Below are 99,373 nucleotides of genomic sequence, written 5' to 3'. Positions count from 1 at the left end.
AAATCTTCTGGTTTCATAAATGTGTTAAAGTTAATAAATAAAAAAATCTCGAGGGTGAATTAAACCCCGAGATTTTTAAACTTACACAGTTTATGAGATACTGCCAATATATATCATAGGAATAAATATAAATGCTTGAGCAAACACATACAGGCCAAATGCTAAATATTGCTTATTTTTATCTGGTGTTTTAAGAGTCATCTTTTCTGCGTAGTTTGTTATAAACATAAAACCACCTAACATAATCAACCACTTAAATCCTTGTGTCATTGACAATGCAAACTCTACAATAGCGTCACTTTGCAATAATAAATATTCAAAAACGATAAACACTAAAACCCCTATAGCAACATGAGCATAGGTTTTCTTGTAAAAAGCAACTCTATCTTCTTGCGATAAAGCAGAAATAAGTAATTTTGTTTGTAATGGTTCCTGAGCAGGCTGATGTTCCATAATTATTTTCTTAAATTAGCGGACAATTTAAGAAAAAAGCTTCCTAACTACTAATAAATATTTAATTATTAAGTATTTAATATTATTAAACCTTTAATCTTCTCTCCCAAAAACTTGTAATGCCCAATACAATAGTGATGCTAGAGCGCCAATTGCAGCTACTAAATATGTTCTTGCAGCCCATTTAAGAGCCTCTTTAGATCCGCTATACTCTTCTGGTGTTACCATGTTCTTATTCTTTAACCATGCTAAAGCTCTATGACTCGCATCGTATTCCACTGGCAATGTTACAAAGCTAAATACTGTTGCGAACCCCATCATTATTAAACCTGCTAATGCCACCCAATACCCCATACCGCCAATCATATTGGAAGCCATTAAAACAATACCTCCAATAACAACCCATTGGGAGATATTTGATGTAACACTTACTATTGGCACCAACTTAGAACGCATTGTTAACCACTGGTATGCCTGCGCATGTTGTACTGCATGCCCGCATTCATGAGCCGCCACTGCTGCTGCTGCGGCATTACGTTGATTATATACCGCCTCACTTAAATTCACCGTTTTATTTACAGGATTGTAGTGATCGGTTAATCTCCCAGGTGTAGAAATCACCTCAACATCTCTAATTCCATGGTCAGCTAACATTTTTCTTGCTATTTCTGCACCGCTAAGTCCATTTCGTAATTGTACTTTAGAGTATTTTTCAAATTTTCTTTTTAATTGATTACTTACCAAACCACTTACTAAAGCAATTACTCCAATAAGTATGTAATATCCCATCATTCCTCCCATAATACTATGTTTTATATTTTATAAATTTAATATTATTACAGCAAAAAATACGCCAATGTATTGTTAAGAAATTTTGTCAGTTTATATTACTCAAAAAGATTCTTATTACGACTTAAATTAAAAAGAGAGCTTCCTAGCCCCTCTTCAACAAAACCTTTAATACCTTATTGATATTAATAGATTCCAATAGGATTAACACAGTCTTTTAAAAGGATTGTTTATAACAGGTTAAATACTTTATATAAAAAATCACTTAAATAAACACACTAATGCCAGAATGCTTACTTAAGTGATTTACAACACAAATATATGCTGTACTATTTTAATTTCGATTAAATGATTAACCTACAATATTTACTATTTTACCTGGCACGACTATAATCTTTTTAGGAGTTCGCCCTTGCAATTGTGCTTTGGTTTTCTCGTGTGCCATAACTGCCGTTTCTATTTCTTCTTTCCCCATATCTAAAGGCAATTCTAATGTAAAACGCATTTTACCATTAAATGAAATGGGGTAATTTTTGCTACTTTCTACTAAATGACTTGCATCAAAAACAGGAAACGCAACTGTAGAAATAGACTCATTATTACCAAGTCTTCCATATAATTCTTCAGCGATATGCGGCGCATAAGGCGATATTAAAACTAACAAAGGTTCTAATACTGATTGACTTGTGCATTTTTGTGTTGTTAATTCATTTACTGCAATCATAAAAGTAGAGACAGATGTATTAAACGAGAAGTTTTCTATATCTTCTGCAACTTTCTTTATGGTCTTATGTAGCGTTTTTAAATTGGCTTTTGTTGGCACTACATTATTAATTTTTACACCATCATCACCAACATACAACTTCCACAATTTTTTAAGGAAATTATGAACTCCAGTAATTCCAGCAGTATTCCATGGTTTAGCTTGCTCTAAAGGCCCTAAAAACATCTCATAAAGGCGTAAACTATCGGCGCCATATTGTTCACAAATACTATCTGGATTGACAACATTAAACCATCGTTTAGACATTTTTTCTACTTCACGTCCTACGATATATTTTCCCTCTTCTAAAACAAATTCAGCATCTTTATATTGTGGCTGCCAAGCCTTTAATTTCGCAATATCAATTTCATCTGAAGCATTAACCATATTTACATCGACTCTAATTTCTTCGACATTATAACCTTGCAGCAAGCCTTTAGAGACATATGTATTAGTTCCAGATACTCTATAAATAATAGCGCTTGTCCCTAAAATCATGCCTTGATTTATCAACTTCTTAAATGGCTCTTCAACATTAACAAATCCACGGTCTTTAAGAAATTTAACCCAAAAACGAGAATACAACAAATGCCCTGTAGCATGTTCACTTCCTCCAATATACAAATCGACATTCTCCCAATAATTAAGTGCGTCTTTACTTGCAAAAGCTTCGTCTCGCATAGCATCCTCCATATAACGGAAGAAATACCATGAACTTCCAGCCCAACCAGGCATAGTATTCAGTTCTAATGGGTGAATGGTTGTATTATTAATACGATCATTACTAACTACTGTGTTAGTTTCTGTATCCCAAGCCCAAACACCTGCTCTACCTAATGGCGGCTCTCCTGTTTCGGTTGGCAAATACTTTTCGACTTCTGGTAACTGGATCGGTAAATGTTTTGCAGCAATCATTTGCGGCATGCCGTTTACATAATATACAGGAAAAGGCTCTCCCCAATAGCGTTGTCTAGAAAAAACAGCATCGCGCAATCTATAATTCGTTTTACCTTTTCCTTGTTCTATTTGTTCTAACTCATAAATAGCGCGTTTGGTAGCCTTTTTATAGCTCATTCCATTTAGAAAATCACTATTAGTTATAATAGCACTTCCTTTGTCTGCAAAAGCTTCTTCATTGATATCTATTCCTTCAAAAACATTAGGAATCGCTATATTAAAATGCTTTGCAAAGTCATAATCACGTTGATCACCACAAGGTACAGCCATAACGGCACCCGTTCCATAACTAGCCAAAACATAATCCCCTATCCATATAGGGATAAGCGCTTTTGTAAAAGGATGCTCTGCATAGGCTCCTGTAAAGACCCCAGAAATGGTTTTCACATCTGCCATACGTTCACGCTCACTACGTTTAGCTGTTTTTTCAATATAATCATTTACAGCTTCTGCTTGCTCTGGAGTTGTTATTTTAGAGACTAATGCATGTTCTGGAGCCAAAGTCATAAAACTAACACCAAAAATAGTATCAGGTCTAGTTGTAAAAACTTCTATTTTCTCATCGTAGTTTTCAACATTAAAGACCACGCTGGCACCAACAGATTTTCCAATCCAATTGCGTTGACTTTCTTTTAAAGCATCCGTCCAATCAACAGTCTCTAAGCCTTGCAACAAACGCTCTGCATAAGCAGATATACGCATGCTCCATTGCGTCATTTTTTTACGAACAACAGGATGACCTCCACGTTCGGAAACCCCATTAACAATCTCATCATTAGCCAAAACCGTACCTAACTCAGGGCACCAATTCACTTCGGTTTCCGCTAAGTAGGTCAGTCTATATTTTAATAAAACTTCTTCTTTTTTAACAGCGTCATAAGCCTTCCATTCATCAGCAGAAAAAACAACAACATCATCATCACATACCGCATTAATATTAACATTTCCTGATTGCTCAAAATAGTGTGTTAACTCTTTAATATCGAATGCTTTTTGAGTATTCTTACAATACCAAGACTCAAACAACTGAATAAAAATCCATTGTGTCCATTTATAATATTCTGGATTAGAAGTCCGTACTTCGCGGCTCCAATCAAAAGAAAAGCCTATTTTATCTAATTGTTTTCGATACGTTGCTATATTACTTTCTGTCGTAATTACAGGATGTTGCCCTGTTTGGATAGCATATTGCTCTGCTGGCAATCCGAAACTATCATACCCTTGAGGGTGTAATACATTAAACCCCTTATGTCGTTTATAACGCGCATAGATATCACTTGCAATATAACCTAATGGATGTCCTACATGCAAACCCGCACCACTAGGATAAGGAAACATATCTAGCACATAATATTTTGGTTTCTCACTTGTATTAGAGGCTTTGAATGTTTGGTTTTTCGCCCAATACTGTTGCCACTTATTTTCTATCTCGTTAAAATCGTATTTCATCAAAATTGCTTGCTAACTAGTTTAAAGCGGCAAATTTAAGAGTATTGAATGACAATAAAAAGCTTAATTGGTTCTAAAAAAACAAGGATAAAAAGGCTTAAAACTATTAGATAACACTAATTTAAGAATCAGCCATGTTAAAAAGCATAAAATTATACTATTCACATCTGCTTTGATCTTAAATCATTTTTTTACCCCTCATTTTTTAATTAAAATGTATTTATAGGGCTTGTAAAACACAGGAAACTAATTTCTTTAGTATTTTTACAGCGTAAATTACCTTTTTTATGAGTACATCTTTTGATAAATACCAAAAACGTCGATTAATTTCTTCATACTTTTCTGTGGTTTTAAGTATTGCCTTAGTACTTTTTTTATTAGGTTTTTTAGGCATTTTAGTCTTAAATGCAAAAAAAGTTGCCGATCATTTTAAAGAGCAAGTTACCGTAACTATTTACTTAAAAGATACCGCTAAAGATATTGAAATAAAACAGCTTGAAAAAAGCTTGGTAATGTCTGATTATGTGAAATCCACACATTTTGTCTCTAAAGAACAAGCCGCAGAAGTTATGAAGACCGAAAGCGGAGAGGACTTTATGGATTTCCTTGGTTTCAATCCATTAAAAAACTCAATTGACGTGCATCTAAAAGCTGATTTTGTAACTTCAGATAAACTAGAAGACATCTCGAAAGAAGCTTTAGCCAAGAATTTTGTAGATGAAGTCAACTACGATAATGATTTAGTAACTTTAATGAATGACAATGTCAAAAAAATAAGTTTTTGGGGCTTATTTATTAGCGCATTATTTACAATTATTGCTGTATTACTGATTAACAGTTCTATACGCTTAGCGGTTTACTCTAAGCGATTTATTATCAAAACAATGCAAATGGTAGGCGCTACAAAACGCTTTATTCGTCGTCCTTTTGTTTGGAAAAGTGTTCGTTTGGGTATTATTGGAGCTCTTTTAGCACTTATAGGGATGGCTGTAATTTTACATTTTATAAACAAGACATTTCCTGAATTAGAAATATTTGAAACTCCTTCACTCACTATTGGGCTCTTCATATTTATATTCTTATTAGGAATTTTTATTACTTGGATTTCCACTTTTTTCGCAACGCAAAGATTCTTAAATCTAAACACGGACAAGCTTCATTATTAACACTTTAACTTTTCACTTAACAATAGCAAACTGAATCACAGCTACTTTATAGTATCATTTTAATTTAATTATACCAAATATCTTAAATTATTTGCTATTTTTAGAGCTCAAAACAACTAATCCTCTATTAATAAAAGTGTTTTTTAATGAAATTCACATTCAAAAAAGTGCAACATTAAAAACACCAAATGAACAGACCATATGAAACGAATAACTTTTGTATTAACAGGTATTGTAGTGATTACACTTTTAGCATTAACGTCTCAAAAATACACGAAAAAAAATCCTAAAAAATATGCTAAAATGAAGACCACTAAATATTACTCAAAAAAAGCAACAACTAAAAACCACACTAAACTATTTTAGATTTACGTCTTATAAGTAATTAGACTAAACCATTTACTTAATAGTGCTCTTTTACAAAACTCTAAAAAATTATTTTTCTCCTAAAAATTAAAGCTAATTTTAAATTTAGAAACTCTTAACGTAACATTTTTAAATAAAAATGTTACTTTGCACTTACCTTGATTTTAATTTAAGCACCTAAATATGCTAGCGTTATTTATTAGCAAACGGTGGATTATTTTACATATTTTGATTAGAGAAACACACAATGGGACAAAAAAAGATTAAAGAAGATAAGAACAATGAATTTATTTTTGGAAGAAGGAATTATAAATTTATGTTTATAGGACTCGCCTGTATAGCAATAGGCTTTATTTTAATGTCTGGAGGCGGCAGTGACGACCCTAATGTTTTCAATGAAGATATTTTTAGTTTTAGGCGTATTCGACTAGCACCAACCTTAGTATTAATTGGTTTTGGGGTTCAGATTTATGCAATTTTAACACGTAAAGAAGATCCAGTTTCCAAAAAATAAACTTTAAATTCTTTTTTGACACTCCTAATTTGATATTTTTGTCGGATGGATTTAATAGACGCTATAATTTTAGCTATCATTGAGGGTATTACAGAATATCTACCAGTATCTTCTACTGGGCACATGATCATTGCATCATCATTTATGAAAATTGCTAGTGATGACTTTACCAAGTTATTTACTATAGTAATTCAGCTTGGAGCCATTTTAGCTGTTGTGATTTTGTATTGGAAACGTTTTTTCCAAAGTATGGATTTTTATTTCAAGCTCCTTGTTGCTTTTATACCTGCTGTTGTGCTAGGACTCCTTTTAAATGATGTTATTGATGATTTATTAGAAAGCCCTGTAACTGTAGCTATTTCTTTAATTATTGGTGGTATTATTTTACTCAAAGTAGACGACTGGTTTAAATCAAATGAAAGCATAGATGAATCTGCTCCCACAGCACATACAAACATAAGTTATGCTACAGCACTAAAAATCGGTTTTTTTCAAACTTTAGCCATGATCCCGGGAACTTCTAGAAGTGGCGCGACTATTGTTGGAGGGATGACTCAAAAATTAAACCGCAAAACGGCTGCTGAGTTTTCTTTTTTCTTAGCTGTTCCAACCATGTTTGGTGCGACTTCAAAAAAACTATACGACTATTATCAAGATGGCTTTTCATTAAATAGCGCTCAAATAAACTATTTAATATTAGGTAATATTATTGCTTTTATAGTGGCTTTAATTGCCATTCGCTCGTTTATAGATTATTTAAGTAAAAAAGGATTTAAATTATTTGGTTATTATCGTATTATTCTAGGTATAGCATTATTAATTATTCATTATTTTATTTATAGTTTAACAACCATCTAATGAGCAGCGCTGAAGATTATCAATCGGGACAAGTTCTATTAATAGACAAACCACTTAACTGGACTTCTTTTCAGGTCGTTAACAAATTACGTTGGGAAATTCGTCAAGCTTTCAACATCAAAAAAATTAAAGTTGGTCATGCTGGCACTTTAGATCCTTTAGCAACGGGACTATTAGTGCTTTGCACGGGTAAAATGACCAAGCAAATTGACACTTTTCAGGGACAAATAAAAGAATATACAGGAACCATTGTACTAGGAAGTACAACGCCTTCTTACGACTTGGAGTCGGCAATAAATGAAACCTTCCCGACCAATCATATTACTGAAGAATTAATACACACTACCACACAACAATTTATTGGTGAAATTGATCAATTCCCTCCTGTATTTTCGGCATTAAAAAAAGACGGCAAGCGTCTTTATGAGTATGCAAGAGCAGGGGAAAATGTAGAAATAAAATCTCGAAAAATTAACATAGAGGTTTTTGAGATTACAAAAATAGAGAACAATACTGTTAATTTTAGAGTTGTTTGCAGCAAAGGCACGTATATTCGCTCACTAGCAAATGATTTTGGAAAAGCCTTGCAATCTGGTGGACACCTATCTGCTTTACGTCGCACTAAAATTGGATCATTCGATGTTTCCGAGTCAATTTCTATTGATGATTTTATAAAAAAACTAAACTCTTAAAAGGAAGTGCATCCATTTAATCTCTTTCTTAACACTACTTATTTGGGCCATAACCTAACATACTAATTTTATAAATTTTTAAGAGTAAAGCCTCAACCAAACAGTATTATTTACACAAAAATAGCTAAAAATCAACACTCTTTTTAAACACACAAAGCGCTGAACACCAACAAAATACAATATTAAATAGTAATATTAAAATGTTTTTATTACAGTTTGCTGTTTTCTTAAAAACATATTTTCCATTAACGTAAAAAGAAACTGCTTAGTATTGCTATTTTTCTTTTAATTGCAGTTTATCTAATCTTTTTTTCCTATTTTCGGCGTATATATAGAGATTAACCTTATAGCCCTTTATCACCTACAGCTCCAATTGGAATTTAAAAACTCACATAAGGCACTTGCTATTACGCTCCTACTTACAGGAACGCTAATTCTAACGATCATTAATTTAAGTCTTTACAAGTTAAGACCTAAAAATGAAGAAATGATGATTAATATTGAAATCATTAAAGAACTAGAGCAAATCGAAGAAGAAATTGTTGAATCTGAAACAATAGATGGCGGCAAACAAACTAATAAAGGTTTTAACGAAACGAAAAAATATAAACATTTTGCAGAAGCATACAAACCTATTGCTCCTCCAGAAGATTACGATTATTCTAAATTCAACTCTAGAAACGACAACACTTCAAAAGCTGAAAAAAAACAAGAAAGTTCAACTGATTCTAATCTGAAAAACGATGAATTATCTTCTTTTGAGAGCATTAATAACGTCTTAAAAAAAAGCACAAATACTCAAGCTCCGAAAAGTAATGGCGCTTCTGCTAATTTAAATAGCACCATCACGTATTCTCTAGAAGGTAGAACAGACGAGTATTTACCAATTCCAATATATCTTTGTGAAGCCTACGGCAGAATAGTAATAAACATTACTGTAAACGGAAGCGGAAACGTTATCCACACTAATATAAACAAGACAAAATCAACAACTAAAAATGCCTGCTTACGTGATCATGCGGAAGAGTATGCTAAAAGAGCACGCTTTGATAAATCAGACAAAGATTCTCAAAAAGGCTCTATCACTTTTAATTTTAAAGGAAAGAAAATCTAATTTCGCTACTCGAATCATCTTAGCGCTTAACCTAATAAACGCAATCAAAAAAGAATATTTTTCAATTGCGTTCTAGTAGTATTGAATCCTTAAAATAAATCTATTATTCTAAAAGAGAAATTAAATCTTCAATGGCATTTTGTCCCTTATCTTTATTATACCAATGTTGAAGATCTTCTTTAAATTCTGGCGTTAACTTCCCGTGTTCTGCTTTATAATCGTTCACAAGCTTTGTTGCTGCACTTGGTCTTGGGCCAAAGGTATTCACGACTTCACCCGTTGCATTATCCAACATAATTAATTTAGGAATAGCCATTCCGCCATTGGTTAAAAATTCATTCATTAAAGCTGTATTCTCATCGCGAAGAACAACCTTAAAATCTATCTTATTATTTAATTCTGCAATCTTATTCATAACAGGCATTAAATGCGCTGCATCGCCGCACCAACTTTCTGTAAGAACCACCCATGTAATATCTTTTTTTAAATGAGATATTTTTTCTTGAGCGGCTTCAGAAACTTTCACTGTTTTATCCCAACGTTTCATTCGGCGATCATTAAGCATTGTATAATTGACTAACGCCTCCGTTTTAAGCTCCCCAGTTGTTCCTTCTTTTGCAACTAATTGCGTTACTAAATCTCTATACTCTTGATAACTTGTACTTTTTTCCAAGCTCTCTTTTATTATCTTACCTAAGTCTGTTTGTTGTAATATTTCCATAATATAAATTTACTCCATCTTTTCTTATTTCAAGACACAGTCCTTACATTAGTAGTAAATTTTAATAATCCTTACAATTCGATATGAGTACAAAAAATAGAACGACAACTAAACATAAGTGCGGATGGTGTATTGGAGATGATTTATACGAAGCGTATCACGATCAAGAATGGGGAACCCCTGTTTATGACGACGCTACGCTTTTCGAATTTTTAATTTTAGAAACCTTTCAAGCGGGATTGAGCTGGATTACTATTCTACGAAAACGCGAAAACTTTAAAGCCGCCTTAGACAACTTTGATTATACTAAAATAGCGCTTTATAATCAAGACAAAATAGACGCCCTATTACAGAATGCGGGAATTATTCGAAATAAACTAAAAATAAAAGCAACTATAACTAACGCACAGGCATTCATTAAAATACAAGAAGAGTTTGGTTCTTTCAGCAAATATATTTGGGGGTTTGTTGATGGTAAACCTATAAAAAACAAGGTAAAAAACTATAAAGACGCTCCAGCCAATACACCTTTAAGTGATCGTTTAAGTAAAGATTTAAAAAAACGTGGATTCAAATTTGTTGGTAGTACCGTTGTTTACGCACATATGCAAGCCACAGGAATGGTAAATGATCATGAAATAGATTGTTTTAGATATAATGAAGTTTAGCCTCTAAAAAGGAACACAGTAAACTGCTAATTTAGAAATTCCAAAAATGCTTTTCTTGAAATATCTTTTGCGCCTAAACTATTAAGGTGATTAGTATATACTTGACAATCTATTAGTTTGTAATCACTATTTTGAATAAAAGTAATAAACCCTGTTTTACTAGCATTACTTTCTTTAGAAAACATACTTTCTCCACAAAACACCTTATTTCCTAAATCTACGCCATAAAAGCCCCCAACAAGCAGCCCATCATTCCAGACCTCAATTGACTTAGCAAAGCCTTGTTTATGCAGCTTCATGTAAGCCTGAATCATTTCTTTCGTAATCCAAGTTCCAGTTTGCCCATCACGTTTTATTGATGCACATGTAGTTATTACAGATTTAAAATCTCTGTTTATCGTTACTTCATAGTTACAATTTCGCATAAATTGCCGCATACTTTTAGACACTTTCAGCTCTGAAGGATACAATACAAAACGAGGGTCTGGTGACCACCACAAAATAGCTTCTTCAGCTTCAAACCATGGAAAGACACCTTTTTTATAAGCTGTTAACAAGCGCTCGGCAGACAAATCACCTCCATAGGCTAGCAACCCATCTTCTCGAGCCAAAGACACCTCTGGGAACGCACTATTTTTTTCTAAAAAATACATACTACAAAAATAAGAGTCCTAATGCTTATATCACAATATCGACTTGTAAAAATAGTCCTTAACAAACCTATAATTATTAAAATCAAAAAGCGATAATGATAGAAATCATTACCGCTTTTTGGCTATACAAATAGATTGATTAACAAACCTATAAACTATAAACGCAATCGTTCTTTTTATAAGAATTAAAAAGGCAAATCGTCATGATCTTCTTCTTTCAAGTTTGTTGCTGGTTCAAAAGATTGAGCTGGTGGCATTTCTGGCATTCCTGCTGGAGCAGATGACTGAGCACCTTCAATTCTCCATCCTTGAATAGAGTTAAAATATTTTGTTTCTCCTTGTGGATTAACCCACTCTCTACCTCTTAAGTTAATACTTACTTTTACGTCTTGACCTACTTGAAAGTTATTTAACAAATCACATTTATCTTGAACAAATTCTACTAAAATATGCTGTGGATATTGCTCATCTGTTGTTACTACCAATTCTCTTTTTCTAAACCCATTACTTCCGAAAGTTTGTTCTTGCCCTACTAACTTTACTTTTCCTTGTACTTCCATTACTCTATATAATTATTTAAATATTCTTCTTTATTTTAATTGCAACTTTAGGACAGCAACACGTGCCATGCTGTTTCTACATCTCCTATATCAAGAAGATGCTTTGCTTTTTTATGTTTTTCTTCAGCTGATAACACTTGTAATTCATCTTGAGAAACAGCTGCCTCTTTTTTTAATGGTATCGTTTCAACATTTCCTAACATTCCTAAATCATTACCCGTTAAAACAGTACTCTTTTTTATATGATCTGGTAAAGCATCTACTCCAATTCCTAATGTGGATAATGGTTTAGGTATTTCAAAAAAACCTTCCTTCGCTCTACTATAATAACTTCCTCCTGCACGAGACACCAAATCTAACCGCTGTTGATCTATACTTCCTTTTTCATCTAAAACAGCATTATCTATATGTAATTTAAGCACTTCACATATAATTAAATTCCCCGCACCTCCTTCAGCTCCTAATGCAATAATTTCATTAACCTTACATTCAAATTGCACAGGTGATTCTGCAACTCTAAACGGCGCTACCATATCACTTTTTAGCATAGTCAATCCTGATTTTTCAAATTCATTGACTCCTTTAGCATATTCCGTACTACTTAAAGACATTTGTTGCACGATGTTATAATTAACAACATTTATAACCACCTCTTTTATTTCTTTTGCGTTTTCTAAAGTATGTTTTGTGGTATTATCCCTTACTCTCCTTGCTGGAGAAAAAATCAATATGGGAGGGTTAGCACTAAAAACATTAAAGAAACTAAATGGTGATAAATTAGCGTTTCCTTTTGAATCAATTGTGCTTGCAAAAGCGATTGGCCTAGGTGCAATTGCACTAAGCAAATAAGCATGTAACTTTGCCGTTGTGAGATCTTTAGGTTCGAATGTCGTCATTAATTAAATCTAATTATTGGCAAATGTACCCTTTTTAGAAGTGAACTAAAAATGATTTGACTATATGCTCACACAATATTATTAACAGATTTACATTATATTAACATCTTAAAATTAAAACTAGATGTTTTTTACTAAGCATAGGCAAGCCATTCGCTGGATTATTATTATAGCTTCATTTGCTATTATCTCACTGATTTTATGGAATACTTATATTTTCTTCCAGAAATTCAAAGAGCAGCAAAGCATTAAAATGGATATCTGGGCAGAAGCAATGTCTGAATTTCAGAAAGTATCTTTAACAGATAATGTTAATTTACTCGTAGATAAAATTATTTCTTCAGATAGCTTAACACCTAAAATATTAGTCAACGTAGATAAGCAAATAGGCACAATTAATATTGATAAAGAAAAAGTAAAAGACACTATTTACTTAAGAAAACTTATTAAGCAATTTGAAAGTCAGAACAAACCAATAGAACTCTCATACATTGACCCGCAAACAAATACCAAGAATTATCTTGGAAAATTATATTACGGGGATTCTGTTGTATTAAATAAACTAAAATATTATCCACTAGCATTACTCCTTATTATAGTCCTGTTTGGAGCTGTAGTCTATTTTTTCTACAGAAGCAACAAAAACGCTGTTCAAAATAAATTATGGACAGGTATGGCTAAGGAAACAGCTCATCAAATAGGTACGCCCTTATCGTCCCTAATAGGCTGGACAGAAATCTTAAAAACTGAAAATCTAGATCCAGAATATATTATAGAAATTGAAAAGGATATAGATCGATTGCAGACTATTACTGAACGGTTTAGCAAAATTGGTTCTCTTCCAGTACTTAAAAAAACAGATATTGTAGCAGAAACTAAAATCGCATATGAATATTTAAAGACACGTTCTTCAAAATTGGTAATTTTTAACATAAAACTCCCTCAAGAAGCCATTTATGTTAATCTTAATACCCAGTTATACAGTTGGACTATAGAAAACCTTGTAAAAAATGCTATTGACGCAATGAAAGGGAAAGGGCATTTAACTATAGAAATAACTGCTTCTGAAAAAAGCATTAGCATAAAAGTTAGTGATTCAGGAAAAGGCATCCCTAAAAGTCAATTTAACAGCATTTTTGAGCCTGGTTATACTAGTAAAAAAAGAGGTTGGGGATTAGGACTCTCACTTGCCAAACGTATTGTAGAAGAGTTTCATAATGGAAAAATAAAAGTACTACAATCTGAATTAGGAAAAGGAACAACATTACAAATTCTATTGAAAAAACTATAAGCATTGCTAATTATGTCTAAAAATCTCATTACCATAAAAGAGGTAGCATTAAACAACAACTGCCCCAAATGTTTTAACAAGAAAGGTTTGCAATTAACATTTAAACAAAAATTTATAGAGACTTCATTATACAAATCTATTACACAAGACATCATTACAAAAATGCATTGCAACGTTTGCGACACAGCCATTTATCCAGAACAATGGACTGAAGACATAGAACGCATTTATAATTACCAACTAAAGGCTTTTAAGCCAAGAAAAACTAGTAAAAAATTTAAGAAAAAATTTTGGATGATAGTCGTAATTATTATGCTGTTATTATTAATTACGGGGATTTTAACAATTGTATATTAATTATTAAAATTCTTTTTTATACTTTCTGCTATGCTAACAAATTCGTCATTAGTTAATGAAGCCTTATTTATAAAACGTGCATCTTCCATTGTATTCAAAGGAATTAAATGCACATGTACATGCGGCACTTCTAAACCTATTACCGAAAGCCCTACACGTTTACATGGCATGGTTCGTTCTATAGCTATAGCTACTTTTCGTGAAAACTGCATTAGCCCATTGTAAACAGTCGCATCCAAATCAAATATTTTATCAACCTCTTTTTTAGGAATACATAATGTATGTCCCTTCGTGTTTGGATTGACATCTAAAAAAGCTAAGAAATCTTCAGTTTCCGCAACCTTATAACAAGGTATTTCGCCATTAACTATTCTAGTAAAAATTGATGCCATTTTTTTTATAATTAGATTTTAAAGATAAAAAAGATTCCTGTATTCATCATTAAAATCATAATCTTTTATTCCTAGTTTCCAATAACAGAATGTTAACGTGAAATTTCTACCACATCAAATTTCATAATACCGCTTGGCACTTGTATTTCTGCTACATCTCCAACAGATTTACCTAATAACCCTTGTCCAATAGGTGAATTTACAGAAATCTTACCTGCAGCAAGGTCTGCTTCTCCATCTGCAACTAGAGTATAGGTCATTTCCATTCCATTGGTTTGGTTTTTTATTTTAACAATAGACAGCACTAGCACCTTTGAAGTATCCATTTGAGACTCATCTATAACACGAGCTCCTGCTAATTGATCTTCTAATTTAGAAATACGCATTTCTAACATCCCTTGCGCTTCTTTAGCAGCATCGTATTCTGCATTCTCGCTTAAATCCCCTTTATCTCTAGCTTCTGCGATTGCCTTAGATGCCTTAACGCGCTCTATATCCTTAAGTTGCCTTAATTCATCTCTAAGTTTTTTTAACCCTTCAGCTGTATAGTATGATACTTTACTCATAATTTTTTCGTTTTTACTTAAACTTGTGCGTTACTAAAAAGTATATAAACACAAAAAATCCCGTTCTCACGAGATTGCATTACAAATATACAAAATATTTATTTCAGTATGCATTTTGTTGTAAATTGCAACTCTTTTTAAAGCGTACATAAGTGTCTTATAATTAAATTTTATATTTCGCTTTAATAAGCCATAAACAAACTCAAACAAATGAAAAAGGTAGCCCTATTATTACTCTTATTATCAATCTTTATGACCGCATGTCAGAAAAATGATGATGATGCCAGTAGAAATCAAAATATACCAAATGCAACTTTCGATACAGGCATGCTTATTAACACGAACTTACCACAATTCAATAATTTACTTTTCCCAGGTAATTCTATAGTATTAAATAGTAATTATGGTGTAAATGGAATCGTTATCTACTATTTAGGAGGAGATAATTACCTTGCTTATGAATTAAGTGACCCTAATCACCAATTGAATGCTTGTTCCAAATTAACGGTAGAAGGGACAATAGCTACCTGTTCTTGCAATGACGGTAATTCCTATAGTATTTCTAGCGGTTTTCCCGAAAACGGGACCACAGGTCAATATTCCTTATTACAATATGCTGTTGAAGTGAATGGGAATACTATTAGAGTTTTTAACAACTAATACAAACAACACTATAACTTTAGTTATATAATAAAATCTCTTTTCATTAAATACGATTCTTATTACATTTTTTAAATTAGATAAAACGCTTTAATGAATACACTTAAATAAAAGGTTACAATATAAAAAAGAAGCTACTTAATAAGTAGCTTCTTTTTTATATAATTTATTTAAAGCTATTTTAGTGCTTTATAATTTTTTCGTTGACATTAATCTCTGCTCCTTTTACATTAAGAATATACATTCCTGATTGTAATGTTCCAATATTTAAATCTACCTGATCTAACAGATTAGCTTTAGTCGACATTACTTGTCTACCATTAATATCTGTTAAAGTTAAAATCACTTCTCCAAAGTTTTTCTTTACCTTAATAGAAACAACATTATGTGCTGGATTAGGAAATATAGAATATAACCTTTCTAAAGCAAACTCATCTACACTCAATGATGTACAATTCGCCAAAGAAGGATCTGTATCTGGAGGCATAGTAAAATCTGAAACTTGATCATTAATAGAGTTTGAACTCCCTTGCATCGCATTTAAGCCTAAACCTCTAGCTGCAAACACTTCCCATATTATACATTGGTCCTCTCCTCCTGTTAAATTATTATCTGCTGCTAAAATAGCGTCTCTACCTTGCACAAATCCAGTACCGCATGGTTGTAGTTTTAAACCATCTATAACCAGTTGCATCACCTTATTATTTCCTCCTGTTCCGTTATAAATATCTGGATCAAACCCATACTTATCAATGTATTTCCAAGTTAAATCCCAAAGCATTGTAGCCCATAAAAACCCTATACGATGTACAGATTCATTCCAACGCACAGGATTACCGTTACTATCATTTCCTATAACAGTATTATCATTAGTTGCTTCATAAGTAAAGTTATTGATTCCGAAATCTGTACTATATCTTGCAGGTCTAATCCCGTTACCAGAATTAGGTTGCCCTAAAACATAAGTTCCTATACCTCTTCCTGTTTCTGGCAAATCGGTTGCCTTCATTGTTAACATTAGGGAAAACCAATCTGACCAACCTTCTCCCATTTGTTCTGCATTATTCAAGCAGCCAGAATTTGCTGGACCACCTGTTAAACGTGAAGAAATCCCATGACCATACTCATGTGCTATAATTCCATTATCCAAACTACCATCTTTCTGATACGGTCCACCTTCAACAATAGTTCCATTGATTATTGTCCCATTCTCTAAAGCACTAATTAACTGCTCTCCATCTGCATTATTTACAAAAATAGACGGTATAGTAAAAGCAGGATTTGTAACACCATACATTGGTACATATTCTTGGTAACTCGGGTCGTTATCAGGATTGTTATGATTAACCATAATAACCCCTACTGCACCAGCATTTTGAGCATTTTGTATTTTAACTGTAAATGAACAATTCCCTCTTTTTATAACTGCTATTTTCCCATTAAGTTCTGCACCATTTACCAATACATTACAACCTTCTGTAGAAGTAGCAGTACCGTCATCTACCAACACTAAATTTGCTGTCACTGGCACATCTGAAGGCCCTGTAATATTCCCTACTCCATTATTCCCATCTGCTGTAGAAGGTATAACTGCATTTACAGGTCCTAACAACGAACCGCCAGAATTGATTACTAAGGGTTGCCCTACTCCTGAAGCTGACCATAAAAACATAGTCATTACAGGGTTTATACCATCTGGAGGCGTCCCAAAAGTCGCATTATTTAAGGCTGCACCATCCTGGCCATCAGCGAAAACAAAATCACTAGCAGCACCTCCGTTCCCATAATTATTTTGCTGAAAATTCCCACTAGCCTCGTCAAAACCATAATGGTACCAAACATCATGCATTATATTATTCATATAAAACAAATTCGTTAAAGAGGTATTTAAATACCCTGCTGGTTCTTGACTTGGATTAAAAGAAAAGTCAAAATCTAAAGCAGCCCCACCGTCTGGAGATGCGCCAACACCATCATTCCCATTTATATCGTCTTGAACCCAAACATTATTTCCTCTAGTAATCGTATACTCTGCTCCTGCAACACTATTAATATCATGCCAGCCATAAGGTGATGCGGCTAAATCTGCTGGTTCTGAAACTAATTCAATCGCCCCAAAACTTGGGCCTTCTGTTGGAATAGGGAAAACCTTATACTGAGAACCATCTGCCATTACTAATGGCTGTTTCGGTTTAAATAAACTAAAAGCAGACACTTCTGTATTATTAGAATGATTATGATTAGAATGTGTTGTATGTCCATCATCAAAATTACAAGAAACAATCCAGTCGTTAGTTTCTAATAATTCACCTGAAACAGCATCTAACCTCAAACTATACCAGTTTTTCCCGCTTAATGCCTCTATACTTAAATCCCATGCCAGTTTTAAATTACCATCTTCTGTTTGCTGATATACCATTTGCACAGGAATACTCTTTTTAGAAACCCCGCCATTAGTATACACATAACTATTATTCCCTTTAGAACGAATCATTTGTAAATTACTAACAGTCCCTAAATCTAATAACGAAACTGCATTATTAATGGCTTCCAAAGCATTTAAAGCTGGTGCAGTTGTATTTATTTTAGTCTCTATATTTGAAATAAACCCATTCGCATAATGTAATAATGATTTATCTTTTATGGTAATACTTGAAATAGCATTATGGATTTTTACACCTTGATATGCTTGATTAACGTAGATATGACTAATCTTTGTTTTTTTTGAATAATACGCATCACTTACTTGTAAATCTTTAATATCATTTGTTGTAAGATTAAAATTAGACTTCTTAGCATTTAACCAATTCGTAACAAGCGCGCCATGCTCATTATCTGTTAAGTTGTTTTGCGTAAATCCAAATTGAGTCGCAAGGAGCAACATCAATATTAGAAAAATGCTTGAGTATTTTTTTTTCATAACTAATAGTTTACTATATTAAATAAAAGTTTTATTAATGGTCGTCAAATATAGGGTTGAACTTACAATAATTACTAGTTTTAATTAATTTTATTGTAAGATTAAGAATATAATACAGCCTATTTTAATAATTTTGCTTTCTATTTCGTTAAAATGCCTAGATCTATATTAAACAAATTAAATTCAATAAAATCTCTTAGATTACTTCCAAAAGACAAACTTCCTGAACTTGCAAAAGAACTCCGTACATTTATTATAGATGCGGTTGCTTCAAAAGCAGGACATCTAGGGGCTAGCCTTGGGGTTGTAGACCTAACTATTGCCCTGCATTATGTTTTCGATACGCCTAACGACACCCTCATATGGGATGTGGGACATCAAGCTTATGGTCATAAGATTTTAACAGGAAGAAGAGATGATTTTGAAACGAATAGACAGCTAAATGGATTAAGTGGTTTCCCTAAACGAAGTGAAAGCAAATTTGATAGTTTTGGCGTTGGACATTCTTCAACTTCTATCTCTGCCGCATTGGGAATGGCATTGGCCTCTCAATTAAAAGGGAAGATAGAAAAACAGCACATTGCAGTTATTGGAGACGCGTCTATTGCCAGCGGAATGGCCTTTGAAGGCCTCAACCACGCAGGAGTTACCAATTGCAATTTATTAGTTATTTTAAATGACAATGCTATTGGAATAGATCCTAGCGTAGGGGCCTTGAAACAATACCTAACTAATGTAAAAAAAGGCACCCAAAAACAAGATAATATCTTTGAAGCTTTAAATTTTAATTATTCTGGTCCTATTGATGGGCATGATTTACCTAAATTAATTTCAGAATTAGAACGTTTAAAAACAATAAAAGGGCCAAAATTTTTACATATCATTACCACCAAAGGTAAAGGCTTACGCCAAGCAGAAGAAAATCAAGTGATTTATCATGCTCCTGGAAGGTTTGATGCTAAAACAGGCAACCTATATAACAAACCTAACATTTCACAACCTCCTAAATATCAAGATGTTTTTGGGCATACTATTGTGGAGCTAGCTAAGGAAAATAAAAAAATTGTAGGGATTACTCCCGCAATGCCCACAGGAAGTTCTCTCAAACTTATGATGGACACCATCCCTGATCGCGCGTTTGATGTGGGCATCGCCGAACAGCATGCTGTAACCCTAGCGGCTGGCATGTCTACCGAAGGCTTAGTTCCATTTTGTAATATTTATTCTACATTTTTACAACGTGCTTACGACCAAATCATTCATGATGTAGCTCTTCAAAATCTTCCTGTTATTTTTTGCTTGGATCGTGCTGGGTTAGTCGGTGAAGATGGCGCTACACATCATGGTGTTTTTGATTTAAGCTATTTACGAGTCATTCCTAATTTGATCATATTTGCACCTAGAAATGAAATAGAATTGCGTAATATAATGTATACAGCACAATTAGGGCTAAAACAGCCTATAGCCATTAGGTACCCACGCGGTCGTGGTATTACAACAAATTGGAAACAGCCCTTTTCTAAAATTGAAATAGGTACAGCTGTACAACTCAAAACTGGTAAATCTATAGCTGTTTTAAGTATTGGAGCTATTTCTAAAAACGTCACAGAAGCTCTCAATTTAATTGAAAACAATCAAGAGGTATCGCATTATGATATGCGTTTTGTAAAACCTTTAGATGAAAAAACACTACATAATATCTTTAAATCACACCATAGTATTATCACCATTGAAAATGCCGCTATTAATGGCGGATTTGGAAGCGCCATTTTAGAATTTTCGGCAAAAAACAAATACAAAAACGCGATCTACCTTAAAGGTATTCCAGATACTTTTATTGAGCATGGAACTGTTTTAGAACTCGAACAATCTATTAATCTAGACGCTTTAAGCTTGTCCCAATTTATTACAAAGTTGTTATAAAATTAAAGGCTAAATCCTTTAATTTTTTTATAATTCAAAATAGCCTGACTATCTGACAAAAGCGACACATAATGACACACACTTAGCAAACGATCATATAAATATTCCTGGTTTATCTTTAAAGTATCCGGCAATCCTTTCAAAATTAATTTATCATAATTAGATGCTGTATTGTGATAACAATTATTCACGGCATTAGTATACACCTTTAGCAAAGTATTTAATATACCATAACCCGCAATTTCTTTATCGACAACTTCAGAAGACTTATAAATTTTATTGATACTCAATTTAATAATATCATTAATTTGAGCTTCATATTTACTTTTATCGAGTAGTGCTGTATCGAATGTTCCGTTAAGGATCGCGTCTTCATTCTCCATAAAGATATTAACCACCTCATTAATAAGTGTATTAATTGCCAATGCTCTCAAATAACTTACCCGATCTTGCGTATTTGTTAGCTGTCCATATTTACCCGTATTTATAGAGTCTCTAACTAAATTAATAAGATATTCTAATGCATATTCTTCTTGTATTAACCCTAAATTTATACCATCTTCAAAATCGATAATGGTGTAACAGATATCATCTGCAGCCTCGACTAAAAAAGCTAAAGGATGACGTGAAAAACTTAAATGATCTTGATTACGCCTTAGCATACCCAATTCTTCTGCTACTGCTACAAAAGCCTCTTTTTCACTCTGAAAAAAACCATACTTCTTATCTGCAATATGTTGTGTTGGTCTTTTAGGTAAGGATTCTTTTGGATATTTAGTAAAGGCGCCTAATGTTGCATAACTCAATCGTAAACCTCCTGCTCTACCTTCTCTACTTTGAGTTACAATTTTAAATCCATTTGCATTCCCTTCAAAGTCACACAAATCTTGATATTCTTTTGCGCTTAACAGGTCTTTATAACGTTTCCCTTCTCCCGAAATAAAAAACTCACCAATAGCTTTCTCTCCTGAATGCCCGAATGGTGGGTTACCAATATCATGTGCCAAAGCAGCAGCGGCTACAATGGCTCCAAAATCATTAGCTTGATAACCGTGAGCTCTTTGTAGTTGCGGATGTTTTTTTAAGACTTTTTGACCGATGCGACGCCCTAAGGAACGCCCCACAACACTAACTTCTAAACTGTGAGTTAAACGTGTATGTACAAAATCTGTTTGTGATAATGGTATTACTTGTGTTTTATCTTGTAAGCTTCTAAATTCTGAAGAAAAAATAACCCGATCATAATCTACCTCGAATCCTAATCGGGTTTCATCTTCTTCTTTTCTAAGCCTTTTATTAGTATCTCCTAAACGTTTTAGCGAAAGTAATTGTTCCCAGTTCATAATCTTATTTTACCAGTGCAAGATACTTATTCTAGACCTTAAATTTAGTCTTGTATGTCTTCAAGTTTTTATTTAAAATTATTTGTCTCCGTTTTTATTTTCTTTAATCCAATTAATACAAGATTTAAAATCCTTAAAAATATGTTTTTCTGGAATTAAATCTGGAATAATATCAATACGTTCCATCATATAACGAGGTTGCCTTAACAGATCAACAAAAAGCACTTGAATCTCCTTTCCTTTTAGATCTTGTAACATATCTTCCATTACATACAACCCAGATTGGTCCATATACGGCATTTGTTCTAAACGTATAATAACTAACGATGTTGTTTCTGGTATTTGCGCTGCCAATTGTTGAAAATCACTTGTAGACCCAAAAAACAAAGGGCCTTTAATATGCTTAATAAACGCTCTTTCCTTTAAATATTCTGAGAAATCCAATTCATCTGGCCAAGCTTCTTCCTTTAAAGGCTTAACATCCGAACGCTCTGCTGTTAAGTCCCCTATTTTTTTCATAAACATTAATGAAGCGATAACCAAACCTATACCAACAGCAAAAACCAAACTCCAAAACGTTGACAACAGGAGAACAAGCAACATAACCAAGACTTCTGAACTTAATTTAATAGGTCCTAAGTTACTATCTCTTGGCAAACTAGGAATCGCTTTTAAACCTTTATAATCCATCACACCTATACCAACAGTTATTAGAATTCCTGCTAAAACTGCTGCTGGGATTTTAGAAGCTATTGGGCCTAATACCAAAAGAATAATTAATAACATAACACCAGCAATCATTCCTGATAATTTTGTTTTACCTCCAGAATTAATATTAACCACTGTTCTTATAGTAGCGCCTGCTCCTGGAATTCCACCAAATATAGCTGCTATTGAATTTCCAATCCCTTGTCCTACTAACTCTCTATTAGGCTTGTGTTTAGTCTTGGTCATATTATCGGCCACAACACTAGTTAATAGAGAATCTATAGCACCAAGTAAGGCCAATGTTAATGCCGTAAAGACATAAGGTGTTATACTATTCAATTTAAAATCTGAAAACATTTCCCATTTTGGAATTGGAATCCCTCCAGGAATCTCTTGAATTGGCCTATAATCTAAACCCAACCCAACAGCTATTCCGGATATAACAACTAAAGCAACAAGTGTACTCGGTATTACTTTTGTGATACGTTTAAAACCATAGATAATAATAATTGTTCCTAATGTTAGTAGTAACTCCAGCCAATTAATATGACTTAAAGCTCTAGGAATTATCGTGATAACACCTAATGCCTCTGAAGCTTCCTTGGCGGCAAGTGTTTGAGATTCGGCTAAAATATCTTCTGGTGTAATATTACCTGCTCTAGAGATTGTTTCTTTAAAATTCTCAAGAACTAAAATCCCCTCCCCAGCCTCTTCTTTTAAAATATTTTCAAGAATAACCTCTTCAGCCTGCGCTTTAAATTGAGACACAAATTCAACATCTTCTTTTGGATAATACCCTACTGCTGGCAAAACTTGTGTTATTAATATAATAACGCCAATTGCTGTCATAAAACCAGAGACCACAGGATAGGGGATATATCTTATATATTTCCCTAAACCCAAAAGCCCTAATCCAACCTGCATTAAACCTGCTAATAAAAAAATAATTAATATTGCCGGTAATGCTTTATTAACATCGCCATCATTGATAGCAATAATCCCTGCAATTACAACCATACTTACAGCTGTCATTGGAGCTGTTGGCCCAGAAATTTGAGTGTCTGTTCCTCCAAATAAAGCTGCAAAAAAACTAATAAAAATAGCACCATACAATCCAGCTTCTGGCCCTAAACCAGATGAAACTCCAAAGGCCAAAGCCAAAGGCAGAGCCACAATCCCTGCTGTAATACCACCAAAAGCATCTCCTTTTATGTTGGAAAATAATTTTTTCATTTTTTATCGTATTGAATTAATTTTATTTCAATTTAAAATATTTTAATAATGCCACCGAAAAAGCCTTAGCTCCTCTTTATATTAATACCTAATAAAAGGTAACACTTCCTGTCGCTATATTGTACATGGCGCCAATAATTTCTATCTCCCCTGCTTTTTCCATTTCTGCCAAGACCACACTTTCATTTAAAATACGCTCTATACTTAATGTTACATTTTTCTTTGCCACCGCATTTACAAAATCAATATTCTTAGAATTTCTTAAACTGGAATCTTCTGGTGATTTCACTGCATTCACAGCAGGTTTTATTCGGCTTAACATAGCTGTTAAGTTTCCTAATTTAGCATCATCACAAGCTCCTTTAACAGCACCGCAACTAGTATGCCCGAGAACAACAATAAGCTTAGTTCCTGCTAGCTTACAAGCAAACTCCATACTTCCTAAAATATCTTCGTTAACAAAATTCCCAGCAATTCTAGCACTAAAAATGTCACCAATTCCTTGATCAAAAATCAACTCTGATGAAACTCTAGAGTCTATACAACTTAAAACTGTTGCAAAAGGAAACTGACCTGTACTAGTCTGTTTTACCTGTGCTAATAGCACTCTATTTAACTTTAGATTATTCTGAAATCTTTGGTTCCCTTCTTTTAAAGCCTGTAATGCGCTTTTAGGATTCATTTCTGCTTGTGTTATTTTTGTTTGCGTTTTCATTATATTAATCTGTTTTTAATTACGCTTAAGCCAATTTAAGCGCACACTAATGTTAAACATCTGTTTTTCAAAAGAGTAGATCTTGCCTTAACTTGTAAGAAATAACTTAATATTAAAAGTAATATTTTTACCGACAACAACTACTATTGTTAGTAGGGAAAATTAGAAAACCAAGGGCAATGGTTTAGGTGGCGGAGCTATTAAATTAAGATTTGGTCTCGTATATTTTTTTAAATAATAATAATCTGAACATTTTATTGATTTAGCTTTTATAAAAGATAGTATTTCGTTTAGCACACTTGAAAAAAGATTGAAAAATTGTGTTTTCTCGCCTTCTAACACATCACAGAAAACGACAAGATCTTCTGGGACATCTATTACCGGTTTTATTAACGACAGACATATCGTAGTCATAAAGAAAACAATAAATAATACTGGTATAAAACGTTTAATCACTCTCATTTTACATTAGAATTATAAATAAAACACTTAACACCCCTAAAAGTTAGTGTTTTTTTTTAACACATTCACACTTGTATGTTAAATTAAGGTTTCCTTCCTCCCTTTTCTAATAACATTTAAGTAACCTTTTCATTACTAAGTTTTAACCCTCTATTAACCTCTGATTTACACTTCAATGGTTTCTTTGTCTCGAGAAAATCAAACAAAAAAAATGAAACAATTATTATTAACAACTACCCTACTATTTTCATTACTCTCCTTTTCCCAGAATACAGGAACTATATCTGGAAAAATATTAGATAAAGAATATAATAATGAACCCCTACCACAATGTAATATCGTAATTAAAGACACTTCTAAAGGCACAATCTCAGACTTTGACGGATTATACACTTTAAATAACATACCCCCTGGAGACTACATTATTGAATTTAGCTTTATTGGCTACGAAACACAAAATATATCGGTAACTGTTGTTCCAAACGAAGTCCAAACTATAAATATTAGTTTATCAGCAAGCACAGCAGCTTTAGACGAGATTGTTCTAAAAACATCTGTAAAACGCGAAACTGAAGCCGCTCTATTATTGGATCAAAAAAAAGCTATAGAAATTAAACAAAGTATTGGCGCAGAAGAGCTATCACGTAAAGGTGTTAGTAATGCTGCTGCTGCTGTTACCAAAATTTCTGGCGTATCTAAACAAGAAGGCTCAAGTAATGTTTATGTTCGTGGCTTAGGAGATCGCTACCTAAATACAACAATGAATGGTCTAGCCTTGCCATCTAATGATGTAAATAATAAAAATATAGACCTAAATCTTTTTGCTTCAGATGTTATTGAGAGTGTTTCTATTAGTAAAACATTTTCATCAAAATTCTATGGCGATTTTGCTGCTGGAAATGTAGATATTTCCTCAAAAAACTATAAAGGCAATGGTTATTTTGATTTCCAGACCAGTACAGGTATCAACTCTAGAGCCATAGACCAAAATTTTGTTAGAAGTGAAGGCACAGGTTATTTTGGATATTATGGAAGGTATGCTCATGACCCATTTGCAATTATATTATCACATGAAGTTGATCCTGTAAGTGTTAACTCCCCTATAAATGTTGGCTATGGTGCTTCAGCAGGAAAGTCTTTTGACTTCAAAAACGAATCGCGCTTAAGCTTATTTGCCACAGCCTCTTTTGAAAATGATTATGAATATAGAAAAGGTAACGTAACCGACTTTACAACTGTTTTCAAAAAAATATTCCCAGAAGCTGAAGAATTTGAATATTCCACAACAACAACAGCAATGCTAAATATTAATTACAGAATCAACTACAACAATAAATTACAATTTAACTCCTTATTTATTAATAGTTCCTCAGACGAAGTTGGATTTTACGGGATTGGAGGTAATGGTTTTAATAGGGATTCACAATCTACTGTCGATTCTGAAAAAGGATTCTTTCAAAAGAACATACAATTTAACCAAGATCTTATCTATGTAAATCAAATACTAGGTAATCATAAATATGATAAAATCGAAATAGACTGGGGCATTGGATACAATAAAGTCAATGCTCATGAACCAGATAGAAAACGTTTCAGCATAGAAAATTACCAATTTGCTTTAGATAATGATCCGTTAACCAATCCTGTGTTTTATAACAATGTTGTCTTTGATAATCAACGTTACTTCCAAAAAATAAAAGACGAAGAATTTAATGGACGTATTAATTTAGGTTACGACTTCTCTGAACAAATTAAACTAAACCTCGGTTTTAACGGCAGAACTAAAACACGTGATTTTGAAAATATTCGTTATGGTTATGACATTGTAGATAACTCTACTCCTATTACAGATGTTAATAACTTAAACAGCATATTCAATCTTAATAACTTAAACCTTAATAACGATGGTTTGTATGACATTAAAGTAATTAATGGTATTCCAGAATTAGGCAATACAAATGCCCCTGGAACACCAGAAAATGTATATACTGGTCAATTAGATATATATGCAACTTATACAAATACAGAATTAAAATTTGGAGACAAATGGCTTGTTGTTCCCGGAGTAAGAGCAGAGTATTTTAAACAACGTATTGATTACGACGTTATTAATTTACCTGCGAATGAGCCCGGATTTAGACAAACCGATAATGTGTTCTTTTTACCTAGTATAAGTATTAAATACGCTTTAAAAGAAAATCAAAACCTACGTTTTTCAGCAAGTAAAACAATTTCTGTCCCAGAATTTAAAGAGATGGCTCCATTTGTTTATGAAGATGTAGCGCAACGTATTGGAGGAAATCCAGATTTATTAAATGCCCCTTCATTCTCTTCCATTTATAATGTAGATTTAAAATACGAATGGTTTATAAATCGCACAGAAATACTATCGTTTGCCATCTTTGGCAAGCAAATTAACGACCCCATTAATTTGGTTATTGCAAACGATGCCACAGGAACACAACGCTATTTTAGAACTGGAGATAAAGCAACTATTCTAGGCTTTGAAATTGAAGCTAGGAAAGCTTTAATACAAAAGGAAGACGAAAACGCATTATTATCTGCTGGATTCAATGCGACCTATATGCATACAGAGCAAGACCTAAAAAGCTCTACAGGGCTCTATTCTTCAACGTTAGACAGAACAGATGAACTGCAAGGCGCTTCTCCTTTAATTCTTAATGCTGATTTAAGTTACACGCCTACATTTAACAATAACTACAAACCTACAGCGAATTTAGTGTTTTCATATTTCTCTGACAGAATTTCTGCTTTAGGTTCAGGAGCATTAGGAAACATCATTGAAAAAGGAGTTCCAACTGTAGATTTTATTTTCAAAAATAAAATTGGGAGTCAATTTGAAATCAATTTAAGCGCAAAAAACGTATTAGATCCTAAAATAAAACGTATTAGAGAAAATACCTCTTTTGGAGATGTCACGCTTTCTGAATATCAAAGAGGTATTAATATTGGATTACAATTAAAATATAAATTATAAAACACAATAAACAACATTTAACTAAAAACTAAAAAACAATGAAACGTAATTTATTATTAAGCCTAGCCACAATAGCAATGCTTATCACTAGCTGCTCAACAGACGACACCTCAGATGTTGTTCTTAATGTAAACAATGACACAAATGAAAATGGAAACCCAGTTGGGTCTACCATTTCTGGAACTTACACAAACGATTTAACCTTAGAAACAGGGAAAGAATACACATTAAACGGCTCTTTAATTATGGCCTCAGGAACAACTTTAACTATTCCTGCAGGAACCACTATAAAAGCTCTGGCTCAAGGCTCAGATGTTTATATTGCAATTTCTCAAGGCGCAACTATTAACGCTATGGGAACAGCAACAGCTCCAATTGTATTAACATCTAATGCTTCCACTCCACAAGCTGGGGATTGGGGCGGATTAATTATTTTAGGAAAAGCCCCCATAAATTCAGTCGCTGGTAGCGCGACTTCTACTTCAGAAATTGCCAGTTTACCTTATGGAGGAACGGATGCAGGAGATGATTCTGGTAGCATTCGTTATATGAGAATCGAGTATTCTGGAGGTTCAGCAGATGGACAATCTGAAAACAATGGATTCTCTTTCTACGGTGTTGGAAATGGGACTTTAATAGAATACATTCAAGCTTATGAAGGAAAAGATGATGGTATTGAGTTTTTTGGAGGTACCGTAAATGCTAATTACATTTCTGTAGTAAACGCACAAGACGATTCTATAGATTGGACAGAAGGTTACACAGGAACAATTACCAATGCTTACGTAAAACACGGTACAGATCACGACAAAGGTATTGAAGCAGATGGATATAATACAGATATAGGAAACAACTCTAATCCTGTTTTCTGGTCTAAACCAACAGTAAATAATTTAACCATTATAGGGAATGAATCTTCTACTGGAAATGAAGCTATCCGATTAAGAGCTGGAACTCAAGGTATTTTCAACAACCTATCTATATCGGGATTTGCAGAAGGTTTTGATCTAGATGGTGATCAGGGAGATTCTCCAACTGGAGCTAATGTTTTAAGCCAAGACTTAAAAGTTACAGATATTATTTTTACAGATGTTATCTTAAAAGTGAAGAATGATACAGGGAATACTTTTGCTCCAACAGATTTTATTTCTGGAGATGGTAATGGAACAGGAACAGATTACGCATCTTGGGGAACTGGCTGGACTGCTCAATAAAAAAAGACAGGTATAATAAACAAAAAAGGCAGCCAATGGCTGCCTTTTTATATTGTAATTCTTAAAATTTTAAAGTTGCTCCTAATAAAAAGTTAGTAGTCGCTTGAGGGTAATACCCTACACCTTCTATGGTTGTTGTTTCTCCAGAAACAGACCATGTATCATCGTAAGTATAATAGTATCCATTAGACACATATTTTTCATTAAAAATATTATTCACTAAACCAGATAATACAATAGTTTTAAATATTTTATTGGTTTTAATCTCGTAAGTCACATTTATATCATTTACAAAGTAATCATCTAATTTTGACAACTTAGCATCTGTATTCCCCATAAATTGCTCTCCTACATATTTACTTAAAAAAGAAAACTGCATATTACTCATTGGCTGAAATATTAAAGCATTAGCAGCCACTATTTCTGGAGAAAAAGAAATATTTGTCTTACCTAAATTAACTAATACTCCATCTATTGAGGCAAAAGTTTCCTTGTTTTTATTAGAACTTAGAGTTAGGGTTGGTTGCACAGAAAATGTACTTGTTAATTGCACAGCGCCTTCCAGCTCCAATCCTAACCTATAACTTTGCCCTGCATTATCTCTAATAGGTGCTCCAACATCATCTATAGCTCCTGTTAAAACTAATTGCTCGTCGTATAACATATAATATACATTTGCATTAAATCTAAATTTTGAATTTGTATGTCTCCATCCCAACTCAAAATCATTTAACTGTTCTGGTTTAATATTGGGGTTACTTTCAAAATCACTCCTACTAGCCTCTCTGTTTGCTCTAGCATAAGAAAAATAAGCATTATTCTTTGCGTTTATATTGTAAGACAGCCCTGCTTTAGGGTTAAAAAAAGTATATTCTTCATCTATTTCAAAACGCTCACGATCTGAATTCATACCACTAGTGTCATAATAAACACTACGTATTTGTAAATCCCCATACAAACTTAATTTCTCGCTTAATTTATAGGTTGCTTTTGCAAAAGCGCTAAAGTCATACTTATCGCCGTCTCCTTCATAATACCGATCTCTAATTTCACTATCGCTAGCATATTGCGCCCAAATAACTTCTCCAAAATGGGCTCCATTATAAGAACTATACGATAGCCCTGTTGTTAAATTAATTCTTTCATCTTTATAATTCACATTGGCATTTAATACATAAAAATCGTTATCTAGCCAACGTCTACGAATCAAATCGGTTGTATTTATTGTTTCTGATCCTATATTAATTTCAGCTAAATCATAATCCGAAAAAGCTTCATCTTCTTTATATTGTTCAAAATAACCACGCCCATAGGTATAGTTCAAGCCTATGTTTGTAGACCAATTGTTATCAAATCGTTCATTCCAATGTAACTGATAATGATCTTGTTTATAATTATCGACTTCATTATCATAGAATAGAGTATCTCCACTCTTATTTGTATAAATCCCTGAAGGGTTAAATGTTCTATCTTTTGCCAATGTTTCTGCATCAATTCCATTCCAGGCTTGATAAGTAACTTCGTGCCCTCCAAAAACCAAAGCTTTAATAAGTGTATTATGATCCACATAAGTCCCTTGTAAAAAATAAGATTTTAAATCAGATTCTGCTCTATCAATATAACCCTCGGAATTAATCTGAGACAATCGTCCAGCTATTTCAAAATGATCATTTAACAAACCTGTACTATATTTAACATTATGTTTTCTAGTGTTATAACTTCCAAAAGCATTAGAGATCTCTCCATTTGCTTGATCTGAAACAGCATCTGTTAAAATGTTTAAACTCGCTCCAAAAGCTCCTGAACCATTTGTAGATGTCCCAACACCTCTTTGCAATTGTAAATTTTCTACAGATGAGGAAAAATCTGGTAAATTAACCCAAAAAGTCCCTAAGCTTTCTGTATCGTTGTATGGAATCCCATTAATAGTAATATTTGTAGATTGTGGACTTATACCACGGACTCTAATTCCAGTGTAACCAACTCCTGCTCCGGCATCACTGGTCGTTACTACAGAAGGTAAGAAATTTAATAAAATAGGCAAATCTTGCCCCAAGTTTCTTTTTTCCAATTCTGCTTTAGTAACATTGGAGTGCGTTATTGGAGAATCTGCTGTTACGCGTACTGACTTTATTAAAACCTCATCTAAAGCTTTTGTTTTAATGGTATCTTGTTCAACTTTTTGTGCACTAGCACTTACTGTAAACACTAATAGTGTAAGAAAGACAAATATGTTTTTCATTCGAAATAATATACTATCGAATAAAAAGAGGCCATTATTCTTTGTTTTTATTTATGTTTTGAAGATTTTCTATTTAAGCAAACAACCTTATTACTCTTTAAGTTGTAAACCTAAATTTAAAATCTCTTTTATTATTCCTAAACAGCATTACCTGTTCTAGGTTCAATGGGTATGATCTCAGCCGATATGGGCACCCCTTTTTTGAGAACGCTGCAAATATATGTTAGATTTTTGGTTTACAATTTATGATTCTTCTTTTTTATTAAATAATAAGGGTAACAAATACACTTTATCTCCTCTATTTGGTATAACCAAAAATTTATTTATCATGAAATTCACAAAAACTATTTTAACTTTTTTATTGATTCTTTTCATTTCCAGTTGTTCCAACGATAGCCAGAGTGAATTAAACGAACAACAAGAAGTCCATGAGTTAGAAACACTTGAAATGAAAAAAATTATCCCCATTAAAGGCTTACCGTGTGAGACTGCGCTTTATGCTCAAAACATGCCTTTGGGAGGCGTTGCCACAATTTTACACAATGGTACTGTTATAGCTTCTTTTAGTAATACTGCATACCTAACATTATCAACTAGTAAAACCTATCAAATCGTAATGCCTTTAGGTGCAAATGTCACCTATTGTTCTTGTGGTGAAAATTATGGAACATTGAGTGGCGCCTGTGCAACATTAACAACGTCTTCTAGTTCGGCACAATATTCAACTTGTGCTTTTTAAGCTAAGTTTTATGTAATCAAACAACTTTTTATAAAAGGCCTATTTTAGAAAGAACATTTTTCTAAAACAGGCCTTTTTACATAATTCTATGGTTTGTTTAGAAGCGCATCTTATTTATTAAGGCAGCTATTCTTATTTTAGATTAAAATTATTTCGTCAATGCCATCGTAATAGTTAAGATATTTGATGTGGTGCTTTCAATAGATCTGTTACTGTTTTAACAGGATTAAAAGTGACTAAGGGCACTTCTATAAAAATAGTATTCCAATTAGCCATACTCCCATTCCATAGCCCTGGTAATTCCATCGCTTTTATTTCCTTTCCTGAAATCGTTTTCTTAGTAATAAATGCTGTTTGCATATCTACAAACTTACTCAAGTCAAACACTTTACCTTTATAATTCTTAATACCACAAACTAAATCTACAGGGTTAAAATGTGTTGCATTACTTAAAATAGCCTTTTGGTATTTATTGTCTGTATCAATTTGTGCAGATTCAACAATCTGAAGTGAAATTGTTCCACTTTCATCTTTTACCCAAAATGGGCCTCCACCAGGTTCTCCCTCATTTTTCACCATCCCGCATACGCGAATGGGTCTATTTAATTTTCCTTTTAGATATTCTATTTGGTATTTAAGTGAATACTTTTCAAACTCTAATGATATAACAACATTTAATTGTGTTCTTAAAAATTGCGCTATTTCTACTAAATCATCCTCAGAAAGTGTTTTTTCATCTAAATCTTTTAAAAACTTAAAGGCCTTATTTTGTGTTTTTAATAACACTCCTGCCAGTAATTTTTTATATTCTGAAACACCTTCCTCATATTCAAAAACAACAACATTATCTATATTTTTAATAAATATAACATCTGCATTCAAGCTATTTAGATTAGACAATAATGACCCATGGCCTGATGGTCTAAAACACAAACCGCCTTCTGAATTTAAAACTGGTTCATTTTTAAGATTTACCGCAATACTATCTGTACGCTCTTTTTGGCTGGAAAACGAAATATCAAATATCATATTCGTCTTACGCTCTATGTTTTTTTGAATGCGCTTAAACTCCGCATCAAAAATAGAGCGATGTTTTTCTGAAATTGTAAAATGAAGTTTAGCGATATTCCCTGAAGAAGCATATAAAGCACTTTCAAACAAATGTTCTTCAAACGCTGTTGCGATATGGTCTTTGTATTTATGAAAAGGCAACAACCCTTTAGGGTAAAAACTATAGTTTAGCTGTTCAGACTGTAGCAACGCTTTAACAAAAGCTAATACTTTTTCATCGTTAGATAGCGCATAATAATTAATTTCGCTTTGTTCTATCCTAGCTAAAACGATATCATAAAAGGGGAGCTTTTCTAACCCCACTAAAAACAAAGACAGCTCGGAAGCTTTATATCTATTTATGTAGGAGTTAACACTTTCTAATTTAGAGTCATACTGCTCTATAAACTGAAATAAAAACCGAAACATACGTGTTGCTGCTCCAGAGGCTGGAACAAATTTCATAACCTCTAGATCTTTTTTATTACGATTATAATACGCAATATAGTCTTGCTTTTCTTTATTTGAACAATTGTAAATCCCATCGCCTAAACTTGCAGCAGATTTTAAGTTTACATAAGGCAATCCTGTTTTAAAAAGCATCAATTGATGATTTACTTTTTCTACAGTTATACCTTTTGCTTTTATTTGTTTTATTTGTTTTAAAGTGAAATTCACTTCCTTTCCTCTATTAGTTTATCAATATGTTTTACAGCCTCCTTCAAACGTTCTTTTTTATTTCCTTTTAACAATACATAAGGCCTATTGTATTTTATCAATGTATTTTCAAAAGCTTTAAACATTTCTTCCCTTTCTTCCGGTTTATCTCTAAGGTCGTCTGCTTCCCAAGGCGTATCAATATAAGTCAAAAAATACAAATCATACGTGTTTTCTAAGGCATATTTTTCTAAAGTAGGATCACATAGCCCTTGGTAATATGTTTCAGAATACACTTTAGTTTCCAAAAGGTCTGTATCACAGATTAAAACGGTATCTGTTTTTTTTGAATAGTCGTTTTCTAATTGCATTTGGCCTTCAGCTATAGGTAGCAAATCTTTAAGCTCACAAATTTTACGTTCGTTATTCCATTTTTCTTGCAAATAGACACGTGCATACTCTCTTACCCAAACCGAATTGTAATAACGTGCTAACTGTCTAGAAAGTGTCGTTTTACCCGTAGATTCTGGCCCAAACAGCACTACTTTTATGCAACTTGCAGGTTCTTGTCTATACTTTTTTTCCATTGTCTATATCCTTGAATAGCTAAAATTGTAAAAATTAAATATTGAAGAGATAATATCCCCAATCCTCTATAAGCATATAAAGGCACAGTAATTATATCCGCAATAATCCAAAGTGTCCAGTTTTCTATTTTTTTTGTTGCCATATACCACATCCCTGTAAAGAAAATCCCAGAAGTTACAATATCTATATAGTTTGGTATTTGTAATTCATATTCATAGAGAGTATAAACTAAATAAGTTACAAACATAGTAATAACAAATAATGCTACACCAATAACTTTCTCTCGTAAAGTTGTTCTGGATATAGGAACAATATATCTGTTCTCCTTTTTACGAGACCAGTTCCACCAGCCATAAAGACTCATAATGGAGTAATAAAAATTCATCATCATATCGCCAAAATATTCTGCTTTATATAACAAATAAACAGTGATCACTGTTGCTATTAATCCTGTTGGGTACACCAAAATATTCTCCTTTTTAGCATAAATAACACTCAATATTCCAAACACAAAAACAATGGTTTCTAAAACTATAGATAATGTTGAAGCATTTTTATAAGCGTCTAAAAAAAAATCAAAAATGGGGCTCATAATCGCTACGATCTGTTTTTACAAGTTTTATTGTAAGCACACAAGCCTCTTGATTCTCAAAGGACTGCTTTATTTGCGCATTCAAAAATGGCATCAAATCATCATACGCTCCAAAAATCTGAGTGCTTAAAGGGGTTTCTATAACCGTAAATTCGGATGCTCTTAACGCTTTAATAAATGTTATAATATGGGCTTCATAATCTCCTTGTAATGGGGATAATGTTAAATCTACAGATATTTTCATATTTATTTCTCGCAAATGCGGGGTTTTATTTTAATTCTTATTAAGTTTTATACTCTATTTTAATACTTTAACCGCTTCTGTTGTTTTAAGCTATTCCTTTTTTAATACTTCAAAAAAAGTTTCATCTTCTTCAAAGGCTGTACCAATCACTACTAAATCTGCTCCAGCCTTATAAGCATCATTTAACTGGTGTTTGTTTCTAATACCTCCGCCAACTATCAATGGAATATTTAATTCTTTTTTCACAAAACTAATCATTTCAAGAGGAACAGGCTGCTTAGCCCCACTTCCAGCTTCCAAATAAATGGCTTGCATCCCAAGGAATTCCCCTGCTTTTGCCGTATCTATAACCTGTTGGTTATTTTTTCTAGACATTGGTTTTGTTCCTGTTACCTTCTGTACTGCTGTTTCTTTTCCGTTTTCTATTAGAATATAACCTGTAGGAATAACTTCCAAATTAGTAGCTCTCAATTTTGGAACCGCCTCAATATGTTTCCCAATTAAGTAATCTGGATTCTTACCAGACAACAGGGATAGAAACAAAATAGCATCTGCATCTTTTGAAATTTGCGTTACATCTCCTGGAAAAAGTACGATAGGCAACCTTGTTAAAGACTTCAAGTGAGACAGCAATTTTGCCGTCACTGTATCTTTTACAATACTCCCACCAACAAAAACATGAGTAATTATAGAGCATTCTACTTTATTTATGAATTTAGGCAAAGCCTTTATATCCATTTTATCTGGATCTATTAACACTGCTAGCATATGCTGCTTTCCTGATAATTCTCGTATATTTTGAAGCACTCTTCTCATTTAACTCAAAACATAAGAACAGGTAAAACCTTCGAATTCTAAAAATGCTGCATCAAACCTTTCCTTCAAACCATTATAATCAATCCAAGCGGTTGTTTTTTTATCAAGAAGTGTAAATGGGATCACTAAAAAATGGTCTTTAAACAACATGCCGCGAGTAGCGAATAATTTATAAAGCGATTCTTTAATCCCCCATATTACAGTAAGTTTACGTATATATTCTTCATCCATATTAGACAAATATTCAAATTCGTATTTAATAAATTTCCGTGCTATTATTCCAATTTTATCACGTTGTTTCTCTATATCGATACCAACTTTAGTAGCACTAACAATTATAGCCGAAAATGTAAATGAATGTGTTATAGAAATGTGTTTTCCATTTTTCAAATACGGTTTTCCATTTTCATCGTAAACTAAATCACGGTCTTCATATCCAAACTCTGCCAATAAATGTCGTACACTCAAAAACCCGCGTTGATGTAATTCACTTTTCATTCCCAAAACTCGATTTTTACTTTCTGCTTTTAAGTCCAAAGGTTTTATTAACTCATTAAAAGACTCCGTAATCTTCCAGATTTTAACAGTAGTTTGTGAGTTGGGCTGAAGGGTTTTATAAATCGGCATTTAATATTCTAATAGTTATTGGTTATCTTTGTGTTCTTAATATGAGAAGAACAAATATACAATTATGAATACAAAAACAATTGCCTACGTACCTAACAAGGTAAAAGATATGTCGCTTGCGGCTTGGGGAAGAAAAGAAATAGATTTAGCAGAAGCTGAAATGCCAGGTTTAATGAGTTTAAGACAAGAGTATAAAGACACTCAACCTTTAAAAGGAGCACGTATAGCAGGATGTTTACATATGACTATTCAAACCGCAGTTTTAATCGAAACCTTACAAGCCCTAGGAGCAGAAGTCACTTGGAGTTCTTGCAATATCTTCTCAACCCAAGATCAAGCTGCAGCTGCAATTGCCGATGCTGGAACAGCTGTATACGCATGGAAAGACATGACGGAAGAGGAGTTTGATTGGTGTATTGAACAAACATTATTTTTTGGAGAAGATCGCAAACCACTAAATATGATTTTAGATGATGGTGGAGATTTAACAAATATGGTTTTAGATAAATACCCAGAATTGGCAGCTGGAATAAATGGACTATCAGAAGAAACAACAACCGGTGTTCATAGACTTTATGAGCGTGTAAAAAATGGTACTTTACCTATGCCAGCTATTAATGTAAATGATAGCGTTACTAAATCTAAATTTGACAACAAATACGGTTGTAAAGAAAGTGCCGTAGATGCTATTCGTCGTGCTACCGACATTATGTTAGCAGGTAAACGTGTAACCGTTTGTGGTTATGGCGACGTAGGTAAAGGTACAGCAGCCTCTTTTAAAGGTGCTGGAAGTATTGTTACTGTTACAGAAATCGACCCTATTTGCGCTTTACAAGCTGCTATGGATGGTTTTGAAGTAAAACGTTTAGAAACCGTTGTTGGAAACTCTGATATTATCATTACAACCACTGGTAACAAAGACATTGTTCAAGGGCGTCATTTTGAAGCTATGAAAGACAAGACTATTGTTTGTAATATTGGTCACTTTGATAATGAAATAGATATGGCTTGGTTAAATGGTAATTTTGGAGACACCAAAGACACTATAAAACCTCAAGTTGATAAATATAATGTAAACGGAAATGACATTATTATACTTGCCGAAGGCCGCCTAGTAAATTTAGGATGTGCAACTGGGCACCCAAGTTTTGTAATGAGTAATTCTTTTACAAACCAAACGCTTGCACAAATCGAACTTTGGAATAATATCGAAAACTACAAAAACGATGTTTATATGCTCCCTAAACATTTAGATGAAAAAGTAGCAAAATTACATTTAGAAAAAATAGGAGTCGAGCTAACAAATTTACGCGAAGAACAGGCTGAATATATTGGTGTTACTGTTGAAGGACCATTCAAACCAGAACACTACAGATACTAATGTTTAACCGCAACTCTTAACATAGAGCGTTTTAAACACTTAAACATATCACTCTAAGCCCTTACAGAAATGTAAGGGCTTATTCTATTATAACAATCCTAATACCACATCACATACTAGTGAAATAACAAAAGAGACTTCGTTCCAAACGAATAGCTAGTATTCCTCTCTTTTGTAAGCATTCCTTTTTTTCACAGACTAATCGATTTAATTAACTATAAACCCCATTAAAATGACTTTTTTTACTAAATCGACGTCTAGAGCTGTAGTAGCTACATCATTATTTGCGACATCACTATTTTTGGCATCATGTTCACAAAATGAAAGCTTTGAAAACATTGAAAACAACAATAGCCATAAACAACAAATAGAAGCACGAGTAACTCCCCAAAATACTTTGTTTGGATTCCCTATTCAAAACAATCAATTTTTATTTGACACAGATGGTAATGAAATTAACGACAACTTAGTCGCTTCAGAACACCTTCAAAATTTACGAATTGGCATCCAAGAAAACATGCCTCAAGAATGGACATTTGCTATATTTAAATCTATTATTAGCTGGAATGAAATAAACCCTGAACTTGTACACTTAAACTTTGTTAACGCCACAGTAGCTTCATCTCCTAATTACCCAACAAATATCGATCTTCTTTTTACATACGAAAATGACACAGCAGCTGGAGGCAGCCCTGCCGGCGCTCGTTTTCCTGAAACAGATAGCACTATAGGTCGTATTGTTAATATAAACCCAGTCGACCACGAACAAAATGCAACTACAGACGGCGAAAGACATGGCATTATAGCACATGAAATAGGTCATACCTTAGGCTTTGAGCATACTTCAGAAAATTGTGGCTTAGGCTTCATGACGGCTAATACAGATAATATTCCTGAAAACTGGGAAGGGTTTTCAGTGGCTGAAAAAGAAAACCTTAATGATCGCTTTAAATTACTATACCTACATGATCACCAAGGTTTAGCTCCAATCCTATCTGCCTTATTTGGAAATCAAACCATTATTAAGGGACTTTACACTAGCTGCAGCAGTAATACTGGCGCAACTAATCTTGAAACCGCTAGAACACTTTTTAACAACATTGTTGTTATTACTCCTAGAGACTAAGCATAATCTTTTTAAATTCTAAACAAAAAAAGTCTTTCCAAATTTGGAAAGACTTTTTTTATTTATACTAAAAGAAATTATTTCTAAGCTTCGAAAGCTTCTATAGAAACATAAGATCTGTTATCTTTTTTCTTTGTAAATTTCACAAGACCATCAACTTTTGCGTGTAACGTATGATCTTTTCCTTGGTATACATTTTCACCAGGGTGATGTGTATTACCACGTTGTCTTAATATAATGTTTCCAGCAATAGCAGCTTGTCCACCAAAAATCTTAACACCTAAACGTTTCGATTCTGATTCTCTACCATTCTTAGAACTACCTACTCCTTTTTTATGAGCCATTGTCTTAAGGTTTTATAATGTTAATATTTAACTTAATGCTGCAATTAATTCAGCTTTTTTCATAGAAGAAATCCCCTCTACGCCTTTAGCCTTTGCTAATTCTTTTAACTGAGCTACAGTCATTTTGCTAAGGTCTTGAGTTCCCTCTTCCTTTTTAACAACTGGTTTAGTTTCAGTTTTCTTTGCTTTAGCTGCTGGTTTCACACCTGAAGCCACAATGTTTTCAATTACAATTTCAGACAAAGCTTGTCTATGACCGTTTTTTACACGGTAACCTTTTCTTCTTTTCTTTTTGAAAACGATAACTTTATCACCTTTAAGGTGCTTTAAGACTTTTGCACTTACTTGTGCTCCGCCTATAGCTGGGGCGCCTACAGTTACATTGCTACCATCTGCAATTAAAAGAACATTATCAAAAGATACTGTTTGTCCTTCTTCTGTTGCTAAACGGTTAACAAAAACTTTTTGGTCTTTCTCAACTTTAAATTGATGCCCTGCTATCTCTACGATTGCATACATAACGAAATGTTTTGTTAATTAATTTTGTTAAAAAAATGAGTGCAAATATACTGCTAATTAATTAATCTACAAACGTTTTATGCGTTTTGAGGAATATTTCTACTTTTTTTAAAGAGTTGCATCCAGGTTAGCGTTAAAACTACAGACGTTGAAAACCCCATAATGGCAACAACAAAGGTTACCATACCAACGCTAACATTATATCCGCGATCAAAGACTTCGAGTAATTTTGAAATAAATAAAACATCTATTTCTGTTGCATAAATCAAGAAAAACAATGTAAAAATTAACGTTGCTAAAAACCCTGAAACGATGCCTGCAGAAAAGCCATTTATATAACTAAATTCATTTCCTTGTTCTAGTTTACAATAACGAATCGCTTCATAAATTCCTATGCCTGTAATGATAACATTAAACAAACTAAAAATAGGATTGGTGTGCAACCCGAACAAAGCTAAGATTAAAAAGAACGCAATTAAACAGCCACTAATGATTATACCCAATCGTACTTGAACAGTTAATTTACTCATAATGAACAGGTTTAAAGATTATAAAACTAGATAAAGTTCGTAAAAAAACAAGTTAAAAACTATGAATAGATGTTAATTTTTAACATTTTCCCTAAGATAACTCATTTTCGATTATTATTTTTGTTTTGATAAGAACACGTAACTTTTCTTAAGTTTTGTAGTCTTACAAAGAAAACAGATCATAAAAAACAATCTCAAAATGAAAAAAAAATTATTCTCATTGGCTACTTTGCTATTGGTTGGACACACTGCCATAGCACAAGAAGTTAAGTTTGAAGAGTACGATTTGGATAACGGAATGCACGTTATTTTACATCAAGACAATTCTGCCCCAGTGGTTACGACCTCCGTAATGTATCATGTAGGCGCAAAGGATGAAAACCCAGAGCGTACAGGTTTCGCTCACTTTTTTGAACACCTCTTGTTTGAAGGCACCGAAAATATAGAAAGAGGAGAATGGTTTACAATTGTAACATCTAATGGAGGAAGCAATAATGCAAATACAACAGATGATAGAACGTATTACTACGAGGTATTCCCATCTAACAATGTAGAATTAGGATTATGGATGGAATCGGAACGCTTAATGCACCCCATAATCAATCAAATTGGTGTGGATACCCAAAATGAAGTTGTAAAAGAAGAAAAACGCTTACGCGTTGACAATCGACCTTATGGAAATATTTTAGCAGAAGTTAAAAAACATATATTTAAAAAGCACCCATATAAAGGAACAACCATTGGAAAAATGGAACACCTTGATGCCGCTACTCTTGAAGAGTTTCAAGCATTTAACAAAAAATACTATGTTCCCAATAATGCTGTTTTAGTAGTCGCTGGAGATATTGACGTTCCCGCGGTTAAAAAAATGATAAAAGCTTACTTTGGTCCTATTCCAAGAGGAAAAGACATTACAAGAAACTTCCCTAAAGAAGATCCTATTACCGAATTAATAGCAGCAAAAGCTTACGACACTAATATTCAAATCCCTGCGGTTATTGCGGCCTATAGAACACCTTCTTTTAAAGAACGTGATGCCTATGTATTAGACATGATTTCTAGTTATTTAAGCAATGGTAAGACCTCAAAATTATACAAGAAATTAGTAGACGACAAAAAAATGGCTCTGCAAGTAGCAGCTGTAAACTTGAGTCAAGAAGATTATGGTACTTATGCTCTTTTTGCTTTGCCTCAAGGAGATACAAGCTTAGCAGATCTTGTAAAAGAAATGGATGAAGAAGTTGCCAAAGTGCAAAACGAATTAATCTCTGAAAACGATTACCAAAAGCTTCAAAACAAATTCGAAAATCAATTTGTAAACTCAAACGCTAGTATTTCTGGCATCGCAAATTCTTTAGCACGTTATTATATGCTTTACAACGATGTAAACCTTATTAACAACGAAATAGAGATCTACAGATCTATTACTAGAGAAGAAATGCAAGCTGTTGCTAAAAAGTACTTAAACCCAAATCAGCGTCTTATTTTAGAATACTTACCTAAAAAAGACGATAACTAAAAATATTAAACACGTACAGATGAAAACAAAAATAACTGCACTAATAGCATTGTTTTTATTATCAATTTCTGCAACCGCTCAAATTGACAGATCAAAACAACCTATTCCGGGCCCAGCTCCAAAAATCACTTTGGAAAAGCCTGGTGAATTTGAACTTAAAAATGGCCTTAAGGTACTTGTAGTAGAAAACCATAAACTCCCTCGAGTATCCTATACGCTAACTATAGACAATAAACCGATTACAGAAGGTGATATTACAGGCGTTTCTAGCCTTCTTGGCGCGATGCTAGGTAATGGAACCACTACTATCTCTAAAGATAAATTTAATGAAGAAGTTGACTTTTTAGGCGCAAGACTTGGTTTTGGTCCTCAAAGTGCCTTTGCAAGTTCGTTAACTAAATATTCCGATCGCATATTACAACTAATGGCTGAAGCAGCTATAAATCCATTATTAACTGAAGAAGAATTTCAGAAGGAAAAGGATAAAGCGCTCGAGAACATAAAATCTAATGCAAAAAGTGTTGATGCTGTAGCAGGACGAGTTGGTAGAGCATTATCCTATGGAGCTAACCATGCCAGCGGGGAATTTGTTACTGAAGAAACATTGAATAAGATAACCTTGAAAGATGTTAAAACATTTTATCAACGCTACTTTTCTCCTCAAAATGCATATTTGGTTATTGTTGGCGATGTTAATTTCAAAACTGTAAAAAAACAAGTAAAGAAATATTTTCAAGATTGGAAAACACCAATCACTATTGAAACGACTGTTGTAGCCCCTAAAGCCAATGCAAAATATACTCAAATTAGCTTTGTAGATATGCCTAATGCAGTACAATCCAATGTTTCATTAACAAGTAATGTGAAATTAAAAGTTAAAGACCCTGATTATCACGCTGTTTTGATTGCCAATAAAATTTTAGGAGGAGGCTTTAATAGTTATTTAAACATGAACCTTCGTGAAGAACATGGTTATACTTATGGAGCACGCTCTAATGTTGGAACTAGTCGTTATGGCGCGTCTCGTTTTACAGCAGGAGCATCGGTAAGAAATTCGGTAACAGATAGTGCTGTTGTACAAACGCTTAAAGAAATAAACCGCATTAAAACAGAACCTGTTTCTTTAAAAGATTTAAACAATGCTAAAGCCAAATACGTTGGTGATTTTGTATTAGCTATAGAGCGTCCAGAAACTGTTGCACGCTATGCATTAAATATAAAATTAAACGATTTGCCTGAAGATTTTTACACAACATACCTTCAAAAAATTAATGATGTAACTGTAGAAGACGTAAATCGTGTCGCTAATAAGTATTTCACAGCAGAAAATGCGAGAATCATTGTTATTGGTAAAGGTAGTGAAGTATTGGAGAACCTAGAAAAAACAGGAATCCCTATTAAATACTATGATAAATATGCAAACAAAACAGAGAAACCAATCTTTTCTAAACCTATTCCAGAAGGTGTAACTGCGCAATCAGTGATTGCAAACTACATCAAAGCTATTGGAGGTGAAGAAAAATTAAAAACGATTAATTCTATCTTAATCAATGCAGATGTAACCATCCAAGGGGCGCCTTTTGCTCCAAAAGCAGTTATTAAATCTATGGCACCAAATAAAACCTCTATGGAAATGACCATTGAAGGTATGGGTACTATTATGAAACGTAAGTTTGATGGCACTACTGGTTATACTGAACAGCAAGGTCAAAAAATACCTATGACTGATAAAGAGCTAAAAAAATTGCAAGCTACTAAAGGATTATTTCCTGAGTTATATTATGAACCTGCTAACCTCTCGTTGGAAAGTATGACAGACATTGATGGAACAGATGTTTACAAAATTAAAGTTACAGAAGGAGACGAAATCTCCTATAAGTTCTACAATGCAGAAACGAGCTTATTGGTTCAAACTGAAGCTACAACAGAAGCACAAGGTCAATCTATAACTTCTATACAAAATGTATCGGATTATAAAGCTGTAAATGACGTTATGCTACCATATACTCAAAAGATAACTGCAGGCCCTCAAGTTATCACGCTTAAGTCTACAGATATTAAAATAAATGAAGCTGTAAGCGAAGAAGATTTTAAATAATCTACATTTCTATATATATAAACCCGGAGTTTAATCGCTTCGGGTTTTTTATTTCTTCTTATTTGCCAAATACACGCCAATCAAAATAACGACAGTAGCTCCAGCTTGTAACAAGCTAAAATGTTCGCCATCTAGAAGTCCCCAACCTAAAGCAACTATAGGCATAACATAAGTTACAGAAGAAGCAAAAACAGGTGTCGCTATTTGAACAAGCTTATTAAACATAACTTTGGCCAATGCCGTGCCAAAAAAAGACAGGATAACCACATAAAAAATAGCGGTTTTAAAATTCGGATTACCGTAGGTTTCCTCTGTAAAAAAACCAGTAAAAGTCAGTATCAAAAAAGCAGGAAGCATAATTGGAATAAAATTTCCTGTAGCAATCGCTAAGGGTTTAACCGCTTGCAAATAACGCTTTATAATATTTACATTTGCAGCATACATTAAGGTTGAGATAATAACAAAACTAGCATATAAATAGTTTTGATCTGGGTTTAATTCTGCTCCCTTTAAAATAAGGATAGAAGTTCCTATAAACCCAACTACAACCCCTAACATTTGTCGCTTAGTAGAACTTATTTTAAATACAGCAAGCCCCATTAAAATGGTATTTAATGGTACCAAAGAATTTAAAATAGACGCAACAGCACTATCAATTTCAGTTTCTGCTATTGCAAATAGAAATGCTGGAAAAAAAGACCCTAATATACCAGAGAGTACAATCCATTTCCATTCTTGTTTTTTAATCGTTTTTACTTTCTTATAGCCAGCTGCAAGTAAGAACGTTCCTGTAATTATAATACGTAGAGCTCCTAACTGATAGGCTGTCAAACCCAACAATGATTTTTTAATTAAAATAAACGAAGTCCCCCAAATTAATGATAACACTAAAAGGTATACCCATTTTGAATTTTTAAACCACATAACTAAAACTTATTTTTAATCCTGCAAAAATGGAATTATTAATACAATAAACAGATATAATTCTTAAATTTGTAGTCTATATTTTGATCATTACATCTTAGTCGTTTTTAATCAAGTACTATTAAAATATATGATGTAAAATAACACTAGAAAAACAACAATTTATGAAAACCATAACAAACATAGTAGTAGTCGCAATCATAGCAGTAGTCACTTTTAATTGTAAAAATGAAGCTCAGCCTGAAATAAAAACAGTAAATACTGAGGTGAAAACGGAAACCCCTGCGGTAGCAAAACTTGATCCTAATGCCAATTACGCTAAAGCAGAATTTAAAATAGAGGGAATGACTTGTGCTATGGGTTGTGCAAAAACTATTGAAAAGAAAATTGCCAAGATGGAAGGCGTTAAATCTGCAACTGTAGATTTTGACAGGCAACTGGCAATGGTAGAATATGATGATGCCATAGTAACACCAACAACATTAGAAGGAACTGTAACTAGCGTAGCAGATACTTATAAAGTAAAAGATATGAAAACTGTAGACGCATTCTCTAAAAAAGAATGTAACGCAGATTGCAAAAAGAACTGTTGTAAAAACAAAGCAGAAAGCGAAAAAAAGGCGTGCGCTAAAGATTGTAAAAAAACATGTTGCAGCAAAACTAAGCAAGCTTAATTACAACTAATTAATATACTAGAAAAAGGTTTCGTTTAATAATGTGAAACCTTTTTTATATTTATTACTACAGGTTTAAATATTCGTTTTTCAACTGTTCAAGAAAAGACAATACCTTGTCGTGTTGTGGATGCGTTTCTTTAAGACAATCCTTAATCTCTGAATCGTCTACCATAAGAATAATATACGTCTTTTTCATTTTAAACGTGTGAGCTTGCTTAAGAAGAGGATCTTTACCTTTTGATTCCCTTGAAGCATCTATAGCTATAGGAATAAGATTAACTAATTTAGTTTCGCGCTCACTTTCAAGAAATGAAAAATAGAATGTTTCGCTGTTTATCTTGAATGGGACATTATATTCAACATCTTTAAAATTCAAGCTATATTTGGTATTAACAAAATAATAGAACGCATTTACTGTCTTAGAATTCTCAAAAATGAAAGCATACCGTCTAGGAAGATTTCGTTTAAACTTTTTTGCTAATTTAACTTTATTCCCCTCTATTTTAGGGGCAATTTTTACAGGAAAGCAATTATAAAATAAAAAGAATAGGTTAATAATTAGTAGTTTTCTCATGGGCTGGTTTTTATAACTTTATCAAAAACTATACCAAATCAAGGTTAATATAGTGTCTTATAGTATTACTAAAAGGAACACTTTTAAGCTTTTCCTATTATCATTTTTTTATAGCTTATTATCTTTTTAAACTAGATATCAAAAGTATATTACTACTTAGTTAAATAAAAATATTGACTTATTAATCCATCAACCACTCTTAAATACAGCCTTAAAACTGGCTTTTCTAGACTTTTAAAACTTAATTAGGAATCTTTTTATTTATATTATTATCTTTATAATAGCGCTTACACAACAATATGCTATATAAAAACGATACGGTTCTATGGATAAAGAAATGATTTACTATGTTTTATTAGTAATAATAACCCTAATTGTTGCTCGTGTTTTATCGTTAATAATAAAAAAGCTCCTTAATAAATATATTAAAAAATATGCCTCACGAATAAAAACAGATCCGACACATTTTTCGTTTATTAAAAACTCTGTAGGCTTTTTAATCTACACACTTGCGATTATATTTATATTCTTTAAAATCCCTTTTCTAAAGGATTTTGGAAAGGGTCTTTTTGCTGGCGCAGGTATCTTTGCTGTTATCGTTGGATTTGCCTCTCAAAGTGCTTTTTCTAATATTATAAGTGGTCTTTTTATCTTAATTTTTAAACCTATAAAAATAAGCGACTCCATTGAATTTAAGGATGGTTTAAAAGGCGTAGTAGAAGAGATTACGCTAAGGCATATTCTAATTCGAGATTTTGAAAACAAGAGAATTGTAATTCCTAATAGCGTGATTAGTAATGAAACTATTATTAACAGCAACATTAAAGATTCAAAAATTAGAAAACATCTTATATTCTCTATTAGTTATGATTCTGATATTGATAAAGCGATGCATATAATACAAGATGAAGCTCAAAAGCATCCTTTATTAATAGACAATCGTACCAAAGAAGATCTTGATAAAAATATCCCATTAGTCATTGTGCGTGTTGTAGCGCTTGCTGATTTTTCTATTAATATTAAGGCCTATTTATGGGCTGCAAATTTATCAGATGGCTTTATTCTTAACAGTGATCTTTTAAGGTCTATAAAATTACGCTTTGACAAAGAAAATATTGAAATCCCATTCCCCTATAGAACGATTGTCTACAAGAATCCACCCCTTGAAAAATAACCCCAAACAAACCATAACATAGCCTACAAGACAAACAATTAAGATTGATGGCTAGATATATTAGTAAAAAACAGAAAGATATCGGAACATCGCCTTACGACATCTCATACAAAGGCAAACATAAATCAGAGAAAACCATTCTTAGAGTTGTAGATTTCGATGCTAAAAAGCTAGAAGAAGTAAGACTCTTTAACGTTAAAGATGTAGAAAATTTTATTAACAAAAAATCTGTAACATGGCTTAATATAGATGGTCTTAATGATATGGATGTAATTAACTCCATAGGCGAAATATTTGATTTAAATGCATTGATTTTAGCCGATATTTTAAACACTCAAAACCGTCCAATAGTTAAAGAGTACGATAATTGCCTCTACGCCTCTATTAAAATGCTGAAATACAATGAGAAGAAAAATATAATCTCTTCAGAAAATTTAAGTTTTATACTTACGCCATCTGTCGTTATTTCATTTCAAGAAGTTCTGGGTGATGTTTTTGAACCTTTAAGAGAACGAATACGCTCTCAAAACATTAAAAGAAGGAAAGTAAGAACTAGAAATACTGATTATTTATTATTCGCTTTATTAGACATTGTGATAGATCATTATTCATACACAATTAGTCTACTGGGCGAAAAAATAGAAAATTTAGAGGAAAACTTAATCAATAACCTTCAAGAAGAAACTATAGGAAAAATTAAATATTTTAAGCAAGAGTTAAATTTTATTAGAAAAAACATTAAACCTGGAAAAGAAATGGTTGTTAACTTGTCAAAAATAGACTCAGATTTTATTGGAGAAGAGTTAGAATTACATTACAAAGAATTAATAGATAACATTAGTAATGCGAGTGATGCTTCAGATAGTTATAGGGATATTCTATCTGATCAATTAAATATATACCATATGACCATTAGTGGGAAATTAAACGATACGATGAAGTTCCTTACGATCTTTTCTGTCATTTTTATTCCATTAACTTTTTTTGCAGGCATTTATGGAATGAATTTTGAACATATGCCCGAATTAAAATGGGAATATGGTTATTGGGCCGTTTGGGGAATAATGCTTATTATGACAGTATTGATGTTAATTTATTTTAAAATAAAAAAATGGTTTTAAAGCGCTTGTAAAAACAAAAAACCAAACCCAATACTTATTAAAGGCAAAGCTAAAACCCAATAAATATTATATACTGGTGTTTTCTTCTTATTGAACTTCGTGTTTAGAATTTTACGAGTTTTACCTCCATACTTAATCCAATTCTTAGCATAAATCGCCACAGAGATCATTACAAAGAGTATTTTGGCCTTTTCTGCGGATACAGACTCAAAGTGCATTTGACTAAAGAAAGCTGCAAAAAAACACCCTAAAAAAAACATTAAGGCTATTTGAAGCAGCGAAGTGTATAACAATGCTATTGTATTTGCCTTTTTTTTAAAACGTGGCTTGTAAAATAAGAATATGGTAAAGAATAATTTATCGAAAATGGTCATAGTTTAGAAATTATAAATAAAAAACCCTGCCAGAAGAAACTAATAGCAGGGTTTTCTGAATTATATTTAAGATTTTTTTACATTACTATAATTTTATAATCATCTAGTTCAAAGGTTCCAGATTCTTCATTATCATTATCACCACCTACATATTTAAACGCCACATAACCAGTTCCTGTGTAATCGCTTAAATTTATTGACCCAGAATCAACCCATAATTGATGACTTACTGAATCTCCTACTATAATTCCAGGCAAAGGTTCCCAAGTCGCATCTGCAATACTATCAGTTGTTCCATCCCAATCTGTAGAAATTAAAAGCTTTAACTCACTACCATCAGAAAAACTATTAGAGGTTCTAAATGTCAAAAACTGACTATCTTGTGCGTCTAAATCTATAGCAGGGGAGACCAACCAAGCGATATTACTACTACTACCAGAATTAAATGCTCCCATTGAAGCAATCTTAGTATTATTATCTGAATCTGTACTGTTTTTTACTCTCCAAGTGAAGCTTCCTTGTTCTGCAAAATTAGTCCAACCATTTCCTGTTACAGATTGATTCGCTGTCATTGACTCGAAATCTTCTTCAAATATATTGGTATAATTTTCGGGATTTAATAAAGTACATCTATCGTTAGTAAAATTAACATCAGCTGTAGAATTAAGAGCTAACACTAGAGCACTACCATCAAACGTTTTACTTACCACCGCTGCTATAGTACCATTTCCCGTAGGTAAAAGCTCCTCTTTAAATGTTGCGAAAGAGCTTGTTTCTAATTGGAACTCTGCGTAAGTAAATCCAACACATGCTTGCATTGTTCGTTTTGTATCAAAAGCTTCGATTGGATCAAAATATCGCTTCCCCTCTAAATTATCAATAAACTCAGCATTTTCTACACTTACTAACACTCCTACATGCGCATTCGTAATTTCAGGAAAAATCACAGATAGAGGAATAATATCTGCTGTATTAGCAGATCTAAGGAGGTTAATTTTTACTTGATTGTCATTTAAGCTTGTAACTGTAGTTCCAAATTGGTCAGTTTCAGTTCCTCCACCAATGGTGATCACGCCATTTCCAACTCTTTCCTCTCCTATATATAATCCTCTAAGATTAATATACACTTCTCTACCTTTATTAAATTGATTATATGAATCGACTTGGTTTAATATAACTTTTAGCCCACCTGTTGGATTTGAGGGGCTATCTTGAAGGTAAAATTCCTTGAAAAAATTCCCCGTTGCGTCTGAAGAACTCACATAACCTTTTACATAAATATTATTTGAAATCTCTTCAATAAATTGTCCTTCTTGATACATTGCTTTAACGTCTGCTACAGAAATTTCTACACTATTTTCTAATAAGCTTTCTAAAGCAACATTTTCTTCTGTACCCAAATTACTAGGAACTGAAAAATCATCATCTTCCACACAAGATGTTATAGCTAAAACCGCTACAAAACTTAGTATTAATTTTAAAAATTTATTTGCTTTCATAATAAAATGTTTGTTTTATTTAATTTTTCTTTTTCTTAAAATCTAAGATACATATTTACAAAATAGGTTGTACCACGACCATACCAATATTTAGGCCCAAAAACACGTTTCGGATTATTAACATCGTCCCTTAACTCTCTAAAATTAGCATTTCTACTCTGCTCAAAACCACCGGTTTTGTATTCTTTATCTAATAAATTACCAACACTTGCAAAGAATCCGATATACTTATCTCCAATTCTCCAAGACTTTCCTCCAACAAGATTTACCACCATATAATCGTCAAATTTTTCTTGCTTTAACAATGCTTTAGCTAATGATTCATCATAATCGTTAAATGGAAGTCCATCACTATCTTGATAAAAATTCTCTGTTCGCGTAATTGGACTAACATCTACATAAGCATTAGAGAAAAAATTAGCAGTTGCCCCGAACCACCAATAGTCTGGGTCTCTATATTCAAAACCTAAAGATCCTGCTCTTTGTGGCCCCCCAGCAATTTTATAATCTTTTAAATTTGCTTGCCCAAAATCTTTAAAGCCGTTTCTCCCCAATTCATCTAAAGCATTCGCATCTGGCGTAGTTGTAACGTATAAATTCGGGTTATTATCATAAGTATATTGACCGAAATTCCCAGCTGCTTTTAATTTAATAGTTGGTGTTACTTGCGCTTCAATTCCCAATTCTACTCCTAGGTGTTTTTTATCTACCCCTTGAGTAATTTCTTGTACGAAATTAGCGTTATCACCTCCTAATCCATCTGCAAAAAAGAAAGATACTTCATTAGCATCTTCAACTTTGGTGTAAAACCCTGTTAACTTAGCTTTTACTATTGGTGAACGAAAAATATAACTCGCATCTAATGTGCTTATTTTTTCTTCAGTAATTTCTGTATTTGTTCTATCTCCAACAATATCGTTATTTTCTCTAGAATTAGAAAAGGTATTTCTTAAGTTAGGCGCTTGTGTTATGTAACCAGCGTTTAGGTCTAACAAATGTTTTCCTGTTATTTTATAAGTAAAACCTCCTTTTGTTCCAAAACCTGTAAAGTCAAGTTTTCGTCCTTTCCCTAACGAATTATCTTCAAAAGCTTCATGTTGATACAAGCCTTCTCGTTGGTAATCGGTTTTAGTAACACTACCTGCTAAATAAAAATCTATTTTACTATATTTAAACTGTGCTTGAGCATAACCTGAGAGTTCATTAGCAAACAGTTCGTAATTATATCTAAACTTATCTCCAACACCTACTACTCTATCTGGATTTTGCAGATCAAATTGAAATCCATCAAATGAATCGACATTTAAATACCCGACATTACTCCCTAATAAATCTATAATCTCTGCAAAATTTTCAGATTTTAATTTTTTATAATTAACAGCTGCATTTATAACTATATTTTCATTTAATTCTGTATTAAATATGGTATTAAATGTTAATTGTTTATCATCATTTCTATCTTCATATAGTACATAAGCCCCAGGAGTACCACTTATATTATTAGTAAGATTAGCATCAAATATGCGATTCCAGTTTATTTGCCCATTGTTAATAAACTCTTGTTCTGCTTGATAAGCTCCTGCATAATCAGGGCCGTCGTTATCTGCTAAAAAATAACTTGGCAAATCTTGATAATAAGCAGGACTTGGATTAGCGCCTCCTGCGTAGTCTAAACGACTATTCCCTACCTTTCCAAATTGGTAAGCTATGTTGGTATTTAAACTTGTTTTAGAAGAAATGTCCCAATAATGATTCAACATTATGATAGGTTCTTCTACCTCTTTAATTCTAGAGTTTTTTTTCTCACCATTAAAGTGCCCCCAATATTCATTGTATTTTATCCCTTTAAGATCATAAACTTCTTGAGTATTAGCAGAAGCTTTTCCACGTCTGTTTGGCGCATATAAAGAGGTGAAATTAATACTGTGTTTGTCATTAATTTTCTTTTCTATAGAAGCAAAAAAGGAATTCGCATCGTAGAGTGTTCCTTCTTGGTAACCTTCATTTCCCCATCGTCTACCAGCCATAATAGTGTAAGCCCATCCATCTTCCATTAAACCAGAAGCATAACTCGCCATGATACGGTTAGTATAACTTCTATTAGATGAAGAGTATGTTACACGCCCTCCTTTTCTATAACTGGAAGCTCTAGTATTTATATTTGTTGTTCCTAATATTCCGCCAAAATTGTATGCAGAAGGCGCTAAACCAGATGTAAACTCTTGATTACGAACAACATCATTAAGTCCTCCCCAGTTACTCCACTGTGGTCGTCCTGTATCAAATTTATTCATCTCAATTCCATTAATTAAAACAGAACCATTATCTGAGTCTAATCCCTTTACTCTATAGAAAGAGGAACTAAACTCAAAAGCTGCAGTACGTTGATAAATATCTCTTGAAGAAGATAATAATCCTGAGATATTATCGGAACCACTGGTGTCATCGTTCAATTCGTCGTCAGACAAAGTAATTGTAAATAAATCGGACTGGCTACCACTATCTACTTCCAAAGTCATGTCTTGTATATCTACAGTTTTTCCTTCATTTACAACTATAGGATATCGTTTTGTAAGGAATCCATCCTTAGAGATTTTAAGTATTTGTTCTCCAAAAGGCACTGCTTCTTTAAAAACAAATTGTCCCATCCCATCGGTGGTTTCGGTTAGTTCTGTCTCTTCAACAGTAATTGTCACATCAGGAATTGGTTCGTCTGTTACCGCATCTTTCACACTACCTTTAACGACGGTATCTTGCGCATAGACTGCAATAGTTGAAAAAATTCCGAATAAAAAAATAAGTAATTTTTTTTTCATATTAGAAATACTTGTTAATGATTGTTTAGGCCCTAAATAATAATTATTTAGGGCTGCAAATGTACATTATTTATAAGAAATATTTACTTTTGGCGTAAGTTTTGTAAACTTGCAAAATAGCAATATAATATTTACTCCCTATGAAGAACTTAAAACACTGTATATCAATTATTTTAATCGCTACAGTTTTTAGTATTAATGCTCAAGAATCTAAAAAATTCAAGATTTTTACGGTTGCTTTTTATAACCTTGAAAACCTTTTCGATATTGTAAATGATCCAGAAAAGAACGATGAGGCGAGTCCTATGATGGAAATAAAAGCCAATCGTGAAGACATTTACAAAAAGAAAGTCCATAATATGGCGCGTGTTATAGCAGACATTGGAGCAACAGATACGAATAACACTCCTGCGCTTGTTGGAGTTGCTGAAGTTGAAAACATCACAGTTTTAGAGCATGTTGTAAACGATCCTTTATTGCTAAATAAAGATTATGGCATTATACACTTTAATTCTCCAGATAGAAGGGGTATTGATGTTGGATTGCTGTATCAAAAAAGCTTATTTCAGCCCATCTCTAAAAGTAGTCATACTCTAAACATTTTCAATGACCAATCGGGAAAACGCATTCATACCAGAGATCAGCTTTTGGTTACAGGAACCCTAGATGGAGAGAAAATACATGTTATTGTAAACCACTGGCCTTCTAGACGTGGTGGTGAGGCTAAAAGTAGAGCGAAACGTGTGGCTGCTGCCAAGTTAAATAAACGCATTATAGACTCTTTACAAGTGATAGACCCTTATGCAAAGATTATTACTATGGGGGATTTAAATGACAACCCAAATAATGCAAGTGTAAAAGAAGTATTAAAAGCTAAACGAAAGAAAAAAGAAGTTAAACTAAAAGGCATATACAACCCAATGATTTCTTTTTATAAAAAAGGATTGGGTTCTAACGCATATAGAGATAGCTGGAGTCTCTTTGATCAAATAATGGTAACCAAACCATTAATAGATAAGGGTTACGAGTCTCTAAAGCTCTACAAAGCTGGCATTTTTAATAAAAATTATTTAATTAACAAAAATGGACGGTACAAAGGGTATCCTAAGCGTAGCTTTTCAAATGGTAGTTTTACAGGTGGATATAGTGACCACTTCCCTGTTTACATTTATTTAATAAAAGAGGTTCAATAACAGTTTTAAGGATTTTAAATTAATCCTATAAAAAAGGCGATTCGAATATAGAATCGCTTTTTTTATATTGTTTTTATTTATTATAGCCAGTTACTCCAAGGAATTCTAGATAACATTAAAAGCAGTCCTATCGTGTAAAACATAGCTAAAGGTTTTAACTTCCCTGCAGAGGTTAATTTTTTCTTATGCTTAGAGTAACCTATAGTTATAAAAGCTACAGCCAACACCGCAACAAAGGGGTGTTCTACAGCCAATAATCTTGCTATTTTATCTAAACCACTCATCCCATTAGCTTTTATATTACTAAACCCATTTGGAGATACAAAATACAAGACTAAGCCCATTAATAATTGAATATGTGTTACAATTAAAGCAAATAAGGCAATTCTAAAATCTCTTGCTTCATATTCCTTCTTTCCTAAATATTTTATAAGTGCATTAAATGTGGCAACCACAACCATTAGTAGGACCAAATAAGCCCAATAGGAGTGCAGCATTTTTACTGTTGAGTACATAATTTTATTTGTTATGGGTTTTATATGCAACAAATGTAATAATTATTGCGCATAAAAAAACCGCTTAAAAAAAAAAGCGGTTTTTCTATATTATTTTTTAGCTAATTACTATTCTTCGGTGTTTATAACCCAGTTTTCACCTTGTTTTTTTAATTTTTGTGCTCTATCTGAAGAATTACCATCATATATTTTGTAGGTCAATACATATTTTTGTCCTTCTTCTGCATTAGGATTTAAATTCTTTAACAAAATATCTAAAGCAGTTATTATCATATCAGGATTCCAATAACTTTCATTTCCTTCTATTGTATTAAAGCTTTTATATTCCCCTAAATTGTCTGCTGGGCTTTCAAAACCGGTCTCTGTGATTAATTCTCCAGAAATATAAATATAATCAGCATTTATTAACGCATATTTAATTGTATTGTCTGGCACCCAAATTCCGTCCTTAAGTCCGAATTTAATAGACGTTTCCATTGTATTCCATTTTTCACCATCAAATACGTAAGGAATTATTTTGTCTTCATCTACTGTTCCGTTATAAAATTTATACAACGCAGTGATTTCATCGTTAACTTGAGCGAAAGGATTTTGCAAACCAAGATAAATCCCTATGTTTAATTCTGCTTCTGCTTCATTATAAAACTTAGGAGATGATTGCCCCATTGCGATATAATCTGCATCTGTGAACTGTGTCGTTTTTCTCCATTCACTCAAAAGAATAAACTTATCTGTTCTTGTTTCTGTAGATCCGCTATACCATTCGTAAGTTAATTCTACCAAATCGCCATGTGTAGCTTCTGGATATTTAAATGCAAAAAATGCTTGAATATCACTTTCGCTACTAAAATTACCATAAGTAAAGCCTAATTCAGTGTAATCTTCACTTGTTACAGTATATGCTACATTACTTAAAATAGAAGCAGACAAATTAAATGTCGTCGCTACAGAAGAGCCTTCTCCCCAATAAGGGAATCTATTTTCGAGAACACTAGGGATTTGTGCTTTAGCATCATCTATATCACTAAAACCTTCATTTAATTCATAATAATCTGCCGGTTCATCACCTTGGTCTACTAAATTAGCATAATCTTCTGCAGTCAAGGTATAATCACCTACTCCTGCAACAGAATTATTTATCTCTGCATCAATCTCATTATTGATGTCTTCAATAGGGTCACATCCTGTAAAGATTAACCCTACTACTGCTGCTAAATAAACTATTTTTTTCATTTTTCTAATTCTTTAAAATTAAAATTTAAGTTTTGCTCCTACACTAAAGGTTCTACCAAAACCGTAATAAACTAAAGCTGTTCTTGACACAGATCCTTCTCCATCTTGAGCATCAGAAATATATTGTGTATTCAGCACGTTATTAATTCGACCTGTTAATATTGCATCAAAACTACCAAATTTAAACCCATGACTAAAAGCAGTATCAAATAATCCATAAGCAGGAACCTCCCAAGCATCTTCACGGAAATCAGGATTATCTCTATCACTAGGATCGAAATCTGCATATAAATCATCGTAATAATTATAGTCTATAGTTAATCTTGTTTCTGGAGCAAACTTATAATTTAATCCCAAACCTACTGTCGTTTGTGCTGCATCACCAACATGTAAATCCTTAATATAAAGATTCTTAACTTCAACCAGCTCATTTGCTTCATTAAATATTTGAACATCTTCAAGATCGTTTTCCCATCTCCAATCTCCTAAAGATCCCATACCAGTTATACTTAGGCTCTCTGTAGCTTTGTATACAAAATCCACTTCTATCCCTTGGTGAATCGCATTCACACCTAATATATTAGCGAACCCTGTCTCATTTGAGTTTTGCTGATCAAAACTTACTGTTTCGGTTCTATCATTCCAAGCCGTTCTGTACACATTTACATTGGCAGAGAATTTTTCACCTCTAAAACCATAACCCAATTCATAACTAATAATTTTCTGGTTTTCTGCATCTTCATTAATATGCTCATTATCAAAATTTTGAAATACAGCATCAAAATTGGCTGCTTTTTCAAAGTACCCCATATTAACAAACACATTATGATTATTACCAATTCGGTAATTTGCACCACCTTTAGCGCTATAACCTATAAAATTATAGGTATCGGTTTCTTGTAATGGATCGCTATCTAAATAATTAAAATAATCCACTCTTTTATATGACGTATTAGAACCAGCTACAGATATGAATGTATTAAAGTTATCTGTTACATCGTATTCTAATTGAGCAAATGCGCCTAACCAACCTACAAGACCTTCATTATAATAAGCAATTTTATCACCAACTTGCGCTTGGTTTAAAGGATTGTTCACATTGCTATCATCTGCAAAATATTGTCCGCCTAATAGATCTGTTACTTCTCTAAAGTGGATCCCTTTATAGTTTCTAAAATCTAAACCTCCTAAGAACACTAACTTATCAGACAAATTAGACTTTAAAGTAGATAACACCCCATACCAATTGTGATCATTACGAGATGCTCTTAAAGCTGCTGTAGATCCATTGGCTCCATTAGCAATATTTTCTTGTACAATTTTATCAAAATTTATTGGACCAAATTCACCAATTCTATATTCAGCATTATTAAAGTCAAACTTAGCAGTATCAGAACCTGCTGTTCCACTTCCTCCACCTGTTCCAAATGAAGCATAGGCTGCTGTTGATATAGATGTTTTATCATTAAGTGTCCAATAGTGATTTAAAGACAATTGAGGTTTATGGTAAAAGTTATCTTCTGTATTTGTTACCTGTCCGTTTTTATATCCCCAATCTGAGTTGTATTTTATACCATCTTCAGCTCTTCTATAAGTTTCAATCAAGTGACTATTTTGTCTTTGTCCGTGACTTTGTTTTGCTCCAAAAGCAGTAAATGATAATTTATGACTCTCATTAAACTCTTTAGATAGATTCACAAAATAAGAGACTGCGTTAAACTGTGTTCCTGCAACATAGCCTTCTCCATCTGTTTTTGCTCCAGATACTGTAGCAGCAAAACCGTTTTCCATTAATCCTGTAGAGTAAGTAAATCCAAATTTATTATACCCATCATTACCAAGAGTTGTATATACATTCCCTCCTGTTTCAATATCTGTTGTTTTTGACACAATGTTTATTGTTCCTCCTACAGATGGTACTGCTACTTTGGAAGCTCCAAGACCTCTCTGCACTTGCATAGAACTTGTTACATCTCCTAATCCAGCCCAGTTACTCCAAAATACGCGACCATTTTCCATATCATTAATAGGTACCCCATTAATTAAAACAGCAACATTCTCTGAGTTAAAACCACGTAAATTAATACGTCCATCTCCAAAACCACCTCCAGATTTAGTAGCATAAACCCCTGGTGTAGACTTCAATACTTCTGGAAATTCTTGAGTCCCTAATTTTAATTCTATATCTGCTGTTCTAATAGTAGATACTGCTACAGGAGTTTTTCTATCTACTGCTACAGAAGCTATAATCGCTACTTCTTGCAAACCAAACTCACTTGATTCTAGACCAACATTCCCAAGATTAGTATCTCCTGATATTGGAAGTTCTTTTGTTATATACCCTACATAAGAAACGGCCAACGTAGCGTCAGTATTTTTTGTTACTAAAGTAAAGTTTCCATCAAAATCAGTATATGTACCATTAGATGTACCTACCTCAATAACATTTACCCCAGGTAAAGGTTCATTAGTTTCTGGATCTGATACAGTTCCAGTCACTGTACTTTGAGCCATTGTAATCGCAGAGAACATAATCGCTACTGCAAAAAACAAAAATTTGAATGTGTTCTTCATTTTGTTTGATTAAAGTTGATTAATTTAAATTTTGTGCAAAAATACATATAAACTTACGTTAAGCATTAACATAACCTTAATATTTTTAAAAACACAAAAAAAAGATTTCAACCCTCTCAAAAACAAGTAGTTGCGGAAATCGTAAAAAAATAAAGCATTAACACTAATTACTTTAATTTCTTATAAAACTCTAAAAGATTTAACGTTGATTTGTTATTGATTTTATTAGAATTAACACTTATACCTAACAAAATAACATTTGACAACTGTTTTCCTAATTCTACACCAAATTGATCAAAACTAAAAATATTCCAAATAATACCTTGCACAAATACTTTATGCTCATACATCGCAATTAGTTTACCTAAGCCTTCTGGAGTTAGCTTTTCGATAAAAATAGAATTTGTTGGCTTATTTCCTTCAAACACCTTGTAGGGTAATAAGCTATGAACATCTGCTTCAAGAATATTTTTCTTTTTTAATTCATTTAGAACCTCAGCTTCTGTTTTCCCTTTTAAAAGCGCTTCTGTTTGAGCTATATAATTGGAAACCAATTTGTCTTGATGCTCTTGATTCCCGTATAAACTTTTTGCAAATCCAATAAAATCCGCAGGAATAAGTTTTGTTCCTTGATGTAGTAATTGAAAAAAAGCGTGTTGTGAATTCGTCCCTGGTTCTCCAAAAATTAAAGTTCCCGTTTGATAATTTACCTTCCTACCATTTCTATCGACACTTTTCCCATTACTTTCCATTGCTGCCTGCTGAAGATAAGTAGCAAACTGATCTAAATACTGAGAATAGGCAATAACAGCTTCACTTTCTGCTTTAAAAAAATTATTATACCAGATACTTAATAGCGCTAAAACCACAGGGATATTCTCCTCAAACTTTGAGGTTTTAAAATGGACATCCATTTTGTTTGCCCCATTTAACAACTTCTCAAAATTTGAAAAACCAACAGACAAACTAATCGTTAGACCTACCGCACTCCATAATGAAAACCGTCCCCCTACCCAATTCCACATAGGAAATGTATTCTCTTCATCTATACCAAAAGCGTTTACATTTTTAAGATTCGCAGAAACAGCAACAAAGTGTTTGCTAATATCTTCTCGCGATGCGTGTTTTAAAAACCATGTCTTTATAGTATTAGCATTCGCTAATGTTTCTTCTGTTGTAAATGTTTTAGAAACAACCACAAATAAGGTTGTTTCAGGATTCAAATCTTTAAGAACCTCACAGATATGATCCCCATCCACATTACTCAAAAAATGAGTTCTTAAATGGTTTTTATAAAATCGAAGCGCCTCTACAACCATAGTAGGCCCAAGATTAGACCCGCCAATACCTACGTTTACAATATCCGTAAAAGCCTTTCCTGTAAAGCCTTTTCTTTCGCCACTTACAATCTGATTCGTAAACTGTTCTATTCTAGCCTTTACCTTATATATTGATGGCATTACATTCTCTCCATCTACTAAGAAAGAATCCGTTTCTTTTGCTCTTAATGCGACATGTAAAACAGCACGATGTTCTGTTTTATTAATAGTCTCTGCAGAATAATAACTTGAGATAGCTTCTTTAAGATTAACCTCCTTTGCTAGATCTAACAGCAGCTTAAAGGTCTCTTTAGTAATTCTGTTTTTTGAAAAGTCTACATAAAAGTCCTCCCAGTTAATAGCAAAATCGTTTGCCCTGTTAGGGTCCTCAGCAAACAAATCCATCATCTTTTTATCTTTAACCAATTCAAAATGGTCCTGTAATGCTCTCCAGGATTTTGTTTGGGTAGGATTGATGCTTGGTAAAGCCATTAACTTGAATACGTAATTAATTGTTCTTCTTCTAATTCTATTTTTGAATCATTCTCCTCTTCTACTTCATCAGGAAACGTAATAGCTTCCAACTGCACTTTAATAGGCTTAATAAATTCTAAATACTTTATCTTTAAACTATCTGAAATAGGCTCTGCTTCTGGCAGTTTTTGTTTAAAAGGATCGACTTGTCTTCCATTTTTCCAAAACCGATAACAAACGTGAGGCCCTGAAGTATTCCCAGTCATTCCAACCCAACCAATAACATCGCCTTGCTTTACAAAATCTCCAACTTTAACATTTCGTTTACGCATATGAAGATATTGCGTTGTATAGGTTGCATTATGTCTTACCTTAACATAATTACCATTACCACCTCTTTTTGCAGATTCTACAACGGTTCCGTTTGCCGTAGACATGATTGGCGTTCCTACTTTTGCTGCAAAATCAGTTCCTTTATGCGCTCTAACACGGTTACCGTAAAGGGCTATTCGACGATTTAAATTATATCTTGAAGAGATGCGACTAAAACTAACTGGCGCCTTTAAAAAAGCACGTCGTAAATTCTTAGCATCTTCACTAAAATAATCTCGTATTCCAGATACAGAATCCGTTTCAAACTCAAAAGCATATAATGGTTCTTTATTGTGTTCAAAATAAGCGGCCTTAATATTATCTACACCAGCATAAATACTATCGTCTATATATTTTTCTGTATATATAACTTTAAATCTATCTCCTTTTTGAAGTCTTGTAAAATCGATAGTCCATGCGTAAATATCGGACATCTTAAGTGCAATATTAAAACTCTTCCCTTGTGCATCTAAGGCTTCAGAAATACTTGTTTTTATTACTCCAGACACTTCTTTTTCTACATATTTTATAGGCTTAGAACTTCTATAAGCATGGATAGAATCATGAAAATTAACAACAACATAATCTTCTTTATTGGGCTGATATATAAAGCATTTTGGCTTTTGTAAAGAATCGTTAGAACACAATAATGTATAGGGTTTTCCTACCTGTAATTTACGAATATCAAAGCTATCTTTTGTTTTTTCTGCTATTTTAAAAATTTTAGAATAGCCTATTTGATTGCGCTCTAGTATAGCCCCAAAGCTATCTCCTGATTTTATAGTATCACGCTTTACGACGTATTCATTAAGATTAAAACCAAATTCATAAACCGCTTTTGGTTCCTCTACAGAAACGACATCTAAAACCTCTTCAGACTTAACATCTTCTTTACAGCCATACACACTTAAAAGCACGGCAAGTAATATTATACATCTTTCCCCCAATTTTCTATTTCTTTTTTGCTCCATAAATCCGGAAAAAATATTCGCTTTTGATATTTTGGATGCATGTATTTAACCCATTCACTCCCTCCCGTTGCTTCAGCGGTTTTGCCACCGATATTCAAATAATGATTGGCCGTATTATAATGAGCCATTACCCAAGTAATATTTACCGTATAATCATAATGACGCATTGCTTTTACAAGATTTTCATTTTCCCTAACTTCTTGTGGTAATGCTTTAAAAATAGTCCACAAATTATGTGTGTTATAGAATTCAGCAAATCTAATAAATTCATCTTTGTATTTCTCTTCAAAGATTGTTAATAAATAGCTTTTGTTACCCGTTTTATAATCTTTTCCTGCTGCTTGCCAATACAAATGTTCAAAAGCGTGTTCAAAAGAGGTATTTCTATCTATTGTTGCTCTAAATCTATTGTCTATCAAATTAATTAATTCGGTTGAGGCAAACTCAATTTTTCTATATTGTGCGCTTTGGAAACCACTTGCTGGTGTAAGTGTATTTCTAAACTTATTATACTGCTCTACATCCATTCCGTCTTTCATAACGATAAAAGATGACGTTAATACATCAAAATAACGACTAATTCGCATTAGTTTAGTTTCAAAAAGAGTGGCTGTAATATTTTCCTCTTTCGCTACTTGATCAATTTCCCATAATATCATTTTAAACAACAACTCATTAACTTGATGGTACATTAGGAATACCATTTCATCTGGTAATGTTGTCCGCTGTGTTTGAAGGTTTAAAAGGGCATCTGTTTGAATATAATCCCAATATGTAATAGGTTTGGAATGCAATAAACCATCTAAATGCGTATTTATATTTTGATCTATCGCCTTGTATTTCTCAGTTAATTCACTTGTAATTTTAGAATCTAAATCCATTAGTTTTCGACTACTGTTTTAAAAGTATGCTTTAATCCTTTAAAAGCATCTAAATCTGCTCTTAAAGATCCTACAGCCAAATCTGCTTTAATACGTAAAGGTACTTTATTTTTATCATTAGAGACCCAAAGAGTCAAACTTTCTTCTTCTTTAAAAACGCGCCCTGCCATAACATAAGGCCTGAATTTAAGCGCTTCCACCTTTCCAATATTATTTCCCAACTTAATAACTTCTTTCCCTAGGTATTTTAGTTTGAAACCATAGTTCTCTTCATCAAAAAACATATCTAGAAAAACCTCATCGCCAGATTTAAGCTTGGAAACATCTAACTTATTCCGTAAATAATAAAAGGTTGATACCATATCTTGAACATTAGGTTTAGTACGTATTGTTCTTTGCCTATTATGTTTCTTATTAAAGACTAATGCTGACATGTTTTCTTGATCGAAATTTATCTCGATATCTTTTTTATGACCGCCTTCATTTATTTTCCGAATAAATTTATAAGGCAGATTAGACTCTACATCGAAATAACTTTCGTAACGATCTTTCACTTTAAAGAACCATTTTATAGCCCCTGTAGTCCACCCTTTACCTACAACATGAAAAACAGGCTTTCCATCCAATGTCGTTTCCTTTACAGAAAGTGTTGCATTTCCCGCTTTAAAAAAACCGCTATAACTCATTCTAAAGCGAAACCATTCGCCATCTTTAAACGAGCTTTCTTGAGCGGATACAATATTTATTACGAAAACGGCTAATATTGTAAGTAGTATTTTTCTCATATAAAATATAATAATTGATAATAGCTATTCTTTTTTATAATTGTTATTTGCTTAATATGGTTTACAATTATTATTCCAAAAGTATAAAACAAAAAAATGCCACCACTATTTGTGGTGGCATTTCTTTAATATTTTTTTTATTATAAGGTTCCCCTTTTTGCTTGTTCTCGTTCTATAGACTCAAAAAGCGCTTTAAAGTTACCCGCTCCAAAGCCTTTGGCCCCCATACGTTGAATGATCTCAAAAAACAGTGTTGGTCTATCTTCAACGGGTTTTGTGAAAATTTGAAGCAAGTAGCCTTCCTCATCTGCATCAACCAGTATTGATAACTTTTGCAGTTCATTAATATCTTCTTTCATCATTTCTTTATGGACACCTAATCGCCTAGGAATATCATCGTAATAAGCTTGTGGTGGTGGTGGCAAAAATTCTACTCCTCTCGCCTTTAGTTGTGCCACTGTAGTGATTATATCGTCTGTTGCTACAGCAATATGTTGTACTCCTGAGCCTTCATAGAAATCCAAATACTCTTCTATTTGTGATTTTTTTGCAGCTTTAGCAGGTTCGTTAATAGGAAACTTAATTCGCCCATTTCCATTACTCATAACCTTACTCATTAATGCGGAATATTCTGTATGAATCTGTTTATCATCAAAAGATAGAAAATTTACAAAGCCCATAACATCTTCATACCATTTCACCCAAGTATTCATTTCACCCCAACCTACATTTCCTACCATATGGTCAATAAACTTCAACCCTACTGGCTCTGGATTATAATCTGATTCCCAAGTTTTAAAACCAGGCATAAATACTCCTTTATAGTTCTTACGTTCTACAAACATATGTACTGTTTCACCGTATGTGTATATTCCAGCCCTTACGACTTCTCCAAATTCATCAACTTCAACAACAGGCTCCATAAATGATTTGGCTCCTCTTTTAGTTGTTTCTTCATAAGACTTCCTCGCATCTTCTACCCAAAGCGCAACAATCTTAACGCCATCTCCATGCTTTACTATATGCTCGTTTATTGGAGATTTACTATTTAATGGCGTTGTTAACACTAATTTAATTTTATCTTGTTTTAACACATAGCTAACAGACTCTTTAGACCCTGTTTCTAAGCCTTTGTATGCATATGATTGAAATCCAAATGCCGTTTTATAAAAGTGTGCCGCTTGCTTTGCATTACCCACATAAAACTCTACATAATCTGTCCCTAAAAGAGGCAAAAAGTCTTTCGCGTCCTTAAATATTTTTTCTAAACCGTAGTTTACTGATTCTACTTCTTTTTTACTCATAATTCTTGATTTTCTGAGTTTATTACTTTTATTTTCTTTACAATTAAGACTTATTCACATATTGAACACCCTCAATTGCTTTATTTTATTTTTGAATGATGCTTTAAAAAAGCTAAAAAATTATTGTGATAATATTATTAAAAGCATTCTAATTAATGTTTGAAATCAAATTAAACATTTAATTATGAAAACAACAGCCGTTTACTTTATAAAACACCTATCCTCTCTAATCTATATAATACTCTTAATAAACAGCGGCTTATTCTAACCACGATTTATAATAGCTTTCATCGGCAATCTTCATAGCTTCCTCTGTTACCATTAATGGCTTAAAGGTATCTACCATTACAGCCAACTCTTCTGTATCGGTCTTACCAATACTTCTTTCGGCTGCTCCAGGGTGTGGCCCATGTGGTATTCCTGCTGGATGTAAAGAAATGTGGCCTGCCTCGATATCATTTCTACTCATAAAATCTCCATCTACATAATACAGCACTTCATCACTATCAATATTACTATGATTATATGGTGCTGGAATACTTTCTGGATGGTAGTCATATAATCGTGGTACAAAACTACAAACCACAAAGGCATCGGATTCAAAGGTTTGATGCACTGGTGGGGGTTGATGAATACGTCCTGTTATAGGCTCAAAGTCATGAATTGAAAAGGCATAAGGGTAATTATAGCCATCGTAGCCAACAACATCAAAAGGATGAGAAGCATAAACCATTTCAAAAATATCATCCTGTTTCTTAACTTTCATTAAGAATTCTCCAGACTCATTATTTGTTTCCAATTCGTATGGCTGACGTAAATCACGCTCGCAAAAAGGAGCATGTTCTAATAATTGTCCGAACCAATTTCGGTAACGTTTAGGTGTATAAATAGGCTTACGAGATTCTACTATAAATAAACGATTCTCTTCTGTATCAAAGTCCATCTTGTAAATAACTCCTCTTGGGACCAAAAGATAATCCCCATATTTAAAATCCAAATTACCGAGATGCGTTCTTAATTTACCTGAGCCTTTATGTACAAAAATAAGCTCGTCTGCATCAGAGTTTTTATAAAAATACGTTTTAGTTGATTGTCTAGGTGCGGCTAAAACAATTGTACAATCGCTATTTGTAAGCACTGCCTTCCGGCTTTCTAAATAATCATCTTCTGGTTTTACTTTAAAGCCTTTTAAGCGATAAGACTGAATATGATTTTTCTTTGCAATTTTTGGAGCAACGCTGTATTGTTTCTTTATATCTTTTACTTGCGTTGGCCTTTGCTCATGGTATGAATTTGTAGACATACCATCGAATCCTATGGTTCCAAATAATTGCTCGTAATATAGAGAGTCGTCTGATTTTCTAAATTGAATATGTCTTTTATGTGGGATTTTCCCCAGTTTGTGATAAAATGGCATAATGATTTGTATTACTAATTAAACAATGGTTTTATTGTAATTGCATAAAAATCATTCTGGATTTCTTTTGATTAGAAATTTTAAAAAAGTTAATATGTCTTGCCAGTAGTAATTCATTGCTCCACAAATATCGGTATTTTTTTGGATTATATAAAATCTAAAAACAGTACATTCTTTTTTAAAACCAAAAGCCTATATTAAAAAGCCAATAGTTTTCCTTTGTTTCTGGAGACCATGTATATCGGGCTTCCAAAGGCCCAATAAAGGACTCGACCCCATAGCCCAATGAATACCCTGAATAATCTGGTAAAGAAAACCAATCGGAACCACGAAACAAATCATTTTCGATATTAGCAAAATTTGCAGACGCCATTATATGATTTTTTTTAACGACTTCAAAATCAAAATTTATTGTAGCCTTTATAAAGCTATTACCATTTATTGATAAATAATCGTAACCATAAAACGATTTAAAGTTATTAATGAAATTATTACCATAACCTCCCAAAATATAATCAAAAGATAAATTATCATCGCCATTAATTTTCACCCCTGCTTCCCCAAGTACATTCACATTAAACTTTGACGTAAAGCTATGAGCATAACCTAGGTCTGCACTTATTGTAGAAAACTCTTGAAAATTATCATTAAAGTCTGAAGAATACAAATAGACCTTAAAACCGCCATTAAAATACACTCCTTTTTTAGGATAGTATTTATTATCGTAAGAGTCGAATACCAAATTAGAAAACACACTAAAATAGTTACTATTCTCAAATAGAGTTTCATTTTGATTTTCGGGAGACAGAATAGTTTCTGTTTTCACCTTATAATATTTATGCTCTGCGCCTATCGCCAATGCAAAGTCATTTCTAAATTGCGTTTGCACAAATACTTGATTGGTAAGATCCATAAATTTAGTATCAACCTTATTTACTCCTACCGACAACAATTCTTCAGGTGTTTGTAACGCGGCAGCAGTTATACTTTTATCGAACTCATTATAATAAGATTTCAATCCTACACTCCAATAAAACCCCTTGTCGATATAATAGTGAAAATTATACCTCACGTTATCTCCTGCGATTAAATCTAATGATAAAACATCACTTTTAAACAAAAGTTGTTTTTTTGTAATATTCATTAGTAAAGCACTCTTATACAATCCATCATAATGCAAAGCAAACCGAAGACTTGTTGTTTTTTTAGTTTCTTTTAATTCGGTATACAAATCATAACCTTTAACACCATTATATTCTGAAGGCTTTAATTTATACACAAAACTATCAAAGTTATTGGTTTCTATTAAATTATTGATCCCACCTATAAAACGGTTATAACTTGTTTTTTGAAAACGCTTAAACCTTAATTTACCCAAAACATACGAAATAGTATAATTATTTAGTCCTTCTATATATATTTGATTTATCCGAAGGCTATCTGGCGTATGTGCAACATATTCTCTCTCAACACGTCTCCCTTGTCTTTTAACAAGTGCATTTAATTTATTACTTTTTAATCTTGCTGCTATTTCTCCTTTTTCAATAATTTGCTTTCCAGATTCGAAAGACATTACACTATACTTTGAAATATCTGGCTTAATATAGACCTCTGCTATTTTAGCTTTAAGCTCCATTTCTTTAATCGTCCTAAAATTACTAATTTGAAGTAGTATTTTTGGAGCTGAGGATAAATCACTTCTATCTAACAACCCATCTTGCACATCAACCCCTATTATAACATCCATCCCTTTTTCTTTAAGTTCTTCTATAGGATAATTATTAGTAACACCTCCATCCACCAACAATAAATCATCTATCAAAACTGGTTGAAAAAGAGAAGGCAAAGCACCACTAGCCATAATTGCTTGCGCCAAATTTCCTTTCTCTAAAACCACAGGATTCCCTGTCTCGACATCTGTTGCCACACAAAAGAAAGGAATAGGTAAATCTTTAAATTCATCTATATCATTAACATGCAATGTTAGTTTAGACAATAGATTGAACGTATTCTGCCCTCGTGACAAGGCAGATGGCAACTTCACTTTAAATTGATCAAAAGGAAGTGATATTGAATACCTTTCTGTACTTACACGATCATAAAGTGTTTTCGAAGCTCTTGGTGTGTAGTCATTAATTATATCGTCGAAATCTACACTCTTAAAAATTGAATCTATTTGCTTCCCTGAATACCCAGAAGCATAGAGAGACCCTATAATAGCCCCCATACTGGTTCCTGCCACATAATCAACACGAACCCCTAAACTATCGATAACCTTTAAAACCCCAATGTGCGCCAATCCTTTTGCACCACCACCACTTAGCACCAACCCTACTTTGGTTTCTTTTTTTGTTTTATTTTGAGCATTTAAAGTTGTGTTCAATAATAAAACTAGTAAAATAGCGATACTTACTGGTCTCATTTAATTACTCTCGTTTTTATGGTAATAATTATAAATTTTCTCTGCCTTAGACACTCCTACAACAGCTTCTAACTCATCCAGCTTAGCATTTACTATTCGCTTAACAGATTTAAACTCCTTTAGTAAAGCTACAATAGTTTTTTCACCAATCCCAGAAATAGACTCTAATTCTGTATTTAAAGCCGCTTTGCTACGTTTATTCCTATGGTGTTCTATTCCAAAACGATGCGCTTCATTTCTTAATTGTTGAATTATTTTTAACGTCTCGCTTTTTTTATCTAAATATAAAGGAATAGGATCATCTGGGTAAAATAATTCTTCCAAACGTTTCGCAATTCCGATGACTTGAATTTTTTGTCTTAAATTTAAAGCATCAATACTTTTCAAAGCAGAAGATAACTGCCCTTTTCCTCCATCAATAATAATTAATTGTGGCATCTCTCTCTCTTCATCTAATAACCGTTTATATCGCCTATACACTACTTCTTCCATCGAAGCAAAATCATCTGGCCCTACAACCGTTTTTATATTAAAATGCCGATAGTCTTTCTTACTTGGCTTTCCGTTTTTAAAAACCACACAAGCAGCTACAGGATTAGTCCCTTGAATATTTGAATTATCAAAGCATTCTATATGCCTTGGCTCTTCGTTTAAGCGTAAATCTTTCTGCATTTGAGCCATTATGCGTTTCACATGTCGATCGGGATCTGTTATCTTAACTTGTTTAAATCGCTCCATCCTATAATACTTCGCATTCCTAATGGATAAATCTAGAATATGTCTTTTATCCCCCAATTGCGGCAACGCCACTTTTACTCCTTCGCCAACATCTACTTTAAATGGCACGTAAATCTCTCTAGAATTAGAATTAAAACGGGTTCTTATTTCAATAATAGCTAGTTCTAACAGTTCTTTATCGGTTTCGTCTAATTTTTTTTTAACTTCAAGTGTGTGTGATCGTATTATTGCGCCATAAGAAATTTGAAGAAAATTTATATAACCATAACTTTCATCACTCACAATTGAAAACACATCTACATTACTAATTTTAGGGTTTATAATTGTAGACTTTGCCTGATAGCTTTCCAACACCTCAATTTTTTCCTTTATTTTCTGAGCATCTTCAAACAACATTTCCGCAGCAAAACTTTGCATTTGTTGCTTAAACTGATCTAAAGAATCTTTAAAGTTCCCTTTTAATATTTCCCTAATAGCCGTTATATTTTCTTGGTATTTCGTTTCTGTTTCTAAACCCTCACAAGCGCCTTTGCAATTCCCCAAATGATATTCTAAACAGACTTTATACTTCTCTTTTTCTATGTTTTCTTGCGACAAATGATAATTACAAGTACGCAATTTATAAAGTCCTTTTATAAGGTCTAACAGTGTTTTTACTGTTTTCATACTTGTATAAGGTCCAAAATACTCACTTCCATCTTTTATAACGCGGCGTGTTGGAAAAATCCTGGGGAATCGTTCTTTCTTAATACAAATCCAGGGGTATGTTTTATCATCTTTAAGTAAAACATTATATCTTGGCTTATGTTTTTTAATTAAATTATTTTCAAGTAATAAAGCATCGGTTTCTGTTTCAACAATAATGTGCTTTATACTCACTATTTTTCTAACCAAAACACGTGTTTTCCCATTATCATGTGTTTTAGTAAAATAGGAACTTACACGTTTTTTTAAATTCTTTGCCTTTCCTACATAAATAATAACACCTTCGGCATCAAAGTATTGATAAACACCAGGTGAATCGGGTAAGGTTTTTAATTGTATGTCCAAAGAAGGAATGCTCATTCGCTCAAAGGTAATTATTTAAACGATTTACGAGAAATACCGACTCTTTTTAAAACGTTAAATTTTCATCAACAACAAATTAGTTGTCCTCTAAATAAATATAATAAAATTATTTTTTAATAAAACGTGATTAACTTAACTTTAAACACCCTTAAATTAACTGGCATACATTTTAAATCGACACTTATTGTTCGCATTTAATCTAAAAACGGCCACATAAATAATAATATAAATGAACATCGTCATATCATCCAGAAACAGCCATTTATATTCTACAAAAAGGCTTCTTGAAGAAGGAAAAAAACGAGGGCATCGTGTTGAAGTAATAGACCCTTTAGAATGCGACATTATTATTGAAAACGAAAAACCGACTATTCTTTATAAAAATCGTGACTTAAATTACATTGATGCTATAATTCCTAGGATTGGATCTGCTATTACTTTTTATGGCTGCGCAGTTGTTAGGCAATTTGAAGTTATGAATGTTTTTACCACTGCGACCTCTGATGCTATATTAAGATCTAGAGATAAATCAAGAAGCTTGCAATTACTTAGCAAAGCTAAAATAGCAATACCTAAAACCGTTTTTACTAATGATTCTCAAAACACCAAAGCAATTATTGAATACGCAGGAGGCACACCAGTAGTAATTAAACCTATAGAAGGCACGCATGGCCAAGGGGTTGTTTTATCTGAAACTAAAAGAGCTGCCAGATCTGTTTTAGAAGCTTTTAATAACATGCAAGCACGAGTGATTATACAGGAGTTTATTAAAGAAGCTAATGGAGTAGATATTCGAGCACTTATTGTAGATGGACAAATTGTAGGCGCAATTAAACGCCAAGGTAAGGCAGGTGAGTTTCGCTCCAATCTTCATCTTGGAGGCACAGCAACAAGCACCTCTTTAAGTCATAGCGAATTAAAATTAGCGATTAAAGCAGCTAAAATACTAGAACTCCCTGTATGTGGTATAGACATCCTGCAATCTAAAAGAGGCCCTTTGCTTTCAGAAGCCAATTCAACTCCTGGACTAGAAGGCATAGAAAATGCAACAGGAAGTAATATTGCTAAACGTATTATTACCTTTATTGAAAAAAGTGTTAAACACAATACTTTTAAAAAAAAGTTTAATTATTTTGTAAAAATACCTTAATCTGGCCAACTATTAACTTACAATTATTTATAGCACGCAACACCCTATTTACATTAAACAAAATACGCTTTTAACATATTATACTTATGACTAAAACTGAATTACGAAAAAAATATAAATCCCTTCGTAGCGAATTAACTGAAGACACCATAGATGAATTAAGTATTGACATTGCCAACAAACTACTCTCCTTAAACATATGGAATTTAAGCTTCTATCACATATTCCTCTCCATTAACTCCCAAAAAGAGATTAATACAGATTACATTCTAAACATTCTTTCTGGTAAAGACAAAAATATTATAATTTCGAAAAGTAACTTCGAAACCTTAGAACTTACAAATTACCTACTAACAGATGCGACCACAATTAAACTAAATACATACAATATTCCAGAACCCATTGATGGTATAGAAATAAACAATAATAAAATTGACCTGGTATTTATTCCCCTTTTAGCATTTGATACCAATGGTAATCGTGTAGGCTATGGCAAAGGGTTTTATGATAAATTCCTTGCAAAATGCAGACCAGAAACTATTAAAATTGGATTATCATTTTTTGAAGCTGAATCCAAAATAGAGAACATATTTTCAGGAGACATTCCTCTTGATTATTGTGTAACGCCTCAAAAGATTTACTCTTTTTAAAAACCTATATAGAAACAAAAAGTAGAATTCTTAATCATTTAATTCTTCAACATTATCTTGATTTAAAACTTCACTTTTAGTAGAAGGAAATGCTTTCTTATTAAAAAAAATCAAGAGGCAAAACCCTATACTTATTGCTACATCTGCAACATTAAAAACGGGTTCAAAAAAATTAAATCGTTGCCCTCCATAAAAAGGCAACCATTCCGGCAAATCACCTTGCCAAATAGGTAAATATAACATGTCTACCACCTTACCGTGTAATATCCCATCATACCCTCCTTCTGGCGGAAGAAATGATGCCACCTGACCTACACTATCATTAAACAAAACACCAAAGAATACCGAATCTACAATATTCCCCATGGCTCCTGCAAATATAAAAACCAACGCCAATATTAATACTTTTGAACGCTGTCTTTTTACAGTATCGTATAACCAATAACCGATGCCTATTATAGCCAATATTCTAAATACAGTAAGTGCTACTTTTGCGGTACGATCTGACATAAAAGGCAAAATATCACTTAATTTTGTCCCCCAAGCCATGCCATTATTTTCTATAAAATAAATTTTAAACCAATTAAAAACAACCACATCTTCTCCTAGTTGAAAATGTGTTTTTACATAAATTTTACTCACTTGGTCTATTAATAAAAGTAAAATAACGAGAAGTGTAGCCTTTTTTAAATTCATCTTTAAAATTACCGATTATGTTCGAAACGATATTTAATTATAATTAACTCTGCTAAAATAGACTTATTTTTTAGTTTTAATAACACTTATATTTCCATTAACAGAGTTTAAAGATATGTTATTATCTCCTAATGCTAAGCTTTCCCTAGTAACGTTTCCCGTCTTAGTATAAGTCTGCACCTTTGAGAAATTAGTATGAAGCTCAATTGCTCCGTTTATAGTATTAACCAGCGCATTCCCATAAAATGCCTTCAAATAACAATTCCCTTGTAACAACTGAGCCGTTAACGATCTATAATTCCCTGAAATCGCTATCGAAGCCGTATCACTCTCCACATAAAGATTACGTTTTTCAGGAATCAATAATTCAACTTCTATAGAGATCACCTTATGAACGCTTAATTTCTCATTCTGTTTAACAAAAAAAGGATGAAAAGCGCTAAAAACAATTAAAGAGTCCTTTTTTTCTCTAGCAACCACAACTATATCCTCACTATATTCCCCTTCTATTCTTGCTTTCAAAATAATAGTATTCGTCGTAGTAGTCCCGACCTTTATCTTAAACATTTGATTTCCCTCAACAACAATAGTAGATATGTTTTGAGCGGCCATTCTTTTCTCTATATTCTTCTGAGAATATACTCGAAAGCAACAGAGTAATGTCGCGATATAAATAATATATTTCATAACAACAACCTATAATAGGTGAAAACAATTTTATGTTAAACACAAAGCGCTTCAATGAATCATTGAAGCGCTTTTTAGTTTATAATATCTTATAAAATAATTAGATATTCACTTTTTATAAGCGTTTTATTTTTGCATATTTTTAGCCTCAATACTCAATGTTGCATGCGGTACTAATTCTAAGCGTTTACGATTAATCAATTTCCCTGTAACACGACAAACACCATACGTTTTGTTTTCTATTCTAATTAATGCATTTTTAAGATCTCTAATAAACTTTTCTTGTCTAATTGCCAGCTGTGAATTAGACTCTTTACTCATTACAGCACTACCTTCATCAAAAGCTTTAAACGTTGGTGAAGTATCGTCTGTACCGTTGTTATGATCATTCATATAAGCACTTTTAATAAGTCCCAAGTCGTGTTTTGCTTTTTCAATTTTTTCTGAAATAAGTACTTTAAACGCTTCTAAGTGTTCATCTGAATACCTTACTGTCTTTTCTGCCGCCATAGTTTGTTAATGTTTTTGAATAAACAATTTCGTATTTATTGTATCGAAAGCAACATCTATACCATTGTCTATTTGGTCAATAATATCAAGGTTTTCTGTTAAAGTTTCTGCCTTGATGTACTCTAGGTTTCTTTGAACCGCTTGCACAATTTGACTGTCCTTTTGCAATTTAACATCTATTTTGTCTGTAACTTCAAACCCTGAATCTTTACGTAAGTTTTGAATACGGTTTACGAGCTCACGTGCAATCCCTTCTTCTCGTAAATTTTCAGAAATAGTAACATCCAATGCAACTGTTAAGGCACCTTCATTAGCAACAAGCCATCCCTCAATGTCTTGAGATGTAATTTCTACATCACCGAGTTCTAAATTAACATTTTTTCCGTTACACTCGACATCAAGCGTCCCTTTTTGTTCAATTATTTTAATATCGTTTGATGTAAGCTTCTGAATTTCAGCAGCAATACTTTTCATGTCTTTTCCAAAACGTGGCCCTAAAGCTTTAAAATTAGGCTTTATTTGCTTTACTAAAATATCTGAAGCATCTTCTAAAAGCTCCACTTCCTTTACATTTACCTCATGTTTTATTAAATCTGATACCGCCAAGATCTCTTCTCTCTGTTCCGCATTATCTACAGGAATCATAATCTTTTGTAACGGCTGCCTCACTTTTATTTTCTCTTTTGCTCTTAACGACAATACCAACGACGATATCACTTGAGCACTCTCCATTTTACGCTCTAAAGATTTATCTATAAAATGCTGATCGGCTTCTGGGAACTTCGCTAAGTGCACGCTTTCAAACTGTTCTGTTTGTGTAGTTTTGGTTAAATCTAAATACAATTTATCCATAAAAAAGGGCGCTATTGGAGCTCCAAGCTTTGCTATGGTAAGCATACAAGTATACAATGTTTGATAAGCCGATATTTTATCTTGTTGATAATCGCCTTTCCAGAAGCGTCTTCTACTTAAACGCACATACCAATTACTTAGGTAATCTTGCGTAAAGTTTGAAATGGCCCGCGCTGCTTTTGTTGGCTCATATTCGGCATAATAAGCATCTACCTTCTCTACCAATGTATGCAATTCTGACAAAATCCAACGATCTATCTCGGGTCTTTTTTCTAAAGTTATATTAGCTTCGGCATACGTAAATTTATCTAGATTAGCATACAACTGAAAGAATGAATATGTATTATAAAGTGTTCCGAAGAATTTACGTTTCACTTCTTCAATTCCTTCTAAATCAAACTTTAAATTATCCCATGGATTTGCATTAGCGATCATATACCAACGAGTTGCATCGGCACCATAAGTATCCAATGTCTCAAAAGGATCTGTTGCATTTCCTAAACGCTTAGACATTTTTTGGCCATTTTTATCTAACACCAACCCGTTAGACACAACGTTTTTATAAGCTACAGAGTCAAAAACCATAGTTCCTATTGCATGTAATGTATAAAACCAACCTCGGGTTTGATCTACACCCTCTGCGATAAAATCTGCCGGAAAAGACTTATTATCATCTATTAACGCCTTATTTTCGAATGGATAATGCCACTGCGCATAAGGCATAGAACCAGAATCAAACCACACATCTATTAAATCACTTTCGCGTTGCATAGGTTGCCCTGTAGGAGAGACCAATACTATTTGGTCTACTATATTTTTATGCAAGTCTAATTTTGCATAGTTTTCTTCGGCATAATTTCCGACTTCAAAATCTGCAAAAATAGCCTCTTTCATAACGCCTGCTTCAACCGCTTTTGCCATTTCTGCTTTTAACTCTTCAACAGAACCGATACAGATTTCCTCCTTACCGTCTTCTGTTTTCCATATTGGTAATGGCACACCCCAGTATCTAGAACGCGATAAATTCCAGTCGTTTGCATTTAATAACCAATTGCCAAAACGTCCATCCCCTGTACTTTTAGGTTTCCAATTAATGGTATCATTAAGTTTATGCATCCGTTCTTTAACATCGGTTACTTTTATGAACCAAGAATCTAATGGATAATACAATATGGGTTTATCTGTACGCCAACAGTTTGGATAACTATGCTTGTATTTCTCAACCTTAAAGGCTTTATTCTCTTCTTTTAACTTAATAGCTAGCTCTACATCTACCGAACGTTCTGGCGCCTCACCATCTGCATAATATTCATTCTTAACATATTTACCACCATACTCTTGCATTTCTGGTCTAAAACGGCCTTGCAAGTCTACTAGAGGTACTAAATTATCATTTTCATCTTTAACCAACATAGGAGGCACTTCTGGTTTCGCTTGTTTCGCAACCAAAGCATCATCGGCACCAAATGTAGGTGCTGTATGCACGATTCCTGTTCCGTCCTCGGTCGTTACAAAGTCACCAGAAATTACTCTAAACGCATTTTCTGAATTATCGTTTGGCAGTGCATATTGTAATAATTGCTCATATTTTATACCAACAAGATCTTTTCCTTTAAATTCTTTTACAATATGGAATGGAATTTTCTTATCGCCTTGATTATACTCTAGTAATGCAGATGCATCCTCAACTTCATTGTATTTCCCTGAAAACTGCTTTGCTACCAAAGGCTTTGCTAAAATAACTTTGATAGGCAAGAACGTATACTGGTTATAAGTTTCTACCAATACATAATCAATTTTTGCTCCAACCGTTAATGCTGTATTACTGGGTAGCGTCCATGGTGTTGTTGTCCATGCTAAAAAATAAATAGCACCTTCATTTTGCAAGCTCTTTGGCAAGGTACTTTCTACAGCTTTAAACTGCGCAACAACAGTAGTATCTGTTACGTCTTGATACGTCCCAGGTTGATTTAACTCACTAGCACTTAATCCAGTTCCTGCTTTTGGAGAATACGGCTGGATTGAATAGCCTTTATACAATAAATTCTTATTATAAATCTCTTTTAACAACCACCACACACTTTCCATGTATTTAGGCTCATAGGTTATATATGGATTTTCCATATCTACCCAATACCCCATTTTCTGAGTCAGATCATTCCAAATATCGGTATAACGCATTACCGATTTACGACAGGCTTCGTTATAATCTTCTACTGAAATGGTTTTCCCAATATCTTCTTTTGTTATCCCCAGCGCTTTCTCTACTCCAAGTTCTATAGGCAAACCATGGGTATCCCAGCCTGCTTTACGCTTTACCTGAAACCCTTTCATTGTTTTGTAACGTGGAAAAATATCTTTTATCGCACGTGCTAAAACGTGGTGTACACCAGGTAAGCCATTTGCAGATGGTGGCCCTTCAAAAAACACATAAGGTGCTGCACCTTCTCTAGTTGTTACACTCTTTTCAAAGATGTCATTACTTTTCCAATAGTCAAGTATTTCACTTGCAATACTAGGCAAGTTAAGTCCTTTATAATCAGGGAATCCCATACTCATTTTTTTTAATTTATTATAAGAAATGCGAAATTAAGGAATTTTAAGAAAAAAGACGGTGGAATTTAAGGGAAATGGCATGATTAATAGCCTTATAAAAATTATTTACACTAAAAAGAAAGTTTATTTATTGATTAAACAGAGATTTCTAATTGACACAGTCAATAAAACCGTTTAAAACAAAAAAAACAAAGCAAATAAGACCTCTCTTATTTGCTTTGTCTCTCTATCTAATAAAAATATTAATTTATATTCTATTTTTTTTAATCAAATAGACGCTATCCTCTTTATTTAATATCTAGGAAAATTCCTCCAGAAAAGGATGGGTTTGCATAAATCACACGACCGCTTAATGCACCTGAGAAATTTAAAGACACCCCTAGTTTTTCGGTTATATAATAAGCGCCTTCAACGCCTAAACCGGTATATTCTACATTATTGGCAAAGATACTTCCTTGACTGTTTTGCGCATTTAAATTTCCATTTTGTAAAGATTCTACAACATCAAGACGCCCTATTAACCAAAACTTCTCATTAAAGAGATTCATCCCTAATTCTAAACCGGTCTTAAACTCATCTGAAAAACCTTCTGTTCTATTATTATACCCTAAATACGTTTTAGCATAAAAAGGAATGCCTTTAAATTTAAATGGTGCACCGAGATCTAATCTAAGTTGCTGATTAAACTCTCCATCTCCTGTTTGAAAACTGCCATCTCTCCCTCCAGAATCATTTCCTAAAGGTAAACCAAAAGTTAGTGTACCAGATAATGCCAATTTACCAGTATCGAAAAAGCCGTACTTCACTCCTAGATCAACGTCTCCAAAAGAATTTAAATCTTCTCCAGTATTAATTAAGTCCCCCGTAGTTCCTGAACGCGTATCGTTTTGATACGTTCTAGCAAAAAAGGGAATATAAGCAACTGCATTCCATTTATCTGTAATACCGTATTCTCCATAAAAATTAACATTAAATTGTCCTCGTGTCGCATTGGGTTCTATAACCCCTTGGTCTGTATAATGTTGATCGGCTTCTAAATACCATGCCGACAATTTATAATATCCTTTATTCTTTTTCTTCGTCCATTGTCCTAATGCTACATTGGAGGTCAATAAAAGACACGCCATAACAACAATGGTATACATCTGTTTTTTCATAATAAATAAGCTTGTAATAATAATTAATTGTTTATTTGCCCTTCTCCCACTTTAACTCCAAAAGGCTCACACCAGTACAACAAATAGGAATAGTCGTTAATATTTACATCTGAGAACTCATAAGTATGCGCCCCATTAAAAACGCTTACTGGACCTGCATTATACGCTCCATTTATTGAGTTTGGATTATTACTAAGGTACAGATAAAGTCCTGGCAGGCTTGTTGTAGCATTATAGTCATTACCAAAAGATAATTTTACACTATCGTTCTCTAAAATTTCTTCAAAAACAAAATCTCCCGTTAATGCGTAACCGCTTGTTGACTGGATACTCCCTGTTCTTACAATAGGCAATGTTTCAATAACATCTACTGTTATTGCTAAACTATTTTCATCTACAACTAATGCATTGCCCCCTTCTAATACTCGCGCGCTAACAGTAACATTACCTTCTTCTAGACCTATAGCTAATCCGTTTTCGTCTATACTTAATAATGATTCATTAGAACTAGACCAGGTAATAGTCACCTCTTCCTGCGCTCCAATATTATTAAAAAAAGTTGCATTATATTGATGTGTCTCCCCAACAGCAATACTGGTTAAGGGGTTGTTTATACGTACTTCAAGCGGCACGGTATCATCAATAAAATCCTCACCGATACAAGATTGAAATAGAAATACTATTGAAAGCATTAAAAAGTAGGTAATTCGTCTCATAGTTTCTTAAAATTTTTAGACGATTAGTCACGTTAAAAAATAGAAACTTACAAAAACAGCATCCTTATTTAACAATACTAAAATATTTCCTTATTTTTTCTCACAAAACCATAGCTTTTTAAAAGTATAAAAACAAAAAAGGCAGCAATACAGAATCACTACCTTTAATTTATTCAATTCGCATAAAACGATTTAAGACTATTACATTAATCTAATTTTTCGGTCAATTTAGAAAACACTTTTTTAGCATCTTTACCTTCATACAAGATTCCATAGACCGCTTTTATAATGGGAATTTGACTTTTTTTCGCATTTTTTTGATTGATTAAAAAAGCACTCTTTGTTGCATAATATCCTTCGGCTACCATGTTCATTTCCATTTGTGCAGATTTAACCGTGTAGCCTTTGCCTATCATATTCCCAAACATTCTATTTCTTGAAAACACAGAGTATCCTGTAACCAACAAATCTCCTAAATAAGCTGAATTATTAATATTTCGCTTCATTTTATGCACTTTTTTTATAAAGCGCTTCATTTCACGAATGGCATTACTCATTAATACACTTTGAAAATTATCCCCGTAGCCTAAACCATGAGCAATACCTGCTGCAATAGCATAAATATTTTTTAACATTACCGCATATTCAGTCCCTATAATATCATCACTTATTTTGGTTTTAATATACCGGCTACTTAATACATTTGCTAAAGCCTGTGCTTTGGTAGCATCTGCACAGGATATAGTAAGGTAAGACAACCTTTCTAGCGCAACTTCTTCTGCATGACATGGTCCTGCAATAACACCTATATTTTTGAAAGGAATGTTATAATTATCATGAAAGTGTTCTCCTAAAAGCAGTCCTGTTTCTGGAATAATACCTTTTACAGCAGAAACAATCGTCTTACTCGTAATATCTACAGTCAGTTTTTTTAATTCGGAATGTATAAATGCTGAAGGCACAACAAAAATGAGAACATCGGCATAATTTGCCATTTCATTTATATCATTACTTAGTTTTAATTGCTCCAAATGAAACTCTACAGAACTCAAATAACTAGGATTATGCCTTTCTTTTAGTAAATGTTCTTTAGTATATACACTTCGCATATACCAACCTACCTCAGCTTGATTCTCACACAACATTTTTACAATTGCCGTTGCCCAACTTCCGGAACCAAAAACGGCATATTTTAACTCTTTATTCATAAATCATTTCTATAAATGGAATTTCAAAAATACATAAAATATTAGTCTTCCTCGAGTTGTTAAAACCCAATATGATATTAATTTTGGCACAGGTTTTGAAACACCCTTAACATCAATACTTAAAACTGAAGATTATGAGAATAACAAAACTACTTTCAGTATTTGCTCTAACAGCAACCCTACTTACCACTTCTTGCCACACAGAGGTTATTGTAGACGACCATATAATTGAAGCCCCAGGCATAAGCTTAGCACGGCTTTTAGATTCTTATGAATTATGGTATGTAGATATTAATAAAACCGTTGGCCCTGGAGAAACTTATTTTCTACAAATAGCCTTTACCATTTCTTTTAGAAACGGTCAATTGTACGCTAATAACAATTTAGTTGGTATTGGTAGTCAAGGAAATGGTTATGGTGTACCAATAGGAACCTTTGATGCTTACAACACTATTTTAGATGTTAACCATGTTATAGATGGTTATGAAAGTTTTGACGTATACCAAATAAACAGTAATACTATTGAACTTTACAATCCTTTTAATGATACTTCGTATTTTTTAAATGGCTACCAACGTTCAAACTTCGATTACGATTTTGTTTTCTACGATAATATTCATTATTTCTTACAAGAATATGAAGCTTGGGAAAAAACATACACCAGTATTTTTGGCACTTTTAATGAGTTTGATAGTGAAAATTACCTGCAATTTCTATCCAGTGGAAATGGCTCAACTTTTAGAAGTTCACAAGATCTCCTGGGCACAGACCCCAACAACTTAATTTGGGATTACACTGGCATTTACAATATAAATAATGTCCCTGGAAATATGTACCTAAAGACTTTAACATTAGATTATGATTTTTTCAACAATGATTTTTTTGAATTAAGCGTTATTAATGATGAAACAATAGAACTACTACACCCCTCATCTGGAACAGTGTACGAATTTAAAGGCAGAGGCTATATTCAATTTCTAAAAACAGGAACAACTTTGGATAAATCTAAATCTCCTACACAGAAGAAACGTAAACAACGTAGTCCTAGAAAAGAAAACCCGCGTGAAAACACACGTGAAAAAATAGAATAAAAACACATAAAATTAGTTTATTAAAGTTTTGGTTGGTTAGTTTAGAAACTGCTCAAAGAGAAATCTTTAAGCAGTTTCTTTTTACATAAAATTCATTTTACCATTCTGTAACACATCTATTACAAAAAACAAGACCTCTCAAAAAGCCAAACACACTAGTAGCTACTTATTTCAGATTAAGACGCTTAAAAACAAGTTTCATATTTATAAGAAACCATTGATTTAACTTAAATTTGCCTAATAAATCGCAATTTTAGAAAATGGTTTCCAAGAAAATTAGTAGCGCAAAAAACCCTTTAATCAAGCAAATTGTTCTCTTAAAAGAAAAATCTCGTGAACGCAAAAAAACAAACCGTTTTATTGTGGAAGGCGTACGTGAATTACAATTAGCGATAACGGGGCAATATTGTATTGAAAGTGTTTTTTATTTTCCTGAGTTATTTTCTGAAACGCAATTACAATCCTTAAAAACACAAGCCAATTACATTGAAATCACCAAAGAGGTGTATCAAAAAATAGCTTATAGAGAAACTACAGAAGGTATTATTGCCATAGTAAAAGGAAAAACCAATACAATTAATACCCTTACATTAAAAAACAAAACCCCATTAATATTAATAGCAGAAGCTCTGGAAAAACCAGGAAATATAGGCGCCCTATTACGTACTGCGGATGCTGCTAACGTAGATGCTGTAATTATAGCCAATCCAAAAACCGATTTATACAACCCCAATATTATCCGTTCTAGCGTAGGCTGTCTCTTTACCAATCAAATTGCTACGGGCACTACTATGGAAATTATACAGTTTCTAAAAAACAAAAACATTGGTATTTATACCGCTATCTTACAAGAGTCTGTAGCTTACCACACTCAAGATTTCACAAAACCGACAGCCATTGTCGTTGGCACAGAAGCCACTGGACTCAGTAATGAATGGAGAACGCACGCCACTAGAAACATTAGCATCCCCATGCAAGGTGCAATAGATTCAATGAATGTATCTGTTGCCGCAGGCATTCTTATTTTTGAAGCAAAAAGACAACGCAATTTTAAATAACAAATGACACCTCAAATACTATTTTACATATTAATAGCCATTCTAATCCTCAATTTTATTGCCGATAAGATTATTAATGCGCTGAATGCAAAACATTATAATGATCCTATTCCTAAAGAATTAAATGATGTTTATGACGAAACTGAATATAAAAAATCTCAAAAATATAAAAACACCAATTACAGGTTCAGCCTCTTAACATCAACCTTCTCTATAGTATTAACCGTATGTTTTTTCTTTTTTAAAGGTTTTGCATTTGCAGATGAAATCGCTAGAAATCTATCCTCTAACACAATACTCATTACGTTATTATTTTTTGGCATTATTATAATAGGTAGCGACATTATCTCCACACCCTTTTCTTACTACAAAACTTTTATTATCGAAGAGCGGTTTGGGTTTAACAAAACCACGAGAAAAACATTTTTTTTAGACAAAATTAAAGGCTGGTTAATGACTACTATTATTGGTGGCGGTATTCTTGCGCTCTTAACTTGGCTCTACCAATTTACAGGGGCTTATTTTTGGGTTTACGCATGGGGATTGATTACCCTTTTTATTACAATTACTAATATTTTTTATTCCCGACTCATCGTTCCTTTGTTTAATAAACAAACGCCTTTAGAAGCTGGCCCTTTACGCTCAGCAATTTCTAATTATGCTCAAACAGTTGGTTTTAGTCTTGATAAAATTTTTGTTATCGATGGCTCCAAACGTAGCACAAAAGCAAATGCCTATTTCTCTGGTTTTGGAAGCGAAAAACGCGTCACACTTTACGATACCCTAATCAACGATTTGGAAGACGAAGAAATTGTTGCCGTTTTAGCACATGAAATTGGGCATTACAAACGTAAGCACATCATTTTTAATTTACTAACCTCTATTTTATTAACAGGGCTCACACTATACCTTTTATCCCTTTTTATAAGTAATCCGCTACTTTCGGAAGCTTTGAGCGTTAAAAGGTCCAGCTTCCATATTGGCTTAATAGCTTTTGGTATTTTATATAGCCCACTATCGGAACTTACAGGGTTGATAATGCACTGGTTTTCGCGTAAGTTTGAATTTCAAGCAGACAACTATGCAAAAAATACCTATAAGGCCGCACCACTTATTAGTGCTTTAAAAAAGCTTTCTAAAAATAGTTTAAGCAACCTTACCCCACATAAAACTTATGTGTTTATGCATTATTCCCACCCAACCTTATTAAAACGAGTTTTAAATCTAAAAGGATAAGCTTAGCTCAACTCTGAACTATTATATTAATTCATTATTAAATAAAAATATCGCTAAAACTTACAATACAAATAAAAATCACTCGACCTTAAAATTAAAATACTGATTCCTAAAAGGCTCTCCCTTTAATGTAAAATGCCACCATTCTTTAGAGTAGTTCCTAAACCCATTATCTAGCATTATAGATTGTAATAAACGTCTGTTTTTTCTTTGTTCTGGGCTTAAATTATTATTTACCACCCAAGACGCTTTTCCAAAAAAATCGTAAGGCGACCCCATATCTAACGTTTTACCCGTTTTTAAACTCACAATAGTAACATCTAGAGTACTACCACTACTGTGCCTTGATTTTGACGCGATATAGCCCTTTTTAAACAATTCTTTTTTTTCTACCTCAGGATAGAACACCGCTTTCATAAGCGTATCATTATTTTGTTTTACCCAACGCATAAAATGATTCACCGATTGTTGTGGTCTATAGGCATCGTAAATTTTAATAGCCAAACCTTGTTCATTCAGCTTATTCTGAATTTTTTTTAATGCTAAAGCTGCGTCTTGTGTTAGTATTGCTTTATTTTCAACATACCCATCTATAACCGCTCCTATAAAGTTATTTTCTGAACAGTAACGTAATTCTACTTGTATATTAGGAATAACATCTTTAACATACACAAACCCTTTTGGAAGTTGCGCATAACACAAAGACGTAAACCATATTAGAAAAAAGGCTATTTTTAATCGCATAGTTCTATTTTTATAAGCTAATTTAGAAAAAATTATAATTTAGCTATGTTTCCGCCAGAAGAAATAAACCTTCAATTACCTGATTCTAACATTAGTTACCATCCGCAATTTTTTAGCGAAGCTGAAGCTACACATTATTTTAAAACCTTACTAAAGCACATTGTTTGGCAACAAGATGATATTACTATTTTTGGCAAAACATACGCACAACCGCGTCTTACAGCCTTATTTGGAAACAACAATAAACCCTATAGTTATTCTAACATCACTATGTTTCCAACGAAATTTAACGATTGCTTATTAGAGATCAAGCATAGGGTTGAAACTAAAACAAACCTTAGCTTTACCACTTGCTTAGCCAATCTCTACAGAGATGGGCAGGACAGTAATGGCTGGCATTCGGATAATGAAAAAGCACTTGGTAAAAATCCAACAATAGCTTCGGTTTCTTTTGGAGCATTGCGTTTCTTTAGCTTTAAACATAAAAGCAAGAAAACGCTAAAACAAAAACTACTTTTAGAAAACGGGAGTTTACTAATAATGAAAGACGAAACTCAAGAACATTGGTTACATCAAGTTGCAAAAACAAAAAAAGAAGTAGGGCCTAGAATAAATTTAACCTTTAGAATTTTACAATAATATATAAAACAACAAAGCTGAGGTCCCTCAACCTCAGCTTATAGTATTTGCAAAATGTGCATTGTTAGATTTAGTATTGCTATATCAACAAGATAGCGATGCAAATATTAATTAATTAATCCATTGAACTAAAAGTATGTGATTTTAGTACATAACAAACATACAACTATAAGCTAACACAACGGCTAAAACGTGTTAATATTCGATAAAATGCACTTAATTTTAACATAATTTAGATGTTTCGTTTAAATTATTCGTCAAACAGTATTCTTTTTAATCAAAATACAAATCAAATTATAGAACATAAATAAATGTAAATTTGTGTTTATCAAGTCTATTACCTATATTATATTTTTAAAATCACTTGCTAAAAACCCTTTAAAATGAGACAAAACGTTTTTTTTCTTTTCGCTCTAATGAGTTTATCCTTATTCGCTCAAAAAAACACAGTCACAAGTCATAATATTGCCATTAACAATTTAATAGATGGTACGCTATTAACACCAAATAACATTGTTAAACCTGTTTTAGTTATTATAATAGCTGGTTCTGGACCTACAGATAGAAACGGAAACCAGAACTTCCTAATGAATAACACCTTAAAAAAGCTTGCTTTGGGTTTAGCCAGTGAAGACATCGCTACATTTAGATATGACAAACGTATTGTAAAACAAATACGCATGGGAAGTGTAGACAAAAATATTGTATTCGATGATTTTGTAACGGATGCAACTTCTGTGATTGATTATTTTAAAAAAACAAAAAGCTACAGTAAAATATTCGTTGCTGGGCATAGCCAAGGCAGCCTTGTTGGTTTATTAGCAGCAAAAGACAACGCTGATGGTTTTATTTCTCTTGCAGGTGCTGGCCAATCTATAGATAAAGTCATTATTGAGCAAATATCTAAAACAGCACCTACACTTACTGAAGACACCAAAAAGACCTTAAGCATTTTAAAAGCAGGTAAAACAACTAACACTTACCCGCAAGCGTTAAGCTCTATATTTAATAAAGACATACAGCTTTTTATGATAAACTGGATGTCTTATGACCCTCAAGAGGAAATCAAGAAATTAGAGATGCCTATTCTTATTATAAATGGTACAAAAGACCTTCAGGTAACTAAAGCCGAAGCAACGCTTTTAGCAACAGCAGCACCTAAAGCAACATTCATAATTATACCAAAAATGAATCACGTTCTTGTTCCTATTGAAGGGGATACGTTAGAAAATGGTAAATCTTACAATGAGCCGCTACGCGAATTATCTCCCGAACTATTGGAAGCCATTATTACTTTTGTTAAGCAAGATTAGTTTTAATTGATTAATCTCTATTTATAAAAATTCATCTCATCCAAATAATCCCAAACATTTTCTGGAAGTAGCGGCTTAACATTTTTCCCTTCTTTTATTGCATTACGGATAAGCGTGGATGAGATTTCCATAATAGGCGCTTCGACTTTATGTATTTTTTTATGATTAGCAAAACGTACTTCGGTAACACCCTCTGAGCGTCTTGGGTACACATAAATATTGTGATACTCTAAAATAAGCTCATAGTTTTTCCACTTATGAAACCCTTTCAAATTATCTTCGCCCATAATTAGGGAAAATTGATTCTTAGGATATTTCTCTTTTAAATACGTTAAAGTATTTATAGTATAGTTAGGCTGAGATAAACTAAACTCAATATTACTAGGCTTTAATTTTTCATAATCCTTTGTTGCTAAATACACCATTTCTAAACGTTGAAAATTATCTAAAAGGGTACTCTTCTTTTTAAAAGGGTTATGTGGCGTAACGACAAACCATATTTGATCTAAATCACTATTTTCAACCATTTGATTAGCAATAACCAAATGCCCAATATGAATGGGATTGAAAGATCCAAAATAAAGCCCTACATTCATCCTACTTTGCGTTTAAGTAATTACCAACGACCTTCTCGGCTTCGCTTAAAGCCTTATCTAAGTTATCGTTTTCGATTATAATATCAAAAAGCGGTGCTGTTGCTAATTCGGCTGGAGCTTTAGCGACGCGCATACTAATTTTATCTTCACTTTCTTCACCTCTATCTTTAAGACGTCTTATTAACTCATTTAAATCTGGTGGTTTTACGAAGACGGCCAATGTTTGATCTGGAAATTTTCTTTTAATTCGCAATCCTCCAGAAACATCAATATCAAAAATAACATGCTTACCAAGCGCCCAAATACGCTCTACTTCGGATTTTAAAGTCCCGTAAAAATTATCTCTATAAACTTCTTCCCATTCTAAAAAATTTTCATCCTTTATATGTTGTTTAAAATCTTTTAGGGATAAAAAATAATAATCTTTAGCATGTACTTCCTTCCCTCGCTTTTCTCTTGATGTTGCAGAAATTGAAAACGCTAAGTTTAATGCTTCTTGTTTTAGCAAATGCCTTACTAGAGTTGTCTTACCAGAGCCTGAAGGCGCAGAGAATACAATTAACTTTCCTTTATTGCTATTATTTTTACTCACGAATAATTATTTTAATAAATGATGAAGCACAATAAATAGAGTGCAGATCATTTAGGTTTAAGGTATTCCTCTTTATTTTTTATTAATTACAGCACGTTTAAGAGCTGCTCTTTAATCTTTTCTAATTCATCCTTCATTTGCACCACCAATTGTTGCATTGGAGCATAGTTACTTTTTGAACCAATGGTGTTAATTTCGCGTCCCATCTCTTGACCTATAAATCCAAGTTTTTTTCCATTAGATTCTTTTGAGTTTAAAGCTTCTAAAAAATAATTCAAATGATTTTTTAAACGCACCTTCTCTTCAGTTATGTCAAACTTCTCGATATAGTATACCAACTCTTGCTCAAAACGATTCTCATCATATTTTTCACGAAGCTCCTCTACTCCTTTTCTTAATCGCTCACGCACGCCTTCTATACGTTCTGGATCCATAATAACAACTTGTTCTAGAAGGTTTTGTATATTTTTAATGCGGTTTTTAAAATCCGCTTCCAAAACCTTACCTTCATCAAGTCTATAGTCTTTTATATTTTTTATTGCGGAATGAATTTCTTCCTGTATTACTTTCCATTCTTCTTCATCTATTGCTTCACGCTCTGTATTTAACGCATCTGGAAAACGCACAGCCATTTTTAAAAGTTCGATGGCTTCACCATCGGTAACTTCTTTAAGCTGTTTTATATATTGTTTTACAACAGGCGTATTTATTTTGGTTGACGTGTCTTCGGCTGTGGTTTCTACATAAATAGAAAAATCGATCTTACCACGTTCTAACTCTTTTGCCATAACCTTTCTAATAGCCAATTCTTTCTCTCTATAGATGGAAGGCATTCGCGCATTCAAATCTAGGTTTTTGCTATTGAGAGATTTCAACTCTATTGTAATTTTTTTAGTTGGCAACTGCACTACAGATTTGCCATAACCTGTCATTGAATGTATCATAAATTATTTATAAAAGTTGTGCAAAGGTAATGAAAACAGAAACTTTACAAAAGACCAAGATTTATTGCCTTAATTTATTTTAAATTTGTAACTTAAAATAAAACTATGTACACAAAAGAATTCGAGATACGCTGGAGTGATATTGATGCTAATAGACACTTAGCAAATGCTGCTTATATTAATTTTATGAGCCACACACGAATGGCTTTTCTCGTTGAAAACGGATTCACCATGCAAGAAATGGTAAGTTTTGGTGTAAGTCCTGTTGTTTTTTATGAACACATACATTATTTTAAGGAAGCTTTTCACGGACAACCTATTACCGTAAGTTTAGAAGTTTCAGGCTTAAGTAAAGATGGTATGTTTTTTAGATTTGACCATAATTTTTACAATCATAAAGGTGAAAACTTAGCCTATTGTGAAATACTTGGCGCTTGGATAGACCTTAAAACCCGAAAACTAGCTGGTCTTCCGGAACCATTATTAGCATTAACCAAAACCTTTCCAAGGTCAGAAAACTATAAAATATTATCCAAAGAAGACACCAGACTTTATGACAGAAAACCAAAAAATCTAAGCCTCTAATTTTGGTTTTTTTGTCACTAAATACACTCCCATAAATATTAAAACAGAAGCAATTAATTTGACTCCCGTTAAACTATCGCTCCCCATAATAATAGCAAAAATCCCTGCAATAACTGGCTGCATATAGATAAAAATACTTACCGTAGATGCTTTTAAGTGCCGTAATGCCAAAGGGTTTAAAGTATAAGTTCCAAACGTAGCGCCTACCACAACAAAGGCTACTGAAAAATAAGCATAAGGTGTAAAGCGCCCCCAATCGGTTGCCATTAACTCTCCAAGCCCAAAAGGTATGACCATGACTAAACCGAAAAGAAAAAGCCATTTAATAAAAGTAAAAGGGTGGTATTTATTGGTTAATTTTTTAATAATAATAATATATATACTATAAGCCGTAACATTTATTAATATAAAAAGGTTCCCTAACGCAATGTTATCTCCAGGCAATGATGATTTCCCATAAACAGTTAATACTATAGCTCCCACGAATGCCAGTAACACACCAATAATTTTTAGTGATGTTATTTTTTCTTTCAAAAAAAAGGAAGACATAATCAATACTAAAATAGGTGTAATTGTTACAATTACCGATGCATGAATGGGTGTTGTATAGCGCAAGCCTTTTATAAACAAAAGCATGTTTATGGCCACTCCAAAAAGGGCTCCAAAAAAGAATGTAAGATAATCTTTTTTGTCTATTTTTTCTTTTGGCCCAATAAAACTAAACACCCAAAATAATGCGGTTGCTCCGGCAACTCTGACCAGCACAAAGGCTAATGGTTTTAAAAAGCCTCCCGTTAACACGTCCTTCGCGAAAGTAAAATTTAACCCATAAAGTAATTGCACTGCAAAAGCAGCAATTAAAGCCCAAATTCTAATATTTATTTGTTTCATATCTCTATGAGTTTCCAGAATAGAAACCCCATTTATCTTTATTACAAGAACGTTCTTTAGCTTTTTAAATTTTCTAAAGCCTGTTTTGCTGCTGCTACATTTTTTTTAGAATTCCCTACATATATAGCGCCATTAATAATCATTACAGGGCGACTTAAAAAAGTATAATGCTCTAAGATATAACGTTTATAATCTAATGCCTGCAGTTCTTTATCCTTCAACCCCATAGATTTATAGAGGGTAGCGCGTTTGCTAAATAAAGCTTCATAACTTCCTGCCATATTTTTCATCTCTTCTAATTGCGCAGCTGTTATCGCTTCTTTTTTTATGTCTTGTAAAATAAAACTTGAAGGCACATCCAATTCTTTTAGAATACGAATACAAGTACTACAACTTTTTAAATAATATATCTTATTCATCGCATTATTGCTTTTAAACGTTGCAAAGTAAATTCATTTTAAGCGAAACCACTAACTTAAATTCTTTATTTTTTAGAGTTCATTTTCTGTTATTTAGCTGATAATTTTACTGTATGTACCAAACAACACAAGACACTGTTGCAAGTCAAACAAATAACTTACAAAAGCATCTTGATAAATACATTTACATTTGTGCTATCCTTATAATTACTCTATAACAGCTTGCTTTGTGATGCGCCCTTTATTTGTTGTTAATTGAATATAATATATTCCTTTAGGTAAAGCACTAACATCTATACTAGCATTATCTTTAGGACTTTGCATTGTTTGACCTAAAGCATTATAAATAAATACATTTTCTAACTCTATATTTTCACTTAATTCAATATGGATTGCTTTTGATGCTGGATTAGGATAAACGACTACATCTTCCTTTAAAGCATCATTGGTAGCAGTAAAAGTAGAAAGCGTTATTTCTGACAGGTCAAAAACACGTACTTGTCCGGAACTATTACCATGAGCATCATCTGCACCTATTGCAACAATATTACCATTACTAGATAAACTAACACTTACCCCGAATTGAGTACCAACAGTCTGCCCTACTATATTCTCCCCTATTTGCATCCATTCATTTTCTACATTCTCAAAAACCTTTATATAGCCTAAATCTTCAGTACCAAAACCATTATTTTCAACAGCTCCTACTGCCATAATAGCACCATCATCAGATAAACTAACACTCCATCCTAACCTATCCACAGGCCCTTCTCCTATAATATCCTCTCCTATTTGTACCCACTCATTATCTATAATCTTAAAAGCTTGCACAAGTCCTGGCTCTGCAGTTGTAGTCCCTGGTGAACCTACTGCTATAACTTCACCGCTACCAGATAAGCTAAGGCCAAGTCCAAAACCACCTCCATTAGTCTCTTCATTAATATCACTACCGACTTGCACCCATTCATCATCTATATTATCAAAAACACGTACGACGTAATCATTAAGCGTTCCGCTAGCAGCTAATCTAGTTCCATCGTCAGACAGACGCACTAACCTTCCAAAAAAATCTCCAGGCTGCCCATTAATATCATCTCCAACTTGCACCCATCCGCCGTCAATATTTCTCAAAACTCTCACATAACCTGAATTAGGAAACCCTTGAAATGGGGAACCAAATGCAACAACACTACCATCATTAGATAAGCTAACACTAAATAAATGTAAACCGACATTAATATCATCTCCTACTTGCATCCATTCTCCGCCAATATTTTCAAAAATCAGCACGCGAGCTCTACTATTTCTAAGCCCCCAAACACTTATTGCAACAACAGTCCCATCACCCGATAAGCCAACCTCTAATCCTAGATTATCTCTAAAGTTTCCATCAATAGCATTCCCTATTTGCATCCATTCTCCGTCTATATTTTCATAAACCTGTACACTTCCTGAATCAAGACCATTACCATCATTGTAAGGTGCGCTCACTGCCATAATATTTCCATTACTAGACAGGCTAACACTTTGCCCAAATCGATCGCCATTAGCTTCTCCATTAATATTTTGTCCGATTTGAATTTGCCCAAATAAAAAAAGAGGGAATATTGTAAAAAGTAATATTTTTTTCATTTTTATAGTATATTTTAATTATTAGGTATTTAGTTTAAGTTCATTTATGCTTCATGTATAATAGTCTCTATTTTATGTTTTGGACGCTCAAAAAAAATAAAGCTTTCATAATAATAGTCCTTTAATTAAGTCTATTTAGGTTCCAAATTAACTTTGATCGTTAATTAATTTTGATCGCTTTTTAATTTTAACAAAAACCAAAAGAAACTTAACATTTTTAATGTGACCTAGTAAGCATAACTCATAGTTACATTAACATATTATTAACTAATCTCATGTTTTTTAAAGACGCTTAACCCACTATAAAAACTTAAAATCGACTATTTTTACTCAAAAAAATAACATTATGAATTTTGCTTTTGATCTGACTATAAAAAACAGACTGCTTTTTAAAGCTCTTTTAGAGAATCTTACATTAAAAGAGTTAAACACCGTCCCTAAAGGATTTAAAAACAATATTTTCTGGAATGCTGCACATATTGTTGTTACCCAACAATTATTAGTTTATAAATTATCCGGAATTCCTATGTTGGTATCGGAAGACTTAGTAGAGCAATATAAAAAAGGCACAAAAAGTGAACATAAAGCCACCCAAAAGGAAGTTGATGAAATAAAAAAACTACTGTTTTCTACTATAGAAAAAACAAAAGAAGATTATACAGCCAATATATTTAAAAACTATACAGAATATACTGTCTCAACAAAAAGCACATTAACCAATGTAGACGAAGCTATTGCTTTCAATAATTTCCATGAAGGCATTCACCTAGGGTATGTTTTAGCTTTAAAAAAATCCATTTAAACTTTTAAATACTTATTCGCCACTTCGTAAGGAATCGTAAATTCTACTGGTTCCTCGGAGGGGATGTAAGTATCGTAGAAAATGATAACGCCATCATCGCTAAATCCTAATGTTTTTGGAAGCTGAAAACCTTTCCCTTTAAAATCCACATTAGGGTTTTCATAATTAAACAGCTCTTTATTATAATACCGCTCAACTAGGGTTTTAAAAGCAGCCTCATCACGAACTAAATCACTAACAAATAACTCTTTCCCCGTCGTAACATCGAAATTAAAAAACCTCATAACAATACTACTATGCGCACCGCCAGTGTTAATACTTGAACTCATAGCAATACTAACGACAAGTTCATTTTTATAAAGCACTTCCCCTTCAACAACAGCTTCCCAAGAAGGTAAATCTGTTAATAGCAGCTCTTCCATTTGTGTTTTAAATGCTTTATAAGAATCATTAAAATCAGAAATACTCTCTTTTATCGTTTCTTTTCTATCCTTGGAGGCGTCTATATTTAGGGCAGAGTTTGTAAATGCGAGCAATGCTTTATTTATCTGTTTAGACGGCTCCCCTTCACCTTCTGCCTTAGGGATATTTATTTCTACTACTGTTTCACCTTCAGCTAAAATAGAGCTTTCAGAAAATTTAAGTACAGCTTCTTTTTTACAAGAATAAAGCGTTATTAAACAAAATAGCACGCTTGCTAGTTTTATTCTTTTGAATAGGGAATTGTTAAACATGAATTAAAGGCATTGTTTACATTTGAATACAACGAATTAAAAACTATTTTTGTTGTAATCAAAACTTTTAGAACGAAAACAGAATTATTAATCTGTCTTCTACAAAAATACAAACAAATAGATGAAATTTAATACAAAAACAATACACGGTAAACAAAAGCATGACCCTGCCTACGGTGCGGTAATGCCTCCTATATATCAAACGTCTACCTATGCGCAATCTACACCAGGCGGCCATAAAGGATTTGAATATTCTCGAACACACAACCCTACGCGTGAGGCTTTAGAAAATGCCTTTGCTAGCATTGAGAATGGAGCGTTTGGATTAGCCTTTGGTTCTGGTTTAGCAGCCATAGATGCCGTAATGAAATTATTAAAACCTGGAGATGAAGTAATTTCTACCAACGATCTGTATGGTGGCTCTTACCGATTATTCACCAAAATTTTCCAAGGTTTTGGTATCAAATTTAACTTTATTGGAATGCAGAATGCCTCCAATATCGAATCGTATATAAACAAGAATACGAAATTAATTTGGGTTGAAACTCCAACCAATCCAATGATGAATATTATAGACATAAAAGCAACAGCTAGCATTGCTAAAAAACACGCTATTTTATTGGCTGTTGATAACACTTTTGCGACACCTTACCTACAACAACCGCTAGATTTAGGCGCAGATATTGTTATGCACTCTGCTACTAAATATATAGGAGGGCATAGTGATTTAGTAATGGGTGCTTTAATTGTTAAAGACAAAGACTTAGCAGACAGATTATACTTTATCCAAAATGCTAGTGGTGCTGTTTGTGGACCACAAGATTCATTTTTAGCATTAAGAGGAATTAAAACACTGCATGTAAGAATGCAACGCCATTGTGAAAATGGAAAAGCTGTTGCCGAGTATTTGGCTGCACACCCAAAGGTTGAAAAAGTCTATTGGCCAGGCTTTGAAAACCACCCTAATCATGAAATTGCTAAATCACAAATGAAAGATTATGGGGGTATGATTTCCTTTACTACTAAAGGGAACAATTATAACGAAGCCATAAAAACGGTTGAAAACTTAAAGTTATTCACATTAGCGGAGTCTTTAGGTGGTGTTGAATCTCTTTCTGGTCATCCTGCGAGTATGACGCATGCAAGCATTCCTAAAGAAGAACGCGAAAAAACAGGAGTTGTAGACTCTTTAATTAGATTAAGCGTTGGTATTGAAGATATCGAAGATTTAATTAATGACTTAAAGCAAGCTTTAGGTTAGAAACACATCAACATACTACAGTCTTGTTTTTTTCAAGCTGTAGTATGTTTGTATTACAAAAGTCCCTTAAACATCTAAACTATGAGTCGGCAATTCATCTTATTTACCGTATTTACTTCTTTTATTATATTTCAATCTGGAGCTCAATCTAAAGAAACACCTAAAAAAGCGACTACTCCCACGCAACAAGTAGCAAAAAATTATTCATTTCATCCCGATTCGCTTTTACACCATGTTAAAACCTTATCGTCTGATGCTTTTGAAGGAAGAAGAACAGGAACAGAAGGTGCAAAAAAAGCAAAAAACTATATTATTAAACAGTTTAAGTCTTTAAATGTAGCTCCCTATTTAGGAACTTATGAGCAAGATTTCAAGTTTAAAAATCGAGGACATATTTATCATGGTTCTAACGTATTAGGATTCATAAAAGGCAGTCAACCCAAAGACGGCTACATTATAATAACGGCGCATTATGATCATGAAGGGATTAAAAAAGGTAAAATATATAATGGTGCCGATGATGATGCTTCTGGTATAAGCGCTTTATTTGCTTTTGCCGATTTTTTCACTAAAAACCCTCCAAAGCACAATATAATATTAGCCGCTTTAGATGCTGAAGAATTAGGACTAAAAGGAGCCTATCATTTTGTTGAGAGTAATATTGTTCCTCATAAAGACATGGTATTAAATATTAATATGGATATGATTAGCCGTAGTGATAAAAAAGATCTTTATGTTGTTGGCACGCGATACACAGAACGATTTACGCCTATAATAAACAGCTTTATGAATTTAGAGTCTGTACACTTAAAAATAGGTCATGATGGGACAGACGGTAAAGACAACTGGACATTCTCTAGTGATCATGCTGCGTTTCATAAAGCCAAAATCCCATTTTTGTATTTCGGGGTTCCGGACCATAAAGATTATCATAAACCTACAGATGATTTTGAAAATATCCACCCTCAGTTTTATAAAGATGTTGTGCAAACTATTATCGCTATTTTTAAAAAATTAGATGCAATGCCACTATAATGACGGAACCAAAACACTATTATCAACAACAATTAGACCTGTATAAAGTAACAGTTACAAGCTTAAAAAAACGTCTCATTACGCTTAGTCTTTTAAGGTTATCTGTGTTTTTAATAACAGGAATCGCGATCTACTTTACCACTAATCTATGGCAAATAGCTATACTTATTGGCGTATTTGGCTTAGGGCTTTTTCTCTTTTTGCTTTCAAAATACACAAATTTAAAGACTAAAAAAGATTTAAATGAAGCCTTAGTTTCCATTAATGCTGAGGAACTCAAAATTGCCGCTGGAGATTTCCACGACAGAAAGGATGGCGCTTCATTTCAAGATCCTAATCATTTTTATAGTTTGGACATTGATTTATTTGGAAGGGGTTCTTTTTTTCAATTTATGAATAGATCGGTTACCAAAGAAGGTATTAAAACATTAGCCAATACACTTACAGCAAACGATACAAATGCCATAGTTGCTCGCCAAGAAGCCATTACTAATCTGTCGTCTAAACCGAAATGGAGGCAACATTTTTCGGCAACCGCATCTTTAATATCTACAGAAACACCCATAGCGCATATTACAGCATGGTTAACATCATACAAATCACACTTACCAGCTATTTTTAACTGGCTGCCTTTGGCCTTTAGTATTGCCTCTCTATTAATATTCACGTTAATGCTAACCAATATTATTAGCCCACTCGTTTTAGTATATTGGTTACTTATAGGCCTAGGTATTACTGGGCGTTATATTAAAAGAACCAACGCTTTAGCTTCTAAAACTAGTAAAATTAAAGATACCTTTCGTCAATATTCTCAATTACTAAATCTTATAGAAAACGAAACCTTTACATCGGCTTTACTCATAGAAAAACAAAAGCAGATCCAATCTAAAAACAAACACGCTTCGGTTATATTTAAAGAGTTTTCTAAATATATTGACGCTTTAGACAATAGAAACAATATCATCTCTGCTATTTTAGGTAATGGGTTCTTTCTTTGGGATACCAAACAAACCTATAAAATAGAACAATGGATTGCCTCATACAGCAGTACTGTTACGCATTGGTTTGAAGTTATTTCTTTTTTCGATGCTTATAATTCCTTAGGAAATTATACTTTTAACCATCCTGAATTTACAATTCCTCAAATTAGCACAGAAAAAACGGCCATAAAAGCTAATGCTTTAGGGCATCCATTACTAAAAACTAACAAACGTGTGGATAGTGATCTTCAAATCAATACTAAAGATTTTTTTATAGTAACTGGGGCTAATATGGCTGGAAAAAGCACTTTTCTTCGCACAGTCTCTTTACATATTGTTATGGCAAATGTTGGCTTGCCTATTTGTGCTAAAAAAAGCACATACTCACCCGTAAAGCTTATTACAAGTATGCGTACCAATGATTCTCTTACAGATGAGAGTTCGTATTTCTTTTCTGAATTAACCCGTTTAAAATTTATTGTAGACACCATACAAGAAGAACCTTATTTTATTATTCTAGACGAAATATTAAAAGGCACCAACAGTACAGATAAAGCAATAGGCTCTCGTAAGTTTGTTGAAAAGCTAGTAGCTTCGAATGCTACAGGAATTATTGCGACACATGATTTGAGTCTTTGTGAAATTGAAGGCCATTTAAAGCAAGTAAAAAACTACTATTTTGATGCAAAAATTATAAACGATGAATTGCATTTTGACTACACCTTAAAACACGGTATTTGTCAAAATATGAATGCAAGCTTCCTACTACAAAAAATGGATATTATTTAACATTTCTATTACTATATACAAGTTTAAACAAAAAAAGAAACCTTATTCTCTAAAGTTTCTTTTTTGATTTACAAGTATCATTGTCCTTACATTTTGATTTGATTTTTGAACGAACTCAAATCTATAACAACATAGAAACTAAAGCCAGTAAGATTAATAACTATGCGAATGAGACCTATCTTTCCATACAAGATGCCAAATCTTCATTTTATAAAATATTCTTTAAAAAATTGTGAGGTCTCATATTGATGATCTACCATCCTTAACTTCTATTTATTTTCTAAAAGTTTTAACAGTTTTTCGACTTTGTCCAACCTACGTTCTAAAGCTTTATTCTTGGCACTTTCCTTTTTTAATTGTGCTTTAGTATTTTTAGCAGATTGATTAGTATTTATTGTAGATAATTTTAAATTAAGTCTATCTAATTCTTTTTGCTGCTCTATTGTATACAAGGTTAGTTCTTCTATTTTTTGAAGTAATTTTAGGTTCATTTCCTTTAATTTAATCCCGTTGTCTTTCATCTCCTTAGCCGATGGTATTTCTGGCAAGTGATTATTAGCCTTTGTAAAAGCCTCTACCTCTTGAAGTGTTGGCATCTGGTAACTTGGATTTAATTTAGATTTGCCATTAAAATACTTTTCGAAAACATAATCGGGGCTTTGACGTAAAATATTTAATACTGCTTTGGTTTTGGTTAGTTTTTCAATACTTAATGTTACGCGTAAGCTTTCTAACTTATTTAGCTGTAAACCGCCTAAAATGTGTAATTCTAGGTCTTTAGTCTTATAATAATAATCGTTTGGGTTGCTTGTGTTTAGAGTAGCCATATTTTTAGTGTGCCAATATCATACACTACAAATATACTTTTAATGTTCTTTTTAGACAACAATAAATTATCATTTTAGAACATATTTTGATAAAAGTATTGTTTTTGACTACTTTTGTGTAGATT

89 protein-coding genes are annotated in these 99,373 nt (G+C 33.0%); 34 read left to right on the top strand and 55 right to left on the bottom strand.

Annotation, left to right across the window (positions count from 1 at the left end; translation table 11 throughout):
• Positions 1-90 precede the first annotated feature (90 nt).
• The 3 genes from AC2D8I_RS11840 to leuS all read right to left on the bottom strand — a co-directional run bounded on the left by AC2D8I_RS11840 (position 91) and on the right by leuS (position 4,411).
• Positions 91-453, bottom strand: a complete 363-nt coding sequence (locus tag AC2D8I_RS11840) for a hypothetical protein (RefSeq protein ID WP_484706227.1) — start codon at positions 451-453, stop codon at positions 91-93.
• A gap of 93 nt (positions 454-546) precedes the next feature.
• The gene (locus tag AC2D8I_RS11835) at positions 547-1,245 is read right to left on the bottom strand and encodes a zinc metallopeptidase (protein WP_484706228.1); all 699 of its coding nucleotides are present in this window, start codon (positions 1,243-1,245) and stop codon (positions 547-549) included.
• A 349-nt stretch (positions 1,246-1,594) separates the two neighbouring features.
• Complete coding sequence (gene leuS, locus AC2D8I_RS11830) at positions 1,595-4,411, bottom strand: leucine--tRNA ligase (protein ID WP_484706226.1); 2,817 nt, start codon at positions 4,409-4,411, stop codon at positions 1,595-1,597.
• Between the two features lie 287 nt (positions 4,412-4,698).
• On the opposite strand from leuS, the gene AC2D8I_RS11825 reads away from it, so the two are divergent.
• The 6 genes from AC2D8I_RS11825 to AC2D8I_RS11800 all read left to right on the top strand — a co-directional run bounded on the left by AC2D8I_RS11825 (position 4,699) and on the right by AC2D8I_RS11800 (position 9,121).
• Positions 4,699-5,577, top strand: a complete 879-nt coding sequence (locus AC2D8I_RS11825) for a cell division protein FtsX (protein ID WP_484706225.1) — start codon at positions 4,699-4,701, stop codon at positions 5,575-5,577.
• Between the two features lie 201 nt (positions 5,578-5,778).
• On the top strand, positions 5,779-5,943 hold the full coding sequence (locus AC2D8I_RS11820) for a hypothetical protein (RefSeq protein ID WP_484706224.1): 165 nt from the start codon (positions 5,779-5,781) through the stop codon (positions 5,941-5,943).
• Between the two features lie 247 nt (positions 5,944-6,190).
• Positions 6,191-6,457, top strand: a complete 267-nt coding sequence (locus AC2D8I_RS11815) for a DUF3098 domain-containing protein (RefSeq protein WP_484706223.1) — start codon at positions 6,191-6,193, stop codon at positions 6,455-6,457.
• 45 nt (positions 6,458-6,502) lie between these two features.
• Positions 6,503-7,315 (top strand): undecaprenyl-diphosphate phosphatase, encoded by an 813-nt coding sequence (locus tag AC2D8I_RS11810; protein WP_484706222.1) that lies wholly within the window; start codon positions 6,503-6,505, stop codon positions 7,313-7,315.
• On the top strand, positions 7,315-8,007 hold the full coding sequence (truB, locus tag AC2D8I_RS11805) for a tRNA pseudouridine(55) synthase TruB (RefSeq protein WP_484706221.1): 693 nt from the start codon (positions 7,315-7,317) through the stop codon (positions 8,005-8,007). Before AC2D8I_RS11810 ends, truB begins: the two co-directional genes overlap by 1 nt.
• Before the next feature lie 487 nt (positions 8,008-8,494).
• A complete protein-coding gene (locus AC2D8I_RS11800; RefSeq protein ID WP_484706220.1) occupies positions 8,495-9,121 on the top strand; it encodes an energy transducer TonB in 627 nt (208 codons plus the stop codon).
• A 103-nt stretch (positions 9,122-9,224) separates the two neighbouring features.
• On the opposite strand, the gene AC2D8I_RS11795 is transcribed toward AC2D8I_RS11800, so the two are convergent.
• Positions 9,225-9,842, bottom strand: coding sequence for a thioredoxin family protein (locus AC2D8I_RS11795; protein WP_484706219.1), 618 nt, complete (start codon positions 9,840-9,842; stop codon positions 9,225-9,227).
• A gap of 83 nt (positions 9,843-9,925) precedes the next feature.
• Between AC2D8I_RS11795 and AC2D8I_RS11790 the strand changes: the two genes are divergently transcribed.
• A complete protein-coding gene (locus tag AC2D8I_RS11790) occupies positions 9,926-10,510 on the top strand; it encodes a DNA-3-methyladenine glycosylase I (RefSeq protein ID WP_484706218.1) in 585 nt (194 codons plus the stop codon).
• A 26-nt stretch (positions 10,511-10,536) separates the two neighbouring features.
• Here AC2D8I_RS11790 and aat read toward each other — a convergent pair whose 3' ends face one another.
• From aat to AC2D8I_RS11775, 3 genes are all read right to left on the bottom strand, one after another.
• Positions 10,537-11,163: a leucyl/phenylalanyl-tRNA--protein transferase gene (aat, locus tag AC2D8I_RS11785; RefSeq protein WP_484706217.1), complete on the bottom strand. Its 627-nt coding sequence runs from the start codon at positions 11,161-11,163 to the stop codon at positions 10,537-10,539.
• A 185-nt stretch (positions 11,164-11,348) separates the two neighbouring features.
• Entirely contained in the window at positions 11,349-11,723 is a 375-nt protein-coding gene (locus AC2D8I_RS11780) for a DUF3127 domain-containing protein (RefSeq protein WP_484706216.1), read from the bottom strand.
• Between the two features lie 47 nt (positions 11,724-11,770).
• Positions 11,771-12,619 carry a flavin reductase family protein gene (locus AC2D8I_RS11775; protein ID WP_484706215.1) on the bottom strand — a complete coding sequence of 283 codons (849 nt, stop codon included), beginning with the start codon at positions 12,617-12,619 and terminating at the stop codon, positions 11,771-11,773.
• 124 nt (positions 12,620-12,743) lie between these two features.
• Between AC2D8I_RS11775 and AC2D8I_RS11770 the strand changes: the two genes are divergently transcribed.
• On the top strand, positions 12,744-13,910 hold the full coding sequence (locus AC2D8I_RS11770; protein ID WP_484706214.1) for a sensor histidine kinase: 1,167 nt from the start codon (positions 12,744-12,746) through the stop codon (positions 13,908-13,910).
• A gap of 12 nt (positions 13,911-13,922) precedes the next feature.
• Positions 13,923-14,267: a hypothetical protein gene (locus tag AC2D8I_RS11765; protein ID WP_484706213.1), complete on the top strand. Its 345-nt coding sequence runs from the start codon at positions 13,923-13,925 to the stop codon at positions 14,265-14,267.
• Here the strand turns inward: AC2D8I_RS11765 and AC2D8I_RS11760 are convergent.
• Together AC2D8I_RS11760 and greA are read right to left on the bottom strand one after the other, a co-directional pair.
• Positions 14,264-14,659 (bottom strand): HIT family protein, encoded by a 396-nt coding sequence (locus AC2D8I_RS11760; RefSeq protein ID WP_484706212.1) that lies wholly within the window; start codon positions 14,657-14,659, stop codon positions 14,264-14,266. The two genes, AC2D8I_RS11765 and AC2D8I_RS11760, sit on opposite strands and share 4 nt — an antisense overlap.
• A 92-nt stretch (positions 14,660-14,751) precedes the next feature.
• Entirely contained in the window at positions 14,752-15,225 is a 474-nt protein-coding gene (greA, locus tag AC2D8I_RS11755) for a transcription elongation factor GreA (RefSeq protein WP_484706211.1), read from the bottom strand.
• Between the two features lie 210 nt (positions 15,226-15,435).
• Here greA and AC2D8I_RS11750 point away from each other — a divergent pair, with 210 nt between their 5' ends.
• Complete coding sequence (locus AC2D8I_RS11750) at positions 15,436-15,885, top strand: hypothetical protein (RefSeq protein WP_484706210.1); 450 nt, start codon at positions 15,436-15,438, stop codon at positions 15,883-15,885.
• Between the two features lie 181 nt (positions 15,886-16,066).
• Here AC2D8I_RS11750 and AC2D8I_RS11745 read toward each other — a convergent pair whose 3' ends face one another.
• Entirely contained in the window at positions 16,067-18,805 is a 2,739-nt protein-coding gene (locus tag AC2D8I_RS11745) for a T9SS-dependent M36 family metallopeptidase (protein ID WP_484706209.1), read from the bottom strand.
• 153 nt (positions 18,806-18,958) lie between these two features.
• Here AC2D8I_RS11745 and dxs point away from each other — a divergent pair, with 153 nt between their 5' ends.
• Positions 18,959-20,728: a 1-deoxy-D-xylulose-5-phosphate synthase gene (dxs, locus tag AC2D8I_RS11740; RefSeq protein ID WP_484706208.1), complete on the top strand. Its 1,770-nt coding sequence runs from the start codon at positions 18,959-18,961 to the stop codon at positions 20,726-20,728.
• A 2-nt stretch (positions 20,729-20,730) separates the two neighbouring features.
• On the opposite strand, the gene dgt is transcribed toward dxs, so the two are convergent.
• From dgt to AC2D8I_RS11725, 3 genes are all read right to left on the bottom strand, one after another.
• Positions 20,731-22,071 (bottom strand): dGTP triphosphohydrolase, encoded by a 1,341-nt coding sequence (gene dgt / locus AC2D8I_RS11735; protein ID WP_484706207.1) that lies wholly within the window; start codon positions 22,069-22,071, stop codon positions 20,731-20,733.
• Between the two features lie 78 nt (positions 22,072-22,149).
• Positions 22,150-24,012, bottom strand: a complete 1,863-nt coding sequence (locus AC2D8I_RS11730) for a SulP family inorganic anion transporter (RefSeq protein WP_484706206.1) — start codon at positions 24,010-24,012, stop codon at positions 22,150-22,152.
• A gap of 88 nt (positions 24,013-24,100) precedes the next feature.
• Positions 24,101-24,727, bottom strand: a complete 627-nt coding sequence (locus AC2D8I_RS11725; protein WP_484706205.1) for a carbonic anhydrase family protein — start codon at positions 24,725-24,727, stop codon at positions 24,101-24,103.
• Between the two features lie 673 nt (positions 24,728-25,400).
• On the opposite strand from AC2D8I_RS11725, the gene AC2D8I_RS11720 reads away from it, so the two are divergent.
• Both AC2D8I_RS11720 and AC2D8I_RS11715 read left to right on the top strand, forming a co-directional pair.
• Positions 25,401-28,187, top strand: coding sequence for a TonB-dependent receptor (locus AC2D8I_RS11720; protein WP_484706204.1), 2,787 nt, complete (start codon positions 25,401-25,403; stop codon positions 28,185-28,187).
• Positions 28,188-28,225: 38 nt separating this feature from the next.
• Positions 28,226-29,401 (top strand): multidrug transporter, encoded by a 1,176-nt coding sequence (locus AC2D8I_RS11715; protein WP_484706203.1) that lies wholly within the window; start codon positions 28,226-28,228, stop codon positions 29,399-29,401.
• A 61-nt stretch (positions 29,402-29,462) separates the two neighbouring features.
• Here the strand turns inward: AC2D8I_RS11715 and AC2D8I_RS11710 are convergent, their stop codons facing one another.
• Positions 29,463-31,643, bottom strand: coding sequence for a TonB-dependent receptor (locus AC2D8I_RS11710; RefSeq protein ID WP_484706202.1), 2,181 nt, complete (start codon positions 31,641-31,643; stop codon positions 29,463-29,465).
• Positions 31,644-31,971: 328 nt separating this feature from the next.
• Here AC2D8I_RS11710 and AC2D8I_RS11705 point away from each other — a divergent pair, with 328 nt between their 5' ends.
• Positions 31,972-32,382, top strand: a complete 411-nt coding sequence (locus AC2D8I_RS11705) for a hypothetical protein (protein ID WP_484706201.1) — start codon at positions 31,972-31,974, stop codon at positions 32,380-32,382.
• 174 nt (positions 32,383-32,556) lie between these two features.
• On the opposite strand, the gene AC2D8I_RS11700 is transcribed toward AC2D8I_RS11705, so the two are convergent.
• The 6 genes from AC2D8I_RS11700 to AC2D8I_RS11675 all read right to left on the bottom strand — a co-directional run bounded on the left by AC2D8I_RS11700 (position 32,557) and on the right by AC2D8I_RS11675 (position 36,956).
• Complete coding sequence (locus AC2D8I_RS11700; RefSeq protein WP_484706200.1) at positions 32,557-34,110, bottom strand: DUF4301 family protein; 1,554 nt, start codon at positions 34,108-34,110, stop codon at positions 32,557-32,559.
• Positions 34,107-34,676, bottom strand: coding sequence for an AAA family ATPase (locus AC2D8I_RS11695; RefSeq protein ID WP_484706199.1), 570 nt, complete (start codon positions 34,674-34,676; stop codon positions 34,107-34,109). The genes AC2D8I_RS11700 and AC2D8I_RS11695 overlap by 4 nt, the downstream gene beginning before the upstream one ends.
• The gene (pnuC, locus tag AC2D8I_RS11690) at positions 34,637-35,269 is read right to left on the bottom strand and encodes a nicotinamide riboside transporter PnuC (protein ID WP_484706198.1); all 633 of its coding nucleotides are present in this window, start codon (positions 35,267-35,269) and stop codon (positions 34,637-34,639) included. The genes AC2D8I_RS11695 and pnuC overlap by 40 nt, the downstream gene beginning before the upstream one ends.
• On the bottom strand, positions 35,253-35,513 hold the full coding sequence (locus AC2D8I_RS11685; RefSeq protein WP_484706197.1) for a hypothetical protein: 261 nt from the start codon (positions 35,511-35,513) through the stop codon (positions 35,253-35,255). Before AC2D8I_RS11685 ends, pnuC begins: the two co-directional genes overlap by 17 nt.
• Before the next feature lie 90 nt (positions 35,514-35,603).
• Entirely contained in the window at positions 35,604-36,329 is a 726-nt protein-coding gene (locus AC2D8I_RS11680; RefSeq protein ID WP_484706196.1) for a phosphoglycerol geranylgeranyltransferase, read from the bottom strand.
• On the bottom strand, positions 36,330-36,956 hold the full coding sequence (locus tag AC2D8I_RS11675; protein ID WP_484706195.1) for a 4'-phosphopantetheinyl transferase family protein: 627 nt from the start codon (positions 36,954-36,956) through the stop codon (positions 36,330-36,332).
• A 64-nt stretch (positions 36,957-37,020) separates the two neighbouring features.
• Between AC2D8I_RS11675 and ahcY the strand changes: the two genes are divergently transcribed.
• On the top strand, positions 37,021-38,337 hold the full coding sequence (gene ahcY, locus AC2D8I_RS11670) for an adenosylhomocysteinase (protein ID WP_484706194.1): 1,317 nt from the start codon (positions 37,021-37,023) through the stop codon (positions 38,335-38,337).
• A gap of 232 nt (positions 38,338-38,569) precedes the next feature.
• Positions 38,570-39,463 (top strand): M57 family metalloprotease, encoded by an 894-nt coding sequence (locus AC2D8I_RS11665; protein ID WP_484706193.1) that lies wholly within the window; start codon positions 38,570-38,572, stop codon positions 39,461-39,463.
• Between the two features lie 83 nt (positions 39,464-39,546).
• On the opposite strand, the gene rpmA is transcribed toward AC2D8I_RS11665, so the two are convergent.
• From rpmA to AC2D8I_RS11650, 3 genes are all read right to left on the bottom strand, one after another.
• Complete coding sequence (gene rpmA / locus AC2D8I_RS11660) at positions 39,547-39,807, bottom strand: 50S ribosomal protein L27 (protein WP_295832108.1); 261 nt, start codon at positions 39,805-39,807, stop codon at positions 39,547-39,549.
• Between the two features lie 27 nt (positions 39,808-39,834).
• Positions 39,835-40,326, bottom strand: coding sequence for a 50S ribosomal protein L21 (gene rplU, locus AC2D8I_RS11655; protein ID WP_484706192.1), 492 nt, complete (start codon positions 40,324-40,326; stop codon positions 39,835-39,837).
• A 77-nt stretch (positions 40,327-40,403) separates the two neighbouring features.
• Complete coding sequence (locus tag AC2D8I_RS11650) at positions 40,404-40,856, bottom strand: DUF4199 domain-containing protein (RefSeq protein WP_484706191.1); 453 nt, start codon at positions 40,854-40,856, stop codon at positions 40,404-40,406.
• A 199-nt stretch (positions 40,857-41,055) separates the two neighbouring features.
• Between AC2D8I_RS11650 and AC2D8I_RS11645 the strand changes: the two genes are divergently transcribed.
• Together AC2D8I_RS11645 and AC2D8I_RS11640 are read left to right on the top strand one after the other, a co-directional pair.
• Positions 41,056-42,375: a M16 family metallopeptidase gene (locus AC2D8I_RS11645; protein ID WP_484706190.1), complete on the top strand. Its 1,320-nt coding sequence runs from the start codon at positions 41,056-41,058 to the stop codon at positions 42,373-42,375.
• 19 nt (positions 42,376-42,394) lie between these two features.
• Positions 42,395-44,473: a M16 family metallopeptidase gene (locus AC2D8I_RS11640; RefSeq protein ID WP_484706189.1), complete on the top strand. Its 2,079-nt coding sequence runs from the start codon at positions 42,395-42,397 to the stop codon at positions 44,471-44,473.
• A gap of 48 nt (positions 44,474-44,521) precedes the next feature.
• Here AC2D8I_RS11640 and AC2D8I_RS11635 read toward each other — a convergent pair whose 3' ends face one another.
• On the bottom strand, positions 44,522-45,397 hold the full coding sequence (locus AC2D8I_RS11635) for a DMT family transporter (protein ID WP_484706188.1): 876 nt from the start codon (positions 45,395-45,397) through the stop codon (positions 44,522-44,524).
• A gap of 164 nt (positions 45,398-45,561) precedes the next feature.
• Here AC2D8I_RS11635 and AC2D8I_RS11630 point away from each other — a divergent pair, with 164 nt between their 5' ends.
• Positions 45,562-46,071: a heavy-metal-associated domain-containing protein gene (locus AC2D8I_RS11630; protein ID WP_484706187.1), complete on the top strand. Its 510-nt coding sequence runs from the start codon at positions 45,562-45,564 to the stop codon at positions 46,069-46,071.
• Positions 46,072-46,138: 67 nt separating this feature from the next.
• On the opposite strand, the gene AC2D8I_RS11625 is transcribed toward AC2D8I_RS11630, so the two are convergent.
• Positions 46,139-46,648 (bottom strand): hypothetical protein, encoded by a 510-nt coding sequence (locus tag AC2D8I_RS11625; RefSeq protein ID WP_484706186.1) that lies wholly within the window; start codon positions 46,646-46,648, stop codon positions 46,139-46,141.
• 325 nt (positions 46,649-46,973) lie between these two features.
• Here AC2D8I_RS11625 and AC2D8I_RS11620 point away from each other — a divergent pair, with 325 nt between their 5' ends.
• Both AC2D8I_RS11620 and corA read left to right on the top strand, forming a co-directional pair.
• Positions 46,974-47,822: a mechanosensitive ion channel family protein gene (locus AC2D8I_RS11620; protein ID WP_484706185.1), complete on the top strand. Its 849-nt coding sequence runs from the start codon at positions 46,974-46,976 to the stop codon at positions 47,820-47,822.
• Between the two features lie 47 nt (positions 47,823-47,869).
• Positions 47,870-48,943, top strand: a complete 1,074-nt coding sequence (gene corA, locus AC2D8I_RS11615) for a magnesium/cobalt transporter CorA (protein WP_484706184.1) — start codon at positions 47,870-47,872, stop codon at positions 48,941-48,943.
• Here corA and AC2D8I_RS11610 read toward each other — a convergent pair.
• The 3 genes from AC2D8I_RS11610 to AC2D8I_RS11600 all read right to left on the bottom strand — a co-directional run bounded on the left by AC2D8I_RS11610 (position 48,940) and on the right by AC2D8I_RS11600 (position 53,632).
• Positions 48,940-49,317 (bottom strand): hypothetical protein, encoded by a 378-nt coding sequence (locus tag AC2D8I_RS11610; protein WP_484706183.1) that lies wholly within the window; start codon positions 49,315-49,317, stop codon positions 48,940-48,942. The genes corA and AC2D8I_RS11610 overlap by 4 nt on opposite strands.
• Before the next feature lie 77 nt (positions 49,318-49,394).
• Positions 49,395-50,816: a DUF5689 domain-containing protein gene (locus AC2D8I_RS11605; RefSeq protein WP_484706182.1), complete on the bottom strand. Its 1,422-nt coding sequence runs from the start codon at positions 50,814-50,816 to the stop codon at positions 49,395-49,397.
• Between the two features lie 35 nt (positions 50,817-50,851).
• The gene (locus tag AC2D8I_RS11600) at positions 50,852-53,632 is read right to left on the bottom strand and encodes a carboxypeptidase regulatory-like domain-containing protein (protein ID WP_484706181.1); all 2,781 of its coding nucleotides are present in this window, start codon (positions 53,630-53,632) and stop codon (positions 50,852-50,854) included.
• A 140-nt stretch (positions 53,633-53,772) separates the two neighbouring features.
• On the opposite strand from AC2D8I_RS11600, the gene AC2D8I_RS11595 reads away from it, so the two are divergent.
• The gene (locus AC2D8I_RS11595) at positions 53,773-54,825 is read left to right on the top strand and encodes an endonuclease/exonuclease/phosphatase family protein (protein ID WP_484706180.1); all 1,053 of its coding nucleotides are present in this window, start codon (positions 53,773-53,775) and stop codon (positions 54,823-54,825) included.
• 80 nt (positions 54,826-54,905) lie between these two features.
• Here the strand turns inward: AC2D8I_RS11595 and AC2D8I_RS11590 are convergent, their stop codons facing one another.
• The 11 genes from AC2D8I_RS11590 to uvrC form a co-directional block, all read right to left on the bottom strand.
• Positions 54,906-55,340, bottom strand: a complete 435-nt coding sequence (locus tag AC2D8I_RS11590; RefSeq protein ID WP_484706179.1) for a hypothetical protein — start codon at positions 55,338-55,340, stop codon at positions 54,906-54,908.
• A gap of 108 nt (positions 55,341-55,448) precedes the next feature.
• On the bottom strand, positions 55,449-56,573 hold the full coding sequence (locus tag AC2D8I_RS11585) for a hypothetical protein (RefSeq protein ID WP_484706178.1): 1,125 nt from the start codon (positions 56,571-56,573) through the stop codon (positions 55,449-55,451).
• 18 nt (positions 56,574-56,591) lie between these two features.
• Positions 56,592-59,147: a TonB-dependent receptor gene (locus AC2D8I_RS11580; RefSeq protein WP_484706177.1), complete on the bottom strand. Its 2,556-nt coding sequence runs from the start codon at positions 59,145-59,147 to the stop codon at positions 56,592-56,594.
• Positions 59,148-59,314: 167 nt separating this feature from the next.
• Positions 59,315-60,958 carry a glucose-6-phosphate isomerase gene (gene pgi, locus AC2D8I_RS11575; protein WP_484706176.1) on the bottom strand — a complete coding sequence of 548 codons (1,644 nt, stop codon included), beginning with the start codon at positions 60,956-60,958 and terminating at the stop codon, positions 59,315-59,317.
• Positions 60,958-62,283, bottom strand: a complete 1,326-nt coding sequence (locus tag AC2D8I_RS11570) for a peptidoglycan DD-metalloendopeptidase family protein (RefSeq protein WP_484706175.1) — start codon at positions 62,281-62,283, stop codon at positions 60,958-60,960. The genes pgi and AC2D8I_RS11570 overlap by 1 nt, the downstream gene beginning before the upstream one ends.
• On the bottom strand, positions 62,241-63,164 hold the full coding sequence (locus AC2D8I_RS11565) for a tryptophan 2,3-dioxygenase family protein (RefSeq protein ID WP_484706174.1): 924 nt from the start codon (positions 63,162-63,164) through the stop codon (positions 62,241-62,243). Before AC2D8I_RS11565 ends, AC2D8I_RS11570 begins: the two co-directional genes overlap by 43 nt.
• Complete coding sequence (locus AC2D8I_RS11560; protein ID WP_484706173.1) at positions 63,164-63,949, bottom strand: DUF3108 domain-containing protein; 786 nt, start codon at positions 63,947-63,949, stop codon at positions 63,164-63,166. The genes AC2D8I_RS11565 and AC2D8I_RS11560 overlap by 1 nt, the downstream gene beginning before the upstream one ends.
• Before the next feature lie 140 nt (positions 63,950-64,089).
• Positions 64,090-65,253 (bottom strand): 4-hydroxyphenylpyruvate dioxygenase, encoded by a 1,164-nt coding sequence (gene hppD, locus AC2D8I_RS11555; protein ID WP_484706172.1) that lies wholly within the window; start codon positions 65,251-65,253, stop codon positions 64,090-64,092.
• Positions 65,254-65,512: 259 nt separating this feature from the next.
• Positions 65,513-66,670: a homogentisate 1,2-dioxygenase gene (locus AC2D8I_RS11550; RefSeq protein WP_484706171.1), complete on the bottom strand. Its 1,158-nt coding sequence runs from the start codon at positions 66,668-66,670 to the stop codon at positions 65,513-65,515.
• A gap of 178 nt (positions 66,671-66,848) precedes the next feature.
• On the bottom strand, positions 66,849-69,092 hold the full coding sequence (locus AC2D8I_RS11545) for a patatin-like phospholipase family protein (protein WP_484706170.1): 2,244 nt from the start codon (positions 69,090-69,092) through the stop codon (positions 66,849-66,851).
• A complete protein-coding gene (gene uvrC, locus AC2D8I_RS11540; RefSeq protein ID WP_484706169.1) occupies positions 69,093-70,895 on the bottom strand; it encodes an excinuclease ABC subunit UvrC in 1,803 nt (600 codons plus the stop codon).
• Positions 70,896-71,127: 232 nt separating this feature from the next.
• On the opposite strand from uvrC, the gene rimK reads away from it, so the two are divergent.
• Both rimK and AC2D8I_RS11530 read left to right on the top strand, forming a co-directional pair.
• Entirely contained in the window at positions 71,128-72,048 is a 921-nt protein-coding gene (gene rimK, locus AC2D8I_RS11535; RefSeq protein WP_484706168.1) for a 30S ribosomal protein S6--L-glutamate ligase, read from the top strand.
• An 86-nt stretch (positions 72,049-72,134) separates the two neighbouring features.
• A complete protein-coding gene (locus AC2D8I_RS11530) occupies positions 72,135-72,698 on the top strand; it encodes a 5-formyltetrahydrofolate cyclo-ligase (protein ID WP_484706167.1) in 564 nt (187 codons plus the stop codon).
• 30 nt (positions 72,699-72,728) lie between these two features.
• Here AC2D8I_RS11530 and AC2D8I_RS11525 read toward each other — a convergent pair whose 3' ends face one another.
• From AC2D8I_RS11525 to AC2D8I_RS11495, 7 genes are all read right to left on the bottom strand, one after another.
• The gene (locus tag AC2D8I_RS11525) at positions 72,729-73,394 is read right to left on the bottom strand and encodes a lipoprotein signal peptidase (protein WP_484706166.1); all 666 of its coding nucleotides are present in this window, start codon (positions 73,392-73,394) and stop codon (positions 72,729-72,731) included.
• A gap of 63 nt (positions 73,395-73,457) precedes the next feature.
• A complete protein-coding gene (locus AC2D8I_RS11520; RefSeq protein WP_484706165.1) occupies positions 73,458-74,081 on the bottom strand; it encodes a hypothetical protein in 624 nt (207 codons plus the stop codon).
• Between the two features lie 126 nt (positions 74,082-74,207).
• On the bottom strand, positions 74,208-74,591 hold the full coding sequence (locus tag AC2D8I_RS11515) for a TraR/DksA family transcriptional regulator (protein ID WP_484706164.1): 384 nt from the start codon (positions 74,589-74,591) through the stop codon (positions 74,208-74,210).
• Between the two features lie 6 nt (positions 74,592-74,597).
• Positions 74,598-78,002, bottom strand: coding sequence for an isoleucine--tRNA ligase (ileS, locus tag AC2D8I_RS11510; protein WP_484706163.1), 3,405 nt, complete (start codon positions 78,000-78,002; stop codon positions 74,598-74,600).
• Positions 78,003-78,286: 284 nt separating this feature from the next.
• Positions 78,287-79,156, bottom strand: coding sequence for a hypothetical protein (locus AC2D8I_RS11505; protein ID WP_484706162.1), 870 nt, complete (start codon positions 79,154-79,156; stop codon positions 78,287-78,289).
• A gap of 23 nt (positions 79,157-79,179) precedes the next feature.
• Positions 79,180-79,872, bottom strand: coding sequence for an Ig-like domain-containing protein (locus AC2D8I_RS11500; protein WP_484706161.1), 693 nt, complete (start codon positions 79,870-79,872; stop codon positions 79,180-79,182).
• A 206-nt stretch (positions 79,873-80,078) separates the two neighbouring features.
• Complete coding sequence (locus AC2D8I_RS11495; RefSeq protein ID WP_484706160.1) at positions 80,079-81,080, bottom strand: NAD(P)H-dependent glycerol-3-phosphate dehydrogenase; 1,002 nt, start codon at positions 81,078-81,080, stop codon at positions 80,079-80,081.
• A gap of 134 nt (positions 81,081-81,214) precedes the next feature.
• Between AC2D8I_RS11495 and AC2D8I_RS11490 the strand changes: the two genes are divergently transcribed.
• From AC2D8I_RS11490 to AC2D8I_RS11480, 3 genes are all read left to right on the top strand, one after another.
• A complete protein-coding gene (locus AC2D8I_RS11490; RefSeq protein WP_484706159.1) occupies positions 81,215-82,171 on the top strand; it encodes a nicotinic acid mononucleotide adenyltransferase in 957 nt (318 codons plus the stop codon).
• Between the two features lie 260 nt (positions 82,172-82,431).
• Entirely contained in the window at positions 82,432-83,229 is a 798-nt protein-coding gene (locus AC2D8I_RS11485) for a TrmH family RNA methyltransferase (RefSeq protein ID WP_484706158.1), read from the top strand.
• Between the two features lie 3 nt (positions 83,230-83,232).
• Positions 83,233-84,465 carry a M48 family metallopeptidase gene (locus AC2D8I_RS11480; RefSeq protein ID WP_484706157.1) on the top strand — a complete coding sequence of 411 codons (1,233 nt, stop codon included), beginning with the start codon at positions 83,233-83,235 and terminating at the stop codon, positions 84,463-84,465.
• Between the two features lie 78 nt (positions 84,466-84,543).
• Here AC2D8I_RS11480 and AC2D8I_RS11475 read toward each other — a convergent pair whose 3' ends face one another.
• The gene (locus AC2D8I_RS11475) at positions 84,544-85,209 is read right to left on the bottom strand and encodes a M15 family metallopeptidase (RefSeq protein ID WP_484706156.1); all 666 of its coding nucleotides are present in this window, start codon (positions 85,207-85,209) and stop codon (positions 84,544-84,546) included.
• Positions 85,210-85,254: 45 nt separating this feature from the next.
• Here AC2D8I_RS11475 and AC2D8I_RS11470 point away from each other — a divergent pair, with 45 nt between their 5' ends.
• Positions 85,255-85,848: an alpha-ketoglutarate-dependent dioxygenase AlkB family protein gene (locus AC2D8I_RS11470; RefSeq protein WP_484706155.1), complete on the top strand. Its 594-nt coding sequence runs from the start codon at positions 85,255-85,257 to the stop codon at positions 85,846-85,848.
• Between the two features lie 383 nt (positions 85,849-86,231).
• A complete protein-coding gene (locus tag AC2D8I_RS11465; RefSeq protein WP_484706154.1) occupies positions 86,232-87,161 on the top strand; it encodes an alpha/beta hydrolase in 930 nt (309 codons plus the stop codon).
• 17 nt (positions 87,162-87,178) lie between these two features.
• Here the strand turns inward: AC2D8I_RS11465 and nadD are convergent, their stop codons facing one another.
• The 3 genes from nadD to AC2D8I_RS11450 all read right to left on the bottom strand — a co-directional run bounded on the left by nadD (position 87,179) and on the right by AC2D8I_RS11450 (position 89,293).
• Entirely contained in the window at positions 87,179-87,757 is a 579-nt protein-coding gene (gene nadD, locus AC2D8I_RS11460) for a nicotinate (nicotinamide) nucleotide adenylyltransferase (protein WP_484706153.1), read from the bottom strand.
• 1 nt (position 87,758) lies between these two features.
• Entirely contained in the window at positions 87,759-88,349 is a 591-nt protein-coding gene (gmk, locus tag AC2D8I_RS11455) for a guanylate kinase (protein ID WP_484706152.1), read from the bottom strand.
• Between the two features lie 86 nt (positions 88,350-88,435).
• Positions 88,436-89,293: a YicC/YloC family endoribonuclease gene (locus AC2D8I_RS11450; protein WP_484706151.1), complete on the bottom strand. Its 858-nt coding sequence runs from the start codon at positions 89,291-89,293 to the stop codon at positions 88,436-88,438.
• Between the two features lie 105 nt (positions 89,294-89,398).
• Here AC2D8I_RS11450 and AC2D8I_RS11445 point away from each other — a divergent pair, with 105 nt between their 5' ends.
• The gene (locus AC2D8I_RS11445) at positions 89,399-89,878 is read left to right on the top strand and encodes an acyl-CoA thioesterase (protein ID WP_484706150.1); all 480 of its coding nucleotides are present in this window, start codon (positions 89,399-89,401) and stop codon (positions 89,876-89,878) included.
• Here AC2D8I_RS11445 and AC2D8I_RS11440 read toward each other — a convergent pair.
• The 3 genes from AC2D8I_RS11440 to AC2D8I_RS11430 form a co-directional block, all read right to left on the bottom strand.
• Positions 89,867-90,769 carry a DMT family transporter gene (locus AC2D8I_RS11440; RefSeq protein WP_484706149.1) on the bottom strand — a complete coding sequence of 301 codons (903 nt, stop codon included), beginning with the start codon at positions 90,767-90,769 and terminating at the stop codon, positions 89,867-89,869. The two genes, AC2D8I_RS11445 and AC2D8I_RS11440, sit on opposite strands and share 12 nt — an antisense overlap.
• 56 nt (positions 90,770-90,825) lie before the next feature.
• Complete coding sequence (locus AC2D8I_RS11435; RefSeq protein ID WP_484706148.1) at positions 90,826-91,188, bottom strand: arsenate reductase family protein; 363 nt, start codon at positions 91,186-91,188, stop codon at positions 90,826-90,828.
• 207 nt (positions 91,189-91,395) lie between these two features.
• A complete protein-coding gene (locus AC2D8I_RS11430; protein ID WP_484706147.1) occupies positions 91,396-92,820 on the bottom strand; it encodes a T9SS type A sorting domain-containing protein in 1,425 nt (474 codons plus the stop codon).
• A 346-nt stretch (positions 92,821-93,166) separates the two neighbouring features.
• On the opposite strand from AC2D8I_RS11430, the gene AC2D8I_RS11425 reads away from it, so the two are divergent.
• Complete coding sequence (locus AC2D8I_RS11425; RefSeq protein ID WP_484706146.1) at positions 93,167-93,622, top strand: DinB family protein; 456 nt, start codon at positions 93,167-93,169, stop codon at positions 93,620-93,622.
• On the opposite strand, the gene AC2D8I_RS11420 is transcribed toward AC2D8I_RS11425, so the two are convergent.
• Positions 93,619-94,314, bottom strand: coding sequence for a DUF3298 and DUF4163 domain-containing protein (locus AC2D8I_RS11420; protein WP_484706145.1), 696 nt, complete (start codon positions 94,312-94,314; stop codon positions 93,619-93,621). The two genes, AC2D8I_RS11425 and AC2D8I_RS11420, sit on opposite strands and share 4 nt — an antisense overlap.
• A 163-nt stretch (positions 94,315-94,477) precedes the next feature.
• Here AC2D8I_RS11420 and AC2D8I_RS11415 point away from each other — a divergent pair, with 163 nt between their 5' ends.
• From AC2D8I_RS11415 to AC2D8I_RS11405, 3 genes are all read left to right on the top strand, one after another.
• The gene (locus AC2D8I_RS11415) at positions 94,478-95,617 is read left to right on the top strand and encodes a cystathionine gamma-synthase (RefSeq protein ID WP_484706144.1); all 1,140 of its coding nucleotides are present in this window, start codon (positions 94,478-94,480) and stop codon (positions 95,615-95,617) included.
• An 81-nt stretch (positions 95,618-95,698) separates the two neighbouring features.
• Positions 95,699-96,652: a M28 family peptidase gene (locus tag AC2D8I_RS11410; RefSeq protein ID WP_484706143.1), complete on the top strand. Its 954-nt coding sequence runs from the start codon at positions 95,699-95,701 to the stop codon at positions 96,650-96,652.
• Complete coding sequence (locus AC2D8I_RS11405) at positions 96,652-98,421, top strand: MutS-related protein (RefSeq protein WP_484706142.1); 1,770 nt, start codon at positions 96,652-96,654, stop codon at positions 98,419-98,421. Before AC2D8I_RS11410 ends, AC2D8I_RS11405 begins: the two co-directional genes overlap by 1 nt.
• A 269-nt stretch (positions 98,422-98,690) precedes the next feature.
• Here the strand turns inward: AC2D8I_RS11405 and AC2D8I_RS11400 are convergent, their stop codons facing one another.
• On the bottom strand, positions 98,691-99,248 hold the full coding sequence (locus AC2D8I_RS11400; RefSeq protein ID WP_484706141.1) for a hypothetical protein: 558 nt from the start codon (positions 99,246-99,248) through the stop codon (positions 98,691-98,693).
• Positions 99,249-99,373: the final 125 nt, after the last annotated feature.

The sequence above is a fragment of the Lacinutrix sp. YIN62 genome (genome assembly GCF_057219185.1).
The sequence above is the reverse complement of the archived record's forward strand: the minus strand, read 5'-3'. Positions and strand labels throughout refer to the sequence as shown.

Bases quoted from the DNA above. Each gene is read 5' to 3' on its own strand.
- AC2D8I_RS11840 (WP_484706227.1), bottom strand. From the start codon at position 453: ATGGAACATCAGCCTGCTCAGGAACCATTACAAACAAAATTACTTATT.
- AC2D8I_RS11835 (WP_484706228.1), bottom strand. From the start codon at position 1,245: ATGATGGGATATTACATACTTATTGGAGTAATTGCTTTAGTAAGTGGT.
- leuS (WP_484706226.1), bottom strand. From the start codon at position 4,411: ATGAAATACGATTTTAACGAGATAGAAAATAAGTGGCAACAGTATTGG.
- AC2D8I_RS11825 (WP_484706225.1), top strand. From the start codon at position 4,699: ATGAGTACATCTTTTGATAAATACCAAAAACGTCGATTAATTTCTTCA.
- AC2D8I_RS11820 (WP_484706224.1), top strand. From the start codon at position 5,779: ATGAAACGAATAACTTTTGTATTAACAGGTATTGTAGTGATTACACTT.
- AC2D8I_RS11815 (WP_484706223.1), top strand. From the start codon at position 6,191: ATGGGACAAAAAAAGATTAAAGAAGATAAGAACAATGAATTTATTTTT.
- AC2D8I_RS11810 (WP_484706222.1), top strand. From the start codon at position 6,503: ATGGATTTAATAGACGCTATAATTTTAGCTATCATTGAGGGTATTACA.
- truB (WP_484706221.1), top strand. From the start codon at position 7,315: ATGAGCAGCGCTGAAGATTATCAATCGGGACAAGTTCTATTAATAGAC.
- AC2D8I_RS11800 (WP_484706220.1), top strand. From the start codon at position 8,495: ATGATGATTAATATTGAAATCATTAAAGAACTAGAGCAAATCGAAGAA.
- AC2D8I_RS11795 (WP_484706219.1), bottom strand. From the start codon at position 9,842: ATGGAAATATTACAACAAACAGACTTAGGTAAGATAATAAAAGAGAGC.
- AC2D8I_RS11790 (WP_484706218.1), top strand. From the start codon at position 9,926: ATGAGTACAAAAAATAGAACGACAACTAAACATAAGTGCGGATGGTGT.
- aat (WP_484706217.1), bottom strand. From the start codon at position 11,163: ATGTATTTTTTAGAAAAAAATAGTGCGTTCCCAGAGGTGTCTTTGGCT.
- AC2D8I_RS11780 (WP_484706216.1), bottom strand. From the start codon at position 11,723: ATGGAAGTACAAGGAAAAGTAAAGTTAGTAGGGCAAGAACAAACTTTC.
- AC2D8I_RS11775 (WP_484706215.1), bottom strand. From the start codon at position 12,619: ATGACGACATTCGAACCTAAAGATCTCACAACGGCAAAGTTACATGCT.
- AC2D8I_RS11770 (WP_484706214.1), top strand. From the start codon at position 12,744: ATGTTTTTTACTAAGCATAGGCAAGCCATTCGCTGGATTATTATTATA.
- AC2D8I_RS11765 (WP_484706213.1), top strand. From the start codon at position 13,923: ATGTCTAAAAATCTCATTACCATAAAAGAGGTAGCATTAAACAACAAC.
- AC2D8I_RS11760 (WP_484706212.1), bottom strand. From the start codon at position 14,659: ATGGCATCAATTTTTACTAGAATAGTTAATGGCGAAATACCTTGTTAT.
- greA (WP_484706211.1), bottom strand. From the start codon at position 15,225: ATGAGTAAAGTATCATACTATACAGCTGAAGGGTTAAAAAAACTTAGA.
- AC2D8I_RS11750 (WP_484706210.1), top strand. From the start codon at position 15,436: ATGAAAAAGGTAGCCCTATTATTACTCTTATTATCAATCTTTATGACC.
- AC2D8I_RS11745 (WP_484706209.1), bottom strand. From the start codon at position 18,805: ATGAAAAAAAAATACTCAAGCATTTTTCTAATATTGATGTTGCTCCTT.
- dxs (WP_484706208.1), top strand. From the start codon at position 18,959: ATGCCTAGATCTATATTAAACAAATTAAATTCAATAAAATCTCTTAGA.
- dgt (WP_484706207.1), bottom strand. From the start codon at position 22,071: ATGAACTGGGAACAATTACTTTCGCTAAAACGTTTAGGAGATACTAAT.
- AC2D8I_RS11730 (WP_484706206.1), bottom strand. From the start codon at position 24,012: ATGAAAAAATTATTTTCCAACATAAAAGGAGATGCTTTTGGTGGTATT.
- AC2D8I_RS11725 (WP_484706205.1), bottom strand. From the start codon at position 24,727: ATGAAAACGCAAACAAAAATAACACAAGCAGAAATGAATCCTAAAAGC.
- AC2D8I_RS11720 (WP_484706204.1), top strand. From the start codon at position 25,401: ATGAAACAATTATTATTAACAACTACCCTACTATTTTCATTACTCTCC.
- AC2D8I_RS11715 (WP_484706203.1), top strand. From the start codon at position 28,226: ATGAAACGTAATTTATTATTAAGCCTAGCCACAATAGCAATGCTTATC.
- AC2D8I_RS11710 (WP_484706202.1), bottom strand. From the start codon at position 31,643: ATGAAAAACATATTTGTCTTTCTTACACTATTAGTGTTTACAGTAAGT.
- AC2D8I_RS11705 (WP_484706201.1), top strand. From the start codon at position 31,972: ATGAAATTCACAAAAACTATTTTAACTTTTTTATTGATTCTTTTCATT.
- AC2D8I_RS11695 (WP_484706199.1), bottom strand. From the start codon at position 34,676: ATGGAAAAAAAGTATAGACAAGAACCTGCAAGTTGCATAAAAGTAGTG.
- pnuC (WP_484706198.1), bottom strand. From the start codon at position 35,269: ATGAGCCCCATTTTTGATTTTTTTTTAGACGCTTATAAAAATGCTTCA.
- AC2D8I_RS11685 (WP_484706197.1), bottom strand. From the start codon at position 35,513: ATGAAAATATCTGTAGATTTAACATTATCCCCATTACAAGGAGATTAT.
- AC2D8I_RS11680 (WP_484706196.1), bottom strand. From the start codon at position 36,329: ATGAGAAGAGTGCTTCAAAATATACGAGAATTATCAGGAAAGCAGCAT.
- AC2D8I_RS11675 (WP_484706195.1), bottom strand. From the start codon at position 36,956: ATGCCGATTTATAAAACCCTTCAGCCCAACTCACAAACTACTGTTAAA.
- ahcY (WP_484706194.1), top strand. From the start codon at position 37,021: ATGAATACAAAAACAATTGCCTACGTACCTAACAAGGTAAAAGATATG.
- AC2D8I_RS11665 (WP_484706193.1), top strand. From the start codon at position 38,570: ATGACTTTTTTTACTAAATCGACGTCTAGAGCTGTAGTAGCTACATCA.
- rpmA (WP_295832108.1), bottom strand. From the start codon at position 39,807: ATGGCTCATAAAAAAGGAGTAGGTAGTTCTAAGAATGGTAGAGAATCA.
- rplU (WP_484706192.1), bottom strand. From the start codon at position 40,326: ATGTATGCAATCGTAGAGATAGCAGGGCATCAATTTAAAGTTGAGAAA.
- AC2D8I_RS11650 (WP_484706191.1), bottom strand. From the start codon at position 40,856: ATGAGTAAATTAACTGTTCAAGTACGATTGGGTATAATCATTAGTGGC.
- AC2D8I_RS11645 (WP_484706190.1), top strand. From the start codon at position 41,056: ATGAAAAAAAAATTATTCTCATTGGCTACTTTGCTATTGGTTGGACAC.
- AC2D8I_RS11640 (WP_484706189.1), top strand. From the start codon at position 42,395: ATGAAAACAAAAATAACTGCACTAATAGCATTGTTTTTATTATCAATT.
- AC2D8I_RS11635 (WP_484706188.1), bottom strand. From the start codon at position 45,397: ATGTGGTTTAAAAATTCAAAATGGGTATACCTTTTAGTGTTATCATTA.
- AC2D8I_RS11630 (WP_484706187.1), top strand. From the start codon at position 45,562: ATGAAAACCATAACAAACATAGTAGTAGTCGCAATCATAGCAGTAGTC.
- AC2D8I_RS11625 (WP_484706186.1), bottom strand. From the start codon at position 46,648: ATGAGAAAACTACTAATTATTAACCTATTCTTTTTATTTTATAATTGC.
- AC2D8I_RS11620 (WP_484706185.1), top strand. From the start codon at position 46,974: ATGGATAAAGAAATGATTTACTATGTTTTATTAGTAATAATAACCCTA.
- corA (WP_484706184.1), top strand. From the start codon at position 47,870: ATGGCTAGATATATTAGTAAAAAACAGAAAGATATCGGAACATCGCCT.
- AC2D8I_RS11610 (WP_484706183.1), bottom strand. From the start codon at position 49,317: ATGACCATTTTCGATAAATTATTCTTTACCATATTCTTATTTTACAAG.
- AC2D8I_RS11605 (WP_484706182.1), bottom strand. From the start codon at position 50,816: ATGAAAGCAAATAAATTTTTAAAATTAATACTAAGTTTTGTAGCGGTT.
- AC2D8I_RS11600 (WP_484706181.1), bottom strand. From the start codon at position 53,632: ATGAAAAAAAAATTACTTATTTTTTTATTCGGAATTTTTTCAACTATT.
- AC2D8I_RS11595 (WP_484706180.1), top strand. From the start codon at position 53,773: ATGAAGAACTTAAAACACTGTATATCAATTATTTTAATCGCTACAGTT.
- AC2D8I_RS11590 (WP_484706179.1), bottom strand. From the start codon at position 55,340: ATGTACTCAACAGTAAAAATGCTGCACTCCTATTGGGCTTATTTGGTC.
- AC2D8I_RS11585 (WP_484706178.1), bottom strand. From the start codon at position 56,573: ATGAAAAAAATAGTTTATTTAGCAGCAGTAGTAGGGTTAATCTTTACA.
- AC2D8I_RS11580 (WP_484706177.1), bottom strand. From the start codon at position 59,147: ATGAAGAACACATTCAAATTTTTGTTTTTTGCAGTAGCGATTATGTTC.
- pgi (WP_484706176.1), bottom strand. From the start codon at position 60,958: ATGGCTTTACCAAGCATCAATCCTACCCAAACAAAATCCTGGAGAGCA.
- AC2D8I_RS11570 (WP_484706175.1), bottom strand. From the start codon at position 62,283: ATGGAGCAAAAAAGAAATAGAAAATTGGGGGAAAGATGTATAATATTA.
- AC2D8I_RS11565 (WP_484706174.1), bottom strand. From the start codon at position 63,164: ATGGATTTAGATTCTAAAATTACAAGTGAATTAACTGAGAAATACAAG.
- AC2D8I_RS11560 (WP_484706173.1), bottom strand. From the start codon at position 63,949: ATGAGAAAAATACTACTTACAATATTAGCCGTTTTCGTAATAAATATT.
- hppD (WP_484706172.1), bottom strand. From the start codon at position 65,253: ATGAGTAAAAAAGAAGTAGAATCAGTAAACTACGGTTTAGAAAAAATA.
- AC2D8I_RS11550 (WP_484706171.1), bottom strand. From the start codon at position 66,670: ATGCCATTTTATCACAAACTGGGGAAAATCCCACATAAAAGACATATT.
- AC2D8I_RS11545 (WP_484706170.1), bottom strand. From the start codon at position 69,092: ATGAGACCAGTAAGTATCGCTATTTTACTAGTTTTATTATTGAACACA.
- uvrC (WP_484706169.1), bottom strand. From the start codon at position 70,895: ATGAGCATTCCTTCTTTGGACATACAATTAAAAACCTTACCCGATTCA.
- rimK (WP_484706168.1), top strand. From the start codon at position 71,128: ATGAACATCGTCATATCATCCAGAAACAGCCATTTATATTCTACAAAA.
- AC2D8I_RS11530 (WP_484706167.1), top strand. From the start codon at position 72,135: ATGACTAAAACTGAATTACGAAAAAAATATAAATCCCTTCGTAGCGAA.
- AC2D8I_RS11525 (WP_484706166.1), bottom strand. From the start codon at position 73,394: ATGAATTTAAAAAAGGCTACACTTCTCGTTATTTTACTTTTATTAATA.
- AC2D8I_RS11520 (WP_484706165.1), bottom strand. From the start codon at position 74,081: ATGAAATATATTATTTATATCGCGACATTACTCTGTTGCTTTCGAGTA.
- AC2D8I_RS11515 (WP_484706164.1), bottom strand. From the start codon at position 74,591: ATGGCGGCAGAAAAGACAGTAAGGTATTCAGATGAACACTTAGAAGCG.
- ileS (WP_484706163.1), bottom strand. From the start codon at position 78,002: ATGAGTATGGGATTCCCTGATTATAAAGGACTTAACTTGCCTAGTATT.
- AC2D8I_RS11505 (WP_484706162.1), bottom strand. From the start codon at position 79,156: ATGAAAAAACAGATGTATACCATTGTTGTTATGGCGTGTCTTTTATTG.
- AC2D8I_RS11500 (WP_484706161.1), bottom strand. From the start codon at position 79,872: ATGAGACGAATTACCTACTTTTTAATGCTTTCAATAGTATTTCTATTT.
- AC2D8I_RS11495 (WP_484706160.1), bottom strand. From the start codon at position 81,080: ATGAATAAAGAGTTAAAATATGCCGTTTTTGGTTCCGGAAGTTGGGCA.
- AC2D8I_RS11490 (WP_484706159.1), top strand. From the start codon at position 81,215: ATGAGAATAACAAAACTACTTTCAGTATTTGCTCTAACAGCAACCCTA.
- AC2D8I_RS11485 (WP_484706158.1), top strand. From the start codon at position 82,432: ATGGTTTCCAAGAAAATTAGTAGCGCAAAAAACCCTTTAATCAAGCAA.
- AC2D8I_RS11480 (WP_484706157.1), top strand. From the start codon at position 83,233: ATGACACCTCAAATACTATTTTACATATTAATAGCCATTCTAATCCTC.
- AC2D8I_RS11475 (WP_484706156.1), bottom strand. From the start codon at position 85,209: ATGCGATTAAAAATAGCCTTTTTTCTAATATGGTTTACGTCTTTGTGT.
- AC2D8I_RS11470 (WP_484706155.1), top strand. From the start codon at position 85,255: ATGTTTCCGCCAGAAGAAATAAACCTTCAATTACCTGATTCTAACATT.
- AC2D8I_RS11465 (WP_484706154.1), top strand. From the start codon at position 86,232: ATGAGACAAAACGTTTTTTTTCTTTTCGCTCTAATGAGTTTATCCTTA.
- nadD (WP_484706153.1), bottom strand. From the start codon at position 87,757: ATGAATGTAGGGCTTTATTTTGGATCTTTCAATCCCATTCATATTGGG.
- AC2D8I_RS11450 (WP_484706151.1), bottom strand. From the start codon at position 89,293: ATGATACATTCAATGACAGGTTATGGCAAATCTGTAGTGCAGTTGCCA.
- AC2D8I_RS11445 (WP_484706150.1), top strand. From the start codon at position 89,399: ATGTACACAAAAGAATTCGAGATACGCTGGAGTGATATTGATGCTAAT.
- AC2D8I_RS11440 (WP_484706149.1), bottom strand. From the start codon at position 90,769: ATGAAACAAATAAATATTAGAATTTGGGCTTTAATTGCTGCTTTTGCA.
- AC2D8I_RS11435 (WP_484706148.1), bottom strand. From the start codon at position 91,188: ATGAATAAGATATATTATTTAAAAAGTTGTAGTACTTGTATTCGTATT.
- AC2D8I_RS11430 (WP_484706147.1), bottom strand. From the start codon at position 92,820: ATGAAAAAAATATTACTTTTTACAATATTCCCTCTTTTTTTATTTGGG.
- AC2D8I_RS11425 (WP_484706146.1), top strand. From the start codon at position 93,167: ATGAATTTTGCTTTTGATCTGACTATAAAAAACAGACTGCTTTTTAAA.
- AC2D8I_RS11415 (WP_484706144.1), top strand. From the start codon at position 94,478: ATGAAATTTAATACAAAAACAATACACGGTAAACAAAAGCATGACCCT.
- AC2D8I_RS11410 (WP_484706143.1), top strand. From the start codon at position 95,699: ATGAGTCGGCAATTCATCTTATTTACCGTATTTACTTCTTTTATTATA.
- AC2D8I_RS11405 (WP_484706142.1), top strand. From the start codon at position 96,652: ATGACGGAACCAAAACACTATTATCAACAACAATTAGACCTGTATAAA.
- AC2D8I_RS11400 (WP_484706141.1), bottom strand. From the start codon at position 99,248: ATGGCTACTCTAAACACAAGCAACCCAAACGATTATTATTATAAGACT.